Source organism: Brachybacterium sp. SYSU DS0246 (assembly GCF_059391765.1).
This window is the reverse complement of record NZ_JBZXYT010000003.1, coordinates 1-111,797: the sequence shown is the minus strand read 5'-3', so window position 1 is coordinate 111,797 and position 111,797 is coordinate 1. Positions and strand designations below refer to the sequence as shown.

Sequence of the window (111,797 nt, the reverse complement as noted above, 5' to 3'; positions counted from 1 at the left end):
GACGGCCGTCCGGCCGCTCAGGGTCCACTGTCGCGGAGCGTGCGGACAGAATCTGTCCGCAGAAGCGGCGGTTCCCTCCGCAGACGCGCCGCTTCCCTCTGCGGCGACGCCGGTGCGGTCCGACAGGACGCGATGACGCCGCGACCCGGGTGCCTCTCAGAGCTGGTACGGGCCGAAACGGGACCACGCCACGACGACCGACAGGATCGCCAGCACCACCGAGGGCAGCGTGGCCATCACGCCGTCGCCGCGCCGGGTGTGCACGAGGGCGGCGAAGACCATGGTGATCGCGAGCCCGGCGGCGGCGAACGGGACGAGCACCGTGGCGATACCGGTCAGCCCGGGCACGATCAGGCCGATCGCACCGAGGATCTCGAGCACGCCGATCCCCAGGACCACGGAGTGGGGGAAATCCTCGGCATAGGGCGTGCGCTCGATCTGCTGTTCGCGGGAGGTGAGGAGCTTCGCGGCACCGGAACCGATGAAGACGGCGGCCAGGACGAAGGACAGGATCCACAGGAACACGTTCATGGTGCGTCTCCTCGTGACGTCGGTCCGGCACCGATGGCACCGATGCCGGGTGGACGATTATCCGCCTCCTGGCCTCCTCTGTCACCGATTCCGCATTCTCGTTCCTACTGAGCGAGGTCGCCGGCCCGTGCCGGAACCGGGCTGGGCTCCGGCGCGGTCGCCGGTTGCTGCACGCCGGTCGAGCCGGCGGTGACCGCGCTCTCGGCAGTCGCATGGGACTCGCCCAGCAGCTCCAGCAGCATCCCGGCAGGCAGGTCCGCCCGGTCCTGGCGCGGGCTGATGGCGCTGACGGTCCAGTCCGCGACCGAGGCACCGTGCAGCGAGTGCCGGATCAGCTCGGCTGCCTGCGGCTTCGCCGCCACATGCTGCGGCACGATGGCGATGCCCAGACCGCGGCGCACCAGATCGAGCAGGGTGTGCACGTCATTGACGCTGCAGCGCACGCGGCGAGTGACGCCGTGGGCTGCGAACGCCTCATCGTTCAGGGTGCGCACTCCCCAGGAGGAGCCGAAGTCGACGAAGTCCTGGCCCTCCAGCTGTTCCCAGGTGGGATCCGTATGCGCCAGCGGATGCGCGGGCGAGGTCAGCAGCACGACGGGCTCGTGGCCCAGGGGCACATGGCGCACGGAGGCCAGATGCCGGGTGGTGGCCACGAAGGCGACGTCGAGCCCGCCGGCGCGGACGGATTCGACCAGCTCATGCGAACCGGACTGGACGAACTCGGTCTCCACGAGCGGGTAGCGGCGGTGGAATCGCTCCAGCAGCCCGGCGACATCGACCAGCCCGAGGCATTGCTCTGCGCCGACGCGCAGCGACCCGGTCACCGTGCGGCTGACCCGCACCACGGCGTCGCGGGCCTGCGCCGCCTCATCGAGCATCGCCCGGGCATGCGGCAGCAGTGCCAGCCCGGCGGCGGTGGGTTCGACCCGACGCGTGGTGCGTCGGAACAGGGACGTTCCGAGCTCGTCCTCGAGGCTGCGGATCGCCGAGGACAGCCCGGATTGGGAGATGCCCGCCAGATCCGCGGCGCGGGTGAAGTGCCGCTCCTCGGCGAGGGCGAGCACGTACTCCATCTGACGAAACTCCATTGACCGCTCCTGCTTCTCAATACCATCTGCGCAAGCTGTTGGACGCGTAGATTACGGGTCCTTACGCTGAGCCTCATGACTACTGTTCCCACCATCACCCTGAACTCCGGTCACGCCATCCCCCAGCTGGGCTTCGGTGTCTTCCTGGTCCCTCCCGCCGAGGCCGAAGAGGCCGTGAGCACTGCTCTCGAGGTCGGATACCGCCACATCGACACCGCCGCCATCTACGGCAATGAGGAAGGCGTCGGCGCCGCGATCGCCAAGAGCGGCATCCCGCGCGACGAGCTGTTCGTGACCACCAAGCTGTGGAACGACCGTCAGGCCGGCGAGGCCCCGCACGACGCGATCCGCGAGAGCCTCGAGAAGCTCGGACTCGACTACGTCGATCTCTACCTCACCCACTGGCCCACCCCGGAGAAGGACACCTACTCCAACGCGTGGCAGAAGCTCATCGAGATCCGCGACGCGGGCCTGGCCCGTTCGATCGGCGTGTCCAATCATCTGCCCGAGCACCTCGATCGCCTCGTCAAGGACACCGGCGAGGTCCCCGCGGTCGACCAGATCGAGCTCCACCCCGCCCTCCAGCAGCGTGACGTGCTCGAGTGGGGCGCGGCCAACGGGATGCACATCGAGTCCTGGGGCCCGCTCGGCCAGGGCAAGTACCCGCTGTTCGAGAACCCCGCCGTGGTCGCCGCCGCCGAGGCGCACGGCGTCACCCCGGCGCAGGCCGTCATCCGCTGGCATCTCGATCGCGGCTTCATCGTCTTCCCGAAGTCCACGCACCGCGAGCGCATGGAGCAGAACTTCGACGTGTTCGGCTTCGAGCTGACGGCCGACGAGATCGCCGCGATCGACGCCCTCGACGCCGGTGACGGCTCGGGCCGCGTGGGCGCCCACCCGCTCGAGCTCAACTGATCCCCGATCCGGTGCGCGGGAGGACTGCTGCGGTTCCGCGCCGCGGTGCTCCCTGATCGCCTCGCAGGCCCGGTCCGCTCAGCGGGCCGGGCCTGCGGCCGTCCGGACAGATACTGCCGGCCACCGCACACGTCTCTCAGGCGCCGATAGCCGAGGTCGCCGGCTCCGGGTGGCGGAGGGCTGCGGCCGCGGCGCGGTACCGCTGCGCGATCACGGAGATCACCGCGGGATCGGTGCCCAGGGGCGCGCTGACCTGGTCGGCCCCGGCTGCGAGTACGAGGTTCGCGAAGTGGCCCGGGGCCAGCACGTAGCTGGCGGCGATGACGCGGTCCGCCCCGCCCTCGCGGGCGGCGGCGACCGCGCGGGGGATGCGGGGCTTCGCCCCGGCGCCGTAGCCGATGCTCACCGGAGCGGGCAGCTCCTCGGCCAGCAGGTCGCGCATGTGCTCGACGTCCAGCACCGCCTCGGGATCGCTCGACCCCGCTGCGGCGAGGACGATGTGGTCGCCGGGACGCCGGCCCGCGTCGCCACCCGGGAGCTCTCCCAGCCGGCGGAGCAGGGCCTGGGCCAGCAGCTCGTGCGGCCCCATCGTGCCGGCGGAGACGACATGGGGGTACGGGGCGACGGCGCGGCCGATGTCGACCTTGGTGTGGTGGCCGGTGGACAGCAGCAGCGGGACGACCACGGCGGGGCCGTCGGCGGCCACGCGCGCCACGACGTCGTCGACCTCGGGCTGTTCCACGTCGACGAAGGCTGGTTCGATCCGCGCCCCGGGAAGGGCCAGCGAGAGCAGGTCCAGGATCTCGGAGACGGTGGCGCGACCCTCGGCGAAGCGGGTGCCGTGCGAGCAGGCGATCAGCGCGGCCATCGGTCCTCCTCCCCGGCGCTCCCGGATCCGGTGCCGAAGTGCTGGACCACGCCGCGCACGAGAGAGCCCATGCGCCCGCGCTCCGCCATCAGCACCGGCAGGCCCCGTTCTCTGAGCGGCCCCGCGGTGACCGGGCCGACGGCGGCGAAGGTCAGATGTCCCGCCGCGGCCTGCTCCGCGATGCCCCCCAGGGCGCCGGCGCGCTCGGCCTCCTCGAGCCAGCGGGAGGCCCCGGGGGCGGCGGTGAAGACCACGGCGTCGACCTCGCCCGCGCTCGCGGCGATCACGGAGCGGACCACGGCCTCCGGGTCCCGTGAGGGCCCCCAGCGGTACACCGTCAGGCTCACCACGTCCGCTCCGTGCCGATCCAGCAGCTCGTCCAGTCCGTCGGAGCCCGAGCCGTGGTGCTGGACGGCGACGCGCTTCCCGTGGAGGTCCTCCTCGAGCAGGCGTTCCCCGACCTCCGCGCTGACCTCGGAGGTGGCGGCCCAGCCGGTCGTCAGGCCCGCCTGCTGCACCGCTCCGCGTGCCTTCGGACCGCGGGCCAGGATCAGGGAGTCGCTCATCGCAGTGCGCAGGTCCTCCCCGAGACCGGCGGCGTCTGCGGCTTCGATCCAGCCGCGGAAGCCGACGCCGGTCAGGGCGACGGCTACCTGGGGCGGGCGGGCGATCAGTTCGCGGGTGCGCTCCAGCAGCGAGGCGTCGTCGATGTGCGGAATGGTCGACATCGCCGGGGCGACCTCGACCGAGGCACCGTGGCGCTCCAGGGCGGCGGCGAGCTCCTCCGAACGGCGATCCACAGCGATCACGATCCGGCGCCCCGTCAGGGCGTGGGAGAGCAGAGGGGCGGTGCTCATCGAACCGCCTGCGCAGGTGCGGAAGTCACTGCGGACTTTCCCTTCTCGTCGATCAGCGAATCCAGCAGGCCGTCCCGCGCCACCTCTCCGATCACGATGACCGCGGGGCTCTGCACGTCCACGCTGCGGGCCAGCGCCACGATCTCACCGAGGGTGGAGCGGGTGGTGCGCTGCCGCGCGCAGTGGCCGTTCTCCACGATGGCGACGGGGCGGGCGGCGGGCACTCCGTGCTCCAACGCGGCCCCGACCAGGCGGGGCAGGCCCGCCACGCCCATCAGGACCATCGTGGTCACCGTGTCGTCGGCCAGCGCCGCCAGCGTGGAGGCGCTGGGCGGGCCGTGGCCGGTGACCACGTGGACCGTGGCGGCCGTCCCACGGTGGGTCGCGGGGATGCCGGCGGCCTGAGGGACCGCGATCGCGCTGCTGATGCCGGGGACGACGTCGACCGGGACACCGGCGGCGGAACAGGCGGCGTACTCCTCGCCGCCCCGGCCGAAGACGAACGGGTCGCCGCCCTTGAGTCGCACCACCCGTCGGCCCTCGCGGGCGTGCTCGATCAGCAGGGCGTTGATCTCGTCCTGCGGGACGGGATGAGCGCCCGGCTGCTTGCCGACGTCGATGATGTCGGCGCACCAGCTGATCTCGGCGATGGCCCCGATATCGGGGCCGAGTCGGTCGGCGATGACGACGTCCGACTCCTGCAGCAGGCGGTGGGCTCGGACCGTCATCAGATCGACCGGTCCCGGCCCGCCGCCCACCAGCCAGACGTGCCCGGGGCTCATGAGGACTGTTCCCAGAGCAGGTAGACGTCGCCGTCGCGCACCTCGGCGGGCCAGGTGCGCAGCTCGGCAGGGTCCTTGCCCTGCGTGTCGAGACAGGCACCCGTGTCCAGGTCGAAGACCTGCTTGAACATCGGGGAGGCCACGGTGGGCGTGTGCCCGCGGGAGCCGACGATGCCACGGGACATCACGTAGGCGCTGCTGTACGGATCGCGGTTGCAGACGGCACGGACGGTGCCGTCCGACAGCAGGAACAGTGCCACCTGGGTGACCCCCAGGAGCGCCGCGCGGCCCCGCTCCACCTCGAGGTCGCCAACGGCGCAGATGCGCAGCCACCCCGACTCCCCCGGCGCGGCGGGTGCCGGCGCGGAGTGTGCCGAGGCACCGCGCGTACCGGTGGTTCCCGGCGTCTCGGCCGTCCCGGGCTGCCCGGGCGTCGTCGCGGGGTCCAGGGTCTGTGCGGTCATCGCCGTACCTCCAGTCGTGTTCCTGCGATCAGGACCTCGCCCGATGCGCGTTCCTCGCTGCTGGCGGGCCGGGCCTGGCCGCGCTCGGCAGTGTAGGCGAGGGACGGGTCCGGGGTCGTGGGCGCGTTCACGAACGAGCCGAACCGGCGCAACTTGTCCGGGTCGGCCAGGGTCGCCGCCCATTCGTCCTCGTAATCGTCCACGTGCTTGTCCATCGCCGCGTCCAGATCGGCGCAGATGCCCAGGCTGTCCTCGAGCAGGACCTCCTTGAGGCCCTCGATGCCGCCGTCGAGGTCCTCGATCCAGCGCGCGGTGCGCTGGAGCTTGTCGGCCGTGCGGATGTAGTACATGAAGAACCGGTCGATGATGCGCAGCAGGGACTCGTCGTCCAGGCCCTCCGCCAGCAGCTCCGCGTGCCGCGGGGTGAACCCGCCGTTGCCGCCGACGTAGACGTTCCAGCCGGTCTCGGTGGCGATGACGCCGACATCCTTCCCGCGCGCCTCGGCGCACTCGCGGGCGCACCCGGAGACGCCCACCTTCAGCTTGTGCGGGGAGCGCAGCCCGCGATAGCGCAGCTCGAGCTGGACGGCCATCCCGACGGAGTCGAGAACGCCGTAGCGGCACCACGTCGAGCCGACGCAGGACTTCACCGTGCGCAGGGACTTGCCGTAGGCGTGACCGGATTCGAACCCGGCATCGACCAGTCGCTGCCAGATCAGCGGCAGCTCGTCGAGGCGGGCGCCGAACATGTCGATCCGCTGTCCACCGGTGAGCTTCGTGTACAGCCCGAAGTCCTTGGCGATCTCCCCGATGACGATGAGCCCCTCGGGGGTGACCTCGCCGCCGGGCATGCGCGGGACGACCGAGTAGCTCCCGTCCTTCTGCATGTTCGCCATCACGTGGTCGTTGGTGTCCTGCAGGGTGGCATTCTCCCCGTCCAGGACGTGCTTGCCGGTGAGGACCGAGAGGATGCTGGCGATGGCCGGCTTGCAGGTGTCGCAGCCGCGCCCGGTGCCGAAGCGCTCGATGATCGCGCTGAAGGTGTCCAGGCCCGAGACGTGCACCGCGTCGAAGAGCTGCCGTCGCGACATCTCGAAGTGCTCGCACATGGCGTTCGAGACGGCCTTGCCCATCTTCGTCAGCTCGCCGCCGACGAGGCCCTTGATCATGACCACGCAGGAGCCGCAGGTGGCACCGGCACGGGTGCAGCCCTTGATGCCGGCCACGTCGGTGCAGCCCTCCTCGTGCACGGCCTCCCGGATGCGGCCGGCGCTCACATTCGCACAGGAGCAGACCACGGCCTCATCGGGCATCTCGCCCTTGGGAGTGGGGACCCCGCCCTCGGGCATCAGGTAGGCGGCGGGATCACCGCCGAGGGCTCCGCCGACCAGGGGCCGCAGCGAGCCGTAGGCGGAGGCGTCGCCGACGAGCATGCCGCCCAGCAGCGTCTTGGCGTCGTCGGAGAGGACGAGCTTCTTGTGAACGCCGCTGACCGGGTCCGCATAGACCACATCGAGCGCTCCGGGAGTGGTGGCGAAGGCGTCACCGAAGCTCGCGACATCCACGCCGGAGAGCTTGAGCTTGGTCGAGAGGTCGTACCCGCCGAAGGTGGCGTCCCCGCCCAGGATCCGGTCGGCGGCGACCTCGGCCATCGCATACCCGGGGGCGACTAGGCCCACGCACATGCCCTGGTAGGAGGCGACCTCACCGATCGCCATGATGGCGGGATCGCTGGTGCGGCAGGCGGCGTCGATCTCGACGCCGCCGCGCTCGGCGCAGGTCAGGCCGGCGGACCGGGCCAGTTCGTCGCGCGGGCGGACGCCGACGGTGAAGATGACGACGTCGGCCTCCATCGCGGTGCCGTCCTTGAACTCAACGCCCCGCACCTCGCCGTCGTCTCCGGCCAGGACCCGGGTGGTGCGAGCCCCGGTGCGCACGCCGATGCCGCGCTTCTCGATGAGCCGGCGCAGGGAGGCCCCGGCGGGCAGATCGAGCTGGGCGGACATCAGCCGGTCGCTGGACTGGATCACCGTGGGCTCGGCGTCCATCCCCTGCAGGGCTCCGGCGGCTTCGAGGCCGAGCAGGCCGCCGCCGATGACGGTGCCTCGCACCGGGCGACCGAGTTCACGGGCCCGGCGCCGGACGTGGTCGCGCAGCTGCTCGACGTCGTCGAGCGTGCGGTAGACGAAGCAGCCGGGCTGCTCGGCGCCGTCGACCGGAGGGCGGGCGGCATAGGAGCCGGTCGCCAGGACCAGGTGGTCGTACCCGAACTCCTCGCCGGAGCGGGTGCGCACGCTGCGCCGGTCACGATCGATGTGCTCGGCCGGATCGCCCGCGACCAGGGTGATCCGAGGATCCTCGAGCACGGTGCGTTCCAGGGAGAGCGCATCGGCGTCCTCCCCGTCGAAGAAGCGGGTCAGGCCCACACGGTCGTAGGGGTGGCGGCCTTCGTCGCCGAGGATGGTCAGGGTGTACGCGGCATCGGACCGGGCGCTGAGGCTGTCCGCGAGGCGGTGGGCCACCATGCCCGCGCCGATGACGAGGATGCGGGCGGTCATCGGGTCGCACCGACCAGCTCGGGCTCGGTCGTCCCCTCGGTCTCGCCCGCGGTCACGGGGATCACCGGTTCCGCGGCGGCGGCCTTGCGCCGGTGGGCCAGGTACAGCGGGAGGCCGACGAAGGCCAGGCCCCCGACCAGGTTGCCCACGACCGTCGGGATCTCGTTCCACAGCAGGTAGTCCATGAGCGTGAAGTCCGCACCCAGCAGCAGGCCCGAGGGGAACAGGAACATGTTCACGATGGAGTGCTCGAAGCCCATGTAGAAGAAGAGCATCACGGGCATCCACATGCCGGCGATCTTGGCGATCATGCTGTCGGACATGAAGGCTGCGACGACGCCCGTGGAGACCATCCAGTTGCACAGCACGCCGCGCACGAACAGGGTTAGCATGCCGGCGGCGCCGTGATCGGCATAGCCGACGGTGCGGCCGTGGCCGATCTCGCCGATGGCGAGCCCCACCTCGTTGGGTGCGGAGGAGAAGCCGTACGTGAAGTAGATGGCCATCAGGACGGCGACGGCGAATGCACCGATGAAGTTGCCGACGAAGACCAGCCCCCAGGTGCGCATCACGCCGCCGACGGTGACGCCGGGGCGGCGGTCCAGCAGCGCCAGCGGGGTCAGGGTGAACACACCCGTCAGCAGGTCGAAGCCCATCAGATAGAGCATGATGAACCCGACCGGGAAGAGGATCGCGCCCAGCAGGGGCTGGCCGGTCTGGGTCGAGACGGTCACGGCGAAGGCCGCGGCGAGCCCGAGGATCGCACCGCCCATGACGGCGCGCACGAGGGTCTCCCGGGCAGACATCCCGATCTTGCTGGCTCCGGCATCGACCAGGCGTGTGACCAGGTCGGACGGTTTGACGTAGTCCATGGCTGCCTCCAAGGGGCGCAGTGGGCTGGGGCCCGCCGAGCAGCGCCCGGCGATGCGGCCAACGTAAGACGGGGGCGCGTCAGCCCATGCAGCCGTCAGCGCCCGTTACGTTTCCGTGACCCCCGGTCTCATTCCCGTCCGGCCCCGCCGAGCGAGCCACGATGAGACCTCCCGCGGTCGATACCGCCGGACGTGACCTCATCCAGCGCCCGTTCCGACACCTGTCGCGGTATCGAGCTGTGCGTCGCTCAGTCCCTGCCCGTTCCGACCGAGCTCCTCCCGCTCACCCTCCGCCGCCGACTCGTCCCTCGCCGACGACTCCGGCCGCACGGTTCGTCGCTCAGTCCCTGCCCGTTCCGACCGAGCTCCTCCCGCTCAGTCCTTGGCCCGGACCAGGCGTTCGTGGCCTGTCTCCTCCAGCACGGCGATGTCCGAGTTGGCCTTGAGGAAGTCGGAGAAGGAGCGGAAGCCGAGGGCTTTCTCGCTGAAGGAGGGGTCCATGCGGCGCATGTGCGTCTTGACCGCGGAGCTGTGCAGCCACTCGCTGTCCCCGCGGTCCCCCAGCTGCAGGGCGCGCTGGAGCAGGCGGGTCGCCGCCTCCTGCGGGTCCTCGGTGAGTTCGACGACCTCGTCCTCCGCATCGGCGGTGCCGGATGCGGCCGCCGGCACCTCGGCGGCCGGGGCCGGTGCCTGACCGGAGGCTGCCGCGGCGTCACGATCCGTGGACGCTCCGGAGCCGGCCCCGGACCTGCCCTTGCCCTTGCCGCTTCCCTGTCCGCGGCGCGACCGGGACGCGGGCGCCGGCTCCGGGCGCTCGATGCCGGGGAGGTTGTCGTAGGACTCGAACTCGTCGCAGGCCGCGGCGAGAGACTTGGCGGTCGATCCGGCCACCCCCATGCCGATGACGTACCGGCCCAGCCGACGGCAGCGCTGGGCCAGGGGGACGTAGTCCGAGTCCCCGGCGACGATGACCACGTGGGTGAGGTCGGGGATGCGGAACATGTCCTCGACGGTGTCGACGGCCAGGCGGATGTCGGCCCCGTTCTTCGCGTACGCCGCCGCCGGGAAGAGCTGGACGAGGTCCACGGCCCGGGAGACCAGCTGGGAGCGGTACTCGGCGTTGACGGGGGCGGACCAGTCGGCATAGGCGCGGGTGAGCATGAGGGTGCCGAACGAGGCGGCGTAGTCGATGATCGCGCCCACGTCGACGGTGGCCTTGCCCAGCCGTTCGGCGAGCTCGGGCTCGCTGGGGTCCTCGGCGAGCCGCTGGCGGTCCCGGCTGTACGCATTGCGACCGTGGACACGGTCGTACCAGGACATGACGATGTTGTCGAAGTCGAGGTAGACGGCGACGCGGGGCTCTTGTGGTTCTGCCATGCCCCCAGTCTGCCTGGTCGGCCCGCTCAGCGACGCCACCCGAGCCAGCTCAGCGGCGCCACGCCGGCCCGCGCAGCGCGCGGCCGGGACGGGCATCGGTGCGCACGCCCTCGGTGACCACCGGGATCCCTTCGCTGAGGACCTCGTGGATCCCGGTCGGGGCGAGCCGGGGCTGGTCGAAGGTGGCGCGGTCGGCGATGGCCTCGGGGTCGAACAGCACCAGGTCGGCGACCTTTCCCTCGGCGATCGTGCCGCGGTCGCGCAGCCCGAGCCGCTGCGCGGGGCGTGCGCACAGGTGGACGACGGCCTCGGCGAGCGAGAGCACGCCCTGCTCACGCACGTAGTGGCCGAGGTACCGGGCGAAGGTGCCGGCTCCCCGGGGATGGGGTTTGTCGCCGACGAGGATGCCGTCGCTGCCGCCCATGTGACGGGCGTGGCGCATCACGGTGCGCACATTCTCCTCGTCGCCCACGTGCTGGAGGATGCTGGTGCCCAGCCGGTCCTGGATCAGCAGATCGAAGAAGACGTCCGCCGGGGGCCGGTGCTCCGTGGCGGCGAGGTCGGCGATCGTCCGGCCCACGCGGTCGCGGAGGTGATCGTGGCGCACTCCGGCGATCTCGATGCCGGTCCAGTCGACCGGGACGCCGTGGCACCCGTCGCTGCCGAGCACTTCGACCTGGTGGGTGATGCGGGCGCGTTCGTCCGGGTCCGTGAGCCGCTCCAGGGTGGCCTCGACCCCTCCCGTGGCGGCGCGGCTGGGCAGCAGCGCCGACAGCGTCGTCGATCCGGGCAGGTAGGGATACGAGTCCAGGGTGATGTCGACGCCGCGGGCGATGGCATCGTCGACCAGGCTCAGCAGCGCCCCGGCCCGGCCGCGGTTCTCCGGGAAGTTCATGGTGGCGTGGGTCAGATGCACAGGGCATCCGGATCGGACCCCGATCTCGACCATCTCCTGGTAGGCGGCCAGCGCTCCCGCACCGTAGGAGCGCTGATGAGGGCTGTAGTAACCGCCGTGGCCGGCGACCACCTCGCACAGGGCCACCAGCTCATCGGTGGAGGCGAACATGCCGGGCACGTAGGTCAGCCCCGAGGAGAGGCCGAACGCGCCCTCGGCCATGCCGCGGGCGACCTGCTCGCGCATCTGCGCGAGTTCGTCCGCGGTGGCGGCACGGTTCTCGGTGCCGACCACGTTCATGCGGATGGTTCCCTGGGGCAGCAGGTAGGCGACGTGGGTCGCGGCGCCGCGAGAGTCGATCACCCCGAGGTACTCGCCCACGCTGCGCCAGGCGAAGTCGAGCTCGGCCGGCTCCCCGTTCCAACCGGCGATCTGCTGGCGGATGATCGTCATCGTCTCGTCGGTCACCGGCGCGTAGGAGAGCCCGTCCTGGCCGATGACCTCGGTGGTCACCCCTTGGAGGGTCTTGGCGAGATGGTCCCCGTCGGCCAGCACCGCGAGATCGGAGTGGGCGTGCATGTCGATGAAGCCCGGCGCGAGAGCGAGACCGTCGGCCTCGATCCGACGGGCCCCGGGGGAATCCAGCCGGCGAGCGCCCGGCGTCTCGAGGCGGCCGCTGACGGCTGCGATCACGCCGTCGCGCAGCAGCACGTCGGCGGTCCCCGGGGCGGCGCCGCTGCCGTCGAGGATCAGGGCACCGCGGAGGAGGATCTCGGGAGCGGCGTGGAGTGTCATCCGAAGGTGGTCTCCAGCAGTCCGGTCGCCCGGGGCGCCTCGGCACCGTCGTCATCGATGAGGACCAGTCCCCGCCACTTGTCCAGGACGGTGCACGGATGGGAGAGGCCGAACCGGATCACGTCGCCGACCCTCACGTCGTGGCCGTCCGGCAGGTCGACGAACGTGTGCTGGTCGTTCATCGCGGTGCACCGGGCACCCTCGAGCCGCTCGACGTCGGCCCGCCCGAGACGGCGAACGGCCTGAGGCTCGGGCAGCCCTTCGTCGAAGGAGAAGTCCCGCTTGCCGGCGTCGACCAGGGCCAGGCCCGGCTCCGGGAGGGAGACGACGCTCGCCCACCCGTGCATGGCCGAGCGGAACCGGCCCGGCCGACGGGTCGACATGCTCGTCGCATCGGCGGCGTCCGGCAGCTCCCCGCCGCGTGCGAGGGGACTGATGCCACGGTAGAAGCCGTCATCGTGGATCACGTAGGCGCCCGAGCGCAGCAGCACCCGGGTCGCCGGGCCGCGGGAGCCCTGCGGGTCGTGGCGGGGGCCGAGCACCCGGGCGACGTCGTCGAAGTAGGCGCTGCCCCCGGCGGTCAGCAGGAGGTCGCCGTCGGTCGGATAGAGGCCCTCCTCAGCGATGCGGTCGTGCAGACGCCCGAGATCCTCGAGGTACTCCCGGACCCGGTGCAGTGAGGCATCGTCCGCGGCGTGCGCGAACGCCCCTTCATAGCCGCCGACGCCGGCCAGCCGCAGCACCGGCGAAGCGGCCACGGCGCGAGCGAGGTCGAGGCCCTCCTCCACGGTACGCACGCCGGTGCGGCCGCCGGTGCCACCGAGTTCGATGAGGACGGACAGCGGCGCGGCCGCACCCGCTGTCGTGAGCGCCTCGTCCATGATCTCGATCCCGCGCCGCGAGTCGCTCCAGACGCTCAGGCGGGCGGCGTGCGGGGCGAGGGCACGCAGGGCCCCGGGCTGGACCAGTGCGTTGGCCAGCAGCACGCGGGGGATGTCCCACTCCAGGGCGACCGCGGCCTGCCAGGGCGTGGCGACGGTGATCCCCCAGGCCCCGGCCTCCAGCTGGCGCTGCCACAGGGTGCGGCTCATGGTGGTCTTGCCGTGCGGTGCCAGGTCGACGCCGGCCGCGGAGCACCATTCGGCCATGGTCGCGAGGTTGTGCTCGATCGCGGACTCGCTGAGGGTGACCAGCGGGGTGGGGAGCGCCTCCAGGGTCGGGTGCTCGGCCAGGAGCCGGTCGAATCCGGCGGCGTCCATCCCCAGCGGTGCAGCTTTCAGCTCGTCCATACCGTGCTCCTCCGTGCTCATCGTTCCTGAGCTGCTCGTCAGTCGTGGGCTGCTCACCGGTCGTGCGCGTGCGCATCAGTGCTGCGCTGCGCATCCGGTCTCTCGCGCCGTCGCGTGCTGCTCCAGTATCGCGGGGCGGCCGCGCCGGAGCAGATCCGTCCGTGACGCTACGCTCGAGGCGACCACGCCAACCGATCGAAGGACTTCCATGACCGACCGTCGCGCCGTCACCACCGCGGACGCCCCCGCTCCCGCGCACACCTTCTCGCAGGGCGTACAGCGCGGCCCGTTCCTGCAGGTCTCCGGTCAGGGCCCGGTCGATCCGGCCACCGGTGACTACATCCATGCCGGGGACGTCGCCGCCCAGACCACCCGCACCCTGAGCAACATCGAGGCGATCCTGGCCGCCGGCGGCGCGGGGTTCGACGACGTCATGATGCTGCGCGTCTACCTCACCCGGCGCGAGGACTTCGCGGCGATGAACGAGGCCTACGGCGAGTTCGTCGGCAACCGCTGCGCCTCGGGCGTCCTGCCCGCGCGCACCACGGTGTTCACCGGTCTGCCGCGCGAGGAGATGCTGGTCGAGATCGACGCGTTCGCCGTCACGGCGTGATGCCTTCGGCGGCCGACGCCACGTCGCGGGGTCGGTCCCTCGCATCTGCGGACCCGGTTCCGCCCTGCGGGGTTCGCCGATAGGCTGGGGCGAGCGTCGCGTGCCGGTGGCAGACCGTGTCAGGCATGGAGGCGCCGGATCACGAAGGAGTTCGACGATGATGACGTCGCACCCTTCGCCCTTCTGTGACAGAGGGCGAGAACGCCAGGCTCATCGCCTGGAACCATGAACTGCGCCGCGTGCATGCGCGTCTGCGGGAGGCGCTGAGCCTCACCCGGGACGCTCTGGCCGACGGGGCCGACGCCGAGCCGGCCACACGCGATCTGCTGCTGTTCTGCCACGGATTCTGCACGGCGCTGACCGCGCATCACGAGGGTGAGGACCGCCGGCTGTTCCCCGCCATCGCGGAGGCACATCCGGAGCTCGGCGAGACCCTGCGCTACCTGCAGCAGGACCACTCGATGATCGCGCACCTGGTCGTCGGCCTCCAGGACGCCGTCGGCCGCGGGGCGCCCGCCCTCGAGCTGGACCGGCATCTCGAAGGGATCGCGGCGATCATGGAGAGCCACTTCCGCGACGAGGAGCGTCAGCTGCTCTCCGTGCTCTCCGCACTGGAGCTCGATGCGGAACGCTCAACGGTGCTGGGGCCGCTGTGAATCCGCAGCCCCTGCCGGCGACGGTGGACGGTGAGGTCGCCCGTGTTGAGGAGGATCGGCATGGTGTGGCTCCTGCGGCTCGATGACGCCCGGGCGCGGCGGGGCGCCCGGGCGCGCCATGACGCCCGGGCGCGGCGCGGCGCGCCGCTTCGCCACGCCCGCATCGGCCGCGTTGATTGCGTTTCCAGGATTTCCGGGGAGGATAGAGCAATGGAGCACGCCACGGAGAAGAGTCCGTACGACATGAGCGAGCAACAGCGTGACGAGGAAGGGCAGGCCGACTTCCGGCCGCCGTCCGCGACGGCATCCCATGACGCCTGCCCCGTCGAACCCGCGATCCCCACCCTGCCGCCGCTGCATCCGCTCAGCGACGAGGCGCCGCAGGAAGGCGAGTAGGGGCGCTCACCCGTCGCCGTTCGAGGATGAGCCCTGCATCGCGGCGACCTCCGCCTCGGATCGCAGGATGCAGAACTCATTGCCCTCGGGGTCCGCGAGTACGACCCACCCGCTGCCCGGTCCGTACTTCCCGCGGTGGTCGGCGATCTCGACAGCTCCGATCCCGCGCAGGCGCTCGAGCTCCGCGTCACGGGTCCCCTCCCGTGGACGCAGATCGAAGTGCATTCTGTTCTTGACGGTCTTGGACTCCGGCACCTCGAGGAACAGCACCGTGTGCCCGGACTCGGGATCGCGGATCACGCACCCCTCGTCTCCGGGCTCACGGGGATCCTCGGGATCGTCCTCGTAGCCGAGGACCTGCTTCCAGAATCCGGAGAGGGCATAGGCGTCGGCGCAGTCGACGGAGGTGTGCGAGACGAAGCTGCTCATCGCCACAGCGTAGGAAGCGGCCACGGGACGCTCAAGAGGTCGGCCGGCACGCGGCTCCTGCCGGCGAGCACCACGGCCCTGACCCCATCGGGCGTTCCCGCGGGGACGCGTTCGCGGAACGTCAGCGCGCGGGGGCCGGAATGTCTCTACGATCGTGCCCCATGATCACGGACACTGCAGTCTGGAACGACCACGCCCAGCTCGCGCAGAGCAGCCTCGACCGGCTCTTCGGCACTGATCGTCCCGGCCACCTCGAGAATGCTCATCCCGCCGGCAGCATCGGCGGGGACACCTTCAACTACTGGTGGCTGGCCCACGTCATGGACTGCCGTCTGGACGCGTACGAGCGCACCGGGGACCACCGCTGGACCGAGGCGGCCCGAGAGGTGCGCAACGAGATCGTCGCCCGCAACGGGGGATCGCTGGTCAACGACTACTTCGACGACATGCTGTGGTTCGCGCTCGCACTGGTGCGGTTGTTCGACGCCACCGGGAACCAGCAGGATCTGACCGACGCCGAGTTCCTCGTCGACCACGTGATCGAGCACGGCTGGAACGACACCCTCGGGGAGAGCCTGGCCTGGCGCAAGCAGCAGCTGGACTACAAGAACTCCCCCGCCAACGGCCCGCTGATCATCCTGGCGCTCCGGCTCGCCGAACGGATCCCCGCCCGGGATGCCCAGCTGGCCGCCTACGCCGGGACTGCCATGGACTGGTGGGAGCGCACCCTGGTGGCGGAGGACGGCTTCGTCGAGGACGGCATCAACCGTGAGGGCGACGGACGGATCGACGTGCAGTGGCGCTTCACCTACAACCAGGGCCTCTACCTCGGCGCCTGCGTGGAGTGGTTTCGCCGCACCGGCGAGGGCGACTACCTGGTGCGGGCCCGGCGCACGGCCCGTACGGCCATCGCTGAGCTCAGCGACGGCTCCGTGTTCCGCGCCGAGGGCAATGGCGGCGACGAGGGCCTGTTCAAGGGAATCTTCTACCGGTACCTGGGGCTGCTCATCGAGGCGCTGCCCGAGGCGGACGACGATCGGCGCGCCTTCGAGGACTTCGTGCGCCGCGGCACCGATGCGCTGGTCGCCTCGGCTCGGCGCGAGGACGAGCTGCTGCGAGCCGGCAACGACTGGACCCTGCGCGAGGACGGCCCCATCCACTACTCCACGCAGCTCAGTGCGATGAAGGCCCTCGAGCAGCGGTGGCGGATCGAGGCGCGCGCCGCCTAGTTCCGCGGTCCGGGAAGATCGCGGGTCATGAACACGCTGTGGGGATCTGAGACATAGGCACCGAACGGCGGGCATTCGCGGAACCCGTGACGGGCATACAGCGCCCGGGCCGGGGCGAAGAACTCCGCCGAACCGGTCTCCAGCGAGATACGGGCCGCGCCCCATCGCCGGGCCTCGACCATCACGTGCTCCAGCAGTGCCGTCGCGATGCCTCGTCCGCGCAGGGCCGGGTCGGTACGCATGCTCTTGAGCTCCACATGGCCGGGCTCGAGTCGGGACAGCGCGACCGTCCCGGCCGGCGCCGACCCGGCCTCGGCGACCCACAGCCGCACCGTCGGCGCAGTCAGGGCAGCGAGATCCAGTGCGTGCCGGCTCTCGTCCGGGGCGGTGTCGGCCATGTCCTCGAGGTGCTGCTGGAGGAAGCGGACCAGACGCGGATCGGAGAGGTCCGCGTCCACGATCGTCGGCGTCACGAGTCCGCGCTCCCCGACTCAGCGCGACCTGCCCCCGCGCGCTCCTCGCGGGATGCCACGGCGACGAGTTCCGCCGCCGGGCCGCTGAGCAGGCGCGGACCCGTCCACACCGCCGTCAACGGCCGCCGCAGGCTCTGTCCCCGCACCGGAACCCGCGCCAGCTGCCCCGCCTCGAGCTGCGAGCGGACGGCCAGCATGCTGATCACCGCCGGCCCAGCGCCCGAGGCCACCGCGATCCGCACGGCGGCATTGCTGCTGAGCTCCTGAACGGGCGGTGTGCCGGCGGCCGACGGGACCAGCTCCTCGAAGGCGTCCCGGGTGCCGGAGCCGCCTTCGCGCACGACGAGCGGGGTCGCGGCGAGCTCATCGAGCCCCAGTGGCTCATCCCTGCGGGCCCATGGGTGGTCGGGAGCGACCACGACGACGAGCTCGTCCTCCCGCAGGGCGAGGGCGTGGACCGAGCGGGGAACGTGCGGGGTCTCGATGAAGCCCAGCTGCAGCCGGCCGTCGCGGATCTCCTCGAGCACCTGGGCGGAATTGAGGACCTCCAGCTCCGCGCGGACGCGAGGGCTGGAGCGGCGCAGGTCGGTCAGCCAGGCCGGCATCAGGTTCTCCGCGATCGTCATGCTCGCCCCGACGTGGAGGTCGAGCGTGTTCTCGTCCCGGCTGTGGCGCAGCCAGGCGCTGAACGCCTCGGCCGCCTCCAGGAGGTCGCGAGCGTGAGCGGCATAGAGCAGCCCGGCGGAGGTCGGGCGGGAGCCGCGGGGATTCCGGTCCAGCAGCGCTGTGCCGGCCTGTCTCTCCAAGGTCACGATGGTCCGGCTCGCATTGGGCTGGTACATGCCCAGCTTCCGGGCGCCCGCGCCGAGCCCGCCCTCGTCGACGACGGCGACGAACAGAGCCAGGGCCTGCAGGTTGGGCAGAGGCTCGGACATATCTCCATGATATGCCCTGCTGGGCATGCGCCCTCTACCGAGCGTGCCGGCACCGTGGAAGAGTCCTGGCATGTCCGCGCCTGCCCTCACCGTTGCCGCGGTGCCTCGCGGGCTGATGCCGGGGGTGGCGCTGTGCCTGCTCGTCGCGGTCGCCGCCGCGGTGGCGGCCGCTTCTCTGCCCGGCGTGAGCGCCCTGATCCTGGCGATCCTCGCCGGGATCGTCGTCGCCAATACGACGAACCTGCCCGCCAGCGTCAAGCCGGGTCTGGACTTCTCCGCGAAGGTGCTGCTCCGGGCGGGGATCGTGCTGCTCGGCCTGCAGCTCGTGCTCGGGGACATCCTCGCCCTGGGCGCCCCGATGCTGCTCGTGGTGATGTCCGTCGTGGGCGGCGGCATGCTCGGGACGCTGGCACTGGGACGGCTGCTGAAGGTCGAGCCGGGTCTGACCCTCCTGATCGCCTGCGGTTTCTCGATCTGCGGGGCCGCTGCGGTCGCCGCCGCGGCCGGTGTCACCGATCCGGAGGACGAGCACGAGGAACGCACGGTCACCGCGATCGCCCTGGTGGTGCTGTTCGGCACGCTGATGATCGGCCTGGTCCCTGCGGCCTCGGCGGTGCTGGGGCTCGGATCCATGACCTCCGGCCTGTGGGCCGGCGGCTCGATCCATGAGATCGCTCAGGTGGTGGCGGCCGGCGGAGTGCTCGGCGGAGGCGCGCTCGCGGTCGCCGTCGTGGTCAAGCTGGCCCGCGTCCTGATGCTCGCACCGGTGATGGCGGTGCTCGGTATGCGGCAGCGGCGCCGCGTCGGCGCGACCGCCCGAGCGACCGCCGGGCTCGACGCACGCGACGCCGCGGATCCCGCAGACGCCCCCGGCGGCAGTCCCGCAGGCGGCCCCGGAGATGTCCCGCCCACTGCGAAGCGCCCGCCGCTGGTGCCGGTGTTCGTGCTCGGATTCCTGGCGATGGTGCTGCTGGGCTCGTTCGTGCCCCTTCCGGTGGTCGTTCTCGAGGCCGGCTCCATGCTGCAGACGATCCTGCTGGCCGCAGCGATGTTCGCCCTCGGATGCGGGGTGTCGGTGCGTCGGCTAGTCCGGGTCGGCCTGCGCCCGTTCGCACTGGCGGCACTGTCCACCCTGGTCGTCGCGTCGATCGCGCTGGCCGGAGTTCTGCTCGTGGCCTGACCTCCGGAACCGGACTGCCAGCACGGGGCCGCATCTGCGCCCCTATACTTGCGTTCATGACGCAGATGCGGGTTCGAGACGCCGCCATGTTCCTGGGAGTCAGCGAGGACACCGTCCGGCGCCGGATCGAGCGGGGCACCCTCACCGCGACCACGGACGCTGCCGGGCGCAAGGTCCTCGAGGGCGTGGACGTCGCTCGCCTGGCGCGCGAGCTCGCGGTCGGTCCCGAGATGGACGACGGCGTGCGCTCCTCGGCGCGCAACCGATTCGTCGGCCTCGTGACCGACGTCGTCATGGACACCGTCATGGCACAGGTCGAACTGCAGTGCGGCCCCTTCCGCGTGGTCTCGCTGATGAGCAGCGAGGCCGCCCGTGATCTCGGGCTGGAACCGGGAAAGGTCGCCACCGCGTCGGTGAAGGCCACGCAGGTGATCATCGAGACGACCGACGCGGGCACGTCGGCATGATCTCGCCCGCGATCAGTGCTCCGGCGCGGCGAGGTCTGCTCGCCGCTATCGCCGGCCTGGCAATGGGCCTCGGTGCGACGGGCTGCGCGAGCTCCGAGGACCCCACCACCCTCACCGTGTATGCGGCCGCCTCGCTCCAGGAGCCGTTCGAGGAGCTCGCAGCACAGTTCGAAGCCGCCCATGAGGACGTCGACGTCGCGCTCAGCGTCGCCGGATCCTCCACGCTGGCCGCCCAGATCCGCGAAGGCGCCCCTGCCGACGTGTTCGCCTCGGCCGACACCGCGAACATGGACAAGCTCGAGGACGCCGAACCCACCGATTTCGCGACGAACACGCTGATGATCGCCGTCCCGCCCGGCAATCCCGCAGGGATCACGGACCTCTCCTCACTGACCGGCGACGAGGTGCGCCTGGTCGTGTGCGCGCCGGAAGTACCCTGCGGCGCCGCGGCCGAGAAGGTCCAGGACGCGGCAGGCCTGGACTTCTCCCCGGTCAGTGAGGAGCAGAGCGTCACCGACGTGCTGGGCAAGGTCACCAGCGGCGAGGCCGGCGCCGGCCTGGTCTACGTCACCGACGTGCAGAAGGCAGGAGACGCCGTGGAGGGGATCACCTTCCCCGAGGCGGCGAGCGCGGTGAACACATATCCGATCACGGCCGTGCCCGATACGGCCCATCCCGATCTCGGCGAGGACTTCATCGACCTGGTGCTCGGCGAGGACGGCCGGACGGTCCTGAGCAGCTACGGCTTCGCCGGTGCGTGAGCTGCGATGTCCTCACGCCCCACGCCCTCACGCCCTATGACCGGCACGGTCTCGGCCACGCCCGCTCCCGGCTCCGCACTGCCCCGTTGGGTGCTGGTCCCTGCTCTGATCGGCGCCCTGTTCGTGCTGCTGCCCCTGGTCGCCATGTCGACCCGGGTCGAGTGGTCCAGCTTCTGGGCGCTGATCACCAGCGAGTCCTCCCTGGCTGCGCTGCGCCTCAGCCTGCAGACCGCGGCCACCAGCGCCGCCGCGTGCGTGGTGCTCGGGGTGCCGATGGCTCTGCTTCTCGCCCGTGCCCATGCTCCCGGCATCTCGCTGCTCCGCTCCCTCGTGCTGATCCCCCTGGTCCTGCCGCCGGTGGTCAGCGGCATCGCCCTGCTGTACACCGTCGGTCGCCAGGGCCTGATCGGGCGGCACCTCGAGGTCCTGGGCGTCCAGGTCGCCTTCTCCACCGCCGCCGTGGTGCTCGCGCAGACCTTCGTGGCCCTGCCCTTCCTCGTCATCAGCCTCGAGGGGGCGCTGCGCACCGCAGGCACGCGGTACGAGGCGGCCGCCGCCTCGCTCGGCGCCCGGCCCAGCAGAGTGCTGCTGCGGGTGACGCTGCCGCTGATGCTGCCGAGCCTGGCCTCGGGCACGGTGCTCTCCTTCGCGCGGGCGCTCGGCGAGTTCGGCGCCACGATCACCGTCGCCGGCAGCCTGCAGGGCACCACGCGCACGCTGCCGCTGGAGATCTACCTCCAGCGCGAGAGCGATCCGGATGCCGCTGTGGCGCTGTCCTTCGTGCTGATGATCGTCGCCGTGGTGGTCATCGCCATCGCCCGGCGGCGGGCCGCCGCATGAGTCTGTCGGTACGGGTGACCATGCCCGAGCGCGGGCTCGATCTCGCCCTGGAGCTGCCGGACGGGGAGACCTCCGCGCTGGTCGGTCCCAACGGTGCCGGCAAGTCCAGTGTGCTGGGCGTGATCGCCGGGACGCTGCGACCCCGCACCGGACGGGTCGAGCTCGACGGCCGCGTGCTCGCCGACGTGACCGACGGGCGCGCACGCGCCTGGGTGCCTCCGCACTCCCGCCACGTCACGACCCTCACGCAGGATCCGGTCCTGTTCCCGCATCTCACCGTGGGCGGGAACATCCTGTTCGCCCTCCGCAGCCTCGGTGTGCCCCGCGCGGCAGCGCGGGCCGAGACTCGGCGTCGGCTGGAGGACGTGGGTCTTCAGGAGCTCGCGCAGCGGCGGCCCCACCAGCTCTCCGGCGGGCAGGCGCAGCGCGCGGCGATCGCCCGGGCGCTGGCCGCGCGGCCGCGTCTGCTGCTGCTGGACGAGCCGCTCTCCGCCCTCGACGTGGATGTCTCCCCCGGCCTGCGCGAACTACTGCGCAGATTTCTCGCCGATCGCAGCGCGCTCGTGGTCAGCCATGACGCGCTCGACGCGATGACTCTGGCCGATACCACCGCCGTCATCGTGGACGGCCATGTCCGCGAGCAGGGGCCGACGATGGAGGTCCTCACACTGCCGCGCAGCGCCTTCGCGGCCCGCTTCGCCGGGCTCAATCTGCTGCACGGCACCTGGGACGGGACGGCCGTGGTACTGCCGGGGCACGACAGGCTCGCCGGCGGTCTGCGCGGTGGGGCGAGGCCGGGCGACGAGGTCCACGCCGTCTTCCGCCCCAGTGCGGTCGAGCTCGGCTCAGCCCCCGCGAGCGCGGGCGCGGCGGCCATGGCCGAACGCTCGGTCGTCACCCTCGAACCGCACGGCGATCTCGTGCGAGTGCGCACCGAGGACCTCGCCGCGGACCTGTCACCGCAGGTCGTGGCCGAATCGGCCATCCGCCCGGGCAGTCGGGTCCACCCGCGGGTCGCGCCCGAGGATGTGACCATCTACCCCGCGCGGCGCACAATGGGGCCGTGAGCGACGAGAACATGACGGCGACGGGCACCACGGGATCCGGTTCCGGACAGCGCCCCGGCAGCTCGCCGGGTCGGGACGACGCACAGGAGCGGGACGACGCACAGGGTCGGACTGACCGGAGCACCGGCAACGGTGGCGGGATCGAAGCCGCCGGCGACGGCAGCCCGGCCGAGCCGTCCGGTGGTGGCGGCGAGAGCGGCCTGACTGTTCTGATCGCGTTCTGCGCGAACTTCCTCATCGCGATCGCCAAGACGGTGGTCTCGATCCTCACCGGCTCCGCCTCGATGCTCGCCGAGGCGGCGCACTCGTGGGCGGACACCGGCAACCAGGTGTTCCTCATGATCGGCGAGCGCCGCTCCCGCCGCGCCCCCGACCGCTCGCATCCGCTGGGCTACGGCCGCGCCGGATACGTGTGGTCGATGTTCGCGGCGATCGGGCTGTTCGCGGTCGGTGCCGGCGTGTCCGTATGGCACGGCATCCAGGAGCTCGGCGCCCCGAGCGAGGAGGCCACGTACACGTGGGCCTACGTCGTGCTCGCGGTCTCGTTCGTCTTCGAGGGGGTCTCGTTCCTCCAGGCGACGCGCCAGGCCGTCCGCGGGGCCAGGGAGCGCGGCATCAAGCCGCTGCGCTACATCCGCACCACCTCGGACCCGATGCTGCGAGCCGTGTTCTCGGAGGACTCGTGCGCGCTGCTGGGGCTGGTGATCGCCGCTGCGGGCATCGCCCTGCACCAGATCACCGGGCAGGCGGTGTGGGATGCGATCGGGTCGATCCTGGTGGGCCTGCTGCTGGGCGTCGTGGCGGTCCTGCTGATCATGCGCAACAGCGACTTCCTCTCCGGCGAGGGCGGCTCACCGCTGGCCCGCCACGAGGTGCTCGACCATCTCGTCCACCACCGCGACATCCAGTCCGTCAGCTTCCTGCACACCGAGTGGGTGGGGGCGAACAAGCTCTTCGTCGTCGCCTCGGTCGACGTCGTCGGCGACGTGCGCGAATCGGAGCTGCAGCGACGGATCCAGGCGATCGAGGAAGAGCTGGAGAGTCATCCGGTGGTGATGCGGGCCGTGCTCACCCTCACCCGGCCCGGTGACACGCAGCGGCTGGCCCCCGAACCTCTGCCGGACTGGTACACGGCGCGGTGAGCCGCGCGCCGGCCGCCGCCTCGCCCGGAGCGCTCCTCCCGCTGGCCGAGGCGGATCTGCGGGCGCTCCAGCGCGACCTGCTGGAGGCGCACGGGCCGCTCGGAGCATGGTGGCCGGGAGAGGAGCCCTTCGAGATCGCCGTCGGCGCGGTCCTGGTCCAACGCAGCCGATGGGAGCAGGCGGCCGCGTCGATCGCGAACCTGCGCGGTGCCGGCCTGCTGGAGCCCGGCCAGCTCGCCGCTGCCGACGAGGATCGTATCCGGGACCTCGTGCGCGGCTCGGGGTTCGCCAGCACCAAACCGGGGCGGCTGCTGGCGCTCGCGCGGTGGACGCTCGAGCGAGGCCCCACGGCGTCCGAGCTCAGCGATGGCGACCTGCGCACCGAACTGCTCGCGGTCGAGGGCATCGGCGAGGAGACGGCCGACGCGATCGCCCTGTACTGCTTCAGCCGGCCGGCGTTCATCTGCGATGAGTACGCCAGACGGCTCCTCACTCTGCGCGGCCATGCGGTGCCCGGCTCGTACCGGGCCTTCCGCCGCCGGCTCGCCCCGGCTCTCGACCGCGCGCGATTCAGCGTTCCCGAGCTCGCCGAGCTGCACGGGCTCATCGTCGAGGAGGGCAAGGCCTCTCCCGCCCGGCGCGGAGTGCAGGCAGGCGCGTCCGCCTAGGAGGCCATCCGGTGATCAGCGTCGACCCGCGCGCTCCCATCGTCCGTCGTCTCCTGATCGGATGCGCTGATCTCTGCCCAGATCTCATCGAGAGACAGACTCAGGACATGCGCGATGGAGGCGATCGTCGAGAAGGCCGGCGTGGCGACACGTCCCGACTCGATCTTCCGCAGGGTCTCCGGGGAGAGACCGGCTTCCAGTGCCGTCTCGAGGAGCGGCCGATTGCCGCGCGCACGGCGCAGGAGCGACCCCAGGCGCTCTCCACGGGCGACCTCTGCGGGGGTGAGGGGAAGTCTGACCATGACCCGATACTAATACCGGGATAGTCTTACCGGGATACTTATCGGCTCCCTGGGAGGCCCCATGATCGAGATCCTCACTCCCGACGAACTGGTCCGCGCTCGCGCGACGGGCGCCCTCGTCGGCGACATCCTGGACACGCTCCGGGAGAGAACCACCGTCGGCACCAATCTGCTCGAGATCGATCAGTGGGCGCAGGAGCTGATCGAGGAGGCCGGAGCCACCTCCTGCTACGTCGACTACGAGCCGTCATTCGGGCGCGGACCGTTCGGGCACTACGTGTGCACGGCCGTCAACGATGCGGTGCTCCACGGCATGCCCCGGGACCAGGCGCTCGCCGATGGGGACCTGCTCACGCTCGATCTCGCGGTCGTCCGGGACGGGATCGCCGCGGATGCCGCCCTCAGTGTTGTCGTAGGCACCTCCGCTCCCCCGGAGAGTATGGCGATGATCGAGGCGACCCGGCGCGCACTGGATGCCGGGATCGCCGCTGCCGCCCCCGGGGCCCGGCTCGGCGATGTCTCCCATGCCATCGGCACGGTGCTGCACGAGGCGGGCTACGCCATCAATACCGAGTTCGGCGGGCACGGCATCGGTTCGACGATGCACCAGGATCCGCACGTGCCCAATACGGGCCGGCCCGGTCGCGGGTTCCGGCTGCGCCCGGGCCTGCTGCTCGCCCTGGAGCCCTGGGTCATGGCTGATACGGCGGAGCTGATCACCGACGCGGACGGATGGACACTGCGCAGTGCCACGGGCGCCCGTGCGGCGCATAGCGAGCACACGATCGCGATCACCGGGCAGGGCGCAGAGATCCTCACCCTGCCGAGCGATCCTCCCCGCGAAGGAACCGCTGCAGCGCGTCGTTGAAGTCCTCGGGGTTCTCGAGATTCGGGTAGTGGGCGGCCCCGGCCACCTCGCGGTAGCTCCCGTCCGCGACCGTCTCGGCCAGCCTCCGCCCGAGCGCCCGATGGTCCTCACTGTCCAGCGCTCCGCACAGCGCGAGGACCGGGACCGTGACCTGCTCGAGTCGCTCCCAGGTCCTGGTCACGGGCGTCGGCGGCTGCGGAGGGATCGGAACGCCGTCCTCCCCCACGCGCAGGTGATCGGTGACCGTCTCGCGGGCCATCCTCGCGCAGAGCTCACGAACCGCCGGGTCGACCTCGTCGATCGACCGCGCCGGCCCGGCGACGAAGCGCTCCGTGACCCCGAGCCACTCCTCGAGATCTCCCGCCTCCTGCGCCCGCTGCCAGTCGGCGAGAACCTGAAGGGTCCAGGGGTCGGTGAACTCGGGCTCGCTGGTGCCGGTGCCGCTGGCGACGAGCGCAGCCGCGCGACCCGGGTGCTCGAGAGCGACGTCGACGGCGGTGCTGCCGCCCATGGACAGCCCGATCAGCACCGCGCGGTCGATCTCGAGCGCGTCGAGCAGAGCCACGACGTCGTCGGCCAGACGGTACGGGGCCTCGGCATCCGAGGACTCCCCGTGCCCCCGCGCGTCGGGAACGATGACGCGGCGATCCGGGAAGGCCTTCAGCTGCGGGTGCCACATGCGCTTGTCGACGACCCCGCCGTGGAGCAGGACGAGTGGGACGGCCTCGGACGCATGTCCCGCGGAACCACCGGATGGCGGGGCCGTCTCGACAGGCCGAGAGATGAGGTCGTAGTAGGCGATGCGCTGGTCCGGAAGATCGAGGAACTGCGTCTCGTGCGTCATGACAACCAAGGTGTCATACGCCCGCCGTGTTGACAACCCGGGTGCCATACTCGGGGCATGTCCGCACCCCGTCACCCAGCACCGCACGAGCCCCTCGACCGCGACACGCTCGCGACCCGCCTGGCCGAGGTGTACGTCGCGCTCGGGCCCGTGTACCGCCGGGCATCACGGATCGTCGAGCGTGACGAGCCGATCAACGGCATGTCCGTCGGAGTCCGGAACGTGCTGGACCAGCTGCACCGCGAGGGTGAACTCACGGTTCCCCAGATGGCGCGCGCGCAGGATCTCAGTCGCCAGTTCGTCCAGCGCATGGTCCACGATGCCCGCGCGGCCGGATACGTGGAGCTGGCCGAGAATCCGGCCCACCGCCGCTCGGCCCTGGTGCGGCTCACCGCCGCGGGCCGAGCAGCCATCGACTCCGTCGGCCGGCGCGAGCACGAGCTGATGGGCCGGGTCGGCGGCGAGCTGACGGCGGCCGAGCTCGATGCGACGCTGCGCGTGTTGCACCACATGGACGCCGCGCTTGCCGAGATCGAGAACGAGGGATGACCATGCCACCGAGCACGCCGGCGCGGCATGCGACACGGAAGGGCCCGTGCTCCAGCAGAGGCACCGCGAGGTGATCCCCGCGCAGGCCTGAGCATGCGGGGCCGGCATCACGAGATCTACCTGGGCGATCCGCGCCGCACCGCCCCCGAGCGGCTGCGCACTATCCTGCGCGAGCCCGACGGTTCCGACGGGTCCGACGGGTCCGACGGTTCCGACGGGTCCGACGGGTCCGACGGGTCCGACGGGTCCGACGAGTTCGGTGGCTGCCTCACGGCACCTTGATCCTCGTCACGACTTCCTCAACCGCGTCGCGTCGCCCGAGGAGAAGGCCGACAGCATGGCCGGGCCGGAACGGTCCAGCAAGGCCCGGGTGATGCGCGTCAGCCCCGCGACCGCAGCCGCTCCCACCCCCGCGCCGAGCAGCAGATGGACCAGCCATCCCGCGCCGGCGAGGCCCCCGATGACCACTGGGATGATCGCCGCTGCGACCACGGCGACGAAGACGGTCCACTCACCCCCGGCGGCATTGCCGGAGTCGTCGGAGGTCGAGACCCGGTCCCGTGCGTCGGCGCCGATTGCCGGCATCAGGGCAGCGAACAGGGGCGCGCCCGCGCAGGCAGCTCCGGTGGCCGCGAGCGTCATCCCCAGCGCGGGCGCCCACAGCGGCGACTGGCTGATCACGCAGAGCACGATCGTCAGGGCCACGATCGGCAGCCCGAACAGGATCATCCAGGCCGCCTGGCGGCCGAGCACGTCGGCCCGCACGGCCCCGGGCGTGGTCAGCAGCTGCCACAGCGCGGTGCCGTCCAGAGCGTAGGTGTTCACCGCGACCATCGCGCCGAAGACCGCCGCCATCACCCCGATGAACGGCAGCGCCCAGGACCAGCTGGTGGGTGCCACCAGCGCAATCATCAGCACGGGAGTGATCCAGGCGTGCCCGAGCCCGAGCTTGCGGTGGGGATCGCGGAACCAGGTCGCCAGTTCCCGATCGGCCACGCCCCGGACGGGTCCACCGGCACGAAGGCCGGTCCGCGCTGCCGAATCCGGTGCTCGCACCGCATTCTGGATCCGCGCCGGAGGACGGGAGATGGTGTACGCCGTCAGGGCGATCCATGTGCGACACAGGACCAGGCCGACGATGACGAGGCCGATCAGCGGGAGTACGGCACCGAGGACCGGGACCGTCCCGTCGCCCGACGTCACGGCCCGGACCGCAGCCAGCCCCCACCCGGTCGGCAGGGCCAGCAACGTATTCTCGAGCGGTGCGGGCATCGCCCCGGGCGCCGCCGGAGTCACGATCTCCGAGTCTCCCTCCCCCAGCCGGGGAAGGAAGAGGGCGACCACCGGAACCCACCCGGCGAAGGAGATCGCCAGCAGCACCGACATCTGGACCGCCGCCACCCACATGCCGACCCTCGAGCGCAGCAGGCGTGAGACCAGCGCCGCGGCGCATCGACCCAGCCAGAGCAGGAAGAACAGCTGTGCCATCGCGGCCACGGCTGCGTGGAGCATGGCGAGAGGGCCGAGCGGCGCCACGAGGATCACCATGCTGACCAGAGCCACGGCAGTGATCACGGTGCCGACGCTGATCGCTTCGCTCGGCGCCATCTCGCGGGCGATCTGCACGGGCCGCCGAGGCAGAGTGCGGAACCACTGCGGATCGAGCACCGGGGCGGACCCCGGCAGCAGGACCGGACCGATCAGCCAGGTCAGCCCGACCAGCGAGATCGCGGCGGTCACCCAACTGGGATGCACGTCCCCGCCCTGGGCCAGGACGGCCAGGACGATCACGGCGACCGCGGCGAGGAGCCCGGCGACCAGCCCGAAGGCACGTTCGTCGTTCGGGCCCGTGCGGATAATCCGCCATCGCATGGCAGCGAAGGTGACGGTCGTGCTCATCCCAGCCATGCGATGTCTCGCTGCGGGGCGGTGCCGACGAGGTCCAGGAATCTCTGGTTGAGCGTTCCCTCGCCCCTGACCTCGGCGAGCGTGCCCTCGGTGAGGATCCGCCCGCCCTGGATCAGGGCGACACGCTCGCAGGTGCGCTCGACGACCTCCATCATGTGGCTGGACAGCAGCACCGTCCCGCCCCCGGCGACGTACTGGCCGAGCAGACCCTCGATGGCGCGGGCCGAGACCGGGTCGATGGCTTCGAAGGGCTCATCGAGAACGAGCACCCGGGGACGGTGCATCAGGGCCACGGCCAGGCCGATCTTCTTGCGCATGCCGGTGGAGTAGTCGACGATCAGGGTCGTCGGCGCACGGTCGAGCTCGAGGACCTCGAGCAGGTCGTGGGCGCGCTCGCGCCACTGCGGTCCCACTCCCCGCAGCCGGGCCGTGTATTCGAGGAGCTCCGCACCGGTGAGCCGCTCCGGCAGGGAGAGCCCTTCCATCATGATGCCCAGCGCGTCGAGGACCTGCTCCCGCTGCCGCGCCGCATCGAATCCGGCCACCTCGACGGTTCCGGAATCCGGGGCGAGCAGTCCGGCGATCATCGACAGAGTGGTGGACTTGCCGGCGCCATTGGGTCCGACGATCCCATAGAACATGCCGCGCGGCACGGTCAGATCGATCGCGTCGACCGCGACATGGTCACCGAAGCGTTTGGACAACCCGGACAACCGGACCGCGGGCGCGGGTGCGCGGCCCGGGTCGGGACCCTGCGCCTCTGGTTCATCCGGCCCCGCAGTGCGTCGATCCATGACATCAAACCTGTCACAGTTCCCACACGGCGACAACCCAGGTGTCATGTCGATCCCGCACTGACTGTGGACACCGCGGAATGTTAGTCACTAACATCTTGGTATGGCCCGTCACGAGCACACCCATACCCGGCTCATCGAGACCGCGCTGAAGCTCTTCGAGACCCAGGGCTTCGAGCGGACGACGGTGGCCCAGATCGCCGACGCGGCCGGAGTCACCCAGATGACGTTCTTCCGCCACTTCCCGAGCAAGGCCGCCGTGGTCACCGTCGACCCCTACGACCCGAAGATCGCCACCGCGGTCGGCGCACAGGCACCGGAACTGCCTCCCCTGCTGCGCGCGACGCGCGGTCTTCGGAATGCCCTGAGCGCACTGGACGAGCGCGAGCTGGACACGGTCCGCCGACGGGTCCGGATCATCGCCGGTTCCGGTGCCCTGCGCGCCGACATGGCGGCCGCCACCTCTGCCACCGAGAAGGCCATCGCCGAGCAGCTCGCCGCCGCCTGCTCACGCCTGGCCGCTCGGGCGGCCGCGGCCGCCGTGATGGCGGCCCTGACGGCTGCGCTGTTCGAGTGGGCGCAGGACGACTCCCTCCCCATGGCCGACGCCGTCGAGGCCTCCCTGTGGACCCTCGAAGGCAGCCATGTCTGAGCGGCTGAGCCTGCGGGGTGCGAGGCGAACGTTCGGGCCCCAGGCCGGTCTGCTCGGCCTCGACCTGCACGTCGCCGCCGGGGAGATCCACGCTCTGGCCGGCCTGAACGGCGCCGGCAAGACGACCCTGATGCGGGCGGCCCTGGGCATGCTCCGACTCGACAGCGGTGAGGTCCGGATCGACAACCGGCTCCTCGATGAGCTTCCGGCGATCGCCTGGCGACGGGTGGGCCATCTCGTGGAACAACCTTTCGCGTACCCGGAGCTCGGCACCCGCACAAACCTCCAGCTCGCCGCCCGGCTGCGCGGCATCGACCTCGACTGCGCTGAGGCAGTGCTGGCGGAACTCGACCTCGAGCGCTACGCCGCCGTGCCGGCACGCAAGCTCTCGCAGGGCAACCGGCAGCGCCTCGGCCTGGCCGTCGCGCTGCAGCACGAGCCCGAGCTGGTCATCCTCGACGAGCCGACCAACGCCCTCGACCCCGCCGGCGTACTCCTGCTGCGCCGCGTGCTGCAGCGCCGGGCCGACGGTGGTGCCGGCATCCTTGTCTCCAGCCACCACCTCGACGAGGTCGCGCGGATCGCCGACCGGATCTCCGTGCTCAACCGGGGGCGGATCGTGGGGAGCCTGGACCCCGCAGGGCAAGAGCTCGAAAGGGCCTTCTTCGAGCTGGTCCGTGCCGATGATGAAAGCCGGAGATCATGAGCGCACTCGCCACGGCGATCCGGGTCGAGGGATACAAGGTCTGGTCATCCCAGGTCGTGCGCACCGCGACGCTGCTGGTCGTGGGCGGCATCGCGGTGCTGGTGGGCGCCCTGGTCGCCGCGGCCCGTGCCGGCAACCAGCAGATCCTCACGCAGCTCGGCCCGCTGGCCGACGCCGAGGGCTGGGAGCTCCTGACCGGCGTGACCGCCCAGATCACCGCAGCGGGCGGCCTTCTCGCCTTCGGCGTCGTGCTGAGCTGGAGCTTCGGTCGGGAGTTCGCCGACGGCACGATCACGGGCTTGTTCGCCCTCCCGGTCCCCCGCGCCATGATCGCCCTGGCGAAACTCATCGTGCATCTGGCGTGGGTCAGCGGCATCGCCCTGGTCCTGCCGCTGCTGCTCCTGGCGACCGGTCTGCTGCTCCGCCTCGGGCCCATCGACGGCGAGGTGCTGCGCCAGCTGACGCTGCAGGCCGCTCTCACGTTCGGCGTCGGACTGCTCGGGCTCCCGGCGGCCTGGACCGCGACGGTGTGGCGGGGTCAGCTGGCGGGCATCGCCGTGGTCCTCGGCGTGCTCATCGCGGTCCAGATCACGGCGATCGCCGCACCGGGCGCCGCCGCTGCCGCAGCCCCGCTCGCCGCCGCCGGCGTTCCGCTCGTGTTCGCCGCGCTGACCTGCCGTGCATGGAGCCGACTGCAGCTGGATCGGTGAGCAGGATCAGCTGTCCGCAGGGCCCAGCAGCGCGAACAGGAGGCGTTCGAGCTCGGCACGATCATGCTGGGAGATGCTCGTCAGGCGGCGGTCGGACTCGGAGGGCGGAGGTGAACATCGTGAGGTCGCCGGTGCTCTGCAGCGTATGGCCGATGCCGGCGCTGGGATGAGCTAGAGCTGCAGCTCGGGAGATACGCGCGACACACAGCAGAAGGGCCCCACCATCAGGTGGGGCCCTTCTGACGAGTCACTGTCTCACGGTTTCTCGAGTGGAGCTAAGGGGATTCGAACCCCTGACCTCTTCCATGCCATGGAAGCGCGCTACCAACTGCGCCATAGCCCCGTATCGGGTGCCGCCCCGGAAGGCGACTCATCGATGGTACATCGCTGCTGACCTCAGATGAAATCGGGACCGACGTTGTGTGACAGCAACCTCATGAGCCGCCCTTCCGGGTCCGATCGCAGCGGTTCCAGCACCGAGCGATGGCAGTTCTCCAGCCCCGCCAGACCACGGAATTCGTTCGCGTCCAGTCCCAGCAGAGCGGTGATCGCGAGCGTGATCGCCGCGCCGTGGGTGACGACCATGACGGTGCCTCCGCGGTTATGAGCGACCAGCTGCCGGCAGGCCGCCGCCACGCGGGAGCCGACGGCGGGCCGGTCCTCGACGTCCAGCCCCGTCACCTCACGGTGGTCCCGCCAGGCGGCGTGCTCCGTGGGCCAGCGCCGACGGATCTCGTCACCGGTCAGGCCTTCCCACTGCCCGAAGCCACGCTCGAGGAAGGCCTCGTCCGTGGAGACCTCGAGACCGCACGCCTGGCCGATCGCGCGCGCCGTCTCGTGCGCGCGCTGCAACGGGGAGGAGACAATGAGATCCGGCGGGTTCTCCGCGACCGCGGCCGCCAGCAGCGCGGCCTGCTTGGCTCCGGCGGCGTTCAGCGGGATGTCGACCTGGCCCTGGAGGCGACCATCGCGGTTGTAGTCGGTCTGGCCGTGGCGCACGAGGACGAGGCGGGTGCTCGCGAGACCACCCATGGACAGCGAGGAGCTCACGCCGGGCGGCCCTCGTCGATCTGCAGGTCCACCAGCGGGGCGTCGCGCCACAGGCGCTCGAGCGCGTAGAACGCCCGGTCCTCGGCGTGCTGGACATGCACGACGATGTCCCCGTAGTCCAGGAGCACCCAGCGGGCGTCGCGCTGGCCCTCCCGGCGCAGGGGCTTGCGGCGCCGCTCCTTGAGCAGGGCCTCCTCCACGCCGTCGACGATGGCGGAGACCTGGCGCTCCGAGTCGCCGCTGCACACGAGGAACAGGTCGGTGATCACGACCTGCTCGGAGACGTCGAGGCCGATCACCTCTTCGGCGAGCTTGTCGGAGGCGGCCTGGCCGGCCACCCGGGCAAGGTCGAGGGATTCTTCGGGGGCGCTCACGCGGTCGATTCCTCCACATGGGGATGGTTGTTGAACAGGTCGTGCACGGTGAGGTCCAGGGCGGACGCCTCGCCGGGGCCGATCACTCCGCTCAGCAGCAGTGCGACCAGCACGATCAGTGCGAGCGCGATCAGGGCCCACACCAGCCACAGCAGCGGGCGGCCCCCGGAGCGCTCGGGGCGGTGCAGCACCTTGCCGTCGAAGCGCGGGGCGGGTCGGGGATCAGGGGCGTCGGTGATCGACAGCTCCCCCAGCTCCACACCGTCACGGTCGCGGTCGGTCACGGCCGTGCGGCGCGCCGGCTGGGACCGTCGGGCGACCTGCGCTGCGGCGCCGGGCAGTGGCGCGGACGCGGCGGACTGCCGGCCCTGGCCGGCCTGGTGGCTCGCGTCCGGAGTGTCCGTGGACTGTCCGGTCTGCCGGGACGTCGCCGCGCCCGCGGCGTCCACGGCGTCCGGGTCGCCCCCGGTGCTCGGCTCGTCCCCGGGTTCACCCCCGCGGGCGGCCCCGGACGTCGCCTCGGCCCCGGGCGCCTGCTCGGACGCCGACGTGCCTGCGGTGTCGTCGGAGGCAGAAACGTCCTGACCCTCCGTGGCACCCTCCGCACCCTCCGCACCGGACGCCGGCGACGAGGCCGTGACGTCGGCAGCAGAGGAATCGGGGGCCTCGGTGGGCTCCGAGGACTCGACGGTCCCCGCGACCTCTGCCTCGGGGGCGTCGCTGAGCTCGATGATCCGCGCCCGTCGGCCGAACTTGCGCAGCGTCGGGACGGGGGCGTCGGCCGAGGGCGGCGCGACGGGGCCGCGCACGCTGGGGACCGGTGGCTGCTCGCCGGTGATGGCAGCTGCGGTGCGAGTCTCCAGAGCGGCGCTCTCCTCGGGGCTCAGCGCGCGAGCGCGGCGCCCGCGACGCGGGCTCGTATCGGACTCAGTCATCGCCGTCACCTCCTGTGTAGAGGGCGTACTTGTTGATGTATTGGACGACCCCGTCGGGCACGAGGTACCAGACAGGACCGCCGGCGGCGACTCGGGTGCGACAGTCCGTGGAGCTTATCGACATCGCCGGCACCTCGATCAGGGAGACTCCATCGGCCGGCAGGCCGGAGGTGTCCAGCTCATGACCCGGCCGGGTGACGCCGACGAAGTGGGCGAGGGAGAAGATCTCCTCCGAGTCCTTCCACGTCAGGATGGACTGCAGGGCGTCGGCGCCGGTGATGAAGAACAGATCCGCGTCGGGGTGGATCGTCCGCAGGTCGCGCAGGGTATCGATGGTGTATGTGGCCCCCGGGCGGTCGATGTCGACTCGGGAGACGGTGAACACCGGGTTCGCGGCGGTGGCGACCACGGTCATCAGGTACCGGTGCTCCGGGTCCGAGATGCTGCGGTCGCCCTTCTGCCAGGGCCGGCCGGTCGGGACGAAGACGACCTCGTCCAGCCCGAAGACGCTCTGGACCTCGCTGGCGGCGACGAGGTGGCCGTGGTGGATGGGATCGAACGTCCCACCCATCACGCCGATCCGTCGTCGCTGCTGCTCCATCCCAATCAGTGGTCGCCGGGCTTGTCGGACTTGCGCCGCTTTCGCTGGTTCGCCCCTCCGGTGAGGTAGGTGACTCCGAGCAGGATCATCATGATGACGAAGACGCCGATGCCCACCATGGGAGCCGGCACCCCGCCGGTCGCGTGTTCGCCGGACTCGGCGAGGATCATGAGCTGGTCGATCATGTTCTTCAGGGCCTTTCCACGGGTGACCGGCCCATCATCCCACAGGGGCGCGCACGCTCAGGCCTCGACGCGCGTGATGGGAGTGGCGTCACGGGCGCACGTGCCCCTGCCCGATCACGAGCCACTTGCCGGTGGTCATCTCCCTCAGGCCCATCGGGCCGCGCGCGTGGAGCTTCTGGGTGGAGATGCCGATCTCCGCACCGAATCCGAATTCGCCGCCGTCGGAGAACCGGGTGGAGGCGTTGGCCATCACCACGGCGGAATCGACCTCGGCCAGGAACCGCTGCTGGCTGAGCAGGTCCCGGGTCAGGATCGATTCGGTGTGGCCGGTGGAATGCTCACGGATGTGCGTGAGCGCCTCGTCGAGATCCTCGACCACCTTCACCGCCAGGTCCAGGGCGAGGTACTCGGTGTCCCAGTCCTCCGCGGTCGCCGGGAGGACCTCGATGTCCGTGCCCGCTTCGGCGAGGATGCCGGCGGCCGTCTCGTCGGCGTGCAGGCGCACCCCTGCCTCGGCGAGCGGCCGGGCCAGGCGGGGAAGGGCGGCGCCGGCGATGTCGCGGTGGACCAGCAGGGTCTCCAGCGCATTGCACACCCCGATGCGCTGGGTCTTGGCGTTGGTGACGATCGAGGCGGCCTGATCGAGGTCCGCGCTGGCGTCGATGAGGATGTGGGTGTTGCCGGTGCCGGTCTCGATGACCGGGACCAGCGAGTTCTCGATGACGCGCCGGATCAGGCCGGCGCCGCCGCGCGGGATCAGCACGTCGATCAGGCCGCGGGCGCGCATCAGGACGTCGGCACCGTCGCGTCCGTGCTCGTCGATGCCCACCACGAGATCCTCGGGCAGATCGTGCTCGGCCAGTGCGGAGCGGAGCACGGCGATGAGGGCGGTGTTGGAGTGCAGGGCCGCGGAGCCTCCACGCAGGACCACCGCGTTGCCCGATTTCAGGGCGAGGCCGGCGGCATCGACCGTGACGTTGGGCCGGGCCTCGTAGACCATGCCGATCACGCCGAGTGGCACGCGGAGCTCACGCAGCTCGAGGCCGTTGGGCAGCACGGAACCGCGGATGACCTCGCCGACGGGGTCCGGCAGCGCCGCCGCGTCGCGAAGCTGGTGGGCGATCTTCTCGACGCGCTGAGGGTCCAGGGCCAGCCGGTCGCGCAGCCCCGGTGCCATGCCGGCGGCATCGGCCGCCTCGAGGTCGCGGGCATTGGCCGAGACGATCTCATCGGCGCGAGCGACGAGGGCGTCTGCCATTGCGTACAGCACGGCGTCCTTGGTCTCGCGGTGCAGGCGGGCCAGGGCGGGCTGGGCGTCCTTGGCGGCTCGGGCGGCCTCGCGCACCGCCTGCTCGACGTCGGTGACCTCGGGTGCAGCAGTCATGGAACGAGCTTAGCCGCCGATGCCGCCCGATTCCGCTCGAGCCCAGGCGTCGGGACAGCGGCCGTGCGCCCCGGCGCGGTCCCGGGCTTCGGCGGTTCCGCCCAGGGAACCTTGCGGTTATCCCCATAGCATCACGAGACCGGTGCCGGAAGACTGTGCTTCTTCACCCCCGAACGACCCGGCCCCCGAGGAGACGCGACCGCCGATGGATTCCGTGATGCAGTTGGTCGAGACGGTCATGGCCTCACCCTGGCTCTACCTCGTGGTGTTCCTCGTCGTCGCGATCGATTCGGTGCTCCCGGTGGTTCCCGGGGAGACCGTCGTCATCACCGCCGGTGCCTACGCCGTGGTCCAGTCCTCTCCCGAGGCCCAGTGGCTGCTGCTGGTGGCCATCGCCGGAGCGGTCGCCGGGGACATCACCTCCCACCATGTCGGACGCGGCGCCGGTCCCCTCACCCGCCGTCTGCGGCGCAATCGGGTGGGCGAGAAGCTGTTCGGCTGGGCCGAGAACGGACTGATGACTCGCGGCGGCATGATCATCATCGCCGCGCGCTTCATTCCCGGCGGACGCACCGCCACCTCCATCGCCTCGGGCATGATCGGCTATCCGCGCCCGCGGTTCATCGGTTACTCGCTCCTCGCCGGAACAGCGTGGGCCACGTACAACGTCGCGATCGGCATGCTGGGAGGCTTCGCCTTCCGCGAGCAGCCGCTGCTGGGTGTCGCCATCGGCGTGGGGCTGGCCCTCGTGGTGGGTCTGATCATCGAGCGCGTGCGGATCGCCCGGGAACGACGACAGGGCCGTGCCTCCGGCACGGCCGCAGCGGCTGCGCCGGGGGCCGCTGCGTCCGCGGACGGTGCACCCACGCCGGCTGCGCGCACGCAGTCCGAGCACGACGAGGTCGCCGGGCGTCGAGCGCAGGGCACCGAGCCGCGCGAGCCCGATGACACCGCCGAGCAGGAGCGGATCTACGCCGGCGACTGAGACCGTCCATGTCGCCGGCCGGCGGCACGGGCCCCGGGCTGAGCGGTCTCAGAGCACCACCAGCTGGTCGCGGTGGACAGCGGGGCGGCGATACCGCTCCCCCAGCTCTTCGTGCAGCTCCCCGGAGCCACGCCCGCTCATGGCGCGCAGCTCGTCGCTGCTGAAGGACGTCAGCCCGCGGGCGAAGATCTCCCCGTCGGGCCCGGCGATGTCCACCGGTACGCCCGAGGGGAAGGTTCCCTCCACGCCCGTGACGCCCACGGCGAGCAAGGATCGCCGCCGGGTCCGCACGGCCTGCGCGGCTCCTTCGTCGAGCGTGAGGGTGCCTGCGCCCCGGGTCGCGAAGCGCAGCCACACCAGCCGCGACCGGCGCCGGCCGTGGTGACCGGGGAAGAAGGTACCGACATCTTCCCCGGCAGCGGCCGCAGCGAACCGCGGCGCCGAGGTCAGCACGGCAGCAGTGCCGGTCGTGGAGGCGAGCTGAGCGGCGGAGAGCTTGGTGACCATGCCGCCGGTGCCGATCTTCGAGCCGACGCTGCCGATGCTCACATCGCTCAGCCGGGCGGCGTCCTCGACCACGGCGATGCGCTGGGCGCCGGGCTCGCGCGGCGGCGCGGTGTACAGCGCGTCGACATCGGTCAGCAGGAACAGCGCGTCGGCCCCGAGCAGCTGCGCCACCAGGGCGGCGAGCCGGTCGTTGTCACCGAAGCGGATCTCGTGGGTGGCGGTGGTGTCGTTCTCGTTGACCACCGGGACCACATTCAGCTCGAGCAGGGACTCCAGCGCGCTGCGCACGTTGCGGTAGGTCTGCGGGCGGATCACGTCGGATTCGGTCAGCAGCACCTGTCCGGTGATCCGTCCGTGCCCGCCGAAGGCGCTCGACCACGAGGTGGCCAGCAGTGCCTGGCCCACGCTCGCCGCGGCCTGCTGGAGCTCGACGGAGCCGGGCCGCTCGGGCAGGCCCAGCGGACCCAGAGCCGCCGCGATCGCGCCCGAGGAGACGATGACGACCTCGGTGCCTCGCTCGGCCAGCGCCGCGGCGGTGGTCGCGATCGCATCGACCCGGTCCTGATCGAGCCGACCACGGTCATCGGTCAGGCTCGAAGAACCGATCTTGACCACGATGCGTGCGGCCTCGCCCAGCATCCCGCGCTCGGTGAGCCGGGCCGGCTGGCGCAGGCGCGCACCGGTGCCGTTCGCCGTCCCCGCCATCCTCAGCGCTCCTGCTCGTCGGACTCCTCGGGCGCTGATGGCGCTGATGGCTCGGACGCGGCGGACGGCTCGGCCCAGTGCCCGGCACGGCGCTCCTCGTCCATCGCGGCGATGCGGTTCATGCGGGCCTGGGTGCGGGCGCGCTGCTCCTCGCGCTTCTCGTCACGGGTGGGGCGGTGATGGTCCTCGAGCCGCCGATCGGAGCCGCGCACGCCGAGCAGCTCGGCGCCCCCGACCATGGTCGGCTCCCAGTCGAAGACGACGGCGTCGTCCCCGGGTCCGATCAGCACGGTGGACCCGGCGACGGCGCCGGCGGAGAACAGCTTGTCCTCCACGCCCAGACGGGCGAGGCGATCGGCGAGGTATCCGACGGCCTCGTCATTGGTGAAGTCGGTCTGGCGCACCCACCGCTCGGGCTTGTCGCCGACGACGCGGTAGGCGGTGCCGCCGTCGTACTGCTCGGTGACCACGCGGAACTCCTCCGCGTCCACTGCCCTGGGGGTGATCACGATGGGAGCGGCCTCCGGGGCGGGCAGCGCGGCGCGTGCCTGCTCGACCAGCTCGCCCAGGACGAAGGACAGCTCGCGCAGGCCCTTGCGGTTCAGGGCGGAGACGTCGAGGATCGGCACGTCCCGCTCTCCGAGGCGTTCCCGGACCATGTCCGCCATATCGGCCCCGTCGGGCAGATCAGTCTTGTTCAGCACGATCACGGTGGGCCGCTCCATCAGCGGCACACGGGTCTCCGCCTGCTCATCCAGACTGCTGGCATAGGTGGCCAGCTCGTTCTCGATCGTCTCGAGATCAGTGACGGGGTCGCGCTCTGATTCGAGGGCCGCGGCGTCGAGGACGTGGACGATCACGTGGCAGCGCTCGATGTGGCGCAGGAAGTCCAGGCCCAGGCCCTTGCCCTGGCTGGCGCCGGGGATCAGACCCGGCACGTCGGCGATCGTGTAGCGGAACTGGCCGGCCTCGACGACCCCGAGATTGGGCACCAGGGTGGTGAACGGGTAGTCGGCGATCTTGGGCCGCGCAGCGCTCATCGACGCGATCAGCGAGGACTTCCCGGCGCTGGGGAAGCCGACCAGGGCCACGTCGGCCACGGACTTCAGCTCCAGGACGAGGCTGCGCTCCTGGCCGGGCTCGCCGAGCAGCGCGAAGCCCGGGGCCTTGCGCTTGGTCGTGGCCAGGGCCGCGTTGCCGAGTCCGCCGGAGCCGCCGCGGGCGGCGACGAATCGGGTGCCGATGCCGATCAGGTCGGCCAGAACGGTGCCGTCCTCGGTGGCGACGACCGTGCCGTCGGGCACAGGCAGGACGAGGTCCTCGCCGCGCGCGCCATGGCGCAGGTCGCCCTTGCCGAAGCCGCCGTTGGTCGCGCTCTGGTGGGGCTTGTGGTGGTAGGCGAGCAACGTGGTCGTCGAGGCGTCGACCTCGAGGATCACGTCACCGCCGCGGCCGCCGTTGGCGCCGTCGGGCCCGGCCAGCGGCTTGAACTTCTCGCGGCGGATGGAGGCGGCGCCGTGGCCGCCTGACCCTCCGGCGACCTGCAGCCTGACGCGGTCGACGAACGTGGCCATGGGTGACCTCCGATGGTGGAGCGGATGGAGGGGTGGAGTGAGCAGGTCGCTGGGGCGCGTCGGCGGGTCGGTGCCGACGAGCCTCGAGCGGTCGGTGGCGGGAGCGTCCCGAGCAGCTGGGTGCAGATACGCGTCGAGGGGCGGAGCAGTCGGCTCCGCCCCTCGAAGGCAGTTGTGTGCCCCGGATTCCGGGGCGGCAGATCAGACCGTCTCGACGACGTTGACCACGCGGCGATCACGCTTGCGGCCGAACTCGACGGTGCCCGCGTTCAGCGCGAACAGCGTGTCGTCGTTGCCGCGGCCCACGCCGTCACCGGGGTGGATGCGGGTGCCGCGCTGACGCACGAGGATCTCACCCGCGCCGACGACCTGGCCGCCGAAGCGCTTGACGCCGAGGCGCTGGGCGTTGGAGTCGCGCCCGTTCTTGGAGGAGCTGACGCCCTTCTTTGATGCCATCTGGAATCAATCCTTCTTCCGTGTTCGAAGGGATCGCTCAGGCGATGCCCGTGATCTTCAGCCGGGTCAGCTCCTGGCGGTGGCCCTGGCGCTTCTTGTACCCGGTCTTGTTCTTGTAGCGGAGGATGCGGATCTTCGGACCACGGAGGTCCTCGACCTTCTCGGCGGAGACCTTCACGTCGGCCAGCTCGGCCTGGGCGGAGGTCACCTTGTCACCGTCGACCAGCAGCACGGGGGCGAGATCGACGTTGTCGCCCGCCTCGCCTGCCACGCGGTTGATCACGATGGTGTCACCGACCGACACCTTCTCCTGACGACCGCCTGCGCGGACGATTGCGTACACCACGTCACTGCTCCATCTTGTGATTCGGATATGTCTACGGGTCGTGCTCCTGCTCGGCGGGGCCGCGGACCTGCGACCGTCAACCGGCCCTGCACGCCCTGGGGAGAGGTGCAGGCGGGAGATGCGGTCGCGCGGTGTCCACCGGGAAAACGACTGGACGCGTTTTGCGCCGAAGAACAGCTTACGATCCCCGGAACCCCGGGTCAACCATCGGAGGCGGTCCGACCTGCGAGAACGCCGTCACACCGTGTGCAACTCGTCACGCCGGTCGCGCCCGCCCTCTCCGGTTCAGGACTGCGGCGGGGCGTCCTGCTCCCACGCGTCGCCGGTCTCCCCGGCTGCAGCTTCCGACTGCTGATCGACCGCGGGCTGCTCGGCCACCGGCTGTTCGTCAGCGGACTGCTCGCCCGCCGGCTGTTCGGCCGCCGGGCCCGCGTCGTGTGCGGCCGGCTCATGAGCCTCAGGCTCCGCCGACCGCTCAGGTGTCTGCTCTGCAGGCTGCTCCGTCGATTCCTCGGCCGACGGGTCCGCCGGCTCGCCGGCCGACGGCTGTGCCGCGGCGTCGCCGGCCGATGGGTCCGCCTGGGCGTCCGCGTGCCGCAGCTCCGGGAGGGTCGCCGGTTCCGCGGCCTGCGGATCCCGGGTGTCGTCCACCGCGATGACCTGTCCGTCGACGGTGACCTCCGGGTGCGAGTGGGCACCGGAGGCCGCGGCGATCGAGGCGATCGTGGCGCGGGCGAGGGCGCGGCTGTCCGCGTCGTCCTCGAGCCGGTGGACGTCGGGCTGCGGCTCCTCCGCGGGCGCCTCCTCGGCGGCGGAGTCGTCCTTGCCGCCGCCTCGCGAGCGACGGCTGCGGCGCTTGGCGGACTTCGAGGACTCGTCCCCGCCGGAGCCGCCGTTGCCGTTCTTGCCGTTCCCGTTGCCGCCGTTCCCGTTGCCGTTGCCGGCGTGCTGGTGAGGCTGACCGTCGAGGTCGACGACGATGCCGCGGCCGTTGCAGTGCTCGCAGGTCGCGGAGAAGGTCTCGACCAGTCCCTGGCCCACCCGCTTGCGCGTCATCTGGACCAGGCCCAGCGAGGTGACCTCGGCGACCTGGTGCTTGGTCCGGTCCCGGCCGAGGCACTCCACGAGGCGGCGCAGCACCAGGTCGCGGTTGGACTCGAGCACCATGTCGATGAAGTCGATGACGATGATGCCGCCGATGTCGCGCAGCCGCAGCTGGCGCACGATCTCCTCGGCCGCCTCCAGGTTGTTCTTGGTGACGGTCTCCTCGAGGGTGCCGCCGGAACCGGTGAACTTGCCGGTGTTGACGTCGACCACCGTCATCGCCTCGGTGCGGTCGATGACCAGCGAGCCGCCGGAGGGCAGGTAGACCTTGCGGTCCATGGCCTTCAGCAGCTGCTCGTCGATGCGGTGCTTGGCGAAGACGTCCTTGTCGCCGACGTGCTTGGTCAGGCGCTCGAGCAGATCCGGAGCGACATCCGAGACGTACTGGTGGACCTCGTCGTAGACCTTGCCGCCCTCGACGATCAGCGAGGTGAAGTCCTCGTTGAAGACGTCGCGGACCACCTTGATGGCGATGTCGGGCTCCTGCGAGAGGGCCACCGGCGCGGACTTCGACTTCTGCGCCTTCTGGATCTTCTCCCACTGGGCACGCAGCCGCGCGACGTCGTTGGTCAGCTCCTCCTCGCTCGCGCCCTCGGCGGCGGTGCGCACGATGACGCCCGCGTCCTCGGGGATGAGCTGGCGCATGAGCTTCTTCAGTCGCGAGCGCTCGGTGTCGGGCAGCTTGCGGGAGATGCCGGTCATCGACCCGCCGGGCACGAACACGAGGTAGCGGCCGGGCAGCGAGATCTGGCTGGTCAGGCGAGCACCCTTGTGACCGATGGGATCCTTGGTGACCTGGACCAGCACGGGGTCGCCGCTCTTGAGGGCGAGCTCGATCCGGCGCGGTTGGCCCTCGAGGCCGACGGCGTCCCAGTTGACCTCGCCGGCGTACAGCACGGCGTTGCGGCCCTTGCCGATGTCGACGAAGGCGGCCTCCATCGAGGGCAGCACGTTCTGGACCTTGCCCAGGTACACGTTGCCGACCATCGAGGTCTGCGCCTTCTGGGCGACGTAGTGCTCGACGAGGACGTCATCCTCGAGGACGGCGATCTGCGTGCGTCCGCCGCGCTCGCGCACGACCATGGACCGCTTGACGGACTCACGGCGTGCGAGGAACTCGGCTTCGGTGATGACGTTGCGCTTGCGGCCGTTGTCGCGGCCCTCGCGGCGGCGCTGGCGCTTGGCCTCGAGCCGGGTCGAGCCCTTGACGGCCTTGACCTCGTCGCGGGCCTCGCGGACCTTGACGACCGTGTTGGGCGGATCATCGGTCGACGTGGACTCGTCCCCGTTGCTTCCCGAGCGGCGACGACGACGCCGGCGGCGCGAGCTGGAGGATCCCGAGGATCCGCCCTCGGCGCTCTCGTCGCTCTTGGCGTCCTTGCCCTCGGACGGCTCGCCGCGCTCGTCCTGCGAGGAGTCGTCGTCCTGGTCGTCCCGGTCATCCTGCTCGTCCGAGCCGTTCTCCTCGTCCCCGCGGCCACGGCCCCGCCGGCCACGACCGCCGCGGCGGCGACGGCGACGGGAGCCGTTCGAGCCGCCGGTGCTGCGCTCAGAGTCCTCATCGGAGTCGTCCTCGGAGGCCGTGTCCTCGGTGCTGTCCTCTGCGGAGGCGGAGTCGTCGGATCCGCTGTCGCGGCGGGAGGAGCGGCGCGACCGGCCGCGGCGCGAGCGCGAGCGCCCGCCCTGCTCGTCGTCGGAGGTCGCGGACCGTTCGTCGCTGCGGCGGGTCTCGTCCGTCCCCTCCGTCTCGTCGCTCTCGTCCTCGTCCGCTCCGGCGTCGAAGGAGACGTCCGCACCGCCGACGGGGGCGTCGTGCGCGCCGACCGTCGTGCGCGGCGGCGTCGGTGCCTGGAACAGGAGCGAGGCGAAGTCCATCTGGACCTGTTCGCGCCGGCGGGACCGGTCGTCGCCGGCGTCCTCGGTCTCGTCGCCGGAGCCACCGCGAGCGTCGGCGAGGGCTCGCAGGTCATCGACGACAGGGTTGTCGTCCTCGTCGCCGGACCCGCCGTCCCTGTCGTGGGACCCCGCGTCGCTGGAGCCGGCATCGACCGGTGCTGCGGTCGAGCCAGCCTCGGCCGTGCTGTTCGAGCCCGTCACGTCCTCGGTCTCGACGTCCTCCGTGACGATGTCCTCGGTCTCGGGCTCGACGAGGGGCTCCTCCCCCACCAGCTCCTCGACGACGGGCTCCGGGGCGGGCGGGATCACGGGGGCGCCGGCAGGGGCGCCCGCTCGGCGGCGGGGGCGCTTCGTGGGGGCCGGGGCGGTCTCGATCGGGGTCTCGCTCTGCTGTGCGACGACCGTGCGCGGCGCGGCAGGCTCCATCTCCTCGGAGACCTCCGGTCCCGAGACGGGCTCGGGAGCACCCGCGGGGGCTCCGGCCCGGCGGCGACGCCGCGACGTGGGAGGCGTGGTCGTCTCCTCCGACGAGTCGGATTCTGGATTATGGGTGCTGTCAGCCATACGGCCGTCTCCTTCTGAAGGAACCAGCGCACCCTGGCTCCCCGTGGTCATCGTCCCTGAGGACGGAAGTCTCTAGCCCTCGCCGTCGCGCAGCTTCCCGATGGAAGCGCTGCGATGCCGATCGCGGGAGCACGGCGGTCGCGGTACAACGCGTAACCGGTGCTCCGACGTGACGACGCCGGGAGGTTCCCCCACCCGGTGCGGAGCAGGAGAGTGCCTGCGTCAGTATGGCACAGGCCGTTCACGCGACCGATCCCGACATGCTCGTGCTCACCCCGTCGTCATGCCGGATCCGGCGGTGCAGCGTGGGCACGATGGCCGCCAGGCCGAGGCCTCCGGCGACCAGGAACGTCGTCATCTCCGACGTGACTCCGAGCAGGGCCCCCAGCAGCAGGGAGCCTGCCGCCTGACCCAGGGCGAGCGCGATGAAGAGCACGACCGTTCCCTCCGCGGCGAATTCCGGACGGGCCCTCCCGGCCCAGACGATGAGGACGCCGCTCAGCGCCGTATAGCCCGCGCCGAACAGGCACATCGACAGGTGAGCGGCCCACGACGCTCCGGGAGCGACGCCCAGCAGAACGGTGGCGCCGGCCATGGCAGCAGCGGTGAGGGTCCAGGCGGTCCGCAGGCTCCAGGCCTGGACGAGCTTGGCGGCGATCGCACCGACCATGCCGAGCACACCCAGCACCATCCAGGCCAGCAGCGAGTAGAGCGGCTGATCCGGGCGGGCATCGGCCATCACCGAACGCCCGAAGGTCCAGATGGCGGCGCTCGACGCGCCGGCCAGCAGAGCGGCCACCACGGGGATGACCAGCGGCGCCATGAGGGCGCGGAGCCCTGCGCGGCTGCTCGGCACGGCGTCGTCCGCGGAGCGCCCGGGCCCCGAGGCAGCCCCTGGACCGGCGGGCGGTCCGGAGCTGGCGGGCGGTCCGGAGCTGACGGGCGATCCGGAGCTGGCGGGCGGCCCGGACCTGATGAGCGATCCGCCGCCGGCGGACGAGCCGGCACCGGCGGCGACGGCATCGGCCCTCAAGGTGGCCAGCGCGGCCGCTGCCGCTGTCACCGCGATCACCGCCCAGGCGATCCGCCAGTGCCCGATGGCGAGCAGGCTCAATGCCGCCGCGGCGACCAGGCCGGCGCCGGTGCCGGAGTTGACGACCGTCTGCGCGCTCTCACGTCGGGCGCCGACGAGGTGGCGCTCGATGAGGGTGACCAGGCCGGGCGTCGCGAACCCGGCGCCGGCCCCGGCGAGGACGACGCTCGGGGCGAGGACCGCGGCATGGGGCGCGAGCGCCACGCCGAGCGAGCCCGCCGCGGCCGTACCTCCTGCCAGCGCCACGAATGCTCGCGGGCCGGCGTCGACGCGCGCCGCGATCGCCGCTGCGAGGCAGTAGGACAGGAAGCTGCCGGCCTGGATCGCACCCGAGACGGCCGGGACCATCGCGAACTCCTCGGTGAACTGTGGCAGGAACAGCCCGTACCCGAACCGGGCGAGGCCGTAGGTCGCCGCGATCAGTGCCATCCCGCTGAGGACCAGATCTCGCATCGGCGCTCTCCTTCTTTCCGACGGGCTGGGCGGCCGAACCGGCCGTCGGGCTGTAACGCCCGGGCTCGTCCACCCGGGCTCGGGCACGGCCGCAACTAGAACGCTCGTTACAGTACACCAGAATAGTAGTTCAGTGAAACGGTCGTTACAGTGGAGTGATGGCCCCCTCCCAGCGCCCTTCCGCACGCGACCGGTTGCTCCGGGCGGCCGAGAGCGTGCTGTTCTCCCGCGGCATCCGCGCCACGCCGGTCGACGATCTGCTGCGGGAGGCGGACGTCTCCGCTGCCACCCTGTATGCGCAGTTCGGGAGCAAGGACGGGCTCCTGGCCGAAGCCCTCCGCCGCCGCCTGGCGGACTGGCAGACGATCTGGGACCGCCACGTGGTCGAGGCCGGAGACGACACCGCGCGGCTGCTCGCCCTGTTCGACGCGCTGGAGGCATACCGTGTCGGCACGCATCCCCCGGCGCGCTGGTGCGCCTTCCTGACCACCGCGACCGAGTTCCCGGACCCGGACGGCCCGGTCGGCGAGGTCCTCGCCGCGGACAGCGACCTGCTCGACCGGCGCCTGCTGCATCTGTCCCGTCCGCTCGCCGGCGACCATGCGCAGGAGCTCGCCGATGAGGTGGCTCTCGCCTACGACGGCACGCTGGCCGCCTTCCTCCGGGGACGGCCCGCCTCGGCGATCGACGTGGGGCGTCGGCTGGCTCGCGCCGCGATCTCGGCGCACCGCGCCTGACCCGGCTCCGGCGTCGGTCCCGCGAGGGGACCATGGTCCCCGGATCAGGGCCTCGCGCGGCCGTAGATTCGAGCCAGCGCGCCACCTCCATGGCGTGCCGGACTCCCGGGAGGATTCATGGAAGCCCTCGATCTTGCGCGGTGGCAGTTCGGCATCACCACCGTGTACCACTTCATCTTCGTACCGCTGTCGATCGGCCTCTCGCTCCTGGTCGCCATCATGCAGACGCTGGCGATGCGCGCGAAGGACCCGGTGCGCACCGATGCCTGGACCCGCATGACGAAGTTCTTCGGCTCGATGCTGATCGTGAACTTCGGCATCGGCATCGCCACGGGCATCGTCCAGGAGTTCCAGTTCGGCATGAACTGGTCGGAGTACGCGCGCTACGTCGGGGACGTGTTCGGGGCGCCGCTCGCCCTCGAGGGGCTCGCGGCCTTCTTCCTGGAGTCGGTGTTCCTGGGCCTGTGGATCTTCGGCTGGGGCAAGCTGCCCGAGAAGATCCACCTGCTGACGATCTGGGCGGTGGCCATGGGCTCCATGGCCTCGGCCTACTTCATCATCGCCGCGAACTCGTTCATGCAGCACCCGGTGGGAGCCGCGGTGAACCCCGAGACCGGACGCGCCGAGCTCGACCCGTCCCAGGGCTCGATCTTCGCGGTGCTGACCAACATCACCACGCTGGCCGCGTTCCCCCACGTCATCGCCGGCGCATGGCTGGTCGCGGCCGCGTTCGTGACCGGTGTGGCCTCCTGGCACATGGTCCGTCACCACCGCGCGGCCCGCGAGGCCGGCCTGGAGACCGTCGAGGGCCGCGACCACGACACGGTGGCCCGGGACCTCTACCGGCCGACCCTGCGCCTGGGCGTGGTGGCGATGGTGATCGCCGGGGTGGCGCTCGCGATCACCGGCGATCTGCAGGCGCAGATCATGTTCAAGCAGCAGCCGATGAAGATGGCCTCCGCCGAGGCGCTGTGCGAGACCCAGGAGGGCGCGCCCTTCTCCATCCTCACCATCGGCGGCCCCGACGCCTTCGACCAGGACTGCTCCAGCGTCACCCACCTGATCGAGATCCCCTACCTCACCTCCTTCCTGGCCACCCACACCTTCGACGCCGAGCTGCAGGGCGTGGACGACCTCAACGCCCAGTACCAGGAGGAGTTCGGCGAATCCGTCACCGACATCCATGGCAACGTGCAGCAGGCCGACTACCGACCGAACCTGTTCGTGACCTACTGGTCCTTCCGCCTGATGATCGGCCTGGCCGTGTTCAGCGCGGTGATGGCGCTGTGGGCGCTGTGGATCACGCGGGGTCGGGGCGCGACGGCCCGCACCTCCGGCTCGCGGCTGTTCCAGTGGTTCGGCGTGCTGTCGATCCCGATGCCCTTCTTCGCCAACGCGGCGGGCTGGGTGTTCACCGAGATGGGCCGCCAGCCGTGGGTGGTCCACCCCAACCCCGATGATCCGACGGTGCGGCTGATGACCATGCAGGGTGTCTCCAGCCATCCCTCGTGGATGGTGCTCACCTCGCTGGTCGCCTTCACCCTCATCTACGGCGTGCTCGCCGTGGTCTGGTTCCAGCTGATGCGCAAGGTCGCCCTGAAGGGCGCGGCCCTGCCCCAGCGTGACGCCGAGACCGACCAGCTCGACACCCCCGCCCTCTCCTTCGACTACTGAGAAGGGACGAGATCACTCATGGACGTCACGCTCGCGCCCACAGCTCTGCAGACCCTCTGGTTCTGCCTGATCGCCTTCTTCTTCCTTGGGTACTTCGTGCTGGAGGGCTTCGACTTCGGGGTCCAGATGAACGCCGCCACGTTCTGGCGGCGCGGTGCCGGAACCCGGGGCACGATCCTGAAGACCGTCGGCCCCGTGTGGGACGGCAACGAGGTCTGGCTGATCACCGGCGGCGCGCTGATCTTCGCCGCCTTCCCCGAGTGGTACGCCACCCTGTTCTCCGGCTTCTACCTGGCGCTGCTGGCCCTGCTGCTGGTGCTCATCGCCCGCGTGTGCGCTTTCAAATGGCGCGATAAGGCCGACGGTGCCGCGTGGAAGCGTTCGTGGGACGTCGTCCACGTCATCGGCGGTTTCGCGCCCGCGCTGCTGTGGGGCATCGCCTTCGGCAACATCGTCGCAGGCGTCGCGATCGACGAGAACTCGTGGATGACCACCAGCCTGCTGGGCCTGCTGAACCCCTTCGCCCTGCTCGGCGGGCTGGTGTTCGTGCTCCTGTTCTGGTTGCACGGGACCCTGTACCTCGCCCTGAAGGTCGAGGGCCGGCTGCGGGAGGATGCCAACCGCCTCGCCGGGCTCCTGGTGTGGCCGACGATCCTCGCCGCGGCGGTGTTCCTGCTGTGGTTCCAGCTGGCCCACTCGAACACCGCGGTCACCTGGATCTCGCTGGCGATCGCGGCCGCGGCCCTGCTCGCGGTGGTCCCCCTGAATCGTGCTCGCCGGGAGCGTCTGGCCTTCGCCGCCACGACCACCGCTATCGCGCTGGCCACGATCTCCCTGTTCGCAGGCCTGTTCCCGTATGTCCTGCCCTCGACCGGGGACCCGGCCAACGCCCTGACCGTGGCGAACGCCTCCTCCTCCGCCCACAGCCTCACCGTGATGCTGGTGGCGCTGGCGGTGCTCCTGCCCGTCGTCATCGCCTACACGATCTGGACCTATCGGGTCTTCCGTCATCGCCTCAGCGATGAGGACGGTCCCGCGCCCGGCACGGAGCTGCTCGAGAAGGCCGCCAGGCGCTACCGGGAAGCCTTCGACCAGGATGCCGGCTGAGACGGCGAGGGCAGACATGACCGCGGCGGGAGCGACATCGAGCGAGTCGGTGCCGGCCGGGCCCGCACCGGCTCGGCCTCGCCTCCGCTCGCGCGCTCCCGTGGACCCGCGACTGCTGCGAGAGGTCGCCTCGGCGCGCCGCCATGTGGTCCGCACGGTGGCGCTGGGCCTGGTCCAGTCCGCCTGCGTCATCGTCACGGCGCTGGTGATCGCCCGGCTTGGCGCGCAGCTGCTGAGCGAGGGCAGAGTCCCCCAGCAGGCGCCGGACCTGCTCTGCGTTCTGGTGGTGGCGCTGGCGATACGCGCCGGGGCCGTGCTCGCCCAGCAGCGCACCGCCCACCGGGCCGCCACCGGCGCGATCAGCGAGCTGCGCGGCCGGATTCTCGCCCACGCCGCGCGCCTGGGCCCTCGGGGCGTGGCCGGCCGCGGCGCCGACGTCACAGCGCTGGCCACGACCGGCGTCGAGAAGCTGCGCCCCTACCTCGTCGGATACGTGCCGCAGCTGATGCTCACGGCGACCGTCACGCCGCTGTGCCTGGTCACGGTGGCCGTGCTCGATCCGCTCAGCGCCGTCATCGCCGCGGTGACGCTGCCGTTGGTGCCGATCTTCATGATCCTGGTCGGCAAGCTCACCGTCGGCCGGTCCGAGAAGCTGCTGGCGGACATGCGCTCGCTGTGGAGCCAGCTGCTCGATCTCGTCGACGGGCTGCCCACCCTGCGGGCGCTCGGCCGGGAGCGCGGCCCGGAGAAAGTGGTCCGTGAACTGGGCGAGCGCCACCGCGCCTCGGCGATGGGGGCGCTGCGATACGCGTTCCTGTCCTCGATGGTGCTCGAGCTGCTGGCCACCCTGTGCGTCGCCCTGATCGCCGTGAGCATCGGCATGAGGCTGGTCGCCGGCGAGATGGACCTCGCCCCGGCCCTGGCGGTGCTGGTCCTCGCCCCGGAGATCTACCTGCCGCTGCGCAACGTCGGCGCCCAGTACCACGCCTCCACCGACGGGCTCGCCGCGGTCTCCGCCGCCTTCGAGGTCCTCGACGAGCAGTCTCCGCCCGCCGGGGACGTCCCGGCCCCGGATCTGCGCACCGCGACGCTCGCGCTGCGCGGGGTCTCGGTGCGATCGCGCGACGGGTACGCCCCGCACCGCGCCGACGTCGAGGTGCGTCCCGGGCGGGTCCTCGCGATCACGGGCGGCTCGGGGTCGGGCAAGACCACGGCCGTCCATGTCCTGCTGGGGCTGTTGGCTCCCGATGAGGGCCGGGCCGTGGTGATCGCTGCCGACGGGACGGCCACCGACGTGGCGGACCTGGACCGGCGGAGCCTCTGGGACCAGGTGGCTCTCCTCCCCCAGCGTCCTGTGCTCCCGGCCGGGACGCTCCGCTCGGTGCTGGCCTCTGCCCGGCCGGACGCGGCCGATGATGACCTGGACCGGGCGGCCACGGCCACCGGCCTGGACGCCGTGGCCGCCGAGCGCGGCTGGGAGGCGGACCTGGGCCGAGCGGGCCGGGGGATCTCCCTCGGCGAGCGCCAGCGGCTCGCTCTGGCCCGGGCGATGCTCTCCCCCGCCCCGCTGGTGATCCTGGATGAGCCGACGGCCCACCTCGACGGCGCCACCGAGCACGTGGTCCTCGATCTGATCCGCGCCCTGCGTGAGCAGGGCCGCACCGTCGTCGTGATCGCTCATCGTTCACGTCTCGTCGAGCTCGCGGACGATGCGGTCAGTGTGTCGGCCCTGCGGACGGAGCCTCTCCCCGCGGACACCGTCGGAGCAGTAGACCCTGGCGGGGAGGCAGCCCGATGAGCGCCACGCCCCTCCGCCGCGCCGAGCGCATGCTCGAGATCCCCACCGGCCGGCTGCTGGCCGCACTTGCCGCCGCCTGCGCCACCCTGGGGTCGGCCTTCGCCCTCGCCGCCGTCTCCGCCTATCTGGTCACGCGGGCGTGGACCATGCCGCCGGTGCTCGATCTGACCGTCGCCGTGGTGATGGTCAGAGCGCTCGGGGTGGCACGCGGTGTGTTCCGCTGGCTGGAGCGGATGCTCACCCACGACGTCGCCCTGCGCGGCGTCGTCTCCCTGCGCACGAACCTGTTCACCGCGCTCGCCGCCCGCACCGACGACGCGCTCACCCGCCTCCGCCGCGGGGACCTGCTCGCACGCCTGGGGGACGACGCCCAGGAGCTCGGCGATCACGTCATCACCGCGATCGTGCCCTCTCTGGTGGCGGCGGTCATGGCCGTCGTGGTGCTGGCGACGATCACGCCGCTGTCCCCTCTCGCGGGGATCGCGATGCTGCTGGCCCTGGCACTGGCCAGCGTGCTGGCACCGCTGATGGCCTATCGGGCCGCGCTGCTGACCGAGCAGGCCGTTGTCACCACTCGCTCCGGTGTCACCGCCGGTGCGGTGGAGATCCTCGACGATGCCACCTCGCTCCGCCTGGACGGTCGCCTCGGGGCCGCTCTCGAGGAGCTGCGGTCCCGGCAGGAGGAGCACGATGCTGCGATCGACCGGGCCGCTCTGCCCTCGGCCGTCGCCTCGGCCGCGGTACCGCTGGCCATGATCCTCGCGGTGACGGGCTCTCTGCTCGCCGCCGGAGCCGCGTGGACCGACGGCGGGGCCTCCGCCGGTCAGGTCGGTGTGCTCCTGCTGCTGCCGCTGTCCTCCTTCGAGGCGGCCACCGCCCTGCCGGCCGCAGCCTCGCAGTACGCCCGCTCGCGGGCCGCCGCGGCGCGACTCGCCGAACTGACCGACGGCCCGGCGACGCCTGCGGTGACGCCACCCCGAGGCGCCCGCCGCGGTTCCGGCTCCGATTCCGACTCCGACGGCGAGCGAGCGCCCGCCGCCACGCCTGCGCGGTCCGCGCAGTCCGCTCCGTGCGCACAGTCCGCCTCGTCTGTACCGTCCGCACAGGCCACCTCGTCTGCGCCGTCCCTACAGGCCGCGCCTCCCGGTGGGTCCGGACACCTGCGGGCTGTCGGCCTCACTGCCGGATGGACCGCCGACGCTCCCCGAGTCGCTGATCTCGACCTGGATCTGCCGCCGGGGTCGCGTCTGGCGGTGGTCGGCGCCTCCGGCAGCGGCAAGTCGACCCTGCTGGCGACTCTCGCCGGTCTCCTCGATCCACTGGCGGGCCGCGTCGAACTCGACGGCGGCGACCTCGCGGTGCTGCCCGCCCCCGAGGTGCGTGCCGAGGTCACGATGTTCGCCGAGGACGCGCACGTCTTCGCCACCACGGTGCGGGAGAACCTCCGCGTGGTGCGCGGCGACCTGGACGACGGGACGGCTCTGGCCGCACTGGACGCCGTCGGCCTCGACGACTGGCTCGCGACCCTCCCCCGCGGCCTGGACACCCCCATCGGGCCGGACGGGACCACCGTCTCCGGCGGCGAGCGGCGCCGGCTGCTGCTCGCCCGCGCGGTGGTCCGCCGCGGCCCGGTGCTGCTCCTGGACGAACCGACCGAGCACCTCGAGACCGCCCGCGGCGACGCCCTGCTGCGCGCCCTCCTCGACCCGGCCGACGAGACCCTCGTCCCGGCAAGCAGTACCGTCGTCGTGGTCACCCACCGGATCGAGGCGGTCCCCGCCGCCACGCCGGTGCTCCGGATCGGTGACCACGCCCGGGCCTGCTTCGAGGAGCACCGATGACATCGCCGACCCCGCCATCCCGGCCCGACCGGCCCCGTATGCAGGCCTTGGCGGAGGCCGTGCTCGCCGGCGGCGACACCGAGGATCTGCTGGATCTGCTCGTCCATACCGCCCGTACCGATCTCGGCGCGCGCAGTGCCGCGCTGGCCCTCCCGTGGCGGCCGGGAGCGTGGGCCTACGAGATCGTCGACGGCCCGGATGGCGCGGAGCTGCTCGGCCGGCCGCTGGAGCCCGACTCCCCGGAACAGCGCGGCCTCGAGAGTGCGGACGTCGAGGCGCTCGAGAGCATCGCCACGCTGCGCATCGGTGACCAGGAGCGCCCCGCGCTGCTGGCCGCCGTCGACGCCGCCGAGCACGGCATGGGCTACCTCGCCGTACTCCGCGGGGCCCCTTCCGCGGCCTCGCAGGACGTGCCGGACGAGTTCACCCTCGCCGATCGGGAACGGCTGGACGCCCTGGCCGGCCTGCTCGCCCTGACGCTGCGCTGGCCCTCACTGCGCTCCACGGTGGAGATCGACGACGAGCGCAGCCGGATCGCCCGCGATCTGCATGATCTCGCAATCCAGGAACTGTTCGCCGTGGGGATGGAACTGGAGAGCCTGACCGACGCGCTGGCCGCTCCCGGGGAGCCGCCCTCGAACACGCGGATCCGTTCCTCGGTCGCCGCCTCGGTGCACGGGGTCGAGAACGCGGTCGCTCAGATCCGACAGATCGTGCAGTCGCTGCGCCGCGAGCGCCCGGAGGCGACGCTGACCGAACAGCTGCGCCACGAGGTGGGCCTGGCCACCGCCGGTCTCGGCTTCGTCCCCGCGCTGCGCCTGCCACCGCACCCGGCCGAGATGGAGGCCGAGCTGCCCGCTGAGATCGCCGAGGACGTGGTCGCGGTGGTCCGCGAGGGCCTCGCCAATGCCGCCCGCCACGCGCATGCCAGCGCCGTGGCGGTCTCGGTCAGCCTCACCTCTGAGGGTGTGGACCGGGTCGTCCAGGTCAACATCTCGGACAACGGGCGCGGGATCGACCCCTCGGTGCAGCGGCGCAGCGGGCTGGCGAACATGTCCAGCCGCGCGCGCCGGCACTCCGGATGGGTGGACGCCATCAACCTCGAGCCCGGCACGATGATCTCCTGGCGGGTGACGCTGCCACCGACGTGATCGGTTCCAGCAGCCGCGACCATGTCTCCAACGGGTGCGGCGACCATGTCTCCAGCGGGTGCGGCGACGTCGCCAGCGGTGTGATTCGGTCGCCAGCAGTCGTCACTGCTTCCAACCGTCACTGCTTCCAGCCGGCGCGCCGACGGGCGGCGACCATCGCCGCGACCTGCGTGCGGCGCTGCATGCCCAAGGTCGCGAGGATGACCGTGATGCGGTTCTTGACCGTCTTCTCGGCGATGCCCAGTTCGTCAGCGATCTCTCGGTTGGAGTGGCCGTCGCCGATGAGGTCGACGATCCGGCGGTCGGAGTCGGACAGCTGGGGTGTCTCCTCGGCGCGATCGGCCGGCCAGGCCGGCTTCCCCGAACAGATGGTGCGGATCGCCTCGATGATCTCGTGGGATCGGGCGGACTTCAGGATCAGCCCGTCGGCGCCGACCGCGCGGGACTCGCGCACCGCGGCGTCGTCGTCGAAGCTGGTCAGCACGAGCATGCGCTGGGCGGGGTCGGCCCGGCGCGCAGCTCGCATGACGTCGATGCCGGTGCCGTCAGGAAGCTGGAGGTCCACCACCAGCACATCGGGCCGGATCGCGGGCAGCCGACGGGCCGCCTCCGCCACGGAGGCGGCCTCACCGACCACGCCGAGGCCGTGACCGGCGTCGATGACGGTGGCGATGCCGCGGCGGACGACCTCGTGATCGTCGACCAGCATCACCCGGATGATGCCCTCCGGCGACTCGTCCTCCAGGTGCTCACCGCCGGCACTCTCGTCGTCCGATGTCATCTGTCCTGGTCCTTCCTCGCCCGGGGCAGGGGGCGCTGGCAGCGGGGGCAGTAGAAGCTGCTGCGGGCCTGATGGACGTCGCGACGGATGAGCGTCCCGCATCGCGGGCAGGGCTCCCCATCCTTGCCGTACGCGGCGAGCGACCTCGCGAAGTACCCGCTGCGACCGTCGACGTTGACGTAGAGCGCGTCGAAGCTGGTCCCACCGGCACCCAGTGCCCGTTCCATGACGGCGCCGGCTTCCCGCAGGATCGACAGCGCGCGACGCTGCGTCAGGGCGTTGCCGGGGGTGTCGTAGCGTGTGCGGGCGGCCCACAGGGCCTCGTCGGCGTAGATATTCCCGATGCCGCTGACGACGTCCTGCGCCAGCAGCAGGGATTTCACGGGGGCTCGCCGGGAGCGCAGCGTGCGGGCGATGGCGGGCAGGTCCGCCGCCGGGTCCAGGAGGTCGCGGGCGATGCCGGCCGCGTCGTCGGGGAGCAGCTCGTCGGGGCTGCCGAGGCCGGCGACGGCACCATCGGCAGTCGGCTGCAGAGGGCTGGTCCACAGGCCGCCGAAGATGCGCTGGTCGACCATGTCGATCACGGTGCCGTCATCCAGATGCAGGCTCGCCCGGCGGTGGCGGAGCGGGTCGGGGGCGGGGCCCTCGGACGGCGGCAGGAGGGCGGTCGGTGCCGGGTCGGGGGTGCGCACACGCAGCTGGCCGCTCATACCGAGGTGGCCCATGAGCGCCTCCCCGGTGTCCTGGCCGTCCGGGTCGGCCAGGCGCCACCACAGGAACTTCCCGCGACGCACCACGGCGGTCAGGCGAGAGCCCACCAGGGCCGCGGCCAGGCGGTCCGCTCCCCCGCTCTGACGGCGGATGATCCGCGGATCGACCACCTCGACCTCGTCGACGACGCGGCCGACGGTGCGGGGTTCGAGGCCGCGACGCACCACTTCGACCTCGGGAAGTTCCGGCACGCCGCTCAGCTCCTCTCAGCCGCTGGGAATGGGGTCAGCCGCGGGGGCGGGTCAGCCGCGAGGTATCAGCGACTCGCCGCGCTCGGCGAGGACCGCGCGCACCGCGTTCTGAGCCGCGGCCAGCTCGGCGTCCTTCTTGGACGCGCCCTCCCCGCTCGCGGAGACGATGCCCTCCACGCTGACCGTGGCCGTGAACACCTTCTCGTGCTCCAGGCCCGTCTCGGTGATCCGGTAGGACGGGGTCACGCCGGTGGCGGCGGCGATCTCCTGCAGCCGGGACTTGAAGTCGTAGCTGGTCTCGAGGAACTCGTCGGACTCCAGCAGAGGCTGCATGAGCTCCAGGACGAACCGGCGGGAGACGTTCTGGCCCAGACCCAGGTGGACCGCACCGATCACGGCCTCCGTGGTGTCGGCGAGGATGGAGATCTTCGCGCGCCCGCCGGTGAGATCCTCCCCTCGACCCAGCCTCACGTAGGCGCCGAGGTCGAGCTTCGAGGCGATCACCGCGAGCGCCCGGGCACTGACGGTGGCGGCGCGGCGGCGGGCGAGGTCACCCTCGGGCAGCGTCGGATGGGTCGCGTACAGCTGCTCCGTCACCGCGAGCTGCAGCACGGCGTCGCCGAGGAACTCGAGTCGCTCGTTGTGCGGGAGCCCGTCGTGCTCATAGGAATAGGAGCGATGGGTCAGGGCCAGCTCGAACAGTCCCGATTCGCGCAGCTCAGCAGCTTGAGCGGCGTCCAGCGGGAGGGCGTCGAGCAGCCGATCGGCGTCGGCGTGCTCGGTGGCCCGGCGCCTCCGCGCCATCAGCGGCCCTCGCTGCCGGCCGTGCCGCCAGTGGCGTCGGAGCTGTCGGAGCTGTCGGAGCTGTCGGAGCTGTCGGAGCTGTCGGAGCTGTCGGAGCTGTCGGAGCGAGCCGAACCGTCGGAGCCGTCGGAGTCCTCATCGAGGAGGGTCTTCAGCGCGGCCCACCGGTCATCGATGATCTCGTGGCCGTGCTCCGGGTCGTCCTCCATGCGGAAACCGCACTGGGGGCACAGACCGGGGCAGTCCTCGCGGCACAGCGGGCGCTCGTCGGCCTCCATGGCGAGCGCGTCGCGCACCAGCGGGCCGAGGTTGACCTTGTCGCCCTCGAGCAGGACCGAGTCCTCGAGCTCGTCGGCCTTGACCTTCTCGGGGTACATGAACATCTCGTCCAGACGCGCCTCGACGTCCTGGTCGACGGGGTCGAGACAGCGTGAGCACTCGCCCTCGAGGTGGGCGCGGACGGAGCCGTGGGCGTAGATGCCCTCGACGACGGATTCGAGCTCGGCCTCGACAGCGAGGGCGTTGCCCTCGGGGACCTGCATCGCGGCGCCGCCGGCCTCGCGGGCGGGGGCGGCGATGGTGCGCTCGATACGGCGGTGCGCGCCGGGGCGGCCGATGAGGTCGACCGCGTCGAAGCGCAGATCCTCATCGAGCGGCGAGACGGGGACGGTGTCGGAAGACATGGCGTGGCAGTCCTGTTCGTGTCGACGAAGATGAGCGTGGCCGGGAGGACCACTCAGGATACGTCCGTGGCGGCTCGCAGCGCGTCCAGGGACGGTCCCGGGAGCATGTCGGAGACGTCACCCCCGAGGGCGTTGACCTCCCGCACCAGGGACGAGGAGATGTGGGAGTAGGCCGAGTCGGTCAGCAGGAAGACGGTGTCGACACCGGCGAGGTGGTGGTTCATCCGCGCCATCGGCTCCTCGTACGCCAGATCCAGCTGGGAGCGCAGGCCGCGCACCACCGCATCGGCCCCCAGCTCCCGGCAGAAGTCGACCAGGAGCCCTTTGGGCAGGGTGCGAATCTCGACGCTGCCGCTCATCCCGTCGGCCTCCACCGTCTCGGCGATCGCGGTCTTCCGCGCCTCGAGACCGAGGGTCCCGGCCTTGCTGGGATTGTGGGAGACGGCGATGACCACACGGTGGCCGAGGGCGACTGCCCGACGCGTGAGGTCGAGATGCCCCAGCGTGAAGGGATCGAACGAGCCGGGCAGGACGACGGTGCTCATGGCGCCACTGTAGTGCGGCCGGCTGCGGTGCGGCCGGGCCCGGTGCGCCCGGGCCCGGTGCGGCTCGGGACGCCGAGGCGGTTCAGGCCTGCTCGAGACTCACCCGGTGGACACCGTCGTCGTCGATCGCGTCGATGGTCAGTCTCCCGTAGGTCTCGGCGAGCTCGCCGGTGCCCGAGCCGGGGGCGATGACGTACTCGAGGACCGGGTCGCCGCCGGCCATGGTCCCGAGCTGTTGGAGGGTCACGCCGCCCGGGCGCCCGTCGAGAGTGCCCTCGAAGATCTCGATGGCGACGTAGCCGGCGTTGCCCGTGCCCGGATCGCCCGCGGTGAGCATGGTGCCGTGGCTGGTGCCCTCGAGTGCGCCGCTCCAGGTCTTGGTGAACTCGAAGCGGCCGGCGGCGGTCGGGATCGGCTCGCCGGGGCGCAGATCGATCGTGAAGGTCGCGCTGAGCGTCGTCATGCTCGCAGTATCGCGCAGCGCTCCCCTCGCGGTCACCCCCTTCGGCGCGCGTAACGAGCCGGCGTCTCGCCTGTGATGGCGCGAAAGTCGCGAATGAAGTGTGGCTGGTCGAACCAACCGAGATCATGGGCGAGATCGACGACGTCCCGCGGGTCACCGCTGTCGAACGCTGCCACGGCGTCCATCACTCGCGCACGCACCAGCATGCGTTTGGGGCCGAGACCGACGAACCGCTCGAACAGCCGCTGCAGCGACCGCGTTCCCATCCCCGCTCGTCGCTCCAGCTCCCCGGTGCCGGTGACCTCCGGGTCGGCGAGCATCTCGAGAACGGCGAGAAACCCGTCGAACCCGGGGTCCTCACGTGGCTCCCGGCCGAGGAGGTAGTCATCAAGCACCTCCGCGGCCTCGGTCGCCGTGGGCTCGAGGACCACGGCGGCGGGATCGACGTCGAACCACTCCGCAGCGGGAACGGTGCGGTCACGCAGGGCCGCCAGATCAGCGGCGCGAAAGGCGGTGGTGCCTCCCAGTCGGAATGTGACCCCGATGACACTGCCCGTACCGGTCAGCGTCACATCGAAACGTCCCGCGGCGACCGGGCCGGTGATCCATGCGCCGTCACCGTCCATGCCGCTGCGCTGGACTCCGCCACGTTCGACGGTCAGATTGACCGCCGGTTCGTCGAGCGTCGCCACGTGATGGGATGCGCCGTCCTCGAGCGACCACGTGACAGACCAGTACCGCTCGACCCACCGGCTCAGCCGTTCGTCGGGCGCGGCACTGTCGTACGAGGCACGGGCGAGGAACTCCTCCGGTCGCAGGACATGGCCCACCATGTGCGGCGGTGTCGCGTTCATGCAATCGCCTGCATGCTCCATGGCGGCAGTGTGGCAGCTATGACGACGACTGACACGCCCTCCACGGCCGCCGCGCCCGTCGCCTCCCTGGCGATGATCACGCTCGACGCCGCCGAGACCGAGCCGATCGCGCAGTTCTGGTCCGCCCTCCTCGGCTGGCCGATCGTGCACCTGAGCGAGCAGTACGCGATGCTCACCGGGCCGAGCCACGCCCTCGGCATCGGCGCGATCCCCGACTATCAACGGCCCTCGTGGCCGGACGACGGCCGCAAGCAGTTCCATCTCGATCTCGCCGTCGAGGACCTCGACGCCGCGGCGGCGCGCTGCGTGGAACTCGGTGCGGAGCGTCCCTCCCTGCAGCCGGGCGAGACGTGGATCGTGCTGCGTGACCCCGCTGGCCACGCCTTCTGTCTCACCGACGCGGCTGCCTGGGGCTGACTCCTCGCGCGTGGTGCTCGCGCGAGAGCATCGCCCAGCTCATCCCGTCCAGCCAGCGTCCGCTGCGGTGCAGGGACTCCTCGATGAACACGCCCTCGCAGCGCATGCCGATCTTCTCCATGACGCGGCGCGAGGCGAGGTTGGCGGCGAAGCAGCCGGCCTCGACCCGGCGGACGCCGAGCCCTTCGAAAGCGAGGTCCAGCAGGGCCGCGGCGAACTCCGTCCCGAGGCCCTGTCCCTGGACGGCGGGGTCGAGCACCCAGCCGACCTCGGCCTGCCGGCCGCGGGCCTGCTCGACCATGTCGGTCTGGGACCACGGGTCCTGACGGTCGATCTTGCCGACGGCGACGATGCCACCGTCGCGCCGGCCCCCGAGGCTGATGTCCAGACGGCTCTCCCACCGCTGCCGGTGGTCCTCGAGGGTGGTGCTCAGCGTGGTCGTCCACTCCTGGACCTCGGGCCGCCGGTACCAGGGCCAGATCTCGTCCGCGTCCTCGGGTCGGGCCGGTCGGAGCTCGAGGCGGTCGGTGCGGACGGGCCAGTCGAGGTCGTGGAGAGTCGTGGTCACGCTCAGAGGGTAGCGACCGATGGGTTCCGGGCGGTCCCGCGCTCAGCGGGGGTCGTCGCTTGTGGCGGCTGGTGCCGGTCAGCGGTTGTGCGGGTCGGTGGCGTTCACGGCCGCGACCACCTGGGGATAGTCACCGCGCGCCTCGCCATAGCGCAGGAACTTCACCGTCTCGACCTGGATCTCCGTCGCCTCCGGCTGGGTCTCGAGGATCTCCATGACCTCGTCGGCGAACTCGTCCAGTCCCATCGCGGCCTCGTTGTCCTCGTGGCCGGGCATCAGGGCGGTGCGCACGGCCGGCGGCTGCAGCTCGAGCACGTCGATGCCGGTGCCGGCGAGCTGGAGCCGCAGCGACTCCGAGAGCATGTGGATCGCGGCCTTGCTGGCGTTGTAGGTGGGGGTGGCACGCAGGGGCACGAAGGCCAGACCGGAGGAGACGGTCATGATCGTCGCCGATTCCTGGGCTCGCAGATGCTCCATGAACGCGGCGATCAGCCGGATGGGGCCGAGAATGTTCGTGGTGACCGTCGCTTCCGCCGTAGGGAGGAAGTCCGACGGGTCCTGCCAGTCCTCCACCCGCATGATCCCGGCCATCGCCACCAGCATGTCGAGGTCCGGATGCGTGGCGAGGACCTGCTGCGCCGCAGCGCTGATGCTGGCTGGATCGGAGGTGTCGATCTCGACCGTGTCGATCCCGGGATGCTCGGCGGCGATCGACTCGAGCAGCTCGGTGCGCCGCCCGCCGACGATGACGCGGTTGCCCTTCGCGTGCAGTCGCACGGCGAGGGCGAGGCCGATGCCGCTGGTCGCGCCGGGGATGAAGATGGTGTGTCCGGTGATGTTCATGGTCTCGAGTCTGTGCGGTCGTGCCGGCCCGCACCAGGCCGCGCTCATCGGGGGATCAGCGATCCCTGGTTGCGGCGGGCTCGAGGGGGCGATACTGCGGAGACAGGCAGGGCGCCGACGGAAGAGGCTGCGATGGAGGGAACTGCGATGGACAGGGCTGGTGTGGACCGAGCCGCCCTCGCCGAGTTCCTCTCGCGCCGACGCGCCTCCCTGCTCCCCGCAGATGTCGGCCTCGGCCCGGGCGCGAGGCGTCGGATCCCCGGTCTGCGCCGCGAGGAGGTCGCGCAGCTGGCGATGATGTCCACCGACTACTACACGCGCCTCGAGCAGCGTCGCGGTCCGCAGCCGAGCACCCAGATGCTCTCCTCCCTCGCCCGGGCGCTGCGGCTCAGCGCCGATGAGCGGGACTATCTCTACCGGGTGGCCGGGCACCCCGCCCCGGAACGGATGCCGCAGGAGGACTACGTCGCCCCGCAGCTGATGCGGGTTCTGGACCGTCTGCAGGACACGCCGGCGCTGATCCTGTCCGCACTCGAGGAGGCACTGGTCCAGAACGGCCCGGCCACCGCCCTGTTCGGCAGCAACGGTCACCTCACGGGCTGGGAGCGCAGCGCGATCTACCGGTGGTTCGCCGACCCCTCGCACGGGCGGGCGATGTACCCGGCGTCCGATCACGAGCGTCAGAGCCGGGCACAGGTCGCCTCGCTCCGTGCCGCCTACGGGGCATGGGGCCCACGGTCCCGGGCCGCCGAGCTGGCCGCGCTGCTGCGCGAGCGCAGCGATGAGTTCGCCCGGTTGTGGGAGGAACAGATCGTGGCGCAGCGTTTCGCGGACCACAAAGTGCTCCTGCACCCGCAGCTCGGCGAGATCGAGGTGGACTGCCAGGCCCTGTTCACGGAGGACCGGTCACAGGTGCTGCTGGTGCTGACCGCTCCCCCGCACAGCGAGGCGGCGGGCAAGCTCGACCTGCTCGCCGTGCTCGGCACTCAGGAGGTCTCGCCCGGCTCCGACGACGGCCCGCCGAACTGGAGCACGGTCTCGCCGTAGGCCTTGGTGCCGTCGTCCGCCCAGCCGTCCGGCCAGGCCAGCTCTCGTGAGCGGCGGGAGCGTTCGACGACCACGAGCGCGTCGTCGCTGAGCGCGGGACGCAGCGTGACCAGCAGCGCCTCGAGGGTCTCGGTGGTGACTGCGTAGGGCGGGTCGAGGAAGATCAGCGAGTACCCGGCACCGGACGGTTCCAGGTGGGCGGCGATGCTCTCCGCCTTCCCGGGTCGCACCTCGCAGCGGCCCTCGAGGCCCAGCTCGGCGGCGGTGCGGCGCAGCTGCCGGGCGGTCGGGGCGTGGGATTCGACCAGCAGGGCGGCCCGGGCGCCGCGGGAGAGGGCCTCGAACGCCAGAGCACCGGTGCCGGCGTACAGATCCAGTACGCGGGCTCCCTCGATCGCGTCCCACCCGTCCAGACGCGAGAACAGCGCCTCGCGCACGCGGTCGGACGTCGGCCGGGTGCCCTTCCCGGGCGGCCCGGGGATCGTGCGGCCTCCGAGACTGCCGGCGATGATCCGCGGCATGTCAGCTCCTCTCCACGTCGGGGTCGGCGTCGCGCAGGCGGTCCTCGATCGACCCGGCGAGGTCAGGATGCGAGCTCAGGTCCGGGTCGGCCTCGACGACGGCGAAGGCGTCCTCGCGTGCCTGTTCGATGACCTCGGCATCACGGATGACGTCGAGATGCTTCAGGGTGCGCTGCAGGCCTGACTGCTCCTCCCCCACCAGATCTCCGGCGCCGCGTCGCCGCAGGTCGAGCTCGGCCAGCGCGAATCCGTCGGCCGCGGAAGCGACCCGCTGCAGATGCTGGGAGGTCTCGGAGCCCTCGACGGCCCGGGTGTCGAGGAAGGCGATGCCGGCGTGCCGGCCACGGCCCACCCGGCCTCGCAGCTGGTGCAGCTGGGAGACGCCGAAGCGCTCCGCATCCAGCACGATCATCACCGAGGCGTTGGGAACGTCGACGCCGACCTCGATGACCGTGGTCGCGACCAGCACGTCGATCTCGCCGTCCACGACGCGGTCCATGACCTGCTGCTTCTCCTCGGTGCTCAGCCGCCCGTGCAGTACCCCGATGCGAGCCCCGGCCAGTTCGGGACGACTCGCGAGGAGTTCGGCGGTCTCGGTGACGCCGCGGGCGACGGGCATGGGCGTGGCACCGCTCTCGGGGTCCATCGGGGGCGGCGCCGGAGCGTCGTCGCCCGCCTCGTCGATCCGCGCGCAGACGACGAAGACCTGGCGTCCGGCGGCGATCTCCTCACCGGCGCGCTGCCACATCCGCTGTTCCCACTTCGGGTTGGACTCGTGGACCACGAACGCCTCGACACCCGCGCGCATTCCCGGGCTCTCGTGCAGGGTGAGCACGTCGAGGTCGCCCACGGTGGCGAGGGCCGCGGTGCGCGGGATCGGGGTCGCGGTCATCACCACCACGTGGGGACTCGTCCCCGCCGGGCCCTTGGTGCGCAGCCGGCGCCGGTGGTCCACGCCGAAGCGGTGCTGCTCGTCGATGACCACGAGCGCGAGCGAAGCGAACTCGACGCTCTCGGTGAGCAGGGCGTGGGTTCCGACCACGATCCCGGCTTGCCCGGACGTGACATCCAGCAGCGTCTCGCGGCGGGCCGCGGTCCGCTGCGACCCGGTCAGCAGCCGCACCCGGGTGGCGTCGGGGTGGCCGTCCAGCTGCCCGGCCCGCGCCAGATCGCCGAGCAGGGCCGTCAGCGTCCGGTAGTGCTGCTCGGCCAGCACCTCGGTGGGGGCCAGCAGCGCCGCCTGGTGGCCCGAGTCGACGGCCCGGAGCATGGCACGCAGTGCGATGACGGTCTTGCCGGAGCCGACGTCGCCCTGCAGCAGCACACTGGTGGGATGGTCCTGGCGGATGCGGTCGATGATCTGCCCGCCGACCTCCCGCTGCCCGGCTGTCAGCTCGAAGGGGAGGCGCTCGTCGAAGGCCGGCTGGAGCGGCCCATCGGCCCGCAGCGCCGGGGCTGGGGTCCGCGCATCCTGGGCGCGGCGCTGGGCGAAGATCGCCTGCAGCACGAACGCCTCTTCGAACACTAGGTGGGCGAGGCCCGCGCGGGTCTCCGCCAGGGTCCACGGGACATGCACCTTGCGGACCGCCTCGGCCAGCGGCAGCAGTCCGCGCCGGGCGACCACCTCCGCCGGGACCGGCCGACTGAGCCGGTCCCCGAATTCGACGCCCTTCTCCGTGGCCGAGCGCATGGTGCGCTGGGCGATGGTCTTCTTCAGCGGATAGACCGGAAGGGGCCGCTGCGCCCGCATGCGCCCCTCCGGCGTGTCCTCGTAGTCCTCGTACAGCGGATGGGTGATCTGGGGTTCGTGCGTCTGTTTGTGGAGGCCGACGGTCCCCCGCACCACGATGTGCTTGCCGACCGGCAGCTGATTGCGGTGCCACTGGACGAGGTGCTGCTTGGCGAGGAAGAACGTGAGGGTGAGACTCTCGATGCCGTCGGAGACGACCACCTCGAGAATCGAACCCTGCCGGCTGCGCATGCGCCGCTCCTTGACGTCGACGACCGAGACGATCGCGCTGACCTCCTCCCCCTCCTGGACCTCGTGGAGGGAGCGCAGCGGGGCCGGGGTCGTGTAGCGGCGGGGAGCGAACCGCATCATCGTGTCGAGGTCTCTGACACCGAAGGAGGCCATGGCGCGGGACTCCTTGCTCTCGAGCAGCTCGGACAGCGGCATGGACCCGCGAGCGGACTCCGGTCTCCTCGCCATGCGGTGCCTCCTCGTGATGGTCCTCGTGCGCGCTCGCCGGTACGGGTCAGCGTCCCGTGGGCGCAGTAGTCCGGCTCTGCGACGTGCGACGATGATCGTGCGCACGCGGGGACCATCGTGCCACTGCGGTACGACGCTGTGTCGGAATCCACAGCGGGTCGACTCGCCCGCACCCTTCTGGAGAAGGCGCCGCCTGGGGTATGCTTCCGTGGTTGCCCTGACCTCCGGGGGCCAGCGCCCCTGCGCGATCCCTGGTCACCAACTCCTGAGAAGGTTCCCGCCCTCGTGGCCGGTGAGCAGTCGCAGGGATGGGCGGGCACCCGATCAGAATTCGACTTTTCAGGAGACGACAGTGGCTTCCACGTGTGACATCTGCGCCAAGGGCCCGAGCTTCGGCAAGAACGTGTCTCACTCGCATCGCCGCACCTCGCGTCGCTGGAACCCGAACATCCAGTCCGTGCGCACTGTGATCAACGGCACCAGCAAGCGCGTGAACGTGTGCACCTCCTGCCTCAAGGCAGGCAAGGTCAGCACGCTCGGCGCCTGAGCGAGACCGACTCGGACTCACCCGTGAGCCCCTCCCCGATTCGGGGAGGGGCTCACGTGCGTCTGGGGGCGACGCTCCTGTGGAGCAGCGCCCACCTGCGGCGGTGCCGGCCCCGGCCCTTGTGACGCCAGCACGCTTTCTCACGACCTCCGACCGCAGCAGGAGTGCCCACTGGCTGGCGCCTTCGCGACGAGCTCTATTCCTCCACAACAGCCGCTCGTCCACAATTTCGCACCGTACGTGAAATACCCCCCAATCCATGAGACGCACCTCAGCGGCCGGGCAACCTAGCGGATTATTGCGCTTCTCGCCAGTACTCCGCACATTTCCAGCTGCCGCCGTTCACATCCCACCCGAAACGGCTGCTCCAACACTGCCTGACCAGCACGAGCAGTCGAGCAGTGAGATATCGACCGTTCCTCCACAGGGGCCATTCGTCCACATTACCTCGCTACCTTGCGGTAAGTTTGGAAATGACCTGTCTTTTATCGCACAAGCCTGCGATACTTGGATCATGACAGACGAGCGAGATGGCGTGGCCGCAGGTCCTGGAGGTGCAGGTCCTGTGGGTCAGGACGACCGCTCCAGTGCGCCCAGTGCCGACTCGCCGGCGCAGCCCGCTCCGGACGCGCGCAGCTCTCTTCCCTTCACGGCCGGCGAGGAGCAGCTCCAGATCGGTGACATCGACCTGCTCTCCGTGAACCGCGCGCTCACCGAGATCGGTACCCACGGTTCAGTCGCTCTCGATGCTCTATCCGCTCCGGACACGATCAGCCTGCTGCTCGGAATCCAGAACCTCTCGAGTGCACTGGCCGCAGTCCAGGCCCGCACCGTGGTGCACCTGGAATCAGCCATCAAGGACGACTGCACAGCCCGCGAGGAATCACCGGCGAAGGCGGCACGCATCGCTCGCAGCGAGGCATCCCGCGCCCTGAGGAGAGCGCCCTCGACGGCAGGCCAGACGATGGCGACATGCCGCCGGCTGGTCAGATCCATGCCGGGCATCCTCACGTCGCTCTCACAGGGCAGGGTCAATGCGGAGGTCGCACACCGGGTCAGCAAGGCCACCGCCACGGCGGAACCGGCGCTGCGCACCCAGGTGGACGCCGTCCTGACCGAGCACGTGGGCAACCTCGAGGATTGTGGGCAGCGGGAATGGGCCGAGGAGACCCAACGCGTGATGCATACGCTCGACCCGGACGGCGCCGAGAAGCGCCACATCCGCGCATCGAAGAATCGCAGCCTCACCGTGCGCAATGACGATGACGGGATGTGCCGCCTGAGCGCCAAGCTGCCCGCGCTCGAGGGCGCCCGCATACGCAAGGGCCTCTCCCTCGCCGCGGAGAAGGCCCGGGCCGAGGGTGACCGGCGCGGACACCAGCAGATCATGGCCGATCTGATGGCCGATACGCTCCTGGGGCGGGGCGACGGCGTCGATCCCACCACGCTCGATATCGGCGTCATCATCACCGACCGCTCGCTCTTCGCACCCGGACACGCCGATGCCGCCACCATCGAGGGCTATGGGCCCGTGCCGTTCGAGCACATCCGGGACGAGATGCGAAATGCCATGACCGGCGAGGACGACGCCGAGCTCGCACTGACGCTGCGCCGGCTCTATACCGATCCCGACTCCGGAGAGCTCGTCGCCGTCGAGTCCCGGTCCCGGGTCTTCCCACCGGCGCTCTCGCGCTTCATCAGGTGGAGCCACCAGACGTGCCGTGCTCCGCACTGCAATGCCGATATCCGTCAGAACGACCACATCATTCCGCACGCGGAGGGTGGGCCGACGTCACTGGCGAACGCCAACGGGCTCTGCGCCGGGGACAACCAGAAGGAGAAGGCCGGGGAGACCGTCCGCGTGATCACCGACTCCGACGGCAGCCGGAGAACGGTCGAATGGACGACTCGCTACGGCCAGAAGGCGCGTCGCGGTGCGACGAATCTCGACCCGGTGGGCACCGCTGCTCACCGACGGCGACGGTCTCCCCCGCCGGCCGAACAGACCGGCGAGGACGAGGAGCCGGAACTGCACGGGATCTTCCACCGCAGCCTCGACCGTGCCGCGAGACACGCTCTGTCGACCAGGAACCCCCGCTCGCAATTCTTCACGCAGCCGCACTGCCGACACTGGCATTTCCGTGCCCACACGAACTACATCCTCGACCCCGCGGCCACCGTGAGCTCGGAAGCACTTGCCGATCTCTTGGAGTCTCGAGGCGCACCCGGGCCGGCCGGCACGGCGGAATCGGCCGACGTGCGGAAACCGGGCGATGAGCCTGAAGCGGTCGACTAGCGGAAACCGGTCAGCGAGGGGCCAACTCGAGCAGGACCCGGTGCCAGCGAGAGGCGGCGCAGCCAGAGCCAGCGAGAGCAACAGCCAGCGAGAGCAACAGCCAGCGTCAGCGAGAGCCGGCTCGTGTCACCGCCGACAGCGCGGGGCCCGGGCTCCGGGCCCCGCGCGACTCAGACAGTGCTCAGACTGCGGCGGGCTCGACGTCCGCGAAGGTCGCGGTATCGATGACCGCCCGGAAGTACACCTCACCGGCGACGACGCGCTCGTAGGTCGCATCGACCTCCTCGACGCCGACGGTCTCGATCTGCGCGGCAATGCCGTGCTCGGCGCAGAAGTCGAGCATCTCCTGGGTCTCGGCGATGCCACCGATATTGGACCCGGCCAGGGTCTTCCGGCCGCCGATCACCGAGCCGAAGCTCAGCGACTGGCGATTCGGGGGAAGGCCGACCACCGCCATCACACCGCGCGGCTTCAGCAGTCCGAGGTACGCATCGACCGGAATGTCTGCACTGATCGTATTCAGGATGAGGTCGAACTCGCCGCGGTGATCCTCGAAGAACCCGTCCTCGGACGTGGCCAGCATCTGGCTCGCCCCGAGATCGATCGCCAGCTGCTCCTTCTTGCGCGAACGCGACAGCACGGTGACGTCGGCGCCCATGGCCGCGGCAATCTGGACGCCCATGTGCCCCAGTCCACCGAGACCCAGCACGGCGACCTTCTTGGCAGCTCCGTCCTTCGTCTCGGCCGCGCCCCAGCGGGCCAGCGGCGAGTACGAGGTGATGCCGGCGCACAGCAGCGGCGCCGCGACGTCGAACTCGAGTCCGTCGGGGATGCGGCATACGAAGCGCTGATCGACCACGACCTTCTCCGAGTAGCCGCCCTGGGTGACGGTCCCGTCGACGTCGATCGCGTTGTAGGTGCCGACCGCGCCCTGCAGACAGTTCTGCTCCTCGCCGGCCCGGCACTCCTCGCACTGGCCACAGGAATCGACCATGCATCCCACGCCCACGCGGTCGCCGACCGTCCAGTCCGTCACGTTCTCGCCGACCGATTCGACGACGCCTGCGATCTCGTGGCCGACGGTCAGCGGAAAGTGTGCCTCGCCCCACTCGTTGCGGATCGTGTGGATGTCGGAGTGGCAGATCCCGGCGGCCTTGATGTCGATGACCACGTCGTCCGGTCGCGGGTTGCGACGTTCGATGGTGGCGACGCGGAACGGCTGGTCGGGGCCGGTCTTCTGCAGAGCCTTGACCGTGATCGACATGGGGTCTCCTTCGATGCTGGGGGTCGCCCGTTGATAAGGGCGCACTCCAGCCTATGCCGAACCGAAGGGCCGACCGAACCGCTGCTTATGGCGAATCTCCCTCAGGTGTGACCGTCGAAGTGGTCAAAGCCGGTCCCGGTGATCGCGGCCCCGGCCAGCAGCACACGATCCGCGCCGCCGGCGCCCGCGCCGCCGCCGGCACTGCCCGCCTGCGCGGACACATCGCCCTCCGCGGCGCGGACCGTCCCGATGGGACGGAAGCCGTCCGGGACCGATCCGGCCGGGAAGGTCGCGAGCATGGCATGCTCCTCTCCCCCGTGCAGCACCCACTGCCAGGGATCGGTGTCCAGTTCGCGCGCCAGGTCCTCGAGCAGGGCCACATCGGGGGCGAGGGCCTCCGGGTCCAGGTCGAGCACCACGCCCGAGGCGAGCGCGATCCGGGTACCGTCCTGGACCAGTCCGTCGGAGAGGTCCATCATCGCGCTCGCCCTGCGCCCGACGGTCCACCCCAGGGACAGATCGGGGTCAGGTGCGTCGTGCCACCTGACCAGGTCACGGGAGGCATCGTCGAGGCACCACCCTGCCGTCGGCCGGTCGGTGGCAGAACCTCCGGGCGTCTCCCCCGCGTCCTCGCCGCCGCCGTGGATCGTCGCCTTCGCCCTCCCGTCTCCCTCCTCGCCCTCGTCCTCGTCCTCGACCCGGATGCGTCCGGAGAGAACCAGGGCCAGACCGGCAGCGGAGCGTCCCAGGCGCGGGGAGCCCACGGCGATCTCGTCGCCGGGTCGCGCGCCGGAGCGCAGCACCGGAGGCTCGTTCTCCTCGAGCGCGCCGAGGGCGGTCACGGTCACGGTCAACCGGTCCGCGCGCCCGAGGTCTCCGCCGACGACGGAGACGCCATCTGCCTCGGCCCGCTGGGCGAGACCCATGGTGATCTGCTCGAAGACGCGGGCGGGCGTATCACCGGGAGCGGAGATCGCGACCACGACCGAGACGGGCTGGGCGCCCATGGCAGCGACGTCGGCGAGGTTCTGGACAGCGGCCTTGTGGCCGATCCAGCGCGGCGTGGTCGTCCTCGAGAGGAAGTCATGACCCTCCACCAGGGTGTCGGTGGTCACGACCAGGCGTGGCGATGGCAGGCGCACCACGGCGGCATCGTCGCCCGGGCCCACCTCGGCGCGGGGGTCGGCGGAGAGATGCGGAAGCATCCGCGCCAGCAGCCCGGCCTCGCCCAGGGTGGTGTCATCGCCGTTGTCGCCGCTCATGTGCCCAGTCTGCCCGAGAACCGGGAGTGACCCTGCTGCCGCCGGGACCCGCACGACTCGTCCGCAGACGACGAAGGTACCCTCGTGGGGTGCTTCGAACCCGACTGCCCGCCCTTGCCGCTGCGGGTCTGCTGACGCTGGGCGCCGCGTCCTGCGGCACCGTGCAGGTACCCCCGGGGCCTGCCGCCACGGACCCGGTCTGCGCAGACATCATCGTCGGCGCACCCCCGCAGGTTCTGGGCATGGACCGCACCGAGACCTCGAGTCAGGGCACCGCGGCCTGGGGCAGCGGCGAGGACACCGTGGTGATGCGCTGCGGCGTCACCCCGCCCGGCCCCACCACCGATATCTGCACCACCCTCGAGGACGGGTCCGGCGTGCAGATCGACTGGATCGTCCGCGAGCTCGAGGGCGACATGTTCCTGTACACGACCTACGGGCGCGAACCCGCGATCGACATCTCGGTGCCGCGCTCGGCGGCCGGGGACCAGCCCTCTGCCGCGGCGCTTGACCTGGCACAGGTCATCAGCCGCAACATCGAAGCCACCGACTACTGCGTCGGCCCCGGCGAGGAGGCGTGAGCGAGCAGCGCTGACCGGGTCGCGTCAGCGCGGTCCGGGTCGCGTCAGCGCAGTCCCGGTCGCGTCAGCGCGGGCCCAGCCGCCGGGTGCGCGCCTGCTCGATGAGGTCCGCGATCAGATCCGTGTAGCTGAGCCCCATGTTCTCCCACAGCACAGGGAACATCGAGTACGGCGTGAAGCCGGGCATCGTGTTGACCTCATTGACGATCACGCCACCCTCCTCGGTGACGAACACGTCGACCCGGGCGAGACCCTCCAGCCCCAGCACGGTGAATGCCCGTGCCGCGACGTCGCGGACCTCCTCGAGCGTCCTCTCCGGCAGCGCGGCGGGCACATCGATGTCCACCGTGCCCTTGCCGAAGTACTTCGACTCGTAGTCGTAGAACTCCAGATCCTCGCCGATCCGCACCTCGCCGGGCACGGTGGTGCGCGGCCGGCGACCGTCGGCCGCCTGCAGCACGCCGCACTCGACCTCCCGGCCGACGAGGGTCTCCTCGATGAGCACCTTGGGGTCCTCGGCGAACGCCGTCTTCAGCGCCACCTCCAGTTCGGCGACCTCTCCGACGCGCGTCACCCCGAGGCTGGAGCCGGCGCGGGAGGGCTTCACGAACCACGGCAGCGGGTGCTCGCGCTGCAGCTGGGCGAGCACGCCGTCCGGGTCCGCCGCCCAGCGGTCCTCGTGGAGGACGAGCCCCGGGGCGCAGGCGATGCCCGCCGAACGCAGCACGGTCTTGGTGGCGGCCTTGTCCATGCACGTGGCCGAGGCGAGCACGCCGCTTCCCACGTAGGGGATGTCCAGCAGCTCGAGCATGCCCTGGACCGTCCCGTCCTCCCCGTACAGCCCGTGCAGCAGCGGCAGGACCACGTCGATCTCCGCCAGCGGCGTCACCACGTCGCCGTCGACCTGCCGCAGCAGGCTGCGCTCGCCCGGGCGGTGCCGTGCGGCGGGAAGCAGTACCTGCGGCCCGTCGGGGTCGACCTCGGGCGCACGCCCGTCGACCATGGTCCAGTGGGCAGGGTCGTCGGAGGCGCGCACCCAGCGACCCTCACGCGTGATGCCGACGGCCACCACGTCGTAGCGATCGCGATCGATCGCGGACATGATGCCGCCCGCGGTGACGCACGAGATGCCGTGCTCGCCGCTGCGGCCGCCGAACAGGAGGGCGACGGTGGTTCTCATATGCGCAGGGTAGTCATTCCGGCCGGACGGATCGCGACAGCAGGGCCGTGGTGACCTGGTCTATCCGGGCTCCGTGATCGACGACATCCACGACCGCCGCAGCGATCGGCATATCCACGTCCAGGCGCGTCGCGAGGTCCGCCACAGCGCGGGCGGTGGCGACGCCCTCGGCAGTCTGACCCACCTCGGCGACGGCCGCGTGCACGTCGAGTCCGCGACCGAGAGCCAGTCCGAGGCGATGATTGCGGCTGAGCGGCGAGGAGCAGGTGGCCACGAGGTCTCCCATGCCGGCCAGTCCCGCGAAGGTCTCCCGGCGCCCGCCGAGCGCCACGCCGAGGCGGGTGATCTCCGCGAGCCCGCGGGTGATCAGGCTCGCGGTCGTGTTGTGCTTGTGCCCCAGTCCCGCCGCGGCCCCGACCGCGATCGCCACCACGTTCTTGACAGCGCCCGCGATCTCCACCCCGGTCACGTCGGTCGAGGTGTAGGCGCGCAGGTAGGGCGCCTCGCACCAGCCCGCCAGAACCCCCGCGAGCTCCTCGGACGGGGCGGCCACGACGCTCGCGCAGGGACGGCGCTCGGCGATCTCCCCCGACAGGTTCGGGCCCGACAGCACGCCGACCCGCTCCGGGTCGACACCTCCGGCGCCGACGAGGATCTCGCTGATGCGGGCGTCGGTCCCGCGCTCGATACCCTTGGTCAGGGACAGAACCGGCACGGGAGGCAGGCCGGCGGACAGCCCGGCCTCCTCGCGCCACGCCGCGAGCGTCGCCCGCATCGACTGTGCGGGCACAGCCACCACGATCCCGTCGGCGCCCTCGAGCGCGGCGGCGACCGATGAGGTGGCGGAGAGGGCCTCCGGGAGCTCCCGGTCACCGAGGTAGGTGCTGTTGCGGTGCTCCTCGCGGATCTCGCGGGCGACTTCCTCGCGGCGCGCCCAGAGCGTCACCTCGGCGCCGCCGTCGGCGAGGACCTGCGCGAACGTGGTGCCCCAGCTCCCGGCACCGAGGACTGCCAGACGGGTCACGGCTGCCTCACCGCCTCCACGGTGACCTGGCCGCCGGCGCGGACGGCCTCGATCGCCCTCATGACTGCCTCACGGCCCGGTAGCCGCGCTGGGGCCTGCCCGCTTCGGGACGATGGGCGTCCAGACGCCCATCGTGCACGACGGGCGGCGGGTCCTCGTCCCGGATCTCGGCGAGCAGTGCGGTGATCCTGGCCATGAGGTCCTCGGTGATCCGTACCGCGGCCGCGTGGGTGGTCTCCCCCTCGGCCCGGGAGACCGTGTACGGCTCGCCGACGCGCATGACGACCCGGCGGCCCGGGCTCGGATGCGGGATCGGGGAGCCGACGGGCCACAGGGCACGAGCTCCCCAGCTCGCGATCGGCAGCAACGGTGCCCCGGTCCGCAGGGCGAGCCGGGCCGGTCCGAGGCGGGCTCGCATCGGCCACAGCTGCGGATCTCGGGTGTAGGTGCCCTCGGGGAAGACCATCAGCAGCTCCCCGCGCCCCAGCGCCTCACGGGCGGCCGAGAGCGCATCGCTGCTGCGGGAGGTGCCGCGGCTGACGGGGATCTGCCGCGCCCCTCGCAGCAGCGCGCCGAGCACAGGGACTCGGAACATCGCGTCCTTGGCCATGAACCGTGGAGCGATCCCGTTCGCCTGCAGCAGGTGGCCGTAGCCGAACGGGTCGAAGGGGCTGAGATGGTTCCCGCACGCGATCACGGCGCCGTCGGCCGGGAGGTTCTCCACTCCGATCCAGACCGGCCTGGACAGCAGCGTCGCCAGGGGACGCACCGCGATCTGGGCGATGCCGATCACGATGCCGGCCCGCCGCGACGCAGCCCGAGCGGACCCGACGTCCCAGCTGCGCGACCAGGCGACGCGGCGAGGCAGCGCATTCACCGCCATCAGGGCTTAGAGGACGGCGCGCGGCCCAGTGCCTTGCGCGTGGCCTGCCCGGTGATGCTGCGCATCCGTGAGCCGCCGGACAGACTGCGGCGGCGCAGGGTGGTCGGTGCCCGGCGAGCGAGCGTGTTGACCGCGGCGGCGTGCATCAGCCGGCGCGGGGCGAAGGCGAGCCGGCCGCGCACGGAGCGGTACTTCACGGCCGTGGTGACCTGCAGCAGCTCGCCGCCCGGCAGCAGAGCCACGCCGATGCGCACCCGCAGCTTCTCGTCGTCGTCCTTGATCAGGGCTTCCGAGCCCACGACCTCGTCGGCCACGAACTCCTTCTCCGGTGGCGGGACCATGTCCAGCAACCGGATCGCCTCGTCCCGCAGCGCCCGCATCCCGCGTGAGGACAGCGGGGTGTTCTCGTGCGAGAAGATCGCCTCGGCCCACACCCTCGGATCGGGCTCGTCGATCCCGCCGGTGGGAACGATGACCACATCGCAGTAGTCCGGGATCGGGATGTCGCGCAGCGCCAGCGAGCTGCCCGCCGTCATGGCGTGTCCGCTCCGGGGATCGCTGCCGCTGCGGGGGTCACCGCCCTCGCCGGGATCGGCGTGGGCACGGACGTCATCACTCGTCATCAGCTGTGCTCCCTCGGATCGTGGTCGGTGGTGTGCGCGGAGCCGGGACGGCGCGGGATGCAGAGGCGAGCGGGCGGGGTCAGCGCGCCGCGGCCCCCTGGGCGGCGAGATCGTGCTCCTGGCGCCCGTTCTCCCAGAAGTCGGCACCCAGCGCGGTGAGCTTCTCCCGGAAGGACTCGTAGCCACGGTCGATGAGGTCGATCCCGCGGATGGTGGAGACTCCCTCGGCCCCGAGAGCGGCGATCAGGTAGGAGAAGCCGCCGCGCAGGTCGGGGACGGTGATGTCACTGCCCTGCAGCGTCTTGGGCCCGGAGATCACCGCGGAGTGGTTGTAGTTGCTGCGGCCGAAGCGGCAGCTGGAGCCGCCCAGGCATTCGCGGTAGACCTGGATGTGGGCGCCCATGTCGTTCAGGGCGCACGTGAATCCGAGCCGGTTCTCGTACACCGTCTCGTGGACGATGGAGATCCCGTCGGCCTGGGTCAGCGCCACGACCAGAGGCTGCTGCCAGTCGGTCATCAGGCCGGGGTGGACGTCGGTCTCGACCGCGATGGCCCGCAGCGGGGTGCCGGGGTGGTAGAAGCGGATGCCGGCCTCGGTGATGTCCATGCCGCCGCCGACCTTGCGGAACGTGTTCAGGAAGGTGGCCATGGGCTTCTGCTGGGCCCCGCGCACGAACACGGACCCCTTGGTGACCAGAGCGGCGCAGGCCCACGAGGCGGCCTCGATGCGGTCCGGCAGGGCGACGTGCTCGTACCCGCCCAGCTCGTCGACGCCCTCGATGGTGATGGTGCGGTCGGTCTGCAGGGAGATGATCGCGCCCATCTTCTGCAGCACCGAGATCAGGTCCTCGATCTCGGGTTCGACAGCGGCGTTGGTCAGCTCGGTGACGCCCTTGGCGCGCACGGCGGTCAGCAGCACCTGTTCGGTGGTTCCCACGCTGGGGTACTCCAGGTGGATCTTGGTCCCCTGCAGCCCGTTCGGCGCCGTGATGTAGATGCCGAACTCGCGCTTGTCCACGACGGCGCCGAACTGGCGCAGCACGTCGAGGTGGTAGTTGATGGGGCGGTCCCCGATGCGGCAGCCGCCGAGGTCGGGGATGATCGACTCGCCCAGGCGGTGCAGCAGCGGGCCGCAGAACAGGATCGGGATGCGCGAGCTGCCGGCGTGGGCGTCGATGTCGGCCACGTGCGCCTTCTCGACGTTCGACGGGTCCAGGTGGATGGTTCCCGAGTCGATGTCGCGCTCGATCTTGACGCCGTGGATCGACAGCAGTCGCGAGACGATCTGGACATCCCGGATGTCCGGGACCGAGCGCAGAATGCTCGGTCCGTTGCCCAGCAGAGCGGCCACCATCGCCTTGGAGACCAGGTTCTTCGCTCCGCGGACGGTGATCTCACCATCGAGGGGGCGTCCTCCACGTACGTGGAATGTCGAGCTCATAGCGTCCTAGCTGTTCGGGACAGGCGTCGGGGACGCCCGGTGTCTGACCGGCACACCATACCGGAGCACACTGCGCCGACGCCGCGACGCTCGTCTCACCCCGGAAGCCGCTCACGAGTCCTTATCATCGCGCGAGACCACCATCGTGCGCGGTGGCTCCCCGTGGATGGCGCCCGTGGAACCTCCTGGTCAGGCGATCCGGGTGCGCTCCGGGGCGGGGACGGACCACCCGGTCCGCTCAGGCGCTCTCGGCGGTGCGCGCGGGCAGCGTCTTGGGCAGCCAGGCGGGGCGCTTCGCCTCGAAGGCCGTGATCTCGGCCTCGTGACGCAGCGTCAGGCCCACGTCGTCCAGCCCCTCCATCAGGCGCCAGCGGGTGTAGTCGTCGACGTCGAACCGGAAGGTGGCGTCGGCCGCATGGACCTGGCGGGCTTCGAGGTCGATGGTGACCTCGGTGCCGGGGGTCTCCTCGAGAAGCTTCCACAGCTGCTCGATGTCGTCCTGGGCGAGGGTGCCGGCGACCAGCCCCTGCTTGCCGGCGTTGCCGCGGAAGATGTCCGCGAACCGGTTCGAGAGCACGGCCTTGAAGCCGTAGTCGCGCAGCGCCCACACGGCGTGCTCGCGGGAGGAGCCGGTGCCGAAGTCGGGTCCGGCGACGAGGACGGAGCCGTGCTGATACGCGGGCCGGTTCAGCACGAAATCGGGGTCGTTCGTGCGCCAGGCGTGGAACAGCCCGTCGTCGAAGCCCGTCTTGGTGACGCGCTTGAGGTAGACGGCGGGGATGATCTGGTCGGTGTCGACGTTGCTGCGGCGCAGCGGCACGCCGATGCCGGTGTGGGTGGTGAAGGCTTCCATGTCAGTGCTCCTCAGGCGACGGGCTGGAGATCGGAGGGCGCCACCGGCGCGCCGAGGTCCGACGGGGAGGACAGGGTTCCGCGCACGGCCGTGGCGGCGGCCACGACCGGCGAGACCAGGTGGGTGCGGCCGCCCTTGCCCTGGCGGCCCTCGAAGTTGCGGTTCGAGGTGGAGGCGGCGCGCTCCCCGGGCTGCAGCTGGTCGGGGTTCATGCCCAGGCACATGGAGCAGCCGGCCTGACGCCACTCGGCGCCGAAGTCGAGCACGACCTGATCCAGGCCCTCCTGCTCCGCCTGCAGCCGGACCCGCGCCGAGCCGGGAACCACCAGGACGCGCACGTCGGGATGCTTGGTGCGGCCCCGCAGCACCTCGGCGAAGGCGCGCAGGTCCTCGATGCGACCGTTGGTGCACGAGCCCATGAAGACGGTGTCGACCGGGATCTCCTTCAGCGGGGTGCCGGGGACGAGGTCCATGTACTCCAGCGCCCGTTCGGCAGCGACCTTGGCGGTGTCGTCGGTGAAATCATCCGGAGCAGGCACGGACGCCGACAGCGGCAGGCCCTGACCGGGGTTGGTTCCCCAGGTGACGAAGGGCTCGAGCTCATCGGCCTCGATGACCACCTCGGCGTCGAAGCTGGCGTCGTCGTCGCTGCGCAGCGTCTTCCAGTACTCGACGGCCTCGTCCCAGTCCGCTCCGGTGGGTGCGTGGGGGCGGCCCTTGACGTACTCGAAGGTGGTCTCGTCCGGCGCGATCATGCCGGCCCGGGCACCGGCCTCGATGGACATGTTGCAGATCGTCATCCGGCCCTCCATGGAGAGCTGGCGGATGGCCTCACCGCGGTACTCGAGCACATAGCCGGCACCGCCGCCGGTCCCGATCTTCGCGATCACCGCGAGGATGATGTCCTTCGCGGTGACGCCGGGCTTCAGATCGCCGTTGATCGTGATCGCCATGGTCTTGAAGGGATTCAGCGGCAGGGTCTGGGTGGCGAGGACGTGCTCCACCTCGCTGGTGCCGATGCCGAAGGCGAGGGCGCCGAAGGCCCCGTGGGTGGAGGTGTGGGAGTCACCGCAGACGACCGTGATGCCCGGCATCGTCAGGCCCAGCTGGGGGCCGACGACGTGGACGATCCCCTGGTCCGCGTCCCCGAGGGAGTGGATGCGGATCCCGAACTCCTCGGCGTTGCGGCGCAGCGTGTCGATCTGCGTGCGCGAGGTGATGTCCGCGATCGGCTTGTCGATGTCGATCGTCGGGGTGTTGTGGTCCTCGGTAGCCAGGGTCTGGTCGATCCGGCGCGGGGTCCGGCCCTCCTGGCGCAGGCCGTCGAATGCCTGTGGGCTGGTCACCTCGTGCAGAAGCTGGAGGTCGATGTAGAGCAGGTCCGGTTCGCCGTTCTCTCCGAGCCGGACCACGTGATCCGACCAGACCTTCTCCGCGAGGGTCCCCGCCATGTCGATCCTTCCCTGCGTCCGGGATGCGGGCGCGTGTTCTTCCATGCCGATGCGCGCTCAGGGGTGTTGAGCACTGCTCCATCGTCGGCCGGTCCATCATCCGACGCACTTGCGTCTCACAAATTAAGACGGCAGTATCGGAGCATGGACAAGATCTCGGAGGAGAACGGCAGCGGCGTCGGCGTGCTCGACAAGGCGGCCATCGTGCTGGGTGCGCTCGAGGCGGGCCCGGCCACCCTGGCTCAGCTCGTCCAGTCCACCGGACTGGCACGGCCCACGGCCCACCGCCTGGCAGTGGCGCTCGAGTATCACCATCTGGTCACGCGCGACATGCAGGGCCGGTTCATCCTGGGCCCGCGCCTGGGCGAGCTGGCCGCCGCCGCGGGCGAGGACCGGCTGCTGGCGGCGGCCGGCCCGGTGCTGGCCACCCTGCGCGACCACACCAGCGAGTCCGCTCAGCTCTACCGCCGCCAGGGCGACCATCGCATCTGCGTCGCCGCTGCCGAGCGTCCCATCGGGCTGCGCGACTCCGTCCCGCTGGGCTCGGCGCTGACGATGAAGGCGGGCTCCGCCGCCCAGATCCTCCTGGCCTGGGAGGAGCCCGACCGGCTCCACCGCGGCCTGCTCGGTGCGCGCTTCACCGCCACCCAGCTCTCCGCCGTGCGTCGTCGCGGCTGGGCGCAGTCCATCGGGGAACGCGAACCGGGCGTGGGCTCGGTCTCCGCGCCGGTCCGCGGCCCGAACGGTCGCGTGGTCGCGGCGCTGAGCATCTCCGGACCGATCGAGCGGATCACCCGCCAGCCGGGACGGCTGCACGCCGCCTCGGTGATGAGCTCGGCGAACCACCTCACCGAACTGCTGCGTCGCGCGGGCGCCTGAGCGTCGCGCGGGCGCCTGAGCATCGCGCGGGCGCCTGAGCACGGTCGGTCCGCTCGGGCACCCGGGCGGAGTGGCGCCGGTCCGGACTCCGAGCGTCCGGCGCCCACCGGGCGGGCTCACTCTCGTTCGATCCACACCGGGGTGTTGGCGAAGCGCAGCACGGTGACCAGCTGACGGGGCGCGGAGACGGGTTTGTCCGGCCCCTTGGCCCGCTCCCCCGCGACCACGATCATGCTCGCGCCCTCGCTGGCGTGGACCAGCTCCTTGGCGCTGTCCGAGGCGGCGATGCTCACGTCGCGCACGAAGACGTGAGGATGGGAGATGGCGATGCGCTCGCTGGTGCGTGCCAGGATCTCCTGCGCTTGCTCGGGACTGGTCTCGGCGCGCACGATGAGGTGGATGTCCCGCCCATAGGCCATCGCCAGATCAGCGGCGCGGATGAGGGCCTCGCCCGCGCTGTCGTGATGGACCAGCCCGATCGGGCCGTCGCTGTCGATCTGGCCGCGCACGACCACCACGGGGCAGTGCGACCGAGCGGCCAGAGCCAGGCTCTTCGATCCCACGATCAGCGTCAGCACGCGCCCCATGCCCCGGCCGCCGACGACGACGAGATCGGACTCGCCGCTCGCCTCGACCAGGACCGGCACGGCGCTGCCGTCCACGATCTCGGAGGTGATCGGAAGGTCGGGGTGCCCTTCGCGGGCGACGGCCACGGCGTCCTTGAGCAGGCTGTGGGCCGCATTGCGGATTCCGGACCCGGTCATGCCCGGGATCGGATCGGTGTTGACGTCCAGCTCGGTCCACACGAACGCGTGCAGCAGGTGGAGCGTGCCGCCGACATGGTCGGCGTGTCGCGCGGCCCAGCGAACGGCACGATCGGATTCGTCGGCGTCGTAGACCCCGACCGTGATACGTGGCTTCGTGGCGTGCTTCATGTCACAACGATACTCGCTGCGAGGGCCGAAGCCCAGAGCGGGGGTGCCGGGCCCGAGGCAGGGCCGGCGCGCGAACGACGAAGGAGCCGATGCCTGCTGGCATCGACTCCTGTCCGTACCCCGTACCGGATTTGAACCGGTGTTACCGCCGTGAGAGGGCGACGTCCTAGGCCGCTAGACGAACGGGGCCTGCCCGGGATCCGAGGAACCCGGAACCGCGTGATCCGTGGATCTCGCGTCGTACCCCGTACCGGATTTGAACCGGTGTTACCGCCGTGAGAGGGCGACGTCCTAGGCCGCTAGACGAACGGGGCGCGGACTGCACGACTTCATGAAGCCGTGTAGCGCTGGGGTACCAGGACTCGAACCTAGAACGACGGTACCAGAAACCGCTGTGTTGCCAATTACACCATACCCCATGGTGAGAACACGTTTTTGCGCTCTTCCCGGCGAAGATCCCCGGTGGATTCCGAGGGCTTTCCGGGCCGAGCCGCCGTGGCGTGCCGGAGTAAAACTCTAGCGGGTCGGCGCGGACAAGACAAAGCCAGAAGGCCTCTTCAGGCTGTGAGGCTGAGCACCCGCTCCCCGGCGCGCGTTCTCAGGCGCGGCCGTGCGCCCTCATTGGCCCTCGGCGAGCCGATCGCGCAGCGCCCGCAGACGGACCAGGGTCGAGGGCTTGCCGAGCAGCTCCATCGACTCGAACAGCGGCGGCGAGATGCGCCGGCCGGAGAGGGCGCTGCGCAGGGGCCCGAACGCCAGTCGCGGCTTGATGCCCATCTCCTCGACGATGGCCTCGCGCAGGGCGGCCTCCAGCAGCGCGGCGGTGAAGGAGTCCCCGGGCACCGCCTCCACCTCGGTGATGGCCCGCTCGAGCACGCCGACGGGATCCTCGCCCAGCTTCTTCAGCGCGTCGTCCTCGATCACGAGGTCCTCGTCGGCCACGAACAGGAAGCGCAGCAGGTCGGGGGCCTCGCTGAGCAGGTTCATACGGGTCTGGACCAGCGGCGTGGCCGCGACCAGCAGGGCGCGCTGCTCGGCCGTGATGATCTCCCCCAGCACACCGGCGGCCTGGAGGTAGGGGATCATCCGCTCGGTCAGCTCCGCCTCGGGCAGCAGGCGGATGTGGTCGGCGTTGATGGCGGTGGCCTTCTTGAGGTCCACGCGCGCGGGATTGGGATTGACGTTCTCGACCGTGAAGCGCTCGATGAGCTGCTCGCGGCCGAAGATGTCCTCGTCGGCGCTGTAGCCCCATCCGAGCAGGGCGAGGTAGTTGACCATGCCCTCGGGCAGGAAGCCCTGGTCGCGGTAGAGGAACAGGTTCGACTGCGGGTCACGCTTGGAGAGCTTCTTGTTCCCCTCCCCCATCACGTAGGGCAGGTGGCCGAACTCGGGCACGCGCTCGGCGACGCCGATGTCCACCAGTGCGCGGTACAGCGCGATCTGGCGAGGCGTCGAGGAGAGGATGTCCTCGCCGCGCAGCACGTGGGTGATGCGCATCAGCGCGTCGTCGATCGGGTTGACCAGCGTGTACAGCGGCTTGCCGTTGGCGCGGACCACGACGAAGTCCGGCGTGGAGCCGGCCTTGAAGGTGATCTCTCCGCGGACCAGGTCGGTGAAGGACAGGTCCTCCTCGGGCATGCGCAGGCGCCAGGTGGGCTCGCGGCCCTCGGCGCGGTAGGCCGCCTTCTGCTCCTCGGTGAGGTCGCGGTCGTACCCGTCGTAGCCCAGCTGCGGATCCCGGCCGGCGGCGCGGTGGCGCTCGACGATCTCCTCGGCGGTCGAGTAGGACTCGTAGATGTGCCCGGCGTCCTTGAGCCTGGCGATCACATCCTGGTAGATCTCACCGCGCTCGGACTGGCGGTAGGGGCCGTGCGGCCCGCCCACCTCGACGCCCTCGTCCCAGTCGATCCCCAGCCAGCGCATCGCCTCCAGCAGCTGCTGGTAGGACTCCTCGCTGTCACGGGCGGCGTCGGTGTCCTCGATCCGGAAGATCAGCTTGCCGCCGTGATGACGGGCGTGCGCCCAGTTGAACAGCGCGGTGCGCACCAGTCCCACATGCGGCGTACCGGTCGGGCTGGGACAGAAGCGCACCCTGACCTCGTCGGTGGTCGAGGCGGGGGTCTGGTCCGGGGACGTGGTCACGCGAGATGCTCCTGGGGTCGGGCGATGAGGATCGGTGGGCCGGCGGGGCCGCGGCGGGCGGCTCGGGTCAGCGGCGGACGACGGGGTTGCTCAGCGTGCCGATGCCCTCGATCGTGATGTCGATGCTCGAGCCGGCCTCCACGGTGCGCACCCCGGCCGGGGTGCCCGTGAGGATCACATCGCCGGGCAGGAGCGTGACCACGGTGGAGATCTCGGCGATCAGGTCGGCGACGGAGCGGACCATGTCGGCGGTGGTGCCGTCCTGAGCCCTCTCCCCGTCCACGCTGGAGCCGATGGCGAGCGCCGACGGATCGAGATCGGTCTCGACCCAGGGGCCGATCGGGCAGGAGGTGTCGAAGGCCTTGGCACGGAACCACTGCTGCTCCGCGCGCTGGGTGTCGCGCGCGGTGAGATCGTTGGCGCAGGTGTAGCCGAGGATCGAATCGGCCACGTCCGCGGGGGCGACGTTCCTGGTCATGCGCTTGATGACCACGGCGAGCTCGGCCTCCAGGCTGAGCTCCTGGCTGTACTCGGGGATCGTCACGGGATCCCCGGGGCCGACGACGGCCGTGTTGGGCTTGAGGAAGAACAGGGCCTGCTCGGGGACCTCCTCGCCGAACTCCGCGGCGTGCGCGGCATAGTTGCGGCCGACGCACACCACCTTGGAGCGCGGGATGACCGGCGCGAGCAGCCGGACGTCCTCGAGCGGCACGATGGTGCCGGTGGGTCGGATCTCGGTGTACAGGGGGTCACCGGTGATCCCGTAGACCATGTCCTGGCCGTCCTTCTCCTGGACGATGCCGTACATGGGATCTTCGCCGGTGGTGAATCGGGCGATACGCATGGGCGCCAGTCTAGGCCGTCACCGCACCGACGGACCGCCGCTCCTCGGCGTCGAGGCTCGTACCGGCCCGGGCTCGTACGATGGGCCGGCCCGAGGAACCCGCCGTGGAAGGAGCACGAGGTGACCGCGCCCACCGTCCCCGCCCCGACCCGGCTTCTGAGCACCGAGGACGCCGCTGCCGCGCGCCGCGCCCACGAAGTGCGCGCCGATGCGCTCACCGCAGGCCACCGCGAGCGCAGACGGCGGGGCGAGAAGCACCCCGTCGAGGACTTCCTGTTCACCTATTACCCCTTCTCCCCCGCCCGGCTGCGCCGGTGGCATCCGGGGTGGGAGGTCGCCTACGACGCCGCCGCCGATCGCGACGAGCACGGGAACACCCTGATCCCCGACGTCGACGACGCGGGACATCGCTCCTGGTACGTCGACGTCGACGCCGACGGTCGAGCAGGTGACGGGCCGGGCGACGTTCCCGCGGGAACGTCGTGGCGTCGTGCCGACGTGGCCCGCTACCTCTGCGAGCGCGCCGACGCCCTCGCCTTCATGACCAGACTGCTGTCCTCGTCGTCACTGGCCGCCCGGCGCCCGCAGTTCGGCTGCTTCGGCCTGCACGAATGGGCGATGGTCCACCGGCTGCGGCCGGGTCAGCAGCGTCACGAGGACCTGCCTCTGCGGCTGACCCAGGACGCGACCGACGCGGTCGTCGAACGCGAGAACCTGGTGTGCTCCCACATCGATGCCTTCCGGTTCTTCACCCCGTCGGCCGCCCCGCGCAATGAGCTCGAGCCCACCCGTGCCACTCAGAGCGACCACGACAACCCGGCGTGCCTGCACGTGGGGATGGACCTGTACAAGTGGGCCATGAAGCTCACCCCGCTGGTGCCCTCGGACGTGGTGCTGGACTGCTTCGAGCACGCCCGGGAGACGAGGGTGCTGGACATGGAGGCGAGCCCCTACGACGTGCGGCCGCTGGGCTACGGCGTGGTGCCGATCGAGACCTCGCAGGGCAAGGCCGAGTACGTGCGGCGGCAGCGGGCCCTCGCCGAGCGCGCGGATGAGCTGCGGGGTCGGATTCTTGCCGGGCTCGAGGGACTCGACAGCCTCAGGACGCTGTGAGAACGCCCATGCCCCGCTCCACAGCATCAACAGGGAGTGGCCCCGTGGACAGCGGGAACACACTGTATGTTGCGCAGCTGGCGCCGGCCTGGCGAATCATGCAGTGGGTGGGATTCGCCGTGCTGACCGTGTTGGCCGCCGGCGCCGCGGCGGCCGTCGCGGTCCTCTCGGTGCTCGCCTTCGAGGGTGGCCAGCGCCCCGTTGCCATCGCTGTGGCGGCAGCAGTGCTCGTTCCCTGGTCTGCACTGATCGTCTATGTGTTCCGCGTGGCGCGGCTGGCCATGATCGTGACCACCGAGGGAATCACCGTCCGCGAGCTGCTGCGCACCCGCCGGGTCCCCTGGGAGCAGGTGCACCTCATCGACGAGGCGCCGCACTGGTATCACCGCCGCTTGACCTGCACCGTCCTCACCGACGGCACCCGCATCGCCCCGCTGGTCACGAACTACCTCAGCCTCAGGCTGCGCGGCGAGCCGTGGGACCGGGCCGCTCGCGACCGGCACGTCCCCATGGTGCCCACACGGCAGGCCGTCGCGGCGCATCGACGCTGGCTGCGGGGCGAGTTCGCGTCGTCGCCCTGAGCAGTCTCCGCGGCAGTGGCGGCCGGCACCGCCTGGCAGACTGGACCCATGCCGATCCTGACGCCGTTCCTGCCCGAGAGCTCCTCCTCCGCCGGTCAGGACGGCATCGTCGACGGGTTCGTCGCGGCCCAGGAATCCGTCGGCCGGGTCCTGTACCCGCATCAGGAGGAGGCGCTGCTGGCGGTCGCCGCGGGTGACCATGTCATCGCGGCCACGCCCACCGGCTCCGGCAAGACCACGATCGCCTACGCCGCGATCTTCGCCGCCATGGCCCGCGGGCAGCGCTCCTACTACACCGCCCCCATCAAGGCGCTGGTCAGCGAGAAGTTCTTCGACCTCGTCGCACAGTTCGGCGCCGAGAACGTCGGGATGATGACCGGGGACTCCGCCGTGAATCACGACGCCCCGATCATCGTGTGCACCGCGGAGATCTTCGCCAACCACGCCCTGCGCGACGGCCCCGGCAGCGACGTCGGCCTCGCGGTGATGGACGAGTTCCACTTCTACGGCGATCCGCAGCGCGGCTGGGCCTGGCAGGTGCCGCTGATCGAGCTCCCCGACTGCCAGTTCGTGCTGATGAGCGCCACCCTCGGCGACGTGTCGAGCTTCGAGGATGACCTCGAAGAGCGCACCGGCCGCGACGTGACCACCATCGACGACGCGCCGCGCCCGGTGCCGCTGGACTTCCGCTGGTCCCTGGAGCCGCTGCCGGACACGATCGCGACGATCCTCCAGGACCGGGACGCCCCGGTCTACATCGTCCACTTCACCCAGAAGGACGCCCTCGAGCAGGCGCAGGCGCTGCTGAACCAGAAGATCCTCGCGGCCGACGAGAAGGAGCGGATCCGCGAGATCATCGGCGACTTCCGGTTCTCCAGGGGCTTCGGCCAGTCGCTGTCGAAGCTGGTGCGCGAGGGCATCGGCGTCCATCACGCCGGCATGCTCCCCAAGTACCGCCGGCTCGTGGAGAAGCTGGCCCAGTCCGGGCTGCTCAAGGTCATCTGCGGCACCGACACCCTGGGCGTGGGCATCAACGTCCCGATCCGCACCGTGCTGCTGACAGGACTGGCGAAGTTCGACGGCAAGCGGATGCGTCTGCTCAACGCCCGCGAGTTCCACCAGATCGCCGGGCGCGCAGGCCGCGCCGGATACGACACCGTCGGGCACGTCGTGGTGCAGGCGCCGCAGTGGACGATCGATTTCGAGCGCGAGCGAGCCAAGCAGCGGGCTCGGGAGGAGGCCGGCAACGCGCCCAACAACGCGAAGAAGCGCAAGAAGGAGCCCAAGCCCCGGATCCCCGAGGGCGCCGTCTCCTGGTCCGAGCAGAACATGACCAAACTGGTCGAGAACGGGCCCGAGCCGCTGCGCCCGCACCTGCGCATCACCCCGGGCATGGTCCTGGCCCTGATCTCCCGGCCCGGTGACGCGATCGCCGCCGGTCGTCACCTGATCATGACCAGCCACCAGACCCGGATCCAGAAACTGAAGCTGGTGCGCGAGGCCGTCGAGATCTTCCGCAACCTCAAGGAGGCGGAGATCATCGAGGTGCTCGACGAACCGGACCACCTGGGCCGGCGCATCGTCCTGGTCGAGGACCTGCAGCTGGACTTCACGATGAACCAGCCGCTGGCACCGTTCGCGATCGCCATGATCGACTCCCTCGACGAGGAGTCCGAGACCCTCACCCTGGACACCGTCTCGATCATCGAGGCGATCCTCGAGGATCCTCGCCAGATCCTGATGGCCCAGCAGAACGCCGCCAAGGGCGAGCTGCTCGCCGAGCTCAAGGCCGAGGGCGTCGAGTACACCGAGCGCATGGCGAGGCTGGACGAGGTCACGTGGCCCAAGCCGCTGGAGGAGGACCTCGAATCCGCCCTGGAGATCTACGCGAAGACCCGGCCATGGGTGCGCGTCGAGGATCTCTCCCCCAAGTCGATCGTGCGCGAGATGTACGAAACCGGGCAGACCTTCAGCGAGTTCGTCCAGCGCTACGGCCTGCAGCGCTCTGAGGGCATCGTGCTGCGCTACCTCTCGGACGCCTACCAGGCGATGCGCCGCACCCTCCCGCAAGACCTGCGCACCGAGGAGCTCGAGGACCTCATCGAGTGGCTCGGGGTGCTGGTGCGCGGCATCGACTCCTCGCTGCTGGACGAATGGGAGGCCCTGTCCCATCCGGAGGACGCCGACCCCGACGGCGCGACCGAGATCCGCCCCACCACGCCGCGCGGACTCTCCGCCCAGACCAAGGTGCTGCGCACCATGGTGCGCGCCGCGATGTGGCAGCGCGTCGAGCACTTCGCCTTCGAGCGCGAGCAGCGGCTCGGTGAGCTGGACGGCGCCTCGGGCTGGGATCGCCCGCGGTGGGCGGAGGCCATGGACGAGTACTACGACACCTACGACCACGTCGGCATCGACGGGCCGGCCCGCTCCCCACAGCTGCTGCAGATCACCGAGGAGTCAAAGGTGTGGCGGATCCGCCAGGTGCTCGACGATCCCGACCACAACCACGACTGGGGCATCGAGGCCGAGCTCGACCTGGAGGCGACCGACGAGGCCGGGGAGCCGGTCCTGGAGATCACTCACGTCGGCGACATCGCCGACCGCTGACGGTTCAGGAAACAGGCTGCAGCCTGCACACGACAGCACGCAGCGGAAGGGGCCGATGCCCGTGCGGGCACCGGCCCCGTGCCGGGGGTTCCAGCGGTCAGGCCCTCAGGAGGCCCCGGCCTCCGCATAGACCTCCTGGGCCGCGTCCCCGAAGTAGGGCCCGTACATCACGCCCGGCTGGGCGCTGTAGCCGAAGCTGTTGACCGACGTCTGGTATCCGTCCGGTCCGTCCCCGGAGAACCAGGGCCCGCCGGAGGATCCGCCGGTCATGTCACACTCGATGCCCTGGTCGTCGGTGCCGCCCAGGGTGTCGTCCATGCCGTACCCCTGGCAGGATTCCAGCGTCTGGCCATCGAACGGTGCGGCCGCCGGGTATCCGTACGAGGTGTACAGGCCGCCGCGCTCCTGGTTGAAGGCGATGCCGGAGGCGCCGACGGTCTCGGACAGGGTGGCGTCCCCGCTCTCGGGCTCGACCACGGCGAAGGCGACGTCGTAGTTGATGTCCTCCGAGCTGACCCACTGATCGGTGGAGAACAGTTCCGCACCGCTCCACAGGCCGTACGGGGTCTCGCCCTCGTGGTAGCCGGGCGCGAAGACCCAGTTGGTGGCCCAGCTGCCTGCCTCGTGGACGCAGTGCCCGGCGGTGGCGACGGTCGCCTGGTTCCCGGAGGCCACGGCGTTGCCGGAGCAGACGTAGTCGACGCCGCCCTGGGTGAAGAACACCTTGCCGATGTGGTCCGTGTTCGAGGCGACCGCGGCCGGGGCCGCATCACCGGGCGCGGCCTGGGGCTGGGCGGCCTCGCTCGCCTCCTGGGGCGAGGTGCCCGTCTGCGGCTGGGTCCCTCCGGCGACCGAGGGCACCTCCACCGGGGCCGCGGTCTCGACCACCTCCGTCGCCGTCGCGGCAAGGTCCTCCACCAGTTCTCCGGCGGGGGTCGCGGCTTCCATGCGCTCGGCGCTCCAGTACTCCTGGGCGCTGTCCTGCGCGCTCTCGCTCAGCGTGGTGGTCTCGGGCTCGTCGCCGGATGGCTCGGCCGTGGCGAGGCCGGCGCCGCCGAGGGTCAGGGCCGCGGCGAGGACCACCACCCTGGCCGCTCGGAGACGTCGTCCCCGCTGAGGAGGGAACGGCTCGGCAGATGTGCTGGTCCAGTGCTGCGTGGGGTCGACAGTCACAGGAGGGGTCCTTTCGCAGGGGATCGGGAGCGGCGTGAGGGCGCCGCCCCGACACGCTACGTCGTGTGACCCATCGCACCAACCATGTCCGCAGCGTGACACGCGGACAGATGACGATGCTCAGCGCTCCGGCTCCCCCGCTGCGTCGCCCGCATCGCCGCCCTGAGAGGTCTGGTCGTCACGATCCTCGTCCTGGTCCGTCAGCGGCAGCTCCCGGTCGAGCGGGAAGGGGCGCGCATCTCGCCGGCGCTGCGGCGTCCAGTACTCCGCAGCGTGCTCGCCCTCCATGCCCCTCTCGGCGTCCCCTGCTCGTGACAGGGATCGACGCCGAGGATCCTCGGATCGCCGGGCGGTCATGGTGCGCTCCCGGACGTATCAGCCGGCCGCGTCGAGGTCGAGATCGACCATCAGCTCCGCGGCGATCTGCTCGAGCGCCTCGCGGATGTGCGACTCGTCGGTGCCGGCGGCCAGACGCACCTCGGCCTCGGCCTCGAAGAGCAGTCCCCCGCCCTGCGGTGCCTCCCGGGTCCAGCTGCGCAGCCCGTCGATCGTGGCCCCTTGGGAGTGGAGGGCCGTGGTGACCTCACGGACCATGCCGGTGCGATCCTGCCCCAGCAGATGCAGGCGCAGCACGTCCCCGGTCGCAGCTCCGCTCGCCCCCGGGACGGCGGCGGTCGCCTCCACCTCCAGGCCGACCTCGGCGGCCAGTGCCGGCAGCTGGGCGAGGAAGGCCTCGACGCTGCGGTCGGGGAGCTCGACCTGCACGATGCCGGCGAACTTCCCGGCGAGCAGGGCCAGCTGGCTGTCGACCCAGTTCCCTCCGTGCTCATCGACGGCGGCCGCGAGAGCGGCCACCAGACCGGGGCGGTCATCGCCGATGGCGGTGAGCACATAGGTCGTCGTCTGCGTCGGCGTCGTCATACGCCCACACTAGCGCCCTGCCCGCGGACGCACCGCACCGTGCACCAGGGGTGGACGCCCCGGTCAGGCGCGTGCCGGCGCCGGTTCCGGCTCGGAGCGCCCGCCGGCCCGGGCGATGGACCACGTGACCGCGAGCGCCCCCAGCGTGGCCACCGCCAGCAGCAGGATGGCCGGTGAGTAGGTTCCCGTCCGCGCCAGCACCGCCGCCATCACCAGGGGCGGGAAGAAGCCTCCCAGGCCGCCGGCCGCACCGACCACGCCGGTCACCGAGCCGACCACGGAGGGTTCGGTCACCTGGGCGACGAGGGCGAACACGGCTCCGGTGCCCAGCCCGAGACCGGCCGCGACGACGAGGAAGGCGAACGAGCCCACCGGCATCAGCGGCGGATGCGCTGCCACCACGAGCGCCCCGAGGAGCACGGCGAGATAGGACAGCAGGAGCGTTCGGCCCGCGCCGATCCGGTCCGACAGCACCCCGCCGAGGGGCCGCAGGAGCACAGCGGCCACGACGAAGCCGGCCATGCCGTAGGCGGCGACCGCACTGGAGAGCCCGTACCAGGTGCTCAGCAGGGTCGGGAGGAAGACCGTGAAGGCGACATAGCCGCCGAAGGACAGCGCGTAGAGGTAGCAGGCCTGCCAGGTGATCCGCAGACGGAGCACCGAGGCCGTCTGCGTGATGATGTTGCGACGGGACGGGGACCAGGTGGGCGAGGTGGGCATGAACCGCCAGGCCAGCAGCGAGTAGGCCATCAGCACCACGGCAGTGACCACGAACGGTGCCTTGTCCCCGCTCGCGCTGAGCAGAGGCACGGTGGTGAAGGCGCTGAGGGAGGTGCCTCCCATGCTGGCGCCGAAGAGGCCCGTGGCCAGGCCTCGCTTGCCCGCCGGGAACCAGGAGTTCACGTACGGGATGCCGATCGCGAACGCGGTGCCGGCGATGCCCAGGAAGAACCCGCCCACCAGGAGGGCGGGATAGGTGTACTGGCCGATGAAGCCGATGAAGAGCACGGGGACCACGGTGGCCAGCGTGATGGCCGGGAACATGACCCGCCCGCCGAAGCGGTCGGTGAGGGCGCCGACGGGGATCCTGCCCAGGGACCCGACCAGCACCGGGATGGCCACCAGCAGCGAGGCCTCCGGGGCGAGCCCGCGCTCGACGTAGATCGGGCCGAGCGGGCTCAGCAGCGTCCAGGCCCAGCAGGCGAGGGCGAAGCCCAAGGTCGCCAGCACCAGCGCCCGGGTCGCGCCGGGTGGGACCGTGCTCCCGGGGTTCCGGGCCGATCGCGGGTCGTTGCCGGAGTCGGACGGGGATGCGGGGCCGGGATGGGGACGGGCGACGAGAGGTTCTGCGGACATGGGACGCTCCGCTCCGAGGAGTGCGCCGGCACGATCGGGACCTGCAGGGGCCCGCGCGCAGCACGATGCGATGTGGTCCCGGTCAGCATGCACGCGGAGGCCCCGGGGGCCCGTGGTGAGCCGCCGTCGGCAAGACCTCGGGTAACGATCCGGTCACGCGCCCGCGCGGGGCGGGTCCTGCGCCGGCGCGGACGCTATGCACGGCGGCCCGACGACTCCGCAGACACGCAGGTCCGCAGGTCCGCAGGTCCGCAGGTCCGCAGGTCCGCAGGTCCGCAGGTCCGCAGCGAGAGTTACACGCCCGAGGTGTGCAGTCCCGACTTGTGCAGCCCGTACGTGTACGCGTCCACGATCGCCTCCCAGGAGGCCTCGATGATGTTCGCGCCGACGCCGACGGTCTGGAACTCCAGTCCTGCCCCGGCGGTGCTCACCAGCACGCGGGTGGTGGCGTCCGTGCCGTGGTGGGCATCGAGGATGCGCACCTTGAAGTCCTGCAGCTCGAGCCGCTCGATCAGCGGGAACCGCGAGCGCAGGGCCTGTCGCAGTGCGGTGTCCAGGGCATTGACGGGCCCGTTGCCCTCGGCGATCTCGACGACGCGGGTGCCGCGGCCGTCGTCCCCGAGCTTCACGGTCGCCTCGGATTCCAGGGAGCCGTCGCGCGCCTGGTACGAGGTCGCCCGCCAGGACTCCACCTCGAAGAAGCGCGGCACCCGGCCCATCTCGTCCAGGAGCAGCAGCTCGAAGGACGCGTCAGCGGCCTCGTAGGAGTAGCCGGTCGCCTCGCGCTGTTTGACCGTGGTGGCCAGACGGGTCAGGAGATCGGGCTCGTCGGTCAGATCGAAGCCGAGCTCGCGGCCCTTGAGCTCGATCGATGCGCGCCCGGCCATGTCGGAGATGATCATGCGCATGTCGTTGCCGACGGCACGCGGATCGGTGTGCTGATAGAGGTCGGGGTCCACGCGGATCGCACTGGCGTGGAGCCCGGCCTTGTGCGCGAAAGCGCTGGCCCCGACGTACGGCGCCCGGGTGGTCACCGGCATGTTCACGATCTCGCCGATGGCGTGGGCGACCCGGGTGGTCTCGGCCAGCGTCTCCTCGGGCACCAGCTCCAGGCCCATCTTCAGCTGCAGGTCCGCGAGCATGGTGACGAGGTCCGCGTTGCCGGTGCGCTCGCCGTAGCCGTTGACACAGCCCTGGATGTGGTCGATGCCGGCACGCACCGCGGTGAGGGCGTTGGCGACCGCGCAGCCGGAGTCGTTGTGGGTGTGGATCCCCAGGCGCGCCTGCGGCGAGCCCGCCGCCCCCAGACGCGAGCGCAGATCCGCGATGATCTCGGCGACCTGGTGCGGGAGCATTCCGCCGTTGGTGTCGCACAGGACGACCACCCCGGCGCCCGCCTCGACGGCGGCGAGGACCACCGAGGTGGTGTAGGCGGGATCGTCGACGAAGCCGTCGAAGAAGTGCTCGGCGTCGACGAAGACCTCGCGGCCGAGGCCCACCAGGTGCGCCACGGTCTCGCGCACCATCGCGAGGTTCTCCTCGCCGCTGGTCCGCAGCGCCCCGGTGACGTGGCGCAGGTCGGATTTCGCGACCAGGGTGATGGTGGGAGCGGCGGAGTCGACCAGCGCCCGGACCTGGGCGTCCTCGGCGACGTCCACGCCGGCCTTGCGGGTGGAGCCGAATGCGGCGAGCCGGGCGGTGTGCAGCTCCAGCTCGCCGGCGGCGCGGGCGAAGAACTCCGTGTCCCGGGGCACGGCCCCGGGCCACCCGCCCTCGATGTAGGTCACCCCGAGCTCGTCGAGGTGGCGGGCGACGGCGAGCTTGTCGGCGACCGACAGGCTCAGCCCCTCCTGCTGCGAGCCGTCACGCAGAGTGGTGTCGTAGAGATGGAAGCCGGGGATCGGTGCGACGGGGGTCATGGCACTCACACCAGCCTCGTCATCCAGCCGTGCCGGTCGGGGATCCGGCCGTACTGGATGTCGGTGATCTCCTGGCGCAGGGCCAGAGTCGTCTTCCCCGAGCCCCCGTCGCCGACGGTCCAGGACCCACCGAGCGCGCGGAACTCGCCGATCGGGTTGATGACCGCGGCGGTGCCGCAGGCGAACATCTCGGTGATCTCGCCGGAGCTGACCTGCTCGAGCACGTCGCTCATCGCCAGGCGCTGCTCGACGGGCTCGAGCCCGCGGTCAGCGGCCAGGGCCAGCACGGATTCGCGGGTGATGCCCTCGAGGATCGATCCGGTGATGCTCGGGGTGAGCAGACGGCCGTCGGCGGTGATCGCGAAGACGTTCATCCCGGAGAGCTCGTCGATGTTCGTGCGCGTCTCGGAATCCAGGAACAGCACCTCGTCGGCCCCGTGCTCGAGGGCCTCGGCCTTGCCCAGCAGGGAGGAGGCGTAGTTGCCGCCGCACTTGGCGGCGCCGGTGCCGCCGGCGCCCGCGCGGGAGTACTCGTCGCTGATCCACACCACCAGCGGCTGCACGCCCCGGGGGAAATAGGCGCCGGCCGGGGAGGCGATGACGTAGTACTCCACGCGGCGGGAGGCCCGGACCCCGAGGAACTCCTCGCTGGCGAACATGAAGGGGCGCAGGTACAGCGACTCCTCGGTGGTGGGTGCGGGCACCCAGGGCTCGTCGGCAGCGACGAGCGCCGTGAGGGAGGTGAGGAAGGCGTCGGTCGCCAGCTCCGGCAGGGCGAGCCGGCGGGCGGAGGCCTGCATCCGCTCGGCATTGCGCTCGGGGCGGAAGGTCCACACGGACCCGTCGGCGTGGCGGAACGCCTTCAGCCCCTCGAAGATCTCCTGGGCGTAGTGCAGCACGGCGGAGGCGGGCGAGAGCTGGATCGGGCCGTACGGGACCACCTCGCCCTCGTCCCAGCCGGCGTCGGCGGTCCACGTCGCATGGGCCATGAAGTCGGTGAAGTAGGTGCCGAAGCCCGGGGCGGCGAGGATGCGGGCGCGCTCGTCGTCGCCGATGCGACGGGCCTGTTCGGTGTGGGGGAAGGCGAGCGCGCTCACGGGAGTCTCCTCGGGTCGGTGGCGGTCAGGGCACAAGTCTTGCAGGGTCGCGGGTCAGCGTCCGGAGATCGCGGCGACGAGGGCGTCCCCGATCGCGGTGGTCCCGCGGTCGCCCGGACCACTGGGCTGGGCGCGGGCGGAGAGGTCCTGCTCGACGGCGGCACGGACCGTGGCGGCCGGTCCGCCGTGACCGAGGTGGTCCAGCAGCAGGGCGACCGAGAGCACCGTCGCGGTGGGGTCGGCGAGGCCCTTCCCGGCGATGTCGGGGGCGGAGCCGTGGACCGGTTCGAACATGGAGGGGAAGGCGCCGGTGGGGTTGATGTTGGCGCTCGCGGCCAGGCCGATGCCGCCGCCGACGGCCGCGGCGAGGTCGGTGACGATGTCGCCGAAGAGGTTGTCGGTGACGATCACGTCGAAGCGGGAGGGGTCGGTGACCAGGTAGATCATGGTGGCGTCGACGTGGGCGTAGTCGACCTCGACGCCCGGGTGCTCCGCGCCGACCTCCTCGACGATGCGGCGCCACAGGTGACCGGCGTGGACCAGCACGTTGTGCTTGTGCACCAGGGTCAGCTTCCCTCGGCGCTTCTCGGCCTGCTCGAACGCGTAGCGCACCACGCGCTCGACGCCGACGGCGGTATTGAGGGAGACCTCGGTGGCGACCTCGAGCGGCGTCCCGGTGCGCATCGAGCCGCCGTTGCCGACGTACGGCCCCTCGGTGCCCTCACGCACCACCAGGAAGTCCACCTCGCCGGGATCCGCCAGGGGCGAGTCCACGCCGGGGAACAGCCGTGTCGGACGCAGGTTCACGTACTGGTCGAAGCCGAAGCGGAGCGTCAGCAGCAGCCCGCGCTCGAGGACGCCCGAGGGGACGTCGGGGTCGCCGACGGCGCCGAGCAGGATCGCGTCGTGCTCGGCCAGGCGCGCCATGTCCTCATCGGTCAGGGTCTCGCCCGTGCGGTGCCAGCGCGCCGCGCCGAGGTCGACGTCCGTGGTCTCGACGCTGACGCCGGCCGGTTCGAGGGCCGCCCGAAGGGCACGCACGCCCTGCGGGACGACCTCGTGGCCGATACCGTCCCCCTCGATGACGGCGAGGCGGAGGGTGCTGCTCGGGCTGGCGGTGCTCATGGGGACTCCGGTTCTGCGGGATGCGTCAGGAGGTGGGATCAGTCAGGGGCCGGCTCGGTCAGGTGACCGGATCGGTCAGGGAACGGGGTCAGTAGACGAGGTCGACGGCGTGGATGGAATGGGCGCCGATCGACGCGCCGATCGATTCGGCGAGCTCGCGATCCACGGAGACGTCCAGGTCGAGGACCACCAGGGCCTCGGCGCCGGGGCCGTTCCCGGCGCGGGAGACCTGCATGCCGGCGATGTTCACGCCGGCCTCTCCCAGATGGGCGCCGTACTGGCCGATCAGGCCGGGGCCGTCGTCATAGCGGATCATCAGCAGATGATCGCTCAGCGGCACGTCGAGCTCGTGGCCGCCGACCTCGATCAGCTTGTGGGCCTGCTCGACGCCGCTGAGGGTGCCCGAGACGGAGACCACCTGGCCGTCACGGAGCGTGCCGCGGATGGTGATGACGTTGCGGAACCGCTCCGAGGTCTCGTCGGTCACGAGCTGGACCGTGATGCCGCGCTCCTCCGCCATCACCGGGGCGTTGACGTAGCTGACCTGCTCGGTGACCACGCTGCGGAAGATGCCGCGCAGCGCGGAGAGCTTCAGGGCGGTGACGTCGCGCGAGGCGATCTCGCCGTGGACCTCGATGTCCAGCAGGTCCGGCGCCTCGGCGGCCAGAGCCGTGAACAGCTGGCCGAGGCGGTCGGCAAGGGCCACACCGGGGCGCACCTCGTCATCCAGGGCACCGCCGGCGACGTTGACCGCGTCGGGCACCAGCTCACCGGCAAGTGCCAGCCGCACGGACTTGGCGACGGCCACGCCGGCCTTCTCCTGCGCCTCGGCGGTGGAGGCGCCCAGGTGCGGAGTGAGCGTGACGCTGTCGAGCTCGAGCAGCCGCGCCGCGGTCTCGGAGGTGGACGGGGGCTCGGAGGTGTACACGTCCAGCGCCGCACCGGCGATCCGCCCGGCCGACAGTGCCTCGTAGAGGGCCTCCTCGTCGATCAGCCCGCCGCGGGCGGCGTTGACGATGTGCAGGTTCGGCTTCGCCAGGGCGAACTGCTCGGCACCGATCAGGCCCGTGGTCTCCGGCGTCTTGGGCATGTGCACCGTGACGATGTCCGAGGCGCTCATCAGCTCATCCAGCTCGACCACGCGGGCGCCGAGCTCGGCGGCGCGGGTGTGGTTGACGTAGGGGTCATAGGCGAGCAGGTCCACGCCGAAGGGCGTCAGCCGCTCGGCGACCAGCTGACCGATGCGGCCGAAGCCGACGATGCCGACCGTCTTGCCGAGGAGCTCGACGCCGCTGAGCTGCTTGCGCTCCCAGCGTCCCGCCTTGACCGACGCGTCGGCGCGAGCGAGGTTGCGCAGCGACGCGAGCACGAGGGAGACCGCGAGCTCCGCGGCGGAGACGATGTTGGAGGTGGGGGCGTTGATGACCATGACGCCTGCGGTGGTGGCGGCCTTGACGTCGACGTTGTCCAGGCCCACGCCCGCGCGGGCGACGACCTTCAGGCCGGGGGCGGCGGCGAACAGTTCGGCGTCCACGGCGGTGGCCGAGCGCACGAGCAGGGCGTCGGCCCCGGCGACGGCCTCGAGCAGGGCGGGACGGTCGGTGCCGTCGACGTGGCGGACATCGGCGTCGTTGCCGAAGACCTCGATGGTGGCGGGCGAGAGTTCTTCGGCGAGGAGCACGACGGGATGCGTCACGGGATGTACCTCCGGGTCGGGTGGCAGCACCCGGGGATGCCGTCTCCGGGGCCAGGAAAAGAATACGTCGGTGTCCGCCATGCGATCACGCAAGTCATCATGCGAGATGCCGGCGGCGGGCGCACCGTGAGGGCGCGCCCGCCGCTCTCAGCGGGCCGTGATCAGCGCGCGGCGCTGCCCTCGGTGTATCCGTCCACGCTCTCCTTGTTCCACGAGAACATCTTGCGCAGATCCTTGCCGACCGCCTCGATCGGGTGAGCCGCCTCCTGCTCGCGGAGCTTGGTGAACTCCGGGGCGCCGGCGTCCTGATCATCGATGAAGCGCTGGGCGAAGGAGCCGTCCTGGATGTCGGAGAGGATGTCCTTCATGGTGGCCTTGGTCTCGTCGGTCACCAGGCGCGGGCCGGAGACGTAGTCGCCGAACTCCGCGGTGTCCGAGCAGGACCAGCGCTGCTTGGTGATGCCGCCCTCGTTGATGAGGTCGACGATCAGCTTCAGCTCGTGGAGGACCTCGAAGTAGGCGATCTGCGGCTGGTACCCGGCCTCGGTGAGGGTCTCGAACCCGGCCTGGATCAGGTGGCTCACGCCGCCGCACAGCACGGCCTGCTCACCGAACAGGTCGGTCTCGGTCTCCTCGGTGAAGGTGGTCTTGATGACGCCGGCGCGGGTGCCGCCGATGCCCTTGGCGTAGGCCAGCACAAGGTCCCAGGCGGAGCCGGAGGCGTCCTGCTCGACGGCGACGATGTCCGGGATGCCGCGGCCGGCGACGAATTCGCGGCGCACGGTGTGGCCGGGGGCCTTCGGGGCGATCAGGAGCACGTCGACGCCCTCGGGCACCTCGATGTAGCCGAAGCGGATGTTGAAGCCGTGGGCGAAGGCGAGCGCCTTGCCCTCGCTCAGGTGCGGCTTGATGGACTCCGCGTAGACCTTCCGCTGGTCCTGGTCCGGGGTGAGGATCATGATCACGTCGGCCCACTCGGAGACCTCGGCGACGGTGCCGACGCCCAGGCCCTCCTCCTCGACCTTGGCGCGGGAGGAGGATCCCTCGCGCAGGCCGACGCGGACCTCGACGCCGCTGTCGCGCAGGTTCAGCGCATGGGCGTGGCCCTGTGAGCCGAAGCCGACGACGGCGACCTTCTTGCCCTGGATGATCGAGAGGTCGGCGTTGTCGTCGTAGTAGATCTCAGCCACGATGTGCTCCTTTGTCAGTGTGAGGTTCCGGTGAGCCGGTGCGAGGTTCCGGCGAGCCGGGCGACGGGTCGATCCTATCGCCGGGTGTCTTACGTAGTGAGAGGGCGTCTTCAGATGTGGGATGCGACCGCGCGGGTCAGGTGGGGGACCTGGGTCTCAGGATCCCCTCGGCGCGCTCGGGTCAGCCCAGGAGGCTGCGGTCGGTGATCGCGCGACCGCCGCGGCCGATGGCCACCTCGCCGGACTTGACGATCTCCCGCACCCCGTACGGCTCGAGCATGCCCAGCAGGGCGTCGAGCTTGTCCTGGGTGCCGGTGGCCTCGATGGTCACCGCGTCGGGTGCGGCGTCGACCACCTTCGCGCGGAACATCTGCACGATCTCCAGCACCGAGGTGCGGGTGGTGGCGTCGGCGCCGACCTTGATCAGGATCAGCTCGCGCTGCACGGTCGCCTTCGCATCGAGCTGGACGATCTTGAGCACGTTGACGAGCTTGTTCAGCTGCTTGGTGATCTGCTCCAGCGGATGCTGATCGACGTCGACGACGACGGTGATCCGGGAGATCTCGGGGTGCTCGGTGGGGCCGACGGCCAGCGAGGCGATGTTGAACCCGCGGCGGGCGAACAGGGCCGCCACGCGGGTGAGGACGCCGGGCTTGTTCTCGACCAGCACCGAGAGGGTCTGGGTATTGGGGCGGGTCACGGAATCGATGTCGTTCATGGTCAGATGTCCCTCTCCCACTCGGGGCTCATGCCCTGCGCGATCTGGATCTGGTCGTTGGAGACGCCGGTGGGCACCATCGGCCACACCATCGCATCGGCGCTGACGGTGAAGTCGACGACCACGGGGCGGTCGTTGATCCCCATGGCCTCCTCGATCGTCGCATCGATGTCCTCGTCGCGCTCGCAGCGCAGGCCGGCGGCTCCGTAGGCCTCGGCGAGCTTGACGAAGTCCGGGATCCGGCGGGTGCCGTGACCGGTGTTGAGGTCGGTGTGCGAGTAGCGCTGGTCGTAGAACAGGTTCTGCCACTGGCGCACCATGCCCAGGCTGGAGTTGTTGATGACGGCCACCTTGATCGGGATGCCGTTGATGACGCAGGTCGCCAGCTCCTGATTGGTCATCTGGAAGCAGCCGTCACCGTCGATGGCCCACACGGTCCGCTCGGGCTGGCCGACCTTCGCGCCCATCGCGGCCGGCACCGCGTAGCCCATCGTGCCCAGGCCCCCGGAGTTGATCCAGGAGCACGGCCGCTCGTAGCCGACGAACTGGCTCGACCACATCTGGTGCTGGCCCACGCCGGCGACGAAGACCGACTCCGGCCCGGAGATCGCACCGATCCGCGAGATCACCTTCTGCGGCGCGGTGAAGCCGTCCTCGGTCGCGGTCCATCCCAGCGGGTAGTTCTCCCGCAGCATGTTCAACGTGTTCCACCAGGCCTCGTGGTCGCGCGTGTCGTCCTCGGCGATGCGCGAGCGCAGCTCCGTCGTCAGCAGCGTGGCGACGTCGCCCGCCTGGCCGACTATCGGCACGTCGGCCTCACGATTCTTGGAGATCTCGGCCGGATCGACATCGGCATGGACGATCTTCGCGCCCGGCGCAAAGGTGTCCAGGCGGCCCGTGACACGGTCGTCGAAACGGGCACCGATGGCCACGATGAGATCCGCCCGCTGCAGCGCGGAGACGGCGGCCACGGTGCCGTGCATGCCCGGCATGCCCAGATGGCTGGGGTGGGAATCGGGCAGGGCGCCGCGGGCCATCAGGGTGGTGGTGAAGGGCACCCCGGAGACGTCGATCAGCTCGCCGACCTCGCGCGAGGCGCCTCCGCGCAGCACGCCCCCGCCGAGCAGGAACACGGGGCGCTCGGCCTCCATCAGCAGCGAGACGGCCTCGCGGATCTGCTTGCTGTGCGGCCGCGGCTCGGGCCGGTACCCGGGCAGGTCGAGGGTCTCGGGCCACACGAAGTCGGTGGTGGCCTGCTGGGCGTCCTTGGTGACGTCCACGAGCACCACGCCGGGGCGGCCCGTCGAGGCGATGTGGAAGGCCTGCTTGATGACCTTGGGGATGTCATCGGCGTTCTTGACCAGGAAGTTGTGCTTGGTCACGGGCATCGTCATGCCGACGATGTCCGCCTCCTGGAAGCCGTCGGTACCGATCAGGGACGAGGCGACCTGGCCGGTGATCGCGACCATCGGGATCGAGTCCATCTGCGCGTCGGCGATAGCGGTGATGAGGTTGGTGGCGCCCGGGCCCGAGGTCGCCAGGCACACGCCGACCTTGCCGGTGGCGTGGGCGTAGCCGCTGGCGGCGTGGCCGGCACCCTGCTCGTGGCGCACCAGCACGTGGCGCAGGGTCTTGGCGTCCATCAACGGGTCGTAGGTCGGCAGGATCGCGCCGCCGGGAAGACCGAAGACGACCTCGGCCCCGGCGTGCTCGAGGGACTCGACCAGCGCCTGTGCGCCGGTCATCTGCTGCGGGGTCATCGATACTCCTTCGTCGGCTCGGACGGTAGCGGCGCCGGGCGATCCCTGTCCCCCGCGCCTGCCGACCCCCTCACAAGGGGCCGGACACGAAAAAACCCCTCCAGCCGACTGGCTGACGAGGGGCGCGCGGAGGACGTCTCGAAGAAACGAACGGGCGTCAGCCGCGCTCGATGACTACGAGAAGGATCGTCTGCATGTCCACAGACTAGGGCGTCGGGCTCGCGTCGCACCAGAGGTCCGCATCGCGAGACACGGATCACCGTCGGAGCCCGTCCAGCCCGCGCCGCACCCGGGGCACCGGTGAACTCCCCGTGACTCATACGGACACAAACCCCTTAGCGCTTGTGTTCGGGCACATAAATTTGCATTATGGGCGCCATGAGCCGAACCGATACTGCGACGAGCTCGCCAGCCGACGCCTCGCCCTCCCAGGCCTCCCCGGCCCCCTCAGGCATGGCCCGACCCTCCCGGTCCGGGAAGCCGCAGGGGCAGTGGAAGGTCGACGGACCGGAGCCACTGAACCACAACGAGGAGTTCAAGGCGGAGGACAACGGGCTCAACGTCCGCGAGCGGATCGAGACGATCTACGCCCACGAGGGCTTCGACTCGATCCCCGACGACGATCTGCACGGTCGCTTCCGCTGGTGGGGGCTGTACACGCAGCGCAAGCCCGGCATCGACGGCGGGCGCACCGCCCAGCTCGAGCCCCACGAGCTCGAGGACGAGTACTTCATGCTGCGCGTGCGCACCGACGGCGAGGCGCTCTCGCCGCGCGCCCTGCGGGTGCTCGGCGGCATCTCGACCGAGTTCGCCCGGGGCTCTGCAGACATCTCGGACCGCGAGAACCTCCAGTACCACTGGATCGAGGTCGAGAACGTCCCCGAGATCTGGAGCCGGCTGGCGTCGGTGGGCCTGGAGACGACGACGGCCTGCGGCGACACCCCGCGCGGCTTCCTCGGCAGCCCGGTGGCCGGCATCGCGGCCGACGAGATCATCGACCCCACCCCCGTGATCGCGGAGATCAAGCGCCGCTTCATCGGTGACCCGGAGCTGGCCAACCTGCCCCGCAAGTTCAAGACGGCCATCACCGGCCACCCCAGCCAGGACGTGGTCCACGAGATCAACGACATCTCCCTGGTCGGTGTGGTCCACCCCGAGCTCGGCCCCGGGTACGACCTCTGGGTCGGCGGCGCCCTGTCCACGTCCCCGCGGCTCGCCGAGCGGCTCGGGGCCTTCGTCCGCGAGGACCAGGCCGCCGACGTCTGGCACGGCGTGGTGCAGATCTTCCGCGACTACGGCTACCGGCGCCTGCGCAACAAGGCCCGGCTGAAGTTCCTGCTGGCCGAATGGGGCACGGAGCGCTTCCGGGAGGTGCTCGAGACCGAGTACCTCGGGTACCAGCTGGCCGACGGGCCCGCCCCGGAGGCTCCCACCGGCCCCTCGGACCACATCGGGGTGCATCCGCAGAAGGACGGCCGCTTCTACATCGGCGCCGCCCCCATCGTGGGCCGCGCCGGCGGCGATCTGTTCACCCGGCTGGGCGACCTCGTCGAGAGGGTCGGCGCCGACGCCGTCCGCCTGACCGCGTTCCAGAAGCTCGTCGTGCTCGGAGTGCCCGCCGAGGGCGTCGACCAGATGGTCACCGGGCTCGAGGAACTGGGACTTGCCACTCGCCCCAGCCCGTTCCGCCGCTCCACCATGGCGTGCACCGGCCTCGAGTTCTGCAAGCTCGCCATCGTCGACACCAAGGACACCGCCGAGCACGCGATCACCGAGCTCGAGCGCCGCCTGGCCGATATCGAGCCGGAGCTGGATGAGCCCATCAGCCTGCACATCAACGGCTGCCCGAACTCGTGCGCCCGGATCCAGACCGCGGACATCGGTCTGAAGGGTCAGATCATCACCACCGACGAGGGCGAGCAGGTCCCGGGATTCCAGGTCCATCTGGGCGGCTCCCTGGCCTCTCCCGGGCTCGAGGAGCCTCAGCTGGGCCGCACCCTGCGCCGCCACAAGGTGGCAGCGCGCGAGCTCCCCGACTACGTCGAGCGAGTCGTGCGATGCTACGTGGGGTCCCGCGCCCAGGGTGAGTCCTTCGCCGCCTGGGCCCATCGCACCGAGGACGAGGAGCTCCGATGACCACGACCGCGACCGCACGGACCACCCGCCTGCGCGCGCTGGCGGAGGACGCCTCGCAACGTTTCGCCGCCCTCGAGGACACCCTCGGGCCCGAGGAGCTCGCCGCAGCCGTCTCGGCCTGGGCGGCCGAGACCTTCGGGGAGTCGCTGGCCGTCGCCTGCAGCATGGCCGACGCGGTGCTGCCGCACGTGGTCTCCCAGCATCAGCCCGGAGTCGATGTGCTCTTCCTGGAGACCGGCTACCACTTCCCCGAGACCCTCGCCACCCGGGACCGGGTCGCCGAGGAGCTCGACGTGACCGTGGTCGACGTGCTGCCGGAGCGGACCGTGCCCCAGCAGGACCAGGAGTTCGGGGCGAAGCTGCACGACCGCGATCCCGGCGCCTGCTGCGCGATGCGCAAGGTCGATCCTCTGCGCCGTGCGCTGGGCGGGTACGACGCCTGGGTCACCGGCGTGCGCCGCGAGGAGGGCCCCACCCGTGCCGGGACCCCGCTGGTCACCTACGACGAGAACTTCGATCTGGTGAAGATCAACCCGCTGGCGACGTGGTCCTTCGAGCGGCTGACCGCCTACTCCCGGGACCGGGAGCTGCCGGAGAACCCGCTGCTGGAACAGGGCTTCCCGAGCATCGGGTGCGCCCCGTGCACCCGCGCCGTGGCTCCCGGCGAGGATCCCCGTGCGGGCCGCTGGGCGGGCTCCGCGAAGACCGAGTGCGGGCTCCACCCCGCCGGTGACGACACCCGCCCGTCACCTCAGCCTGTCACCCTGCCCGTGCCCACCCGGAACCTCATCTCCGTGGACCCCGAACAGGAGAACCGATGACGACTCTGGCCCAGGCCGGCTCCTCCGGCTCTGCCACGCCTGCAGACCCCGCCGTGTCCGCCACCGCCGCCCCGGTCAGCGCGCTGACCGCCGCCTCGAAGGACTCCGACCTGCTGGACGTGCTCGAGAGCGAAGCCATCCACATCATCCGCGAGGTGGTCGCCGAGCTCGAGCGGCCGGTGATGCTGTTCTCCGGCGGCAAGGACTCCGTGGTCATGCTGCACCTGGCGGCGAAGGCCCTGTGGCCCGCGCCGATCCCGTTCCCGGTGCTGCACGTGGACACCGGGCACAACTTCCCCGAGGTGCTCGCCTTCCGCGATGCCACCGTCGAGCGTCTCGGCGTCGACCTCCACGTCGCCTCCGTCCAGGAGTACCTCGACGACGGCCGACTCCAGGAGCGGCCCGACGGCACCCGCAATCCCCTGCAGACCATTCCCCTGCTGGACGCGATCGAGGAGCATCGTTTCGATGCCGTCTTCGGCGGTGGTCGCCGCGACGAGGACAAGGCCCGCGCCAAGGAGCGCATCTTCAGCCTCCGCAACGGCTTCGGCCACTGGGACCCCAAGAACCAGCGGCCCGAGCTGTGGCATCTCTACAACACGCGGCGCCGCCCCGGGGAGCACGTGCGCGTCTTCCCGCTGTCGAACTGGACCGAGCTGGATGTGTGGCGCTACATCGCCCGCGAGAACATCGAGCTGCCCTCTCTCTACTACGCGCACGAGCGCGCGGTCATCGAGCGCGAGGGGATGCTGCTCTCCCCCGGCGACTGGGGCGAGCTGCGTGAGGGCGAGGAGCCCGTCGTGCGCACCGTCCGGTACCGCACCGTCGGCGACATGTCCTGCACCGGCGCCGTGCTCTCGGACGCCTTCGACGTGGAGGCGGTGATCGCGGAGGTCGCCGCGACCACCGTGACCGAGCGTGGCGCGACCCGCGCCGACGACCGCCTCTCCGAGGCCGCCATGGAGGACCGCAAGAAAGAGGGCTACTTCTGATGACCAGCACCGACGTGCTCCCGGACCTCACCGGTCGCTCCGAGGCCTCCGGGCCCACCCTGCTGCGTCTGGCCACCGCCGGCAGTGTGGACGACGGCAAGTCGACCCTCATCGGGCGGCTCCTGCACGACACCAAGTCGGTGCTGGCCGATCAGCTCGCCGCGGTCGAGGCCGCCAGCCGTCAGCGCGGCTGGAAGGGCGAGCTGGCCGACCTGGCGCTGCTGACCGACGGCCTGCGCGCCGAGCGTGAGCAGGGCATCACCATCGACGTCGCCTACCGCTACTTCGCCACGGCCGGCCGCTCCTACGTGCTCGCCGACACCCCCGGCCACGTGCAGTACACCCGCAACACGGTCACCGGGGCCTCCACGGCCGACGTGGTGGTCGTGCTGGTCGACGCCCGCAAGGCCGTGGTCGAGCAGACCCGGCGCCATCTGGCGGTCGCCGCCCTGCTGCGCGTGCCCCACGTGATCGTCGCGCTGAACAAGATCGACCTGGTCGATGACCCCCAGCGCGTCTACGAGGAGGTCACCACCCAGCTCGGTCTCGTCAGCGAGGCCCTGGCGCTGCGGGATCTGCAGGTGGTGCCGCTCTCCGCGCTGCACGGCGACAACGTCGTCCAGCGGTCCGAGCGCACGCCCTGGTACGAGGGCCACACGCTGCTCGAGCTGCTGGAGACGCTGCCCCCGGGGCGGGCCCTCCAGGACGGGGCGTTCCGGATGCCGGTCCAGCTCGTGATCCGGCCGCAGCACGGCGCCCGGGACGAGGCCCATGTCGAGTACCGCGGGTACGCGGGCCTGATCACCTCCGGCGCGGTGGAGGTCGGCGACGAGATCGTGGTCGCCGACTCCGGCCGACGGACCACCGTGGCCGGCATCGACCGCGCCGATCAGCCGGTTCAGCGGGCCGAGGCGGGGCTGTCGGTCACACTGCGTCTCAGCGACGACCTCGACGTCTCCCGCGGCGACCTGATCGCGGCCGGAGACCCCCCGACCCCGGCCGAGCAGGCCTCTGCCGTGCTGTGCTGGCTCTCGGAGTCCCCCCTGCGTGCCGGGGCCCGCGTGCTGGTCAAGCACGGCACCCGCACCGTCCAGGCCCGCGTGGTCGCGATCCACGAGCGCCTGGACATCATGAGCCTGGAGAAGGTCCCGGCGGAGACCGCCGAGCTCAACGACCTCGTGCTCGTGGACCTGGCCTTCGCCCAGCCGCTCCCGCTGGAGTCCTACCGCAGCTCCCGCGACGGCGGGTCCTTCATCGTCATCGATCCGCAGGACGCCACCACGCTGGCGGCGGGGATGGCCGGCGCGCAGCTGCGCGCCTGAGGGACCTCATGTCCCTCGACATTGTCGCCGTCCCGGTCGACGCGGGCTGAGGCGGGGCGAGAGATGCGCGATCTTCCCAGCACCGTGCTCGACCCCGGGTCCGTCGCCCTCGTCGGCGGCGGCCCGGGCGCCCTGGACCTGATCACCGTCAGGGCCCTGGACCTGCTGCGCCAGGCTGACGTGGTGGTCGTGGACCGGCTGGGGCCGGTGGGCCTGACCGAACTGCTCGAGGACGACGTCGAGATCGTCGACGTGGGCAAGATCCCGGGCGGGCGCTCGACGTCGCAGCAGGCGATCAACGATCTGCTCGTCCAGCACGCCCGCGCGGGCCGGCGCGTGGTACGGCTCAAGGGCGGCGATCCCTTCGTGCTCGGCCGCGGTGGCGAGGAGGTCCTGGCCTGCCGCGCCGCCGGCGTGCCGGTCCAGGTCGTGCCCGGGGTCAGCGCTGCGGTCGCCGGGCCTGCGGCCGGCGACGTCCCCGTCACCCACCGCGGCACGGCTGTCGCGACCCACACCGTCAGCGCCCACGGGGACCTCTCCCCCGCCGATCTCGCCGCGCTGCGGGATCCCGCGACCACGACCGTGCTCATGATGGGGCTGGGGTGGCTGCCACGCCTGGTCTCCCAGGCCCTGCTGAACGGCGTCGACCCGCAGGTGCCGGTGGCCGTCGTGCAGGAGGCGACGATGCCGGGGCAACGGGTCGTCCAAGGGACGCTCTCCACCATCGCCGACGTGGTGCGGGAGGCCGGGATCACCTCCCCCGCCGTGATCGCCGTCGGCCGCACCGCCGCCGAGGGCTTCCTGACGCCTTCCCAGCGGAGCGAGCCCGCCGGAGGCAGCGGACCGGACGCAGCCGCGGAGTCCGCACGCCCGATCCCGGATCCCGCCGCGGGCCCGACCCTCATCGGCTGCGCCCACGGCACCCGGGACCGCCAGGGACGCGACGTGATCCGGTCACTGCTGAGGCGGGTCCAGGATCAGCTGCCCGACGTGGCGGTGCGGGAGGCCTACGTCGACGTGCAGACCCCGGAGATCACCGACGCCGTCCGTTCAGCGGCGCCCGCGCTGCCCGAACGGCGCACCCGGGAGTCCGATGCCCCTGCGGCCGCTGTGGTCGTCCCGCTGCTGCTCTCGACGGGATTCCATGTCGCCCACGACATCGCCCAGGCGATCCGCGACCGCGCCTGCGTCGCGAGCGGTCCCCTGGGCCCCGACGCGCGTCTGGCGGAGGTACTGGCACAGCGACTGCTGGAGGCGGGCGCCGAGGAGGACGACACCGTGGTGCTGGCCGTCGCCGGCACCCGCGATCCCGACGGCCAGGCGATGGCCCGACAGATGGCGCAGCTGCTGAGCGACCACCTCGGGCGCGAGGTCACCGTCGGATTCATCTCCGCCGCACGCCCGTCGGTCGCCGAGGAGGTCGCCCGGCGCCGGGAGAGCGATGGCCAGGACCGGCGGGTCGTGCTGGCGAACTATCTGCTGGCCCCCGGGTACTTCCACGGCCTCCTCGCGGACGCGGGGGCCGACGTGGTCGCGGCGCCGCTCGGCGACCATCCCCTGGTGGCGGACATCGTGGTGGACCGCTACCAGGGGATGCTCGGGACCTGAGGACCGCTCAGACCTGGGGACCGCTCAGGATCCGAGGAGTCCTCAGGGCAGGGGCCGACGGGTCGCGCCGTAGGTCGCCGACCGCACCAGGTGCGCGTAGACCTTCAGGGCCTGGGAGACCTGGCGCTCGCGGCCGTCGGGGCGCCACGGCAGGGGTCCCTTGGCTTCGCGGCGGCGAGCCAGCTCGCCCTCGTCCACGTCGAGCTGCAGCAGGCGCTTGTCGACGTCCATGACGATCCGGTCACCGTCCTCGATCAGTCCGATCAGTCCCCCCTCGGCCGCTTCCGGGGAGATGTGGCCGATCGAGACGCCGCTGGTGCCGCCGGAGAAGCGGCCGTCGGTGATCAGCGCGCAGGTCTTGCCCAGGCCCCGCCCCTTGAGGAACGAGGTCGGGTAGAGCATCTCCTGCATGCCGGGGCCTCCCTGCGGCCCCTCATAGCGGATGACGACGACGTGACCGGCCTGGACGGTCTTGTCGAGGATCTTCTGGACCGCCTCCTCCTGCGAGTCGCAGACCACGGCGGTGCCCTCGAAGTGGAAGAGGTCCTCGGTGATGCCGGCGGTCTTGATGACGGCACCGTCCTCGGCGAGGTTGCCGCGCAGCATGCACAGCCCGCCGTCCTTGGTGAAGGCGTGCGGGACCGCTCGGATCACCCCGCCCTCGGCGTCGGTGTCCAGCTCCTTCCACATGTTCGTCGAGGAGAACGCCTGGGTGGTGCGCACGCCGCCGGGGGCCGCGTGGAACAGCGCGTCGGCCTCGGCCGTGGCGCTGCCGCCGCGGATGTCCCAATCGCGCAGCCAGCTGTCGAGGTCCGGGGAGTGGACGGAGTGGACGGTGTGGTCCAGCAGGCCGGCCCGGTCGAGCTCTCCGAGGATCGCGGGGATACCACCGGCGCGGTGGACGTCCTCGACGTGGGCGGTGCCGTTGGGCGCCACCTTCGACAGGCACGGCACCGAGCGCGAGAGGCGGTCGATGTCCTCGAGGCCGAAGTCGATCTCGCCCTCGATGGCGGCGGCGAGGATGTGCAGTACGGTGTTGGTCGAGCCGCCCATCGCCACGTCCAGGCTCATCGCGTTGGCGAACGCCGCCTTGGTGGCGATGCTGCGCGGGAGGACCGACTCGTCGTCCTGCTCGTAGTAGCGCTTGGAGAGTTCGACGACGGTGCGGCCGGCGCCCAGGAAGAGCTCCTTGCGGAAGGCGTGCGTGGCCAGCGTGGTGCCGTTGCCGGGCAGGGAGAGCCCCAGCGCCTCTGTCAGGCAGTTCATCGAGTTGGCGGTGAACATGCCCGAGCAGGAGCCACAGGTGGGGCAGGCGTTGTCCTCGATCTCGGCGAGCTGAGCGTCGGTGATCGACTCATCGGCCGAGAGCGACATGGCATCGACCAGGTCCAGACGGTGCTCGGTGACCCCCTCGACGGGCTCACCGGACTCCATCGGGCCGCCGGAGACGAAGACGACGGGGATGTTCAGGCGCATCGCGGCCATGAGCATGCCCGGGGTGATCTTGTCGCAGTTCGAGATGCACACCAGCGCATCGGCGCAGTGCGCGTTGACCATGTACTCGACCGAGTCGGCGATGATGTCGCGGCTGGGCAGGGAGTACAGCATCCCGCCGTGGCCCATCGCGATCCCGTCGTCCACGGCGATGGTGTTGAACTCCTTGGCGACCCCACCGGCTTCCTTGACCGCGCCGGCGACCAGATCGCCCATGTTCTTGAGGTGGACGTGGCCGGGGACGAACTGGGTGTACGAGTTCGCGATCGCGACGATCGGTTTGCCGAAGTCGGAGGTCTCCATGCCGGTCGCGCGCCAGAGGGCGCGGGCACCGGCCATGTTGCGGCCGTGGGTCGAGGTGCGGGAACGGAGCTGAGGCATGAGCGCGATACTACGCTCCGACATGCGAGATGAGCGCTCAGCATCCGGACAGTGGACGGCGCCGACGACAGGGCGGTCTCGTCGGGCATTCCGCCCCCGGTACGTGCTTCCGAGCCGTAGGGTCAGGAAGATGATCCACGCTGCTCGCCTTGCCATCAGCCTGGTCGTGGCCGCCGCGATCCTCCTCATCGGGAACTGGGCCACGTCGCTGGTCTTCGTCACGGCCGGCGGCCCCTGGTTCGGGCTCTACATCCCGGAGTTCCTGCTCGAGGTCCTGGTCCACGCTGTGATGCTCTGGGGCGTCTGGGAGATCGGCGCCTACGCTCGGCGGCGACGACACGAGAGCTGAGAGCGCCCGACAGCATCGCGGGCGACGGGATTGAGCATCTCCCCCGCCAGCATCGTCGACCCGGCGGGATCGGACAGGTCCACCATCTCCAGGGTGTTGCGCAGCTGCAGGCGGTTCAGGCACGCGTGGGCGAAGGTCTCCGCGCGCAGATCCACGTCGTCCGCGAGCCCGCGGGCGACGTCGGGATGCTCCTGCTCGTGCTCGTCCAGCACCGCCGCGACCGCTCGCCAGAAGTCGTCGGCGCGCAGCAGCCCGTCGGCCTCGAGGATCCCGCTGAGGTGGCGCAGGACGCCGTCCAGCACGTCGGTGAGCACGAGTTGGGCCTTCTCGGTGCCGGGGATCGGCACGCGGATGCGCTCGATGTCCGCCGGCAGGGCGCGCGGCCCGACCACGGCGGTCTCCTCGCCGATGTCCTTGAGGAAAGCCCCGACCACGCGGTGCCCGGCCAGGCGCAGGATCAGGTTCTCCCCGTGCGGCATGAAGGCGAGGTCGTGGGCGAGCAGAGCATGCACGATCGGGCGCAGGTATGCCCGCAGGTAGTCCTGGACCCAGGTGCTGGCGTCCACCCCCGAGGCCCGGATCAGCTCGCCCACGGAGGAGCGCCCCTCATGATCGCGATGGAGGAGGGAGGCCATGGTCACGGCCCGCTCCCCCGGGGCGAGCAGCGGCAGCGGGTTCTCCCGCCACAGGGCCGCCAGCATCTTGCGGTACGGGTTCGAGGTGGGCGTGCGGTGGTGGATGTCGCCGGTGTATCCCAGCGAGGAGCGCTCGCGCAGGACGGTGAATCCGAGACCGGCGAAGGTCGGGTCCTGACCGATCACGCCGGCAACCCAGTCGTTGATGGCGGGGGTGTCCCGCATGTACAGCGGCGAGAGCCCGCGCAGGAACCCCATGTTCTGGATGCCGAGGGCGACCTTCACGTACGGGGCGCCCTCGCGGGTGAGATCGAAGAAGGTCCGCAGCGACTGCTGGGCCTGGTACTCGCCGGCTCCGGGGCCGAGCACCACGAGGTCCTGGCGCGCGACCTCGGCGGCGAAGGTGATGGGGAGGCGGTGCTCGGCCTGCCAGGGATGGACCGGCAGCAGGTGGTACTGCGCCGGGTCGAGCCCCCGACCCTCCAGACGCTCGGCGAAGGCGCGACGCTCGGCAGGGGTCAGCGCCGCCTCGAGGTGCGCCTGCTCGTCCAGGCCATCCCCGAGGGCGAGATGGCTCTGGTCCCGACGGGCCGCGACCCACATGAGGCGCACCCGGCGACCCTGCTCGGGCGCGTAGGCCCGGTAGTCCGGCAGCGAGAAGCCGATGCGGCCGTTGGTCGCCAGGAAGCCGGGGTGACCGGCGGTCATCGCGGCCTCGGTCTCCTGCAGGCCCGCCTCGAGCAGCTCGGAGGCCGTGGGACGCTCCCCGGCCCGCGCGGCGTGCAGCGTGTGGCAGGCGGCGGCGAAGGTCGAGGACAGCTCCTCGAGGTAGGTCGACAGCAGGTCATCACCCAGACCCAGGACGCTCTGGAACTCGAGGACGAACTCGAGCACGTCGAGGGGCTCGTGGTGAGAGGGCTCGGAATGGCCGGCTCCCTCCCCCGCGCAACGCACGAGCGTGTCCTCCTCGAGCAGCCAGTGCTCCAGCGGCAGCACCTGCGCCCAGAACCGGTAGCTCGCTGCGGACTGAGGCACGGGCAGCTCCCACCAGCCGCCGCCGAGCTCGCGGGGATGGAGCATCCGCTCGTGGGAGAACTCGGAGATCGCCTTGGCGAGCAGGCGGCGGTGGACCGCCCCGCCGACCTCCGGGGACAGGTGGGCATGGGGATCCTTCTGCCCGCCCCAGCCCTGCCCGAGGACGGAGGCGGCGAAGTCCTCCCGGGTGCACACGCTCAGCGCCGCGCGCTTGGTCGCGCCCTCGTCGGTCACGTCGACGTCACCGAGCACCCGGAAGCCGGCCGCCGCGTTCTTGGCGCGGATGGCCGTGCCGCGCACGTCGGGCTCGACCACGACCCGCCGGGCGCCGCGGGCCGCTGCCGCGCCGGAGGCGGGATCGGGGCCGTGCGTGCCGAGGCAGAAGCGCATCACGGCCGCCATCACGCGGTCGGTGAGGCCGTGCTCACCGGCTCCGATCGGTGGGGCCACCAGCAGATGCATGCCGAGGTCGCCGCTGCGGTGGTCCAGCGCGCCGGGCGGGAGGAGCGTGGCGGGGTCGTAGGTCTCGAGGTAGAAGCGCGGCTGCTGATCGACCAGGCCGATCCAGGAGCCGGCGTGATCGCTCGCGGCGATCGTCTCGAGATGGGAACGGACCTGGTCGCGCGTGGCACCGACCATGCCCCAGGCGGCGGAGCGGGGGTGGGTGAGCCAGTCGTGGAGGAGGTCGAGATGCTCGGCGGGCTCGAACGGGCCGATGGTGATGCTCACTGGGGGACCCTCCTTAGTGCGGCCTTGTTCGGTAGGGTCGTGACCACTCGGTCCCGGCGGGTGCATGGCCTAGGATGCGAGCCGTTCGACGGCCAGCATGAGTTCTGCCAGCCCTG

106 protein-coding genes and 4 tRNA genes are annotated in these 111,797 nt (G+C 71.1%); 40 read left to right on the top strand and 70 right to left on the bottom strand.

Features of this window, described 5'->3' with window-relative positions; genetic code table 11:
* Positions 1 to 156: 156 nt before the first annotated feature.
* Both AC5020_RS02425 and AC5020_RS02420 read right to left on the bottom strand, forming a co-directional pair.
* Positions 157 to 531 (bottom strand): DoxX family protein, encoded by a 375-nt coding sequence (locus AC5020_RS02425; RefSeq protein ID WP_377016617.1) that lies wholly within the window; start codon positions 529 to 531, stop codon positions 157 to 159.
* Between the two features lie 104 nt (positions 532 to 635).
* On the bottom strand, positions 636 to 1,619 hold the full coding sequence (locus AC5020_RS02420; RefSeq protein ID WP_464987089.1) for a LysR family transcriptional regulator: 984 nt from the start codon (positions 1,617 to 1,619) through the stop codon (positions 636 to 638).
* A gap of 75 nt (positions 1,620 to 1,694) precedes the next feature.
* On the opposite strand from AC5020_RS02420, the gene AC5020_RS02415 reads away from it, so the two are divergent.
* Complete coding sequence (locus AC5020_RS02415) at positions 1,695 to 2,534, top strand: aldo/keto reductase (RefSeq protein WP_377016613.1); 840 nt, start codon at positions 1,695 to 1,697, stop codon at positions 2,532 to 2,534.
* Between the two features lie 136 nt (positions 2,535 to 2,670).
* Here the strand turns inward: AC5020_RS02415 and AC5020_RS02410 are convergent, their stop codons facing one another.
* The 9 genes from AC5020_RS02410 to AC5020_RS02370 all read right to left on the bottom strand — a co-directional run bounded on the left by AC5020_RS02410 (position 2,671) and on the right by AC5020_RS02370 (position 13,291).
* Entirely contained in the window at positions 2,671 to 3,402 is a 732-nt protein-coding gene (locus AC5020_RS02410) for a sirohydrochlorin chelatase (protein WP_464987088.1), read from the bottom strand.
* On the bottom strand, positions 3,390 to 4,259 hold the full coding sequence (locus AC5020_RS02405; protein ID WP_464987087.1) for a uroporphyrinogen-III synthase: 870 nt from the start codon (positions 4,257 to 4,259) through the stop codon (positions 3,390 to 3,392). Before AC5020_RS02405 ends, AC5020_RS02410 begins: the two co-directional genes overlap by 13 nt.
* Entirely contained in the window at positions 4,256 to 5,041 is a 786-nt protein-coding gene (gene cobA, locus AC5020_RS02400) for a uroporphyrinogen-III C-methyltransferase (RefSeq protein WP_464987086.1), read from the bottom strand. Before cobA (AC5020_RS02400) ends, AC5020_RS02405 begins: the two co-directional genes overlap by 4 nt.
* A complete protein-coding gene (gene nirD / locus AC5020_RS02395; protein ID WP_464987085.1) occupies positions 5,038 to 5,505 on the bottom strand; it encodes a nitrite reductase small subunit NirD in 468 nt (155 codons plus the stop codon). Before nirD ends, cobA (AC5020_RS02400) begins: the two co-directional genes overlap by 4 nt.
* Positions 5,502 to 8,063 carry a nitrite reductase large subunit NirB gene (gene nirB / locus AC5020_RS02390; RefSeq protein WP_464987084.1) on the bottom strand — a complete coding sequence of 854 codons (2,562 nt, stop codon included), beginning with the start codon at positions 8,061 to 8,063 and terminating at the stop codon, positions 5,502 to 5,504. The genes nirD and nirB overlap by 4 nt, the downstream gene beginning before the upstream one ends.
* On the bottom strand, positions 8,060 to 8,935 hold the full coding sequence (locus tag AC5020_RS02385) for a formate/nitrite transporter family protein (RefSeq protein WP_377016601.1): 876 nt from the start codon (positions 8,933 to 8,935) through the stop codon (positions 8,060 to 8,062). The genes nirB and AC5020_RS02385 overlap by 4 nt, the downstream gene beginning before the upstream one ends.
* Positions 8,936 to 9,310: 375 nt before the next feature.
* Entirely contained in the window at positions 9,311 to 10,312 is a 1,002-nt protein-coding gene (locus AC5020_RS02380) for an NYN domain-containing protein (protein ID WP_464987083.1), read from the bottom strand.
* 49 nt (positions 10,313 to 10,361) lie between these two features.
* Entirely contained in the window at positions 10,362 to 12,002 is a 1,641-nt protein-coding gene (locus tag AC5020_RS02375; RefSeq protein WP_464987082.1) for an N-acyl-D-amino-acid deacylase family protein, read from the bottom strand.
* Positions 11,999 to 13,291 carry an alanine racemase gene (locus AC5020_RS02370; RefSeq protein ID WP_464987081.1) on the bottom strand — a complete coding sequence of 431 codons (1,293 nt, stop codon included), beginning with the start codon at positions 13,289 to 13,291 and terminating at the stop codon, positions 11,999 to 12,001. Before AC5020_RS02370 ends, AC5020_RS02375 begins: the two co-directional genes overlap by 4 nt.
* A 208-nt stretch (positions 13,292 to 13,499) precedes the next feature.
* On the opposite strand from AC5020_RS02370, the gene AC5020_RS02365 reads away from it, so the two are divergent.
* The 3 genes from AC5020_RS02365 (at position 13,500) to AC5020_RS02355 (ending at position 14,956) form a co-directional block, all read left to right on the top strand.
* Positions 13,500 to 13,904 (top strand): RidA family protein, encoded by a 405-nt coding sequence (locus AC5020_RS02365; protein ID WP_464987080.1) that lies wholly within the window; start codon positions 13,500 to 13,502, stop codon positions 13,902 to 13,904.
* A 185-nt stretch (positions 13,905 to 14,089) separates the two neighbouring features.
* Positions 14,090 to 14,560, top strand: a complete 471-nt coding sequence (locus tag AC5020_RS02360) for a hemerythrin domain-containing protein (protein WP_464987079.1) — start codon at positions 14,090 to 14,092, stop codon at positions 14,558 to 14,560.
* 60 nt (positions 14,561 to 14,620) lie between these two features.
* Positions 14,621 to 14,956 carry a hypothetical protein gene (locus AC5020_RS02355; RefSeq protein WP_464987078.1) on the top strand — a complete coding sequence of 112 codons (336 nt, stop codon included), beginning with the start codon at positions 14,621 to 14,623 and terminating at the stop codon, positions 14,954 to 14,956.
* A 6-nt stretch (positions 14,957 to 14,962) separates the two neighbouring features.
* Here the strand turns inward: AC5020_RS02355 and AC5020_RS02350 are convergent, their stop codons facing one another.
* On the bottom strand, positions 14,963 to 15,385 hold the full coding sequence (locus AC5020_RS02350; RefSeq protein WP_377016587.1) for a VOC family protein: 423 nt from the start codon (positions 15,383 to 15,385) through the stop codon (positions 14,963 to 14,965).
* A 161-nt stretch (positions 15,386 to 15,546) separates the two neighbouring features.
* Between AC5020_RS02350 and AC5020_RS02345 the strand changes: the two genes are divergently transcribed.
* Positions 15,547 to 16,614, top strand: coding sequence for a glycoside hydrolase family 76 protein (locus tag AC5020_RS02345; protein WP_464987077.1), 1,068 nt, complete (start codon positions 15,547 to 15,549; stop codon positions 16,612 to 16,614).
* Here the strand turns inward: AC5020_RS02345 and AC5020_RS02340 are convergent.
* Together AC5020_RS02340 and AC5020_RS02335 are read right to left on the bottom strand one after the other, a co-directional pair.
* Positions 16,611 to 17,087, bottom strand: a complete 477-nt coding sequence (locus AC5020_RS02340) for a GNAT family N-acetyltransferase (RefSeq protein WP_464987076.1) — start codon at positions 17,085 to 17,087, stop codon at positions 16,611 to 16,613. The two genes, AC5020_RS02345 and AC5020_RS02340, sit on opposite strands and share 4 nt — an antisense overlap.
* On the bottom strand, positions 17,084 to 18,022 hold the full coding sequence (locus AC5020_RS02335) for a LysR substrate-binding domain-containing protein (protein ID WP_464987075.1): 939 nt from the start codon (positions 18,020 to 18,022) through the stop codon (positions 17,084 to 17,086). The genes AC5020_RS02340 and AC5020_RS02335 overlap by 4 nt, the downstream gene beginning before the upstream one ends.
* Before the next feature lie 70 nt (positions 18,023 to 18,092).
* On the opposite strand from AC5020_RS02335, the gene AC5020_RS02330 reads away from it, so the two are divergent.
* Genes AC5020_RS02330 through AC5020_RS02300 form a run of 7 tightly spaced genes read left to right on the top strand, consistent with a single transcriptional unit; the run spans position 18,093 to position 24,147 of the window.
* Entirely contained in the window at positions 18,093 to 19,202 is a 1,110-nt protein-coding gene (locus AC5020_RS02330; RefSeq protein ID WP_464987074.1) for a YeiH family protein, read from the top strand.
* 56 nt (positions 19,203 to 19,258) lie between these two features.
* Positions 19,259 to 19,669, top strand: coding sequence for a TOBE domain-containing protein (locus AC5020_RS02325; protein ID WP_464987073.1), 411 nt, complete (start codon positions 19,259 to 19,261; stop codon positions 19,667 to 19,669).
* Positions 19,666 to 20,430, top strand: coding sequence for a molybdate ABC transporter substrate-binding protein (gene modA, locus AC5020_RS02320; protein ID WP_464987072.1), 765 nt, complete (start codon positions 19,666 to 19,668; stop codon positions 20,428 to 20,430). The genes AC5020_RS02325 and modA overlap by 4 nt, the downstream gene beginning before the upstream one ends.
* Positions 20,431 to 20,466: 36 nt before the next feature.
* Positions 20,467 to 21,270: an ABC transporter permease gene (locus tag AC5020_RS02315; RefSeq protein WP_464987071.1), complete on the top strand. Its 804-nt coding sequence runs from the start codon at positions 20,467 to 20,469 to the stop codon at positions 21,268 to 21,270.
* Positions 21,267 to 22,337, top strand: coding sequence for a sulfate/molybdate ABC transporter ATP-binding protein (locus tag AC5020_RS02310; protein WP_464987070.1), 1,071 nt, complete (start codon positions 21,267 to 21,269; stop codon positions 22,335 to 22,337). Before AC5020_RS02315 ends, AC5020_RS02310 begins: the two co-directional genes overlap by 4 nt.
* Positions 22,334 to 23,479 carry a cation diffusion facilitator family transporter gene (locus AC5020_RS02305; protein WP_464987069.1) on the top strand — a complete coding sequence of 382 codons (1,146 nt, stop codon included), beginning with the start codon at positions 22,334 to 22,336 and terminating at the stop codon, positions 23,477 to 23,479. Before AC5020_RS02310 ends, AC5020_RS02305 begins: the two co-directional genes overlap by 4 nt.
* The gene (locus AC5020_RS02300; RefSeq protein ID WP_377016567.1) at positions 23,476 to 24,147 is read left to right on the top strand and encodes an endonuclease III domain-containing protein; all 672 of its coding nucleotides are present in this window, start codon (positions 23,476 to 23,478) and stop codon (positions 24,145 to 24,147) included. Before AC5020_RS02305 ends, AC5020_RS02300 begins: the two co-directional genes overlap by 4 nt.
* Here AC5020_RS02300 and AC5020_RS02295 read toward each other — a convergent pair.
* The gene (locus AC5020_RS02295; RefSeq protein WP_464987068.1) at positions 24,144 to 24,449 is read right to left on the bottom strand and encodes a helix-turn-helix domain-containing protein; all 306 of its coding nucleotides are present in this window, start codon (positions 24,447 to 24,449) and stop codon (positions 24,144 to 24,146) included. The two genes, AC5020_RS02300 and AC5020_RS02295, sit on opposite strands and share 4 nt — an antisense overlap.
* 61 nt (positions 24,450 to 24,510) lie before the next feature.
* On the opposite strand from AC5020_RS02295, the gene map reads away from it, so the two are divergent.
* The gene (map, locus tag AC5020_RS02290) at positions 24,511 to 25,317 is read left to right on the top strand and encodes a type I methionyl aminopeptidase (protein WP_464987067.1); all 807 of its coding nucleotides are present in this window, start codon (positions 24,511 to 24,513) and stop codon (positions 25,315 to 25,317) included.
* Here the strand turns inward: map and AC5020_RS02285 are convergent.
* Positions 25,265 to 26,161 (bottom strand): alpha/beta fold hydrolase, encoded by an 897-nt coding sequence (locus tag AC5020_RS02285; RefSeq protein WP_464987066.1) that lies wholly within the window; start codon positions 26,159 to 26,161, stop codon positions 25,265 to 25,267. The genes map and AC5020_RS02285 overlap by 53 nt on opposite strands.
* A 57-nt stretch (positions 26,162 to 26,218) precedes the next feature.
* On the opposite strand from AC5020_RS02285, the gene AC5020_RS02280 reads away from it, so the two are divergent.
* Both AC5020_RS02280 and AC5020_RS02275 read left to right on the top strand, forming a co-directional pair.
* Positions 26,219 to 26,710 carry a MarR family winged helix-turn-helix transcriptional regulator gene (locus tag AC5020_RS02280; protein WP_464987065.1) on the top strand — a complete coding sequence of 164 codons (492 nt, stop codon included), beginning with the start codon at positions 26,219 to 26,221 and terminating at the stop codon, positions 26,708 to 26,710.
* 93 nt (positions 26,711 to 26,803) lie between these two features.
* Complete coding sequence (locus tag AC5020_RS02275) at positions 26,804 to 26,992, top strand: hypothetical protein (RefSeq protein ID WP_464987064.1); 189 nt, start codon at positions 26,804 to 26,806, stop codon at positions 26,990 to 26,992.
* 6 nt (positions 26,993 to 26,998) lie between these two features.
* Here AC5020_RS02275 and AC5020_RS02270 read toward each other — a convergent pair whose 3' ends face one another.
* Positions 26,999 to 28,609, bottom strand: coding sequence for a hypothetical protein (locus tag AC5020_RS02270; protein WP_464987063.1), 1,611 nt, complete (start codon positions 28,607 to 28,609; stop codon positions 26,999 to 27,001).
* The gene (locus AC5020_RS02265) at positions 28,606 to 29,322 is read right to left on the bottom strand and encodes an ABC transporter ATP-binding protein (protein ID WP_464987062.1); all 717 of its coding nucleotides are present in this window, start codon (positions 29,320 to 29,322) and stop codon (positions 28,606 to 28,608) included. Before AC5020_RS02265 ends, AC5020_RS02270 begins: the two co-directional genes overlap by 4 nt.
* A 193-nt stretch (positions 29,323 to 29,515) precedes the next feature.
* On the opposite strand from AC5020_RS02265, the gene AC5020_RS02260 reads away from it, so the two are divergent.
* From AC5020_RS02260 to AC5020_RS02250, 3 genes are read left to right on the top strand one after another with little or no spacing between them, the layout of a single operon-like run.
* Complete coding sequence (locus AC5020_RS02260) at positions 29,516 to 30,064, top strand: TetR/AcrR family transcriptional regulator (protein WP_464987061.1); 549 nt, start codon at positions 29,516 to 29,518, stop codon at positions 30,062 to 30,064.
* On the top strand, positions 30,057 to 30,770 hold the full coding sequence (locus tag AC5020_RS02255) for an ABC transporter ATP-binding protein (protein WP_464987060.1): 714 nt from the start codon (positions 30,057 to 30,059) through the stop codon (positions 30,768 to 30,770). Before AC5020_RS02260 ends, AC5020_RS02255 begins: the two co-directional genes overlap by 8 nt.
* A complete protein-coding gene (locus tag AC5020_RS02250) occupies positions 30,767 to 31,480 on the top strand; it encodes an ABC transporter permease (protein WP_464987059.1) in 714 nt (237 codons plus the stop codon). Before AC5020_RS02255 ends, AC5020_RS02250 begins: the two co-directional genes overlap by 4 nt.
* Positions 31,481 to 31,750: 270 nt before the next feature.
* Here AC5020_RS02250 and AC5020_RS02245 read toward each other — a convergent pair.
* The 7 genes from AC5020_RS02245 to AC5020_RS02215 all read right to left on the bottom strand — a co-directional run bounded on the left by AC5020_RS02245 (position 31,751) and on the right by AC5020_RS02215 (position 36,009).
* A tRNA-Ala gene (locus AC5020_RS02245) sits at positions 31,751 to 31,823 on the bottom strand.
* A gap of 53 nt (positions 31,824 to 31,876) precedes the next feature.
* Positions 31,877 to 32,530, bottom strand: a complete 654-nt coding sequence (locus tag AC5020_RS02240; RefSeq protein WP_464987058.1) for a histidine phosphatase family protein — start codon at positions 32,528 to 32,530, stop codon at positions 31,877 to 31,879.
* Positions 32,527 to 32,904, bottom strand: a complete 378-nt coding sequence (gene rsfS, locus AC5020_RS02235) for a ribosome silencing factor (protein WP_377016542.1) — start codon at positions 32,902 to 32,904, stop codon at positions 32,527 to 32,529. The genes AC5020_RS02240 and rsfS overlap by 4 nt, the downstream gene beginning before the upstream one ends.
* Entirely contained in the window at positions 32,901 to 33,839 is a 939-nt protein-coding gene (locus AC5020_RS02230) for a hypothetical protein (RefSeq protein WP_464987057.1), read from the bottom strand. The genes rsfS and AC5020_RS02230 overlap by 4 nt, the downstream gene beginning before the upstream one ends.
* Positions 33,832 to 34,440: a nicotinate-nucleotide adenylyltransferase gene (gene nadD / locus AC5020_RS02225; RefSeq protein WP_377016538.1), complete on the bottom strand. Its 609-nt coding sequence runs from the start codon at positions 34,438 to 34,440 to the stop codon at positions 33,832 to 33,834. The genes AC5020_RS02230 and nadD overlap by 8 nt, the downstream gene beginning before the upstream one ends.
* A 5-nt stretch (positions 34,441 to 34,445) precedes the next feature.
* A complete protein-coding gene (locus AC5020_RS02220; protein WP_377016536.1) occupies positions 34,446 to 34,625 on the bottom strand; it encodes a hypothetical protein in 180 nt (59 codons plus the stop codon).
* A gap of 88 nt (positions 34,626 to 34,713) precedes the next feature.
* Positions 34,714 to 36,009, bottom strand: coding sequence for a glutamate-5-semialdehyde dehydrogenase (locus tag AC5020_RS02215; RefSeq protein WP_464987056.1), 1,296 nt, complete (start codon positions 36,007 to 36,009; stop codon positions 34,714 to 34,716).
* A gap of 217 nt (positions 36,010 to 36,226) precedes the next feature.
* On the opposite strand from AC5020_RS02215, the gene AC5020_RS02210 reads away from it, so the two are divergent.
* Entirely contained in the window at positions 36,227 to 36,994 is a 768-nt protein-coding gene (locus AC5020_RS02210; protein ID WP_464987055.1) for a DedA family protein, read from the top strand.
* A gap of 48 nt (positions 36,995 to 37,042) precedes the next feature.
* Here AC5020_RS02210 and proB read toward each other — a convergent pair whose 3' ends face one another.
* The 6 genes from proB to AC5020_RS02180 form a co-directional block, all read right to left on the bottom strand.
* Positions 37,043 to 38,206 carry a glutamate 5-kinase gene (gene proB, locus AC5020_RS02205; protein WP_377016530.1) on the bottom strand — a complete coding sequence of 388 codons (1,164 nt, stop codon included), beginning with the start codon at positions 38,204 to 38,206 and terminating at the stop codon, positions 37,043 to 37,045.
* A 2-nt stretch (positions 38,207 to 38,208) separates the two neighbouring features.
* The gene (obgE, locus tag AC5020_RS02200) at positions 38,209 to 39,780 is read right to left on the bottom strand and encodes a GTPase ObgE (RefSeq protein ID WP_464987054.1); all 1,572 of its coding nucleotides are present in this window, start codon (positions 39,778 to 39,780) and stop codon (positions 38,209 to 38,211) included.
* A gap of 201 nt (positions 39,781 to 39,981) precedes the next feature.
* The gene (gene rpmA / locus AC5020_RS02195) at positions 39,982 to 40,236 is read right to left on the bottom strand and encodes a 50S ribosomal protein L27 (protein ID WP_377016526.1); all 255 of its coding nucleotides are present in this window, start codon (positions 40,234 to 40,236) and stop codon (positions 39,982 to 39,984) included.
* Between the two features lie 37 nt (positions 40,237 to 40,273).
* Positions 40,274 to 40,582, bottom strand: a complete 309-nt coding sequence (gene rplU / locus AC5020_RS02190) for a 50S ribosomal protein L21 (protein WP_377016524.1) — start codon at positions 40,580 to 40,582, stop codon at positions 40,274 to 40,276.
* Positions 40,583 to 40,867: 285 nt separating this feature from the next.
* The gene (locus tag AC5020_RS02185; protein WP_464987053.1) at positions 40,868 to 44,146 is read right to left on the bottom strand and encodes an Rne/Rng family ribonuclease; all 3,279 of its coding nucleotides are present in this window, start codon (positions 44,144 to 44,146) and stop codon (positions 40,868 to 40,870) included.
* Positions 44,147 to 44,387: 241 nt separating this feature from the next.
* Positions 44,388 to 45,692 (bottom strand): MFS transporter, encoded by a 1,305-nt coding sequence (locus AC5020_RS02180; RefSeq protein WP_464987052.1) that lies wholly within the window; start codon positions 45,690 to 45,692, stop codon positions 44,388 to 44,390.
* Positions 45,693 to 45,850: 158 nt separating this feature from the next.
* Here AC5020_RS02180 and AC5020_RS02175 point away from each other — a divergent pair, with 158 nt between their 5' ends.
* The 6 genes from AC5020_RS02175 (at position 45,851) to AC5020_RS02150 (ending at position 54,000) form a co-directional block, all read left to right on the top strand.
* Positions 45,851 to 46,429, top strand: coding sequence for a TetR/AcrR family transcriptional regulator (locus AC5020_RS02175; RefSeq protein WP_464987051.1), 579 nt, complete (start codon positions 45,851 to 45,853; stop codon positions 46,427 to 46,429).
* Positions 46,430 to 46,546: 117 nt separating this feature from the next.
* A complete protein-coding gene (locus AC5020_RS02170) occupies positions 46,547 to 48,103 on the top strand; it encodes a cytochrome ubiquinol oxidase subunit I (RefSeq protein ID WP_464987050.1) in 1,557 nt (518 codons plus the stop codon).
* Between the two features lie 18 nt (positions 48,104 to 48,121).
* Positions 48,122 to 49,210: a cytochrome d ubiquinol oxidase subunit II gene (cydB, locus tag AC5020_RS02165; RefSeq protein ID WP_464987049.1), complete on the top strand. Its 1,089-nt coding sequence runs from the start codon at positions 48,122 to 48,124 to the stop codon at positions 49,208 to 49,210.
* Positions 49,200 to 51,008, top strand: coding sequence for a thiol reductant ABC exporter subunit CydD (gene cydD / locus AC5020_RS02160; RefSeq protein WP_494564382.1), 1,809 nt, complete (start codon positions 49,200 to 49,202; stop codon positions 51,006 to 51,008). Before cydB ends, cydD begins: the two co-directional genes overlap by 11 nt.
* Positions 51,005 to 52,849 (top strand): thiol reductant ABC exporter subunit CydC, encoded by a 1,845-nt coding sequence (gene cydC, locus AC5020_RS02155; protein WP_464987047.1) that lies wholly within the window; start codon positions 51,005 to 51,007, stop codon positions 52,847 to 52,849. Before cydD ends, cydC begins: the two co-directional genes overlap by 4 nt.
* Positions 52,846 to 54,000, top strand: a complete 1,155-nt coding sequence (locus AC5020_RS02150; RefSeq protein WP_464987046.1) for a sensor histidine kinase — start codon at positions 52,846 to 52,848, stop codon at positions 53,998 to 54,000. Before cydC ends, AC5020_RS02150 begins: the two co-directional genes overlap by 4 nt.
* A gap of 118 nt (positions 54,001 to 54,118) precedes the next feature.
* Here the strand turns inward: AC5020_RS02150 and AC5020_RS02145 are convergent, their stop codons facing one another.
* The 7 genes from AC5020_RS02145 to AC5020_RS02115 form a co-directional block, all read right to left on the bottom strand.
* Positions 54,119 to 54,709 (bottom strand): response regulator, encoded by a 591-nt coding sequence (locus AC5020_RS02145; protein WP_377017260.1) that lies wholly within the window; start codon positions 54,707 to 54,709, stop codon positions 54,119 to 54,121.
* 68 nt (positions 54,710 to 54,777) lie between these two features.
* Positions 54,778 to 55,743, bottom strand: a complete 966-nt coding sequence (gene mutM, locus AC5020_RS02140; protein ID WP_464987044.1) for a bifunctional DNA-formamidopyrimidine glycosylase/DNA-(apurinic or apyrimidinic site) lyase — start codon at positions 55,741 to 55,743, stop codon at positions 54,778 to 54,780.
* Positions 55,744 to 55,794: 51 nt separating this feature from the next.
* Positions 55,795 to 56,547, bottom strand: coding sequence for a ribonuclease III (gene rnc, locus AC5020_RS02135; protein WP_464987043.1), 753 nt, complete (start codon positions 56,545 to 56,547; stop codon positions 55,795 to 55,797).
* Complete coding sequence (locus AC5020_RS02130; RefSeq protein WP_464987042.1) at positions 56,547 to 57,230, bottom strand: YceD family protein; 684 nt, start codon at positions 57,228 to 57,230, stop codon at positions 56,547 to 56,549. Before AC5020_RS02130 ends, rnc begins: the two co-directional genes overlap by 1 nt.
* 53 nt (positions 57,231 to 57,283) lie before the next feature.
* Positions 57,284 to 57,775, bottom strand: coding sequence for a pantetheine-phosphate adenylyltransferase (gene coaD, locus AC5020_RS02125; protein ID WP_464987041.1), 492 nt, complete (start codon positions 57,773 to 57,775; stop codon positions 57,284 to 57,286).
* A gap of 82 nt (positions 57,776 to 57,857) precedes the next feature.
* Positions 57,858 to 58,238: a DUF3224 domain-containing protein gene (locus AC5020_RS02120; RefSeq protein WP_464987040.1), complete on the bottom strand. Its 381-nt coding sequence runs from the start codon at positions 58,236 to 58,238 to the stop codon at positions 57,858 to 57,860.
* A 32-nt stretch (positions 58,239 to 58,270) separates the two neighbouring features.
* The gene (locus tag AC5020_RS02115) at positions 58,271 to 59,071 is read right to left on the bottom strand and encodes an AraC family transcriptional regulator (RefSeq protein ID WP_464987136.1); all 801 of its coding nucleotides are present in this window, start codon (positions 59,069 to 59,071) and stop codon (positions 58,271 to 58,273) included.
* A 60-nt stretch (positions 59,072 to 59,131) separates the two neighbouring features.
* Here AC5020_RS02115 and AC5020_RS02110 point away from each other — a divergent pair, with 60 nt between their 5' ends.
* Positions 59,132 to 59,530 carry a VOC family protein gene (locus AC5020_RS02110; RefSeq protein ID WP_464987039.1) on the top strand — a complete coding sequence of 133 codons (399 nt, stop codon included), beginning with the start codon at positions 59,132 to 59,134 and terminating at the stop codon, positions 59,528 to 59,530.
* Here the strand turns inward: AC5020_RS02110 and AC5020_RS02105 are convergent.
* Positions 59,505 to 60,098, bottom strand: coding sequence for a GNAT family N-acetyltransferase (locus tag AC5020_RS02105; RefSeq protein WP_464987038.1), 594 nt, complete (start codon positions 60,096 to 60,098; stop codon positions 59,505 to 59,507). The genes AC5020_RS02110 and AC5020_RS02105 overlap by 26 nt on opposite strands.
* Positions 60,099 to 60,176: 78 nt before the next feature.
* Positions 60,177 to 60,941: an SDR family oxidoreductase gene (locus tag AC5020_RS02100; protein WP_464987037.1), complete on the bottom strand. Its 765-nt coding sequence runs from the start codon at positions 60,939 to 60,941 to the stop codon at positions 60,177 to 60,179.
* 162 nt (positions 60,942 to 61,103) lie between these two features.
* Between AC5020_RS02100 and AC5020_RS02095 the strand changes: the two genes are divergently transcribed.
* Positions 61,104 to 61,988, top strand: coding sequence for a helix-turn-helix transcriptional regulator (locus tag AC5020_RS02095; protein ID WP_494564383.1), 885 nt, complete (start codon positions 61,104 to 61,106; stop codon positions 61,986 to 61,988).
* Here AC5020_RS02095 and rsmD read toward each other — a convergent pair.
* Both rsmD and AC5020_RS02085 read right to left on the bottom strand, forming a co-directional pair.
* Positions 61,928 to 62,509, bottom strand: a complete 582-nt coding sequence (rsmD, locus tag AC5020_RS02090; RefSeq protein WP_377016460.1) for a 16S rRNA (guanine(966)-N(2))-methyltransferase RsmD — start codon at positions 62,507 to 62,509, stop codon at positions 61,928 to 61,930. The two genes, AC5020_RS02095 and rsmD, sit on opposite strands and share 61 nt — an antisense overlap.
* Before the next feature lies 1 nt (position 62,510).
* Entirely contained in the window at positions 62,511 to 64,718 is a 2,208-nt protein-coding gene (locus AC5020_RS02085; protein WP_464987035.1) for an ATP-dependent DNA helicase RecG, read from the bottom strand.
* A 352-nt stretch (positions 64,719 to 65,070) separates the two neighbouring features.
* Between AC5020_RS02085 and rpmB the strand changes: the two genes are divergently transcribed.
* Both rpmB and AC5020_RS02075 read left to right on the top strand, forming a co-directional pair.
* Positions 65,071 to 65,265: a 50S ribosomal protein L28 gene (gene rpmB, locus AC5020_RS02080; protein ID WP_377016456.1), complete on the top strand. Its 195-nt coding sequence runs from the start codon at positions 65,071 to 65,073 to the stop codon at positions 65,263 to 65,265.
* A 514-nt stretch (positions 65,266 to 65,779) separates the two neighbouring features.
* Complete coding sequence (locus AC5020_RS02075) at positions 65,780 to 67,561, top strand: DUF222 domain-containing protein (RefSeq protein WP_464987034.1); 1,782 nt, start codon at positions 65,780 to 65,782, stop codon at positions 67,559 to 67,561.
* Between the two features lie 181 nt (positions 67,562 to 67,742).
* On the opposite strand, the gene AC5020_RS02070 is transcribed toward AC5020_RS02075, so the two are convergent.
* Both AC5020_RS02070 and AC5020_RS02065 read right to left on the bottom strand, forming a co-directional pair.
* Positions 67,743 to 68,825 (bottom strand): NAD(P)-dependent alcohol dehydrogenase, encoded by a 1,083-nt coding sequence (locus AC5020_RS02070; protein WP_464987033.1) that lies wholly within the window; start codon positions 68,823 to 68,825, stop codon positions 67,743 to 67,745.
* Between the two features lie 101 nt (positions 68,826 to 68,926).
* Complete coding sequence (locus AC5020_RS02065; RefSeq protein ID WP_464987032.1) at positions 68,927 to 70,087, bottom strand: thiamine-phosphate kinase; 1,161 nt, start codon at positions 70,085 to 70,087, stop codon at positions 68,927 to 68,929.
* 89 nt (positions 70,088 to 70,176) lie between these two features.
* Between AC5020_RS02065 and AC5020_RS02060 the strand changes: the two genes are divergently transcribed.
* Entirely contained in the window at positions 70,177 to 70,668 is a 492-nt protein-coding gene (locus AC5020_RS02060; protein WP_377016448.1) for a DUF3515 family protein, read from the top strand.
* A 64-nt stretch (positions 70,669 to 70,732) separates the two neighbouring features.
* On the opposite strand, the gene AC5020_RS02055 is transcribed toward AC5020_RS02060, so the two are convergent.
* The 7 genes from AC5020_RS02055 to leuC form a co-directional block, all read right to left on the bottom strand.
* Positions 70,733 to 71,848: a D-alanine--D-alanine ligase family protein gene (locus AC5020_RS02055; protein WP_464987031.1), complete on the bottom strand. Its 1,116-nt coding sequence runs from the start codon at positions 71,846 to 71,848 to the stop codon at positions 70,733 to 70,735.
* A gap of 13 nt (positions 71,849 to 71,861) precedes the next feature.
* Positions 71,862 to 72,872, bottom strand: a complete 1,011-nt coding sequence (locus tag AC5020_RS02050) for an NAD(P)H-dependent glycerol-3-phosphate dehydrogenase (protein WP_464987030.1) — start codon at positions 72,870 to 72,872, stop codon at positions 71,862 to 71,864.
* Positions 72,873 to 72,930: 58 nt separating this feature from the next.
* Positions 72,931 to 73,755 carry a lysophospholipid acyltransferase family protein gene (locus AC5020_RS02045; RefSeq protein ID WP_464987029.1) on the bottom strand — a complete coding sequence of 275 codons (825 nt, stop codon included), beginning with the start codon at positions 73,753 to 73,755 and terminating at the stop codon, positions 72,931 to 72,933.
* Positions 73,755 to 74,378: a DUF2867 domain-containing protein gene (locus AC5020_RS02040; protein ID WP_464987028.1), complete on the bottom strand. Its 624-nt coding sequence runs from the start codon at positions 74,376 to 74,378 to the stop codon at positions 73,755 to 73,757. Before AC5020_RS02040 ends, AC5020_RS02045 begins: the two co-directional genes overlap by 1 nt.
* A gap of 79 nt (positions 74,379 to 74,457) precedes the next feature.
* Positions 74,458 to 75,819 (bottom strand): UDP-N-acetylglucosamine 1-carboxyvinyltransferase, encoded by a 1,362-nt coding sequence (gene murA, locus AC5020_RS02035; protein ID WP_464987027.1) that lies wholly within the window; start codon positions 75,817 to 75,819, stop codon positions 74,458 to 74,460.
* Positions 75,820 to 76,057: 238 nt separating this feature from the next.
* Entirely contained in the window at positions 76,058 to 76,672 is a 615-nt protein-coding gene (leuD, locus tag AC5020_RS02030) for a 3-isopropylmalate dehydratase small subunit (protein ID WP_377016436.1), read from the bottom strand.
* Between the two features lie 11 nt (positions 76,673 to 76,683).
* The gene (leuC, locus tag AC5020_RS02025; protein ID WP_377794111.1) at positions 76,684 to 78,123 is read right to left on the bottom strand and encodes a 3-isopropylmalate dehydratase large subunit; all 1,440 of its coding nucleotides are present in this window, start codon (positions 78,121 to 78,123) and stop codon (positions 76,684 to 76,686) included.
* Positions 78,124 to 78,267: 144 nt separating this feature from the next.
* Here leuC and AC5020_RS02020 point away from each other — a divergent pair, with 144 nt between their 5' ends.
* On the top strand, positions 78,268 to 79,002 hold the full coding sequence (locus tag AC5020_RS02020; protein WP_464987026.1) for an IclR family transcriptional regulator: 735 nt from the start codon (positions 78,268 to 78,270) through the stop codon (positions 79,000 to 79,002).
* Between the two features lie 116 nt (positions 79,003 to 79,118).
* Here AC5020_RS02020 and AC5020_RS02015 read toward each other — a convergent pair whose 3' ends face one another.
* The 6 genes from AC5020_RS02015 to AC5020_RS01990 all read right to left on the bottom strand — a co-directional run bounded on the left by AC5020_RS02015 (position 79,119) and on the right by AC5020_RS01990 (position 82,923).
* A complete protein-coding gene (locus AC5020_RS02015) occupies positions 79,119 to 79,937 on the bottom strand; it encodes a universal stress protein (RefSeq protein ID WP_464987025.1) in 819 nt (272 codons plus the stop codon).
* A gap of 116 nt (positions 79,938 to 80,053) precedes the next feature.
* A tRNA-Glu gene (locus AC5020_RS02010) sits at positions 80,054 to 80,126 on the bottom strand.
* Between the two features lie 52 nt (positions 80,127 to 80,178).
* A tRNA-Glu gene (locus AC5020_RS02005) sits at positions 80,179 to 80,251 on the bottom strand.
* 33 nt (positions 80,252 to 80,284) lie between these two features.
* Positions 80,285 to 80,356, bottom strand: a tRNA-Gln gene (locus AC5020_RS02000).
* A 199-nt stretch (positions 80,357 to 80,555) separates the two neighbouring features.
* Positions 80,556 to 82,079 carry a glutamate--tRNA ligase gene (gene gltX, locus AC5020_RS01995; RefSeq protein ID WP_464987024.1) on the bottom strand — a complete coding sequence of 508 codons (1,524 nt, stop codon included), beginning with the start codon at positions 82,077 to 82,079 and terminating at the stop codon, positions 80,556 to 80,558.
* Positions 82,080 to 82,146: 67 nt separating this feature from the next.
* The gene (locus AC5020_RS01990) at positions 82,147 to 82,923 is read right to left on the bottom strand and encodes a fumarylacetoacetate hydrolase family protein (protein WP_464987023.1); all 777 of its coding nucleotides are present in this window, start codon (positions 82,921 to 82,923) and stop codon (positions 82,147 to 82,149) included.
* Between the two features lie 120 nt (positions 82,924 to 83,043).
* On the opposite strand from AC5020_RS01990, the gene AC5020_RS01985 reads away from it, so the two are divergent.
* Genes AC5020_RS01985 through AC5020_RS01975 form a run of 3 tightly spaced genes read left to right on the top strand, consistent with a single transcriptional unit; the run spans position 83,044 to position 87,224 of the window.
* The gene (locus tag AC5020_RS01985; RefSeq protein ID WP_464987022.1) at positions 83,044 to 84,036 is read left to right on the top strand and encodes a 3-methyladenine DNA glycosylase; all 993 of its coding nucleotides are present in this window, start codon (positions 83,044 to 83,046) and stop codon (positions 84,034 to 84,036) included.
* Between the two features lie 44 nt (positions 84,037 to 84,080).
* On the top strand, positions 84,081 to 84,617 hold the full coding sequence (locus AC5020_RS01980) for a PH domain-containing protein (protein WP_464987021.1): 537 nt from the start codon (positions 84,081 to 84,083) through the stop codon (positions 84,615 to 84,617).
* Positions 84,618 to 84,665: 48 nt separating this feature from the next.
* Entirely contained in the window at positions 84,666 to 87,224 is a 2,559-nt protein-coding gene (locus AC5020_RS01975; protein ID WP_377016418.1) for a DEAD/DEAH box helicase, read from the top strand.
* Positions 87,225 to 87,329: 105 nt separating this feature from the next.
* Here the strand turns inward: AC5020_RS01975 and AC5020_RS01970 are convergent, their stop codons facing one another.
* The 11 genes from AC5020_RS01970 to AC5020_RS01920 all read right to left on the bottom strand — a co-directional run bounded on the left by AC5020_RS01970 (position 87,330) and on the right by AC5020_RS01920 (position 100,179).
* Positions 87,330 to 88,397, bottom strand: a complete 1,068-nt coding sequence (locus AC5020_RS01970) for a trypsin-like serine peptidase (protein ID WP_377016416.1) — start codon at positions 88,395 to 88,397, stop codon at positions 87,330 to 87,332.
* A gap of 120 nt (positions 88,398 to 88,517) precedes the next feature.
* Positions 88,518 to 88,754, bottom strand: a complete 237-nt coding sequence (locus AC5020_RS01965; protein WP_464987020.1) for a hypothetical protein — start codon at positions 88,752 to 88,754, stop codon at positions 88,518 to 88,520.
* Positions 88,755 to 88,772: 18 nt separating this feature from the next.
* Positions 88,773 to 89,318, bottom strand: coding sequence for a glycine cleavage system transcriptional repressor (locus AC5020_RS01960; protein WP_377016412.1), 546 nt, complete (start codon positions 89,316 to 89,318; stop codon positions 88,773 to 88,775).
* A 63-nt stretch (positions 89,319 to 89,381) separates the two neighbouring features.
* Entirely contained in the window at positions 89,382 to 90,674 is a 1,293-nt protein-coding gene (locus AC5020_RS01955; RefSeq protein WP_377016410.1) for an MFS transporter, read from the bottom strand.
* A gap of 293 nt (positions 90,675 to 90,967) precedes the next feature.
* Positions 90,968 to 92,593, bottom strand: a complete 1,626-nt coding sequence (cimA, locus tag AC5020_RS01950) for a citramalate synthase (protein WP_377016408.1) — start codon at positions 92,591 to 92,593, stop codon at positions 90,968 to 90,970.
* Positions 92,594 to 92,598: 5 nt separating this feature from the next.
* A complete protein-coding gene (locus AC5020_RS01945) occupies positions 92,599 to 93,690 on the bottom strand; it encodes a branched-chain amino acid aminotransferase (protein ID WP_464987019.1) in 1,092 nt (363 codons plus the stop codon).
* Between the two features lie 54 nt (positions 93,691 to 93,744).
* Complete coding sequence (locus tag AC5020_RS01940) at positions 93,745 to 94,815, bottom strand: 3-isopropylmalate dehydrogenase (RefSeq protein ID WP_464987018.1); 1,071 nt, start codon at positions 94,813 to 94,815, stop codon at positions 93,745 to 93,747.
* An 88-nt stretch (positions 94,816 to 94,903) separates the two neighbouring features.
* Positions 94,904 to 96,511: a phosphoglycerate dehydrogenase gene (serA, locus tag AC5020_RS01935; protein WP_464987017.1), complete on the bottom strand. Its 1,608-nt coding sequence runs from the start codon at positions 96,509 to 96,511 to the stop codon at positions 94,904 to 94,906.
* A gap of 161 nt (positions 96,512 to 96,672) precedes the next feature.
* Positions 96,673 to 97,779, bottom strand: coding sequence for a ketol-acid reductoisomerase (gene ilvC, locus AC5020_RS01930; RefSeq protein ID WP_464987135.1), 1,107 nt, complete (start codon positions 97,777 to 97,779; stop codon positions 96,673 to 96,675).
* A gap of 103 nt (positions 97,780 to 97,882) precedes the next feature.
* Positions 97,883 to 98,419 (bottom strand): acetolactate synthase small subunit, encoded by a 537-nt coding sequence (gene ilvN / locus AC5020_RS01925; protein WP_377794122.1) that lies wholly within the window; start codon positions 98,417 to 98,419, stop codon positions 97,883 to 97,885.
* A 2-nt stretch (positions 98,420 to 98,421) separates the two neighbouring features.
* Complete coding sequence (locus AC5020_RS01920; RefSeq protein WP_377016398.1) at positions 98,422 to 100,179, bottom strand: acetolactate synthase large subunit; 1,758 nt, start codon at positions 100,177 to 100,179, stop codon at positions 98,422 to 98,424.
* A 378-nt stretch (positions 100,180 to 100,557) separates the two neighbouring features.
* Between AC5020_RS01920 and AC5020_RS01915 the strand changes: the two genes are divergently transcribed.
* The 5 genes from AC5020_RS01915 (at position 100,558) to cobA (AC5020_RS01895) (ending at position 107,058) form a co-directional block, all read left to right on the top strand.
* On the top strand, positions 100,558 to 102,315 hold the full coding sequence (locus AC5020_RS01915) for a nitrite/sulfite reductase (protein ID WP_464987016.1): 1,758 nt from the start codon (positions 100,558 to 100,560) through the stop codon (positions 102,313 to 102,315).
* Positions 102,312 to 103,136 carry a phosphoadenylyl-sulfate reductase gene (locus AC5020_RS01910; RefSeq protein WP_377794124.1) on the top strand — a complete coding sequence of 275 codons (825 nt, stop codon included), beginning with the start codon at positions 102,312 to 102,314 and terminating at the stop codon, positions 103,134 to 103,136. Before AC5020_RS01915 ends, AC5020_RS01910 begins: the two co-directional genes overlap by 4 nt.
* Positions 103,133 to 104,128 carry a sulfate adenylyltransferase subunit CysD gene (cysD, locus tag AC5020_RS01905; protein ID WP_377794125.1) on the top strand — a complete coding sequence of 332 codons (996 nt, stop codon included), beginning with the start codon at positions 103,133 to 103,135 and terminating at the stop codon, positions 104,126 to 104,128. The genes AC5020_RS01910 and cysD overlap by 4 nt, the downstream gene beginning before the upstream one ends.
* On the top strand, positions 104,128 to 105,450 hold the full coding sequence (locus tag AC5020_RS01900) for a sulfate adenylyltransferase subunit 1 (RefSeq protein WP_464987015.1): 1,323 nt from the start codon (positions 104,128 to 104,130) through the stop codon (positions 105,448 to 105,450). Before cysD ends, AC5020_RS01900 begins: the two co-directional genes overlap by 1 nt.
* A 63-nt stretch (positions 105,451 to 105,513) precedes the next feature.
* Positions 105,514 to 107,058, top strand: coding sequence for a uroporphyrinogen-III C-methyltransferase (cobA, locus tag AC5020_RS01895; RefSeq protein ID WP_464987014.1), 1,545 nt, complete (start codon positions 105,514 to 105,516; stop codon positions 107,056 to 107,058).
* A 42-nt stretch (positions 107,059 to 107,100) separates the two neighbouring features.
* On the opposite strand, the gene ilvD is transcribed toward cobA (AC5020_RS01895), so the two are convergent.
* Positions 107,101 to 108,933, bottom strand: coding sequence for a dihydroxy-acid dehydratase (gene ilvD / locus AC5020_RS01890; protein WP_464987013.1), 1,833 nt, complete (start codon positions 108,931 to 108,933; stop codon positions 107,101 to 107,103).
* A 130-nt stretch (positions 108,934 to 109,063) separates the two neighbouring features.
* Here ilvD and AC5020_RS01885 point away from each other — a divergent pair, with 130 nt between their 5' ends.
* Positions 109,064 to 109,282: a hypothetical protein gene (locus AC5020_RS01885; protein WP_464987012.1), complete on the top strand. Its 219-nt coding sequence runs from the start codon at positions 109,064 to 109,066 to the stop codon at positions 109,280 to 109,282.
* On the opposite strand, the gene AC5020_RS01880 is transcribed toward AC5020_RS01885, so the two are convergent.
* Complete coding sequence (locus AC5020_RS01880; protein ID WP_464987011.1) at positions 109,252 to 111,681, bottom strand: GNAT family N-acetyltransferase; 2,430 nt, start codon at positions 111,679 to 111,681, stop codon at positions 109,252 to 109,254. The two genes, AC5020_RS01885 and AC5020_RS01880, sit on opposite strands and share 31 nt — an antisense overlap.
* Positions 111,682 to 111,797 lie beyond the last annotated feature (116 nt).

Bases quoted from the DNA above. Each gene is read 5' to 3' on its own strand.
- AC5020_RS02425 (WP_377016617.1), bottom strand. From the start codon at position 531: ATGAACGTGTTCCTGTGGATCCTGTCCTTCGTCCTGGCCGCCGTCTTC.
- AC5020_RS02420 (WP_464987089.1), bottom strand. From the start codon at position 1,619: ATGGAGTTTCGTCAGATGGAGTACGTGCTCGCCCTCGCCGAGGAGCGG.
- AC5020_RS02415 (WP_377016613.1), top strand. From the start codon at position 1,695: ATGACTACTGTTCCCACCATCACCCTGAACTCCGGTCACGCCATCCCC.
- AC5020_RS02410 (WP_464987088.1), bottom strand. From the start codon at position 3,402: ATGGCCGCGCTGATCGCCTGCTCGCACGGCACCCGCTTCGCCGAGGGT.
- AC5020_RS02405 (WP_464987087.1), bottom strand. From the start codon at position 4,259: ATGAGCACCGCCCCTCTGCTCTCCCACGCCCTGACGGGGCGCCGGATC.
- cobA (WP_464987086.1), bottom strand. From the start codon at position 5,041: ATGAGCCCCGGGCACGTCTGGCTGGTGGGCGGCGGGCCGGGACCGGTC.
- nirD (WP_464987085.1), bottom strand. From the start codon at position 5,505: ATGACCGCACAGACCCTGGACCCCGCGACGACGCCCGGGCAGCCCGGG.
- nirB (WP_464987084.1), bottom strand. From the start codon at position 8,063: ATGACCGCCCGCATCCTCGTCATCGGCGCGGGCATGGTGGCCCACCGC.
- AC5020_RS02385 (WP_377016601.1), bottom strand. From the start codon at position 8,935: ATGGACTACGTCAAACCGTCCGACCTGGTCACACGCCTGGTCGATGCC.
- AC5020_RS02380 (WP_464987083.1), bottom strand. From the start codon at position 10,312: ATGGCAGAACCACAAGAGCCCCGCGTCGCCGTCTACCTCGACTTCGAC.
- AC5020_RS02375 (WP_464987082.1), bottom strand. From the start codon at position 12,002: ATGACACTCCACGCCGCTCCCGAGATCCTCCTCCGCGGTGCCCTGATC.
- AC5020_RS02370 (WP_464987081.1), bottom strand. From the start codon at position 13,291: ATGGACGAGCTGAAAGCTGCACCGCTGGGGATGGACGCCGCCGGATTC.
- AC5020_RS02365 (WP_464987080.1), top strand. From the start codon at position 13,500: ATGACCGACCGTCGCGCCGTCACCACCGCGGACGCCCCCGCTCCCGCG.
- AC5020_RS02355 (WP_464987078.1), top strand. From the start codon at position 14,621: ATGGTGTGGCTCCTGCGGCTCGATGACGCCCGGGCGCGGCGGGGCGCC.
- AC5020_RS02350 (WP_377016587.1), bottom strand. From the start codon at position 15,385: ATGAGCAGCTTCGTCTCGCACACCTCCGTCGACTGCGCCGACGCCTAT.
- AC5020_RS02345 (WP_464987077.1), top strand. From the start codon at position 15,547: ATGATCACGGACACTGCAGTCTGGAACGACCACGCCCAGCTCGCGCAG.
- AC5020_RS02335 (WP_464987075.1), bottom strand. From the start codon at position 18,022: ATGTCCGAGCCTCTGCCCAACCTGCAGGCCCTGGCTCTGTTCGTCGCC.
- AC5020_RS02330 (WP_464987074.1), top strand. From the start codon at position 18,093: ATGTCCGCGCCTGCCCTCACCGTTGCCGCGGTGCCTCGCGGGCTGATG.
- AC5020_RS02325 (WP_464987073.1), top strand. From the start codon at position 19,259: ATGACGCAGATGCGGGTTCGAGACGCCGCCATGTTCCTGGGAGTCAGC.
- modA (WP_464987072.1), top strand. From the start codon at position 19,666: ATGATCTCGCCCGCGATCAGTGCTCCGGCGCGGCGAGGTCTGCTCGCC.
- AC5020_RS02315 (WP_464987071.1), top strand. From the start codon at position 20,467: ATGACCGGCACGGTCTCGGCCACGCCCGCTCCCGGCTCCGCACTGCCC.
- AC5020_RS02310 (WP_464987070.1), top strand. From the start codon at position 21,267: ATGAGTCTGTCGGTACGGGTGACCATGCCCGAGCGCGGGCTCGATCTC.
- AC5020_RS02295 (WP_464987068.1), bottom strand. From the start codon at position 24,449: ATGGTCAGACTTCCCCTCACCCCCGCAGAGGTCGCCCGTGGAGAGCGC.
- map (WP_464987067.1), top strand. From the start codon at position 24,511: ATGATCGAGATCCTCACTCCCGACGAACTGGTCCGCGCTCGCGCGACG.
- AC5020_RS02285 (WP_464987066.1), bottom strand. From the start codon at position 26,161: ATGACGCACGAGACGCAGTTCCTCGATCTTCCGGACCAGCGCATCGCC.
- AC5020_RS02280 (WP_464987065.1), top strand. From the start codon at position 26,219: ATGTCCGCACCCCGTCACCCAGCACCGCACGAGCCCCTCGACCGCGAC.
- AC5020_RS02275 (WP_464987064.1), top strand. From the start codon at position 26,804: ATGCGGGGCCGGCATCACGAGATCTACCTGGGCGATCCGCGCCGCACC.
- AC5020_RS02270 (WP_464987063.1), bottom strand. From the start codon at position 28,609: ATGAGCACGACCGTCACCTTCGCTGCCATGCGATGGCGGATTATCCGC.
- AC5020_RS02260 (WP_464987061.1), top strand. From the start codon at position 29,516: ATGGCCCGTCACGAGCACACCCATACCCGGCTCATCGAGACCGCGCTG.
- AC5020_RS02255 (WP_464987060.1), top strand. From the start codon at position 30,057: ATGTCTGAGCGGCTGAGCCTGCGGGGTGCGAGGCGAACGTTCGGGCCC.
- AC5020_RS02250 (WP_464987059.1), top strand. From the start codon at position 30,767: ATGAGCGCACTCGCCACGGCGATCCGGGTCGAGGGATACAAGGTCTGG.
- AC5020_RS02230 (WP_464987057.1), bottom strand. From the start codon at position 33,839: ATGACTGAGTCCGATACGAGCCCGCGTCGCGGGCGCCGCGCTCGCGCG.
- nadD (WP_377016538.1), bottom strand. From the start codon at position 34,440: ATGGAGCAGCAGCGACGACGGATCGGCGTGATGGGTGGGACGTTCGAT.
- AC5020_RS02220 (WP_377016536.1), bottom strand. From the start codon at position 34,625: ATGATCGACCAGCTCATGATCCTCGCCGAGTCCGGCGAACACGCGACC.
- AC5020_RS02215 (WP_464987056.1), bottom strand. From the start codon at position 36,009: ATGACTGCTGCACCCGAGGTCACCGACGTCGAGCAGGCGGTGCGCGAG.
- AC5020_RS02210 (WP_464987055.1), top strand. From the start codon at position 36,227: ATGCAGTTGGTCGAGACGGTCATGGCCTCACCCTGGCTCTACCTCGTG.
- proB (WP_377016530.1), bottom strand. From the start codon at position 38,206: ATGGCGGGGACGGCGAACGGCACCGGTGCGCGCCTGCGCCAGCCGGCC.
- obgE (WP_464987054.1), bottom strand. From the start codon at position 39,780: ATGGCCACGTTCGTCGACCGCGTCAGGCTGCAGGTCGCCGGAGGGTCA.
- rpmA (WP_377016526.1), bottom strand. From the start codon at position 40,236: ATGGCATCAAAGAAGGGCGTCAGCTCCTCCAAGAACGGGCGCGACTCC.
- AC5020_RS02185 (WP_464987053.1), bottom strand. From the start codon at position 44,146: ATGGCTGACAGCACCCATAATCCAGAATCCGACTCGTCGGAGGAGACG.
- AC5020_RS02180 (WP_464987052.1), bottom strand. From the start codon at position 45,692: ATGCGAGATCTGGTCCTCAGCGGGATGGCACTGATCGCGGCGACCTAC.
- AC5020_RS02175 (WP_464987051.1), top strand. From the start codon at position 45,851: ATGGCCCCCTCCCAGCGCCCTTCCGCACGCGACCGGTTGCTCCGGGCG.
- AC5020_RS02170 (WP_464987050.1), top strand. From the start codon at position 46,547: ATGGAAGCCCTCGATCTTGCGCGGTGGCAGTTCGGCATCACCACCGTG.
- cydB (WP_464987049.1), top strand. From the start codon at position 48,122: ATGGACGTCACGCTCGCGCCCACAGCTCTGCAGACCCTCTGGTTCTGC.
- cydD (WP_494564382.1), top strand. From the start codon at position 49,200: ATGCCGGCTGAGACGGCGAGGGCAGACATGACCGCGGCGGGAGCGACA.
- cydC (WP_464987047.1), top strand. From the start codon at position 51,005: ATGAGCGCCACGCCCCTCCGCCGCGCCGAGCGCATGCTCGAGATCCCC.
- AC5020_RS02150 (WP_464987046.1), top strand. From the start codon at position 52,846: ATGACATCGCCGACCCCGCCATCCCGGCCCGACCGGCCCCGTATGCAG.
- AC5020_RS02145 (WP_377017260.1), bottom strand. From the start codon at position 54,709: ATGCTGGTCGACGATCACGAGGTCGTCCGCCGCGGCATCGCCACCGTC.
- rnc (WP_464987043.1), bottom strand. From the start codon at position 56,547: ATGGCGCGGAGGCGCCGGGCCACCGAGCACGCCGACGCCGATCGGCTG.
- AC5020_RS02130 (WP_464987042.1), bottom strand. From the start codon at position 57,230: ATGTCTTCCGACACCGTCCCCGTCTCGCCGCTCGATGAGGATCTGCGC.
- coaD (WP_464987041.1), bottom strand. From the start codon at position 57,775: ATGAGCACCGTCGTCCTGCCCGGCTCGTTCGATCCCTTCACGCTGGGG.
- AC5020_RS02120 (WP_464987040.1), bottom strand. From the start codon at position 58,238: ATGACGACGCTCAGCGCGACCTTCACGATCGATCTGCGCCCCGGCGAG.
- AC5020_RS02115 (WP_464987136.1), bottom strand. From the start codon at position 59,071: ATGGTGGGCCATGTCCTGCGACCGGAGGAGTTCCTCGCCCGTGCCTCG.
- AC5020_RS02110 (WP_464987039.1), top strand. From the start codon at position 59,132: ATGACGACGACTGACACGCCCTCCACGGCCGCCGCGCCCGTCGCCTCC.
- AC5020_RS02100 (WP_464987037.1), bottom strand. From the start codon at position 60,941: ATGAACATCACCGGACACACCATCTTCATCCCCGGCGCGACCAGCGGC.
- rsmD (WP_377016460.1), bottom strand. From the start codon at position 62,509: ATGCCGCGGATCATCGCCGGCAGTCTCGGAGGCCGCACGATCCCCGGG.
- AC5020_RS02085 (WP_464987035.1), bottom strand. From the start codon at position 64,718: ATGGCGAGGAGACCGGAGTCCGCTCGCGGGTCCATGCCGCTGTCCGAG.
- AC5020_RS02075 (WP_464987034.1), top strand. From the start codon at position 65,780: ATGACAGACGAGCGAGATGGCGTGGCCGCAGGTCCTGGAGGTGCAGGT.
- AC5020_RS02070 (WP_464987033.1), bottom strand. From the start codon at position 68,825: ATGTCGATCACGGTCAAGGCTCTGCAGAAGACCGGCCCCGACCAGCCG.
- AC5020_RS02065 (WP_464987032.1), bottom strand. From the start codon at position 70,087: ATGAGCGGCGACAACGGCGATGACACCACCCTGGGCGAGGCCGGGCTG.
- AC5020_RS02055 (WP_464987031.1), bottom strand. From the start codon at position 71,848: ATGAGAACCACCGTCGCCCTCCTGTTCGGCGGCCGCAGCGGCGAGCAC.
- AC5020_RS02045 (WP_464987029.1), bottom strand. From the start codon at position 73,755: ATGGCGGTGAATGCGCTGCCTCGCCGCGTCGCCTGGTCGCGCAGCTGG.
- AC5020_RS02040 (WP_464987028.1), bottom strand. From the start codon at position 74,378: ATGACGAGTGATGACGTCCGTGCCCACGCCGATCCCGGCGAGGGCGGT.
- murA (WP_464987027.1), bottom strand. From the start codon at position 75,819: ATGAGCTCGACATTCCACGTACGTGGAGGACGCCCCCTCGATGGTGAG.
- leuD (WP_377016436.1), bottom strand. From the start codon at position 76,672: ATGGAAGCCTTCACCACCCACACCGGCATCGGCGTGCCGCTGCGCCGC.
- leuC (WP_377794111.1), bottom strand. From the start codon at position 78,123: ATGGCGGGGACCCTCGCGGAGAAGGTCTGGTCGGATCACGTGGTCCGG.
- AC5020_RS02020 (WP_464987026.1), top strand. From the start codon at position 78,268: ATGGACAAGATCTCGGAGGAGAACGGCAGCGGCGTCGGCGTGCTCGAC.
- AC5020_RS02015 (WP_464987025.1), bottom strand. From the start codon at position 79,937: ATGAAGCACGCCACGAAGCCACGTATCACGGTCGGGGTCTACGACGCC.
- AC5020_RS01990 (WP_464987023.1), bottom strand. From the start codon at position 82,923: ATGCGTATCGCCCGATTCACCACCGGCGAAGATCCCATGTACGGCATC.
- AC5020_RS01975 (WP_377016418.1), top strand. From the start codon at position 84,666: ATGCCGATCCTGACGCCGTTCCTGCCCGAGAGCTCCTCCTCCGCCGGT.
- AC5020_RS01965 (WP_464987020.1), bottom strand. From the start codon at position 88,754: ATGACCGCCCGGCGATCCGAGGATCCTCGGCGTCGATCCCTGTCACGA.
- AC5020_RS01960 (WP_377016412.1), bottom strand. From the start codon at position 89,318: ATGACGACGCCGACGCAGACGACGACCTATGTGCTCACCGCCATCGGC.
- AC5020_RS01955 (WP_377016410.1), bottom strand. From the start codon at position 90,674: ATGTCCGCAGAACCTCTCGTCGCCCGTCCCCATCCCGGCCCCGCATCC.
- cimA (WP_377016408.1), bottom strand. From the start codon at position 92,593: ATGACCCCCGTCGCACCGATCCCCGGCTTCCATCTCTACGACACCACT.
- AC5020_RS01940 (WP_464987018.1), bottom strand. From the start codon at position 94,815: ATGAGCACCGCCAGCCCGAGCAGCACCCTCCGCCTCGCCGTCATCGAG.
- ilvN (WP_377794122.1), bottom strand. From the start codon at position 98,419: ATGAACGACATCGATTCCGTGACCCGCCCCAATACCCAGACCCTCTCG.
- AC5020_RS01920 (WP_377016398.1), bottom strand. From the start codon at position 100,179: ATGACCCCGCAGCAGATGACCGGCGCACAGGCGCTGGTCGAGTCCCTC.
- AC5020_RS01915 (WP_464987016.1), top strand. From the start codon at position 100,558: ATGAGCCGAACCGATACTGCGACGAGCTCGCCAGCCGACGCCTCGCCC.
- AC5020_RS01910 (WP_377794124.1), top strand. From the start codon at position 102,312: ATGACCACGACCGCGACCGCACGGACCACCCGCCTGCGCGCGCTGGCG.
- cysD (WP_377794125.1), top strand. From the start codon at position 103,133: ATGACGACTCTGGCCCAGGCCGGCTCCTCCGGCTCTGCCACGCCTGCA.
- AC5020_RS01900 (WP_464987015.1), top strand. From the start codon at position 104,128: ATGACCAGCACCGACGTGCTCCCGGACCTCACCGGTCGCTCCGAGGCC.
- cobA (WP_464987014.1), top strand. From the start codon at position 105,514: ATGCGCGATCTTCCCAGCACCGTGCTCGACCCCGGGTCCGTCGCCCTC.
- ilvD (WP_464987013.1), bottom strand. From the start codon at position 108,933: ATGCCTCAGCTCCGTTCCCGCACCTCGACCCACGGCCGCAACATGGCC.
- AC5020_RS01885 (WP_464987012.1), top strand. From the start codon at position 109,064: ATGATCCACGCTGCTCGCCTTGCCATCAGCCTGGTCGTGGCCGCCGCG.